37 protein-coding genes and 1 pseudogene (2 of these 38 only partly in view) are annotated in these 115,343 nt (G+C 64.6%); 32 read left to right on the forward strand and 6 right to left on the reverse strand.

What is annotated here, in order from left to right; genetic code table 11:
• Positions 1-111 carry the final stretch of a hypothetical protein gene (locus MJQ72_RS19915; RefSeq protein WP_240600870.1) on the forward strand. 396 nt of this gene lie to the left of the window's left edge, so the window shows 111 of its 507 coding nt (coding positions 397-507); the start codon falls outside the window, past its left edge; the stop codon is at positions 109-111.
• A gap of 63 nt (positions 112-174) precedes the next feature.
• Here MJQ72_RS19915 and MJQ72_RS19920 read toward each other — a convergent pair whose 3' ends face one another.
• Entirely contained in the window at positions 175-1,359 is a 1,185-nt protein-coding gene (locus MJQ72_RS19920; protein ID WP_396426966.1) for a homoserine O-acetyltransferase, read from the reverse strand.
• A complete protein-coding gene (locus tag MJQ72_RS19925) occupies positions 1,356-1,952 on the reverse strand; it encodes a LysE family transporter (RefSeq protein WP_240600872.1) in 597 nt (198 codons plus the stop codon). The genes MJQ72_RS19920 and MJQ72_RS19925 overlap by 4 nt, the downstream gene beginning before the upstream one ends.
• Positions 1,953-2,372: 420 nt before the next feature.
• On the opposite strand from MJQ72_RS19925, the gene MJQ72_RS19930 reads away from it, so the two are divergent.
• The 11 genes from MJQ72_RS19930 (at position 2,373) to MJQ72_RS19975 (ending at position 13,431) form a co-directional block, all read left to right on the forward strand.
• Positions 2,373-3,074 (forward strand): thioesterase II family protein, encoded by a 702-nt coding sequence (locus tag MJQ72_RS19930; protein WP_240600873.1) that lies wholly within the window; start codon positions 2,373-2,375, stop codon positions 3,072-3,074.
• Positions 3,075-3,083: 9 nt separating this feature from the next.
• The gene (locus MJQ72_RS19935; RefSeq protein WP_240600874.1) at positions 3,084-4,883 is read left to right on the forward strand and encodes a non-ribosomal peptide synthetase; all 1,800 of its coding nucleotides are present in this window, start codon (positions 3,084-3,086) and stop codon (positions 4,881-4,883) included.
• Positions 4,880-5,005 carry a hypothetical protein gene (locus tag MJQ72_RS44650; protein ID WP_256464206.1) on the forward strand — a complete coding sequence of 42 codons (126 nt, stop codon included), beginning with the start codon at positions 4,880-4,882 and terminating at the stop codon, positions 5,003-5,005. The genes MJQ72_RS19935 and MJQ72_RS44650 overlap by 4 nt, the downstream gene beginning before the upstream one ends.
• 164 nt (positions 5,006-5,169) lie before the next feature.
• Positions 5,170-5,778 carry an SMI1/KNR4 family protein gene (locus tag MJQ72_RS19940; protein ID WP_240600875.1) on the forward strand — a complete coding sequence of 203 codons (609 nt, stop codon included), beginning with the start codon at positions 5,170-5,172 and terminating at the stop codon, positions 5,776-5,778.
• 291 nt (positions 5,779-6,069) lie between these two features.
• Entirely contained in the window at positions 6,070-6,522 is a 453-nt protein-coding gene (locus MJQ72_RS19945) for an SsgA family sporulation/cell division regulator (protein ID WP_240600876.1), read from the forward strand.
• A 507-nt stretch (positions 6,523-7,029) separates the two neighbouring features.
• The gene (locus MJQ72_RS19950; RefSeq protein WP_240600877.1) at positions 7,030-7,575 is read left to right on the forward strand and encodes a sigma-70 family RNA polymerase sigma factor; all 546 of its coding nucleotides are present in this window, start codon (positions 7,030-7,032) and stop codon (positions 7,573-7,575) included.
• A 152-nt stretch (positions 7,576-7,727) separates the two neighbouring features.
• On the forward strand, positions 7,728-9,062 hold the full coding sequence (locus MJQ72_RS19955) for a ferric reductase-like transmembrane domain-containing protein (RefSeq protein WP_240600878.1): 1,335 nt from the start codon (positions 7,728-7,730) through the stop codon (positions 9,060-9,062).
• A gap of 129 nt (positions 9,063-9,191) precedes the next feature.
• Entirely contained in the window at positions 9,192-9,329 is a 138-nt protein-coding gene (locus tag MJQ72_RS19960) for a hypothetical protein (protein ID WP_240600879.1), read from the forward strand.
• A gap of 38 nt (positions 9,330-9,367) precedes the next feature.
• A complete protein-coding gene (locus MJQ72_RS19965; protein WP_240600880.1) occupies positions 9,368-9,631 on the forward strand; it encodes a DUF4360 domain-containing protein in 264 nt (87 codons plus the stop codon).
• 231 nt (positions 9,632-9,862) lie between these two features.
• The gene (locus MJQ72_RS19970; RefSeq protein WP_240600881.1) at positions 9,863-12,682 is read left to right on the forward strand and encodes a hypothetical protein; all 2,820 of its coding nucleotides are present in this window, start codon (positions 9,863-9,865) and stop codon (positions 12,680-12,682) included.
• A gap of 80 nt (positions 12,683-12,762) precedes the next feature.
• The gene (locus MJQ72_RS19975) at positions 12,763-13,431 is read left to right on the forward strand and encodes a hypothetical protein (RefSeq protein ID WP_240600882.1); all 669 of its coding nucleotides are present in this window, start codon (positions 12,763-12,765) and stop codon (positions 13,429-13,431) included.
• A gap of 973 nt (positions 13,432-14,404) precedes the next feature.
• Here the strand turns inward: MJQ72_RS19975 and MJQ72_RS45120 are convergent.
• The 3 genes and pseudogenes from MJQ72_RS45120 to MJQ72_RS19980 form a co-directional block, all read right to left on the reverse strand.
• Positions 14,405-15,697 carry an aminotransferase class I/II-fold pyridoxal phosphate-dependent enzyme gene (locus MJQ72_RS45120; RefSeq protein WP_396426991.1) on the reverse strand — a complete coding sequence of 431 codons (1,293 nt, stop codon included), beginning with the start codon at positions 15,695-15,697 and terminating at the stop codon, positions 14,405-14,407.
• Between the two features lies 1 nt (position 15,698).
• Positions 15,699-16,052 carry an acyl carrier protein gene (locus MJQ72_RS45125; protein WP_396426992.1) on the reverse strand — a complete coding sequence of 118 codons (354 nt, stop codon included), beginning with the start codon at positions 16,050-16,052 and terminating at the stop codon, positions 15,699-15,701.
• Between the two features lie 173 nt (positions 16,053-16,225).
• Positions 16,226-21,937: pseudogene (locus MJQ72_RS19980) on the reverse strand (SDR family NAD(P)-dependent oxidoreductase); the annotation flags it as partial.
• Between the two features lie 654 nt (positions 21,938-22,591).
• Here MJQ72_RS19980 and MJQ72_RS19985 point away from each other — a divergent pair.
• A complete protein-coding gene (locus MJQ72_RS19985; protein WP_240600884.1) occupies positions 22,592-23,044 on the forward strand; it encodes an SsgA family sporulation/cell division regulator in 453 nt (150 codons plus the stop codon).
• A gap of 514 nt (positions 23,045-23,558) precedes the next feature.
• Positions 23,559-24,032 (forward strand): cupin domain-containing protein, encoded by a 474-nt coding sequence (locus MJQ72_RS19990; protein ID WP_240600885.1) that lies wholly within the window; start codon positions 23,559-23,561, stop codon positions 24,030-24,032.
• 763 nt (positions 24,033-24,795) lie between these two features.
• On the opposite strand, the gene eccCa is transcribed toward MJQ72_RS19990, so the two are convergent.
• Positions 24,796-28,788 carry a type VII secretion protein EccCa gene (gene eccCa, locus MJQ72_RS19995; RefSeq protein WP_240600886.1) on the reverse strand — a complete coding sequence of 1,331 codons (3,993 nt, stop codon included), beginning with the start codon at positions 28,786-28,788 and terminating at the stop codon, positions 24,796-24,798.
• Between the two features lie 133 nt (positions 28,789-28,921).
• On the opposite strand from eccCa, the gene eccD reads away from it, so the two are divergent.
• From eccD to MJQ72_RS20085, 18 genes are all read left to right on the forward strand, one after another.
• Positions 28,922-30,319 carry a type VII secretion integral membrane protein EccD gene (gene eccD, locus MJQ72_RS20000; RefSeq protein WP_240600887.1) on the forward strand — a complete coding sequence of 466 codons (1,398 nt, stop codon included), beginning with the start codon at positions 28,922-28,924 and terminating at the stop codon, positions 30,317-30,319.
• Entirely contained in the window at positions 30,319-31,746 is a 1,428-nt protein-coding gene (gene eccB / locus MJQ72_RS20005; RefSeq protein WP_240600888.1) for a type VII secretion protein EccB, read from the forward strand. Before eccD ends, eccB begins: the two co-directional genes overlap by 1 nt.
• A 164-nt stretch (positions 31,747-31,910) precedes the next feature.
• On the forward strand, positions 31,911-32,240 hold the full coding sequence (locus MJQ72_RS20010; protein ID WP_240600889.1) for a hypothetical protein: 330 nt from the start codon (positions 31,911-31,913) through the stop codon (positions 32,238-32,240).
• A 52-nt stretch (positions 32,241-32,292) separates the two neighbouring features.
• Positions 32,293-32,583, forward strand: a complete 291-nt coding sequence (locus tag MJQ72_RS20015) for a WXG100 family type VII secretion target (protein ID WP_240600890.1) — start codon at positions 32,293-32,295, stop codon at positions 32,581-32,583.
• A gap of 118 nt (positions 32,584-32,701) precedes the next feature.
• Complete coding sequence (locus MJQ72_RS20020; RefSeq protein WP_240600891.1) at positions 32,702-33,220, forward strand: hypothetical protein; 519 nt, start codon at positions 32,702-32,704, stop codon at positions 33,218-33,220.
• Between the two features lie 142 nt (positions 33,221-33,362).
• Positions 33,363-33,815, forward strand: coding sequence for a WXG100 family type VII secretion target (locus MJQ72_RS20025; RefSeq protein WP_240600892.1), 453 nt, complete (start codon positions 33,363-33,365; stop codon positions 33,813-33,815).
• The gene (locus tag MJQ72_RS20030) at positions 33,812-35,821 is read left to right on the forward strand and encodes a hypothetical protein (protein ID WP_240601618.1); all 2,010 of its coding nucleotides are present in this window, start codon (positions 33,812-33,814) and stop codon (positions 35,819-35,821) included. Before MJQ72_RS20025 ends, MJQ72_RS20030 begins: the two co-directional genes overlap by 4 nt.
• A 3-nt stretch (positions 35,822-35,824) precedes the next feature.
• Complete coding sequence (locus MJQ72_RS20035; RefSeq protein ID WP_240600893.1) at positions 35,825-37,585, forward strand: WXG100 family type VII secretion target; 1,761 nt, start codon at positions 35,825-35,827, stop codon at positions 37,583-37,585.
• Between the two features lie 2 nt (positions 37,586-37,587).
• Positions 37,588-38,064 carry a YbaB/EbfC family DNA-binding protein gene (locus tag MJQ72_RS20040; RefSeq protein WP_240600894.1) on the forward strand — a complete coding sequence of 159 codons (477 nt, stop codon included), beginning with the start codon at positions 37,588-37,590 and terminating at the stop codon, positions 38,062-38,064.
• Positions 38,057-38,383 carry a hypothetical protein gene (locus MJQ72_RS20045; protein WP_240600895.1) on the forward strand — a complete coding sequence of 109 codons (327 nt, stop codon included), beginning with the start codon at positions 38,057-38,059 and terminating at the stop codon, positions 38,381-38,383. Before MJQ72_RS20040 ends, MJQ72_RS20045 begins: the two co-directional genes overlap by 8 nt.
• A 73-nt stretch (positions 38,384-38,456) precedes the next feature.
• The gene (locus tag MJQ72_RS20050; RefSeq protein WP_240600896.1) at positions 38,457-39,179 is read left to right on the forward strand and encodes a hypothetical protein; all 723 of its coding nucleotides are present in this window, start codon (positions 38,457-38,459) and stop codon (positions 39,177-39,179) included.
• A 2,395-nt stretch (positions 39,180-41,574) separates the two neighbouring features.
• Positions 41,575-43,323, forward strand: a complete 1,749-nt coding sequence (locus MJQ72_RS20055; RefSeq protein ID WP_396426993.1) for a hypothetical protein — start codon at positions 41,575-41,577, stop codon at positions 43,321-43,323.
• Positions 43,324-43,379: 56 nt separating this feature from the next.
• Positions 43,380-57,962 carry a hypothetical protein gene (locus MJQ72_RS20060; RefSeq protein WP_240600898.1) on the forward strand — a complete coding sequence of 4,861 codons (14,583 nt, stop codon included), beginning with the start codon at positions 43,380-43,382 and terminating at the stop codon, positions 57,960-57,962.
• Positions 57,963-57,982: 20 nt separating this feature from the next.
• Positions 57,983-60,409 carry a hypothetical protein gene (locus MJQ72_RS44655; protein ID WP_256464207.1) on the forward strand — a complete coding sequence of 809 codons (2,427 nt, stop codon included), beginning with the start codon at positions 57,983-57,985 and terminating at the stop codon, positions 60,407-60,409.
• A 208-nt stretch (positions 60,410-60,617) separates the two neighbouring features.
• Entirely contained in the window at positions 60,618-100,148 is a 39,531-nt protein-coding gene (locus tag MJQ72_RS20070) for a hypothetical protein (RefSeq protein WP_240600899.1), read from the forward strand.
• A 46-nt stretch (positions 100,149-100,194) separates the two neighbouring features.
• A complete protein-coding gene (locus MJQ72_RS20075; protein WP_240600900.1) occupies positions 100,195-108,888 on the forward strand; it encodes a hypothetical protein in 8,694 nt (2,897 codons plus the stop codon).
• A complete protein-coding gene (locus tag MJQ72_RS20080; protein ID WP_240600901.1) occupies positions 108,819-110,156 on the forward strand; it encodes a hypothetical protein in 1,338 nt (445 codons plus the stop codon). The genes MJQ72_RS20075 and MJQ72_RS20080 overlap by 70 nt, the downstream gene beginning before the upstream one ends.
• Positions 110,156-115,343, forward strand: the 5' portion of a protein-coding gene (locus MJQ72_RS20085; RefSeq protein WP_240600902.1) for a hypothetical protein. It continues 3,641 nt past the right edge of the window; only the first 5,188 of its 8,829 coding nucleotides appear in the window; it begins with the start codon at positions 110,156-110,158; its stop codon lies off the right edge, out of view. The genes MJQ72_RS20080 and MJQ72_RS20085 overlap by 1 nt, the downstream gene beginning before the upstream one ends.

The raw sequence follows: 115,343 nt of genomic DNA on the forward strand, positions 1-115,343 counted from the left end.
GGTGCGAACGCCTTTGTCTTCCCCGTGCACAACGCGGAGTACGTCACCGGCTATGAGATCGTCGATGACAAGGGCGACCTGCTCTGCCTGGTCATGGCTGCGTGCGAATAGGGGCATGCCGAGCCGGATGCGCGCCGCGCATGGCAGTACACCGGTCGGGGCGGCCAGGGCCCATCATCCGTCGAGCAAGCGGCGCACCAGAACGGCGACTTGTGCCGTCTCGATCAGAAACCCGTCGTGCCCGTGTCGGGACACGATGCTCGACACTCCGTCGCAACCGGAAACGCCGTCCGCCAGCGCTTGCACGGTGGACGGCAGGTAGAGCCGGTCACTCGTGATGGACGCGACGATCGTGGTGGCGGTGATGTGAGCCAGCGCGGCATCGGTACCTCCACGGCCACGCCCGACGTCGTGAGTGTTCTTGGCGCGGGTCAGCGTGACGTAGCTACCTGCGTCAAACCGCCGCAGCAGCTTGTTCGCGTGATGGTCGAGATAGGACTCGACGGCGAAACGCCCGCCTTCGAGCGGATTTTCGCGTTCGTTCGCCTGACGCCCGAACCGTTGCGCCAGTTCTGCCTCGCACCGGTAGGAAAGCTGCGCGATGCGGCGGGCGAGGCTCAGTCCTCGGTGCGGGCCATGGCCGGCCGGCGCGTCGTAGTAGTCGCCTCCGTGCCAGCCCGCGTCGCCGGTGACGGCGGCCAACTGGAGGGCACCCTGCGCGATCTGTTCCGCCGTGGTGGCGGCGGAACAGGCGAGCAGCAAGAGTCTTGCGACCTTGTCCGGGTGAGCGACCGCCCATTCCAGCGCACGCATCCCGCCCATCGAGCCACCTATGACGGCGGCCCAGCGTCGGATGCCCAGTGCCTCGGCCAGCCGCACCTCGGCCTGCACCGTGTCCCTGATGGTGATCGACGGGAACCGGCTTCCCCACGGCCTGCCGTCTCGCGCGATCGACGCGGGCCCCGTTGATCCCTGACAGCCGCCGAGGATGTTCGGGACGACGACGAAGTACTTCGTGGTGTCCACGGCCAGCCCGGGTCCGACGATGCCGTTCCACCAGCCGGCCGTCGGGTGGCCGTCGCCCGCGTGTCCCGCGACATGACTGTCCCCCGTCATCGCGTGCTCGATGAGCACGGCATTGGACGCGTCGCCGTTGAGCTGTCCCCAGGTCTCGTAGGCGAGGTGAAATTCCGGCATCACACCGGAGCTTTCGAGAACGAGCGGATGGGTACTCCTGAACCACTTCCGACGGCCGTACGGATCTCCCGGCCGCCAGGCGCCGGTGACCGGGACCTGGTCGCGCGGACAGCCCCGGCCGCGCGGTGCCGTCCCGCCTGGCTCCTCCCTGATGGCCCTCATGTCAGGGCCATCTGCAGTCCCAGCGCGATCAGGACCACGCCGGATCCCAGTCCCACCGCCCGACGCCGACGCTCGAAGAACGACCGGGCAGTCCGGGTGGACAGTATCGACGCCAGCGATACGTTCCAGATGATCGACGACACGACCACGGCTACCAGCGCGACCAGCCTCGCCTCGACGGTGGGGACCGCGGTGACCGCGGCAGCGAGGCCGACACAGAAGAACGCGATCGTCTTCGGGTTGACGAGGTTCGTGAGCAACCCTCTCCGAAATGCCGCAGACCAGCGAAGTCGTGGAAATACCTGGCCGTCGGCCGGCTGCCGGGCCCGAACGCACGCGGCGAGTCCCACCCACAGGAGATAGGCGGCACCGCCGATGCGCAACAGTTCACCCAGCCAACGTGTCGTCGTCAGGATCTCTCCCAGACCGAGAAGCGCCGCAGTCGACAGCACGGCGGTAGCGGCCACAATGCCGAGCGCGGCGGCCACCGCGATACGACGCGGAACGGATGCCGCCATGTTCATGATGAGCGCGAGGTTGGCACCGGGGATGCTCGCGGCGGCGAAGTAGAGCAGCACAACAGTGGTGACCATGCGGACCCTACGGACGCCGGGTTCGGCTTGGGAGACTCATTCCGCAGGAGCGGAACTCAAGACTCGGTACGCACGGCAGCGTGCGGGGCCGGAGAAAGGTCATGCACCGAGTGCATCACGTTGTGCCCCGCCACCGCGCGAAGGTGGGGCTGGACAGGCAGTCATGCCTGCCTGTCCGGCCACGGCCGGGCAGCCCGCGCGCCGAGTTCCGCGACGACGGCCAGACCAGTCTGGTCACTTGAACGGACATTCGAAGCGATCGGATAAGACGGATTGCCCGTTTTCGAGGGGCCGTATGCCCGAAAGCACCCAGGGCTTCGCCATCCCTTCGTGGATTCCATCGTGGACCGCACACTTCATGTCAGACCACACTGCCTTGCCGGAGAGCCGACGAGATCTGCTCCGCACCCCGGAGGTCATATGGACACCGTCTCTCACCAGCGCCTTTTGGTCATAGGCTTCCCGCCTGCCGGTGGATCCGAAGCCACTTTCCGGGAGATCTTCGGCCTGAAACGGGAATTCGACACGTACGTGGTCAAATACCCTGGAAGAGGGGTCGGTATGGCGGGCTGGGCCACCGACACGGGCGCGGTCGTAACGGCCTTGGCCGCGGGCCGCGCGCCAGTGCTGCTCGGAGCGGGTCTTGGCGCGATGGCGGCGCTGGAGACAGCACAGTATCTGGAAAGCCGCCGACTCCCGCTCGCCGGTGTGGTGCTGATGTCGTCAGTGGCTCCACAATGGCGTTCACTCGCCACCGATCGGGCTTGGCCGGACTCTGCGCTGATCGATTTCCTCCGCTCCGGCACCGAGAACCTGCCCGCGTCGTTCGAGTCACCCGCCGTGAGTGCCTACGCACTCGCCGCTTTGCGGCGGGATCTCGAGTGGGAGGACGAGTACCAGGGACCGCGCTACTGGCCCCTGTCCTGTCCGATGACCGTGCTCCGAGGTGAACACGACGTACTCGTGCCAGAGCGGGAAGGCACCGGGCAATGGGCAATGTGGACGGCAGGGCAGTTCACGTGTCATACGGTGCCCGCGGGCAACCACCGCTTCTTCGCTTCCCCCAGCGGCGCTGGGCCGGTGCTGGACGCCCTTCGCCGGTTCGTGCCGTCCAGGATCTGAAAGTGACCGATGAGCGATTCGACCACCTTGCACGCCACGATCATCGACCGCTGGACACAACAGGTCGCGGCCCATCCGGAGGACGTCGCGCTGCACTGGCGAACCAAAAGCTACACTTTTGGTGAACTCGGCGAACTCGTCGACCAGATGGCAAGCTGGCTGCGGACACACTGCTGCAAATCGGGTGACGTCGTGGCCACGACGTTGCCTCGTTCGGCCGAGGCGATCATCGCCCAGCTGGCGATCATCCACGCCGGGGCGACACATCTCGCGATCGATCCCCGGGGAGCGCCGGGGCGAACGTCGGCGATTCTTCGCGATGCCAAGCCCGCCTATGTCCTCGACTACGCCAGGTGGCAGTTGGCCATGGACGACCTTTGGCGGCCGCCACAACGGCATCGCGAACAGCCGCGGCCACGATCGGGTGCCAACGCCAATACGGTGGCCACCCCTTCTTCAGCCGCGTATCTCGTGTACACCTCCGGGTCCTCCGGTGCACCCAAGGGCGTGCTTGTCGAGCACCGGAGCCTGGCGAATCTGCTGCTCGAGCACGAACGCCATCTCTTCCCGCTCGCCACGCAGGCCGCCGGGCGCCCGCGCCTGCGCGTCGCGCATGCCATCGCCTTGTCGTTCGACGCGGCTTGGGACCCTCTGTTGTGGATGGTCGGCGGGCACGAGCTGTACCTGCTCTCCGACGAGGTCCGCGCCGACGCAGCGCTCATGGACCAGGCGATCCTCGACAACGCGTTGGATGTCGTCGAGGTCACCCCGGGGCTTGCAGGGCAGCTTGTCCAACGCGGTCTGTTCCACCTGTCGCACGCCCCCTCGCTCCTGCTCACCGGCGGTGAAGCTGTCGGTCAAGGACTCTGGACGGAGCTGGCCGCCGCGCCTCGCACGGTCGCGATCAACCTCTACGGGCCCAGCGAATGCACTGTTTTCGCCACCTGGGCGAGGGTCGACCGGTATCCCCGCCCGGTCATCGGGCACCCGATCGCCGGAACGATGTGCCAGGTCGTGGATGCCGAGGGCAGGCCACTGCCGGACGGCTCGGTGGGCGAACTCGTGCTCAGCGGAACCTGCGTGGCCCGGGGTTACCACGACCGGGCCGAGCTGACCGCCGAGCGGTTCTCCGCAGTGTCCGATATGGAGGGTGTGTGGCGCAGCTATCGAACCGGCGACCTGGTCCGCCGTTCGGCCGACGGAGCGCTGGAGTTCCACGGTCGCGCGGACCGGCAGGTGAAGATCCGCGGCCACCGGATCGAGCTGGGTGAAATCGAAGCCACTCTGCTGGCCCATCCCGATGTCGACCAGGCCGTCGTCAAACTCCGTGACGATGCCGGTTCGTCGGATCTTGTCGCCTACGTCGTGGGGCCCGACGACGGCGTGCTCCCGGACCTTGAGCTGAAGGAGTTCCTCGCGGATCGTCTTCCCCAGGTGATGATCCCGGCGGTTTTCCTCCGAGCCGGCGAACTGCCACTGACATCCCATGGCAAGGTGGACTTCGACGCTCTGACGCTGCCTCCGCGGTCGCCTGCGTTCACCCCGCCCGACCCCCTGCGCGGTGAGCTGGAAGCGCGGCTGGGGAAGGCATTCTGTTCCGTTCTCAAGCTCGATCGCATCGGTCGCAACGATTCCTTCTTCGACCTCGGCGGGCACAGCCTGCTCGCCGCCGTCATCGCGGAGAACCTGCGCCGTGACGGTGTCGCCTGCACTTTGCCCGACATCATGGGCAACCCCAGAATCGCTGACCTCGCGAAGGAGCTTGGCGCCCTTGCCTGTCGAGGGGCCCCGGCAAAAGAGACCGCATGACGGAGCCGGCCGAGTACGCCGATGTCGTGGTGATCGATGGTGGCCCGGCGGGCATCGGCCGCGGCCTCACTCGGGCGGGAAAGGCGTGGGCCGGCCTGCAGACGAGCCGGCGGACATCTTGAGGCTTCCCTCGTGTGGTGCCTCGGGAGTGAGAGATGTCATACGTGTCGCCCGCAAGAACGGGACGTAGGGATACGGGTCGAAGCCTGGAAGGGCAAGCCTGTTTTCAGGGCCCAGGACGTGTGCAAAATTGGCGTTGAATTGCCACCGCTCAAGGAGTTCACGCATGACAACGTCCGTCCCTTCACCTTCGACCGTCGTCGAGTGGCGCGAGTTCCTGCGCCGCTACAATTCCGAATTCCTGAACTCGAGTTACCTGCGCCGCGCCGAAGCAGAGGGGCGAGCAAAGTGGTTGATGACCGAGGGCCAACGGCAGGCTGGGTGGCTGGGCCACGAGCCGGCGAGTGAGGAAGCGATTCTTGCCACTGAAGCGCGTCTCGGTGTAGCACTGCCGCCGACCTACCGGAACTTTCTGCTGGCCGGCAACGGCTGGAGCTCTATGGCCTACTCTCTCGACTTGGTCAAGGTCGAGGAGATCGGCTGGTTTTCCGAAGCGGATCCCGGACTCCTCGCAGCGTGGTCGGAGCCAGGGATGGAGGACTTCGCCGACTGGGTCACCCTGTTGAAGCGATGTGTGCTGATCTCGAACGACGACGGTGGCAGCGGTGGCAATTGGCTCCTGCATGTGGACGGCAACGCGGAGAACAGCGAGTGGACCGCATACGAGTGGTGGCCCGGCGACGGGAGTGATCCCGAACCCTTCGACAACTTCGCCGTGCTGGTGGACAGCCTGTGGAAAGCCACCGCTGAACCCGAAGACAAGGATGTCGTCTGACCGGGTAGGGTCCGCCTGCCCTCCGCGGCCGCGCTGAGAAGCGAGGGCCCCAATGAGTCGCTTTGCGGTGCACTCGTCGGTGAGTTGCGTGTGCCACCTTCGAAGACCGACCTCCTTTTGGGGGCCGGGTAGCAATTATTCCTGTCGCCGATTGCCTTATTGGCTAGGTTTGTGTTCCTGTTCGGGCAATTTGGTGGGTTGTGGCTGTGTATTCGGTTGGTCCGAGTGAAGGCTGGGTCACTTTTTTGGTGGTTCGGTGAACCGTTGGGTGGGCTGGTTCGTCTATGGGGTATGACGTATTTTTCGCCGGAGTTTCCGGTCATGGACGGTCGGCGTGTGGTGAGTCGCCGGTTTACCTTCATTGTGGCTGATCGGGATGGGCGGCCGCCTGTTGTCGATGCGAGTTTGCATTATCGGGACGATGATCCTTACGCGATCGCGATGGTTCTCGATGGTGGGCCGGCTGGGCCTGTCGAGTGGACGTTCGCTCGTGATCTTCTTGTGGAGGGGCTGGTGCAGGCCGCGGGGCTGGGGGATGTGCGTGTCGCACCCGCGGTGGAGGTCGCGGGTGCTGCCGCCATCGAGCTCACCAGTCCGGACGGCACTGCCACACTGCTCGGCTCGTCGGACGAGCTGGCGGGCTTCCTGCGTTCGACGTTCGCTGTCGTCCCTGTGGGCTGCGAAGGCGACCACCTTCCCCTGGACGGGGCCCTGGCCGCGCTGCTGCGCAGCGAGTCACACTAGCGACACCTAGGGCACGTGTGCCGGGACAGTCCGGGGCCTTGCTGTTCGTGTTGGCGGCAGGGGCATCGAGGGCAGGCATTCTTGCCCGGAAGTCGTCGTCGGGGTACGAACCGGTCGCCTGATGTGAGACTGCTTTCATGGACACGCGGGCGTTGCGAGGTAGGTCACCCTGCTTCTCCGTGCCTGCGTTAGTGAAGATGTTCACCGACGTGCTGATCCACCGGTCGGCAAGAGTCGGTCACGATGAACGGGCAGCGGCATTCGCCTCGCCAGGAAATCGGGCTCGTCGAATTCTCTCCCCGTCGCCGCTATCCGGTCAACTGTTTTCGGCAGGCGCGAGGCCACCTTGGTACCCCAGGACGCGGTGCACGAACGCCACACAGCAGGCTATGGCCCGGGCATCCGGCGGTGTACCAGTGATCATGTCGGTGCGCACCCTGTTCCGGGTTGTGCGGACATCTTCGAACCTGAAGCTGTCCCAGCCGGCAGGATAGGGAAGAGCGTCACATGACCAGTTCCGCGATTCGGCATCGTCGGCAGGTCGCCGACGACGCACTCGTTTGTTCCATCGTCGAGGAACACGGCAAGGCCATGCTCGCCTACGCGACGCGGCTGCTCGGTGACCGGGTCGCCGCGGAGGACATCCTGCAAGAAGCGTGGGTGCGAGCGTGGCGGCATCCCGAGAATCTGACCACCAGGAGAGAGTCCCTGCGGGGTTGGCTGCTGACCGTCGTCCGGAATCTCGTGCTGGACCGCAAGCGTGCCCGTGCGAGACGACCGACGGAGGTGGCGGAGTCATCGGAGGACATTCCCGTCGAGCGCGACCATGCCGATAGTGTCGTGGATTCCATCTTCGTTCTTGCCGCGCTGGATGAACTGACGATCAAACATCGCGACGCGCTGGTGCAGATTTATGTACATGGCACGTCTGTCGAGGAAGCGGCGAAAAAGCTCGGCGTTCCTCCGGGGACTGTGAAGTCGCGCTCACACTATGGATTGAAGGTGCTCCGTGAGCGTCTTCATGCGCAGGGCCTGACGTCGGACGCGGCATGACAGACGTCGCGCATCCGCGGAAGTTTCAACGCGTCGATAACAAAACAGGACGGCAAGGCTTCCCGAAGGAGTGGCCGTCACATACTGTGCACGCCACCCGAGGGTTTCGTCGAGGGTGGTAGGTGCCTGCCGTGGACGGAAGGTAGCGACAGATGACGACGAGTACGCAGGTGCGGCCGGGCATGCTGCCGCCGGTCGTTCAGGCAAGGCTGGCTCTCTGGTCGTTCCTGGTCGTCAACGTGGTGATCATCGAGTTCTTGTTCGTCACCTCTGGCGAGGGCAAGAACGGAATCCTCACCGTCGCCAAGTTCTTCGGCCTGCACGCGGCATTGCTGCTGATCTGCCAGTTGCTGTTGGTGGCGAGGGTGCCGTGGCTCGACCGGCGAATCGGCATGGATCGGCTGACCGTGTGGCACCGGTGGATCGGATTCACGATGTTCTGGACCGTGCTCACGCACGCGACGATCGTCGTGCTCGGCTACGCGGCGCTCGACAACGCCTCGGCGGGGAAGACATTCTTGGCATTGGCCGGTGTGCCGGCCTCGTTGCTGGGCATGTTTGCCGCCGCCATCGTCCTGCTGATCGCCGCGATCTCGACCCGATACGTGCGACGCAAGTTGCGGTACGAGGTATGGCACGGATTGCACATGCTGCTGTACGTGACCTTGTCCTTGGCCTTCGTGCACCAGCTGCTGGAGACCACGACGTTCAGGGCCTCCACGTTCGCGACGATCTACTGGTGGGCATTGTGGTTGCTGGCCTTCGGCTGCCTCGTCACCGGGCGGATCGTCATGCCGGTCTGGCGCAACACGTACCACCGGTTCCGGGTCGAAGCCGTCGTGCCTGAGGCGGCTGACGTCGTGTCCGTGCACATCACCGGTCGTCACCTCGACAAACTGCCCGCTCGGGCAGGCCAGTTCTCGATCTGGCGGTTCCCTGGCCATCGGCACTGGTGGCTGGCCAACCCGTTCTCGCTTTCGGCCGCACCCAACAGCCGTTCGTTGCGCTTGACGGCCAAAGCCGTGGGCAGTGGCAGTGCGGGCTTGCGCAACCTGAAGATCGGGAACCGGGTACTCATGGAAGGCCCATATGGCTCGTTCACCACACGGCACAGAAGGTGCGACGGCATCCTGCTGATCGCAGGCGGCGTGGGTATCACACCGATACGTGCGTTGCTGGAGGAGGAACAGACCGGAAACGCGGTGGTCCTTTACCGGGTGCGTGACGAGAGCTCGGCCGTGCTTCTTCGTGAGGTCCGGGAACTGGTCGAGCGCCACCGCGGACGGCTGTACCTGCTCACCGGCCGGACCGGACAAGGCGCCCGGCCATTCGAGCCCGAGGCTCTGCGTCATATGGTTCCCGACATCACCGAACGCGACGTCTACGTGTGCGGCCCGCCCGCGATGACCGCCGTGGTGGAGAACGCTCTGCGAAAGCTGGGCGTACCGAGAAACCAGGTGCACGCCGAAAAGTTTGGCTTGGCCTGAGAGAAGTCGTTCGCTCCGGAGCCGACTGGATCCGTTGTGCGCTCCGCTTGGTTTGCCAGGTAGCGCGTTCTGTCAGTTTGGTGCCAACCCCCCTCGACCTACACGCAGGGTCGCGCCGATGCGGTTCGTTTGACGGTCGAGATCGCAAAAAGCAACCCGCTGATCAGGGCTTCGGGTGTGCTCGCCGTCGATGCGGACCTCGCCGCCGCTGGCGCGTCGCCGGTGACGCCCAAACGCCCCGACGGCCGATCCCTGCCACCGCTGTGATCGAGCAGCGTCGCTTCAAGGGGACGGCGCGCACTTGCGTGAGCTGCCTGGCCTGGAACGCGCCAACTACTACTTGCCACGGCAATTCGCCGACGTCGTACGTGAACCACAACCTCAAAGGCCTGTTCGAGGACAACTGGGAATTCACCGACGACATCGAAGTCGGCGCCATCGTCTACAAACCCTGTGGTGAGGACCGGAACTTCAACATCAACACGGAACTGCGGGCCGCGGTCGGCACTTCCGATCCGAAGAAGACCACCAGTTTCGGACTCCCGACGCGGACCCAAGCCTCGGAGTAGGGGTTCGTTACTTGGGTCAGGGCGGGGATGATCCGAGCGTTCGTTCGGCGACGGGGGCGATGATGTCACCGCGGGATGCGATCGTAGCTGTGTTCGATCGGGCAGAGTCTGCCAGGAAATGAGCCCGAGGGTCGATCCTCATATCCGAGCCGTGGTCTGCGGTAGGGCAAGCTCTTGGGGTTGAGGTCTTGGAGGCCTGGCTCGACCTTGCGATCTTGAGGAGGATCGTCGTTGCTGTTTACGGACGCGCCGGTCTTGACCGGGCTGGCTGGCAGGGATGTGACCCTCTTCCTCAAGGAAATGGGCGAGTTCGTGGTGCACGCCTCCTTGCCGGAGCTCGCACCGGAGATCTCAGCGGCCCGGGGCCAGGGGCCGGGGCACTCCCGCGATGCACGGGCCGCCGCCGGCCGGTTCGGCGGCTATTATCTTGTCGGGCCGGTGCCGGCGGTGTCTTTTCCCCAGGCCGTGAAGCGACCCGGGGTGCACGAGGGGCTCAGGCCTTGGCCGTGGCAACCGGGGGTGGATCCGTTCGTGCTGATGGTTCATTCCCTTCATCGGGAGCAGCTGTGTCTGGTGGTGGACGGTCAGGCGCGGCCGGTTACCGATGAGGCGCTGGGTTCGTGGCTTCGGGTGTTGCCGGAGCTGAGTGCCTCGAGCCGGCCGTTGGAGGACCCGCTGGTTCTCTTGACCTGCAGCAGGGTGGACGCGCGGCAGGGGCTGGCCGATCAGCTCGGGCGCCTGGTCTGGTTTCCGCACGGTGACATGTCGGCGTTGTTTCTTGACCCGGCCGGCCGCGCCCCGGGGGCCGAGGTGAGGGTGGGTCTGCACCACACTCAGGACGGCCGCGGTGGACGGTTCACCTCCGTCTATCCCCAGGGCCCGGCTGGTGACCGGGTGCGGTGGGCGTACCGGTCCCGGTTCCCCGCCGACCCCACCGGCTGGCTGGTGGAACGGTCCGCCCCTCCCGGTGCTGTGGTCCCCGCGGGATTGCGCCCGTACCTGTTCGGTGGCCCGCGGACCCGCGGTCTGTGTTACTTCGACCGGCGTGACCACCGGTCCCGCTTCGCTGCCCTGAACGCGCGCCTGGGGTCTTCGCATGTGGCCTGGACACCGAACCACGCCTACCAGCCCGGGATCCGGGCACCCATCGACCCGGTCACAGCGCGGCCCTGGCACAGCCGGGAACTGGGCCGGCTGCCGTTCGACCTGCCCGCCACAGCCGTCGTGGCCGGCTACTTCGCTGACGGCAGGTTCGCGGTCTACGACGTGCGGCAGGACCTGACCTATTGGGAGACACCGTCGGCGTTCGGGCGGCGCCTGCGCAGGGATCTGACCGCGGCCGGGGACCCGATGCCCTCGCGGGTGCTGCTGCTGACCGACTTCGACGCGGTCCCTGCCCTGGCTCGCCAGCAGATCATGCCAAGCCTGGACGGTACGACGCTGATCACCGCGAACACACCCGCGACCCTGTTCCTCGACGAAACCGCCCCGACAGGTGGCGTTCCCACCACGCGCATCGCGCTGCTGCCCGCCGAGGGAACCGTCGGACCGCCGGTGTGGACGGCCACAACTTCCGCCGGTACATCCACCATCGTGGCCCGGCCGGCCGATATTCGTGTTATTCCGACCACCTCGGACACACGCGACAGCGGAGTATCACAGCGTTCCCCGGGCGAGGAGCTGGGGCGGGTGCGGATGCCGGTTCCGGTGGGATTGCCGGTTCCGGCGGTGGCACGGTCGGCGGGTGGCAAGGCAGCACTGGTCGAAGACGGGCCGCTGGGGCGGTCCGGGCCGCAGGAGTGGTTCGAGATCCTGGACCGGGAAGGAGCGGGGATAGTGACCTACCGGGTCTCCAGCTGGGGCCGGATCGGAATACCCGGATGGGCGAACCCGGTACCGGGAGTGGGATGGGCACAGTGGGGACACGATCTCATCCACCCGTCTACGGGAGTAGTGCTACGAGGACACACGGGCTGGATCGGGCGGCTAACAGCCGCGGAACTACCGGACGTTCGATCCGCCCTCGCTGCGCACGGTGCGGAACAGTTCACGTTGTCCGCGACGCCGGCCGGGATTTTCGCGACACCAGCGGGAGGCGGGAGAGTGTGGCAGATCCCGTTCCACGGGCACGTGCGCCGCGCCGCCCCCACCACGACGCCGGAGCCGGGTCGACCGGGGCGACCGCTGCCTACGGCACCCGAGCTGACCGAAGACGAACTGTCGATGCTCGCGGCCGAGGTCCAGAAAGAGCTGCGCACACTACGCAAACCGGGAATGGCGCGGATGGTCGTCGCTCGTGAAGACGTCCGTGCGATTCACAGTCACTTGGACCCCTCACTGTGGCAGCATCCGTTGTCCAAGCAGGGAACCAAGATCGCACAGTACTGGGTAAGCGGGCACCAGAACGGCGTCCAGCTTCCCGGGGCAGGCCAAAGCGTCGAGGCCGAGTGGATGAACCCGATCGAGGTCGACCCCTTCGGCTCCGACCTGGAAGATGACGGGTCGATTGACATCGAGGAGGTGCTTGAGGAGGTGCTGGAGCGTCACGGGACGGCGGTACTGGCACGCTGCCGGGGCGCGGAGGTGACACTGGACGTGGATACCTTCTTCCAGGACGACCAGGGGCGGCTCCACACCACCGAGGAGGGCGCCTCCGCGAGCATGGTACAGCCGGTGACATTCGGGTACCCGGAACTGGTTCTGTGGGTCATGCCGCACCTGCCCGGCGAGGTGCGCGATATTTCGCTGGAAGAGGGCAGGGCTATTTACCGGATGGTGAGCCAGGCGATGGCCGAGGTCCCCGGAGCTGGGGGTGATGGGCCGAACACGGCGCTGGCGGAGGTGCTGCGTCCGCAGGATGGCTGGGAAATGACCGCGTTGGGTCGTGCCGCCCGGATCGGACCTTTGGCATTGGGGTCTGATAGGGGCCTTGGGTCCAATTCAATGTGGGTGTCCCCGCAGAGACGGGTTACCTGTTCGGGCAGTATCTGCAGGCGCACACATTCACTGCTTTTGGCGTGCACACACTGGCCCACCGCGGTGACGGGCTAGCATTCGCCGATGAGGTCGCAGCCATGTATCTGAGCTGGCGTGCCCTGAGACACATCTCGGACCAAATCATGGACCGTGCCATGAGCTTGGTCGAGGTGGCGGAGCTGTCGGTGCAGGCCGTGCGCTCCCACGTGTTCTCGGCGTACATTCATGCTGCAGCACTCTTCACATACCCCACCAGCTGGGATCCGGTGAAGTACCACGCAGCCGAGCTGACCCGACTCGAGCCCAAGAAACTGCGTCGAGCTCTGCCTGACCAGTCCCAGGAGTTCCTGCGGCTGTTCTCAGAGAAGATCTGTCGCCTGGCGATAACCAGGGTCACCGAGCGGCTGCCGGACCGTGTCGCTCATGCGGAGTCCCAGTCCGTCACGACCACGGAGGAGGTGCTGCGAGACAGTGACGACAAGACGCGCTTGTATTGGGAGGCAACACTAACCGATCAGCACGATCACCGGGACGTGATGAAGTATTGCTTCGATCGGATGACTGTGCTGGACGATTTCGACGTGGTCGACGGCATGCCGTTGGTGGTGAAGGAAGTACGGGCCCACGGGGACAGGAAATACCCGACCTACACCGAGATGGCCAGGGCACAGGATCAGATCGCGGACGCGGCCACGCACGCTTACGTGGTCGCCAAAAGATTACACAATCCTACACCTGAGATGCTGGCCGACTTCGAAGCGGCCTTGCAGGAACTGCGTGCTCACGGGGCAAGGCTGGGGCCAGGTGGCGGGGGCACCCAATGACGGCGGCGATCGGCGGTACGCGTTCCAGTCGCGCCCTCAACGATAGCCGGGATACCCGTGATAACAGGCCCGCCGTGACTCCACTGACTACCGGCACATCCTGCAGGTCAAACGCGCAGCTCAGGCATATCCGCCCGATTTTCGGCGGATACTATGGCGACCCCGAACCCGCGGATCGGGCACCGGTCCTCGGTGGATTGGCCCCTTGGGGTTCACGGCGAGGAACCCTCACTTTCGCTGAACTCGCGGCAGCCCGAGGCAGTCGTTCGGTGCGTAGATTTGACTGAGTGTGTCATGTCCCGGTCGAGGGCGTACGTTTCGATGCTTCGTATTGGCGATGTCGCAGGTTGGATGGTTGCAGTAATGCGAGAGATTCACCTATTTGGAAACCGAAGGGGATGGTCGCGTGGTTTGCTGGGATCGTTGTGGCGATGTCGTTGTCGGAGTGCTCACTTCTCGGCAAATCCGTTGGCTCAGAAGGCATCTCAATGACTACTTGTGCCGAGTCGCACGCGCACTCGAAGGTGGCTTTGACGATCCTATTGTCACTACCGTCCTCGAAGCTCGGCGATCCAGTAGGGATGCGCGGGTATGTCTCGTGGAGACGATTAAGGCAGTCACGGTATCGCTTGAATCATTGCCCTTTCGTGGTGGGGTGGTTGAGTTGAGGGACGACGAGGCTCGACGGCGTTGGGTATGGGCCATGCACGAGTTGCGTATGACCATGGCCCTTCGACTTGACGGGGTAAGTAATCCGGGGGCGTCGGAAAAGCTGATAACCTGGTTGCAGCAGACGGTCGATACAGTGGTTTGTCTGAGCGAGCTCCCTCTTGGGATCGGCAATTCTCATTGTTGGTCAGAGCTGGGTTCGGTAAATGAGGATTGAACCGTGTTCAGGTGGCAGATCCACCGAGGCGAGGGCGAAGATGTCAGTTGATGCGACACGTTCGAGGTGTCGGCGCGCGCCGGTTCCTCAGCGCGGTCCTGGGTCGCACGAGGCCAGTTCGGAGACGAGGGTGTCCAGTTGCTCGGCGGTGTGGTCCGCCGAGAGGAAGAGCCGGATGCGAGCCTCACCTTCCGCGACCGCGGGGTAGGCGATCGGCGCCGCGTTGATACCCGCGCGCAGCAGGCGACCGGACGTGGTCATGGTCCGTTCGGTGTCGCCGAGAATGATCGGGACGATCGGCGTTCCGTCGCTGGTGCCGGTGTCCCACCCGCCGGCCTGCAACGTCCGCACCGCCGTGGCGGCGTTGGTCCTCAGGCGCGTCAACCGGTCCGGCTGGCTCAGCATCAGATCGTAGGCGGCGGTCGCGGCCGCCACCTGCGCGGGCGTCGGTGGCGTCACGAACAGGCAGATGCCCGGCGCCAGCATCCGGATCGCCCAGATCAGGTCGGCGTCACCGGCCAGGAAGCCACCGCAACCGGCCAACGCTTTCGACAGCGTCCCCATCCACAGGTCGACGGCATCTCCCGGCAGTCCGAAGTGCTCGCGCGCACCCCAGCCGTGCTCGCCGAGAGTGCCGAAGGAATGCGCCTCGTCGACCATGACGAGGCAGTCGTGCTTACGAGCGACCGCCACCAGTTCTGGTAGTGCGGCGATATCGCCGTCCATGCTGTAGACGCCCTCCAGGACGACCAGTACCCGTTCGGCATGCGCGCGCGAGCGCGTGAGCAACGTGTCGAGCGACTCGGGGTCGTTGTGCCGGAAGGTCGCCCTTTTGCAGTGCGCCCACTGGGCCCCGGCTACGACACTGCTGTGGATCAGGGCATCGCAGGCCGCCAGGTCGTTCGGGCCCAGCAGGAACGGGATGACCGCGGCGTTGGTCAGGTATCCGCTGGGAGCGAGTACCGCGTCGTCGACCCCGTAGGCATCGGCCAGCTTGCGCTCGAGGCGCGGGTAGAGCGGTATCTCCCCGGCTACTGTCCGGCTGGCCGACGCCGAGGTCCCATAGGTGTCGATCGCGGCCTTCGCCGCGGCTCGCACCACTGGGTGCCCTGCCAGCCCGAGGTAGTTGAAACCGGAGAAGTTGATCACCTCCCGGTCCAGGATCGTGGTGACGGCGCCGTTGACCCCCTCGTGCTCGAGGAAGAACGGGCTGGGCATCCCTCGCTTGGTGAAGAAATCGTCCATGTCCGAGCGCAGGTCCTTCGCGGCCTGGATGCCGGCGTGACCGGCCAGTCCTGTCCGCCTGACCGTCCTGGACGGTGCCGCTGAGCCGTGCCGGTTGAGCAGTTCCTGGGCGAGTGCCTTCGCGTCGTTGCCCATCTCAGTTGACCTCCAGTCCGTTGGCGAGGTGACGCGCGATGGCGACCAGCCCGGTTCCCCGGCTGAACTCCAGTGCCGAGACCTGCCCGCCGAGCAAGTTGGCGACCCGTGCCGCGAGCTCGACCGCGAGCAGCGAATCCAGGCCGAGTTCCGGCAGGGCGGTGTTGTGGTCGATCGTGTCCGCCGCGGTGCCGAGCACGGTGGCGAGCTGCTCGGCGAGCACGAAGGCCAGAACCTCAGCGCGTTGTTCCGGGGCAGTGTGAGCAGGTCCCCGCGAAGGCTCTTCCCGTCCGCGGTGCTTACGTGCTCGGCGAACCGGGTCGACGTGCCGGAGGCGGGGTTGGCCAGCGCCCACGCGTTCCAATCGATGTCGACGACCAAGGCCGAGGAGACCTCGGTGAAGCCGAGCAACTCGTGCAGGAGCTGCGCCGCTTTCACCATCGGGATCGGCTGGATGCCGACGAAGTCCATGTAACGCTGAACCTCCGCATTTGCCTCGGCCATCCCACCGCCGCCGAGCGCGCCCCAGTTGACCGACAGGGCGGTCATTCCTCGGGCTCGCCGCAGCTCGGCGAGAGCGTCCAGCCCCGCGTTGGCTGCGGCGTACCCGATTTGCGAGACGAGCCCGATCAACGCGGAGACGGACGAGCAGAGCACGAAGGCGTCCAGGTCGGTGTCCTCGAACTCCTCGTGCAGATTCCACGCGCCACGAAGTTTGGGATCCATCACCCGGCGCAACGAATCCCTCGTGATCTCACCGAGTGGCCGGTCGTCCAGCACGCCCGCGGCGTGGAAAACCCCACGTACCGGTGGCATTGTCGCCGCTGCCCGCTCGGCCAGTTCCCGCACCGCGTCCGGGTCCGAGACGTCCGTGCGTTCCTCCGCCACCTGAATCCCATCGGCTCGCCACGCCCGCAGCCTGGCCAGAGCCCGTGGGCTCGCCGCGCCGGCCCGGCCGGTCAGCACCAGGTGGCGGGCACCCTGGGTGACCAGCCAGTCCGCGATGGCCAACCCGAAGGCGCCGAAACCGCCCGTCACGAGGTACGTGGCATCCGGCCGCACGGAAAACTCCGGCCTACGAGGCAGCACTGGCGGGCTGGTGCCGAGGTCCACCACGACCCTGCCCATGTGGCTGGACCGCGCCACCGTGTCGCAAGCGGCGGGCAGGTCCGCGGCGTCGTAGACGGTCGCGGGCATCGCCTGGTACGTGCCGGTCTCGAGTTCGCTGACGACCTCGCCGATGACCGACCGGACGACTTCTGGGCGCGAGGCCAGCATGCGGTCCATGTCGACGGCGATGAACGACAGGTTGCGGTCGAACTCGGTCAGCTCGAGCATGCCGCCGCTGTAGATGTCGGTCTTGCCGATCTCCACGATCCGGCCGAACTCGGCCGCGGCCTTGAGGTTCTGTCGCAGCGCCTCGCCGGGCAGCGAGGTGAACACCACGTCCACACCACGTCCGCCGGTGAGGGACAGGACATCGTCGACGAAACTGAGCGAGCGCGAATCCACGGTGTCGTGCGCGCCGGCCGCGTGCGCGAACGCGCGCCGCTCCTCGGATCCCGCGCTGCCGATCACTCTGGCGCCGAGCGACCGGGCGACCTGGATGGCGGCGAGACCTGTTCCCCCTGCCGCGCCGTGGACCAGCACGGTCTCGCCCGCGGTCAGCCGCGCGGCACGCGTGAGGCCGTAGTGCGCGGTCAGCAACGGCAGCAGGGAACCGGCGAGTTCGTGCCCTGCTCCGGGTGGCGCGCCGACCACGCAACCGTCCGAGGCCGACATCGTGAGAAATCGCCGGAACATGTCCCGCGCGGCGACGAGGACCCGGTCGCCCGGCGCGAACCCGGAGCCCTCGCCTGCCCGGGTGATCACACCGATGCCCTCCATGCCCACCGACGTGGCGAAGTACGTGCCACGCAGGCTCGCTTCGGGGAGCACTCCGAGGATCTTCATGACGTCCTTGTAGTTCAGCCCGATCGCGTCCATCCGCACCTCGACTTCCCCTGTGGTCGGTGCGACCCGGGTGGCCGTGCGGAGGGCCAGGTCCGCCAGCAGCCGTGACCGGGGCACCACCAGCTCGAACGAGCCGTCCCGGTCCGGCAACGGGATGGCTTCGGTGTAAGGGCTCAGCCGTGTGTCGAGGGTCCTGCTGATGTGTGGAACGAATGACATTCCCTGCCGCACGCAGACCTCGTCGGCGCCGTCGTCGGAGCAGTCGAACAACTCCGCTCGGCTGTCGGCCAGGCCGGCCCCCGGTTCGAGGTCCACCAGGCGCCATCGCGCGGTCGGCTGCTCGTTACGCAGAGACCGCCGTGCGCCGGCCAGCGCGGCGTGCGCCATGACCGGCTCATTCCTGTCACCCGGCAGCCGGAACGCACCCTCGGTGACCAGCACCGCGCGCAGGTCGGCCTTGCCGGTCTCATCGAGCACCTCCTGGATTCCGCGGGCGGCGGCCACCAGCTCGGTGACCAGGTCGACCGGGTCGGCCCACCCGGCAACCACCACGACGACACGGCTCCCGCTGGTACGTCGCAGCGCCTCGGCGAGGCCGCCAGGCCCGACTGGCGTCTCGGCGCGGCATGCTCTGGCGATCACGTGTGCCCGCGCGTCGTCGCCGATAGCCACCACGACCGCACTAGCGGGCCGCCGCTCCGGCTCACCTTCCCTCGGCTGCCACCGCAGCTCGTGATAGAGGCGGTCCAGCTCGTCGGCGGCGGATCGCGGCGGGGCCAGCGGGGCGAACTCGACGTCGACCAGTTCCAGGTAGGTCATCCCCTCCTCGTCGCTGATGGTGATGTCGGCACGCACGCCGGTACCGGGGCGCCGCCGGACCACCGCGGTCACCGTTCGGGCCGGCACGGGCGCGAACCACCGCACCATGCCGACCCCGGCCGGTACCAGGGTGACCGGAGGCAGGTTCTCCAGCGCGACGACCGCCTGGAACGCGGCGTCGGTCACCGATGGGTGGGCGAGGTGGTCGCCGCCGTCCCGGCCCGGCACGATCGTCGCAACCACCGTGTCACCGGCCACCTCGGCCTCGACGACCCTGCGGAACGCGGGACCGTAGTGCAGGCCGCGCGCGGTGAGCCGGTCGTAGAACTGTTCTCCCGTCACGTTCTCCGCATCGACCGCTGGGATGATCGCCGCACTGGCGCCGACGGGCGCGTCGACGATGCGGCCGGTGCAGTTCACCGTCCAGTCGGTCGCATCGGTGGCTCGGGAGTCGATCGTGACCCGGTTCGTCGCCTCGTCGAGGCGAAGCCGCAGCGCGGGGACGTCGTGCTCGCCGACCACCAGCGGCGCGGAGAACCGCACCGACTCGGCCACAAGGCTGTGCTGTGTGCCGTGCTCGGCCGCCGCGCACAGCATGGCGTCGAGGTACGCCGCGGCCGGCAGCAGAACCATCCCGTCGACCACGTGGTCCCGCAGCCAGGGCAGGCGGGTGGTGGACAGCTCGGTCCGCCACTGCGGTGCACCACCGTCGACCCGGTCGCCGAGCAGCGGGCGGCTGTTCGGCATGCCGGTGCGCTGGCGGGCCACCTCGGGCGCCTCCCTGAAGAGCCGGACACGCTGCCACGGGTAGGCGGGCAGGTCGACGTGGATCGCACGCGCGCCGTCTGCTCCGGGTATCTCCTCTCCGAGGCAGCCGGCCTCGTACAGCTCGCCGATGGCCTGCTTGAGCTGTGTGCGATCGTCCGAGCCACGGCGCAGCGTCGCGATCGCGGCGCCGGTCTCCCCGGCGTGTACGAGCATCTCCCGGATGTTGCCGCCGAGTACCGGGTGCGGTCCGATCTCGAGGAACACGCGGTGCCCGTCGGCGAGCATGGCCCGAACAGCCTCCGCGAAGCGCACCGGCCTGCGGACGTTGTCGCACCAATAGGCTGCGTCCATGAGCGGCTCGTCGGCGCGAGTCCCGGTCACCGTCGAATAGAGCGGGAGTGTCGGCATATGCGGGCGGACGCCACCGAGAACTGTCGCCAGCTCCGGCAGGATCGTGTCCATGAAGACACTGTGGTAGGGCACGGTGACCCGCAGCGGTCGCACGAAAGCCCCCGCCGCGTCGAGATCCGAACGCAGCAGCTCGAGAGAGTCGCGCCCGCCCGCGAGGGTCACCGACGTTGGCCCATTAGCGGCGGCGACGCACACGTCGTCGCGATCGAGCTTGGTGATCCAGGCGTTGGCCTCGCCCTCGGAAAGGCCGACGGCGAGCATTCCTCCGGTTCCCTCGGTCATGCTCTGGAGCCGCGCGCGGTGAAGACTCACCAGCAGTGCGTCGGACAGGCTTAGCGAGCCACTGAGGTAGGCCGCACTCACCTCGCCGACGCTGTGACCGACGAGGGCGGCCGGTTGGATCCCCGCGTCCGCCAGTTCCGCCGCGAGGCACACCTGGACGAGGAAGTTGGCCGGCTGCGCCACTTCCGTGTCGGTCACCAGTGAGGTCTCCTCGTCGGTCAGTAGCCGCTCCACGATCGACCAGCCCGCCATCCCGATGAACACCGAGTCGATCTCGGCCGCTGTCTTGGCGAAGACGCCGTCTGCCTGGAGCAGGTCGCGGCCCATCCGCCACCACTGCGGCCCCATGCCGCTGAAGACGAACACCGGGCGGGTACCAGGCGGGACGACCGCGCGCGTCACTTTGCCGTTACCGGCTGCCAGCGCGGCGAGCGCGGCCGCCAGCTCCTCGGCGGTCTGGTACGGAGTCGCGGCGCGGACGTTGTGATGTGCCCGACGTGCCCACGCCGCGGCACAGGCCAGGTCAGGGTCGGTGCCGGTCGACACCAACGCGGCCGTCGCCTCGGCGAGGTCGCGGACTGCCTGCTCGTTCGCGCCGGAGAGCGGAAACACTCGTACCGGCGCCGGCCGCGACTTCGGTGGCAGCGACGCCGGCGGCTCCTCGATGACGACGTGCGCGTTGGTCCCGCCGTAGCCGAAGCTGTTGACGGCGACGAGGACGCGGCCGTAGCCGGCCGGGAACGGTTCGACCTCGGTCGGCACCCGCAGGTTCAGCTCGTCGAAGGGGATCGCCGGGTTGAGCCTGTTCAACCACGCCTGCGGCGCGATGGTTCTGTTGTGGACGACCAGCGCGGCCTTGATCAGGCCCGCGATCCCGGCCGCGGCCTCGAGGTGGCCTATGGCAGCCTTGACCGAGCCGACGACCAGCGGTCGGCGGCGTCCGGTAGTCGCGCCGAACGCTGCGCCGAGGGCGGCCAGTTCGATCGGGTCACCGACCGGGGTGCCGGTGCCGTGCGCCTCCACATAGCCGACCTGGCCGGGGTCGATCCCAGCCTCGGCGCACACCCGGAGCGCCAGCTCGCGCTGAGCGTCGAGGTTCGGCACGGTGATGCCCGTCGTGCGGCCGTCCTGGTTGACCCCGCTGCCGCGGATGACCGCGTAGATCCGGTCGCCGTCACGGAGGGCCGCGGCGACCGGCTTGAGCACGACCATCCCGGCACCCTCGCCCCGGCCGTAACCGTCAGCGGCGGCGTCAAAAGACTTGGAGCGTCCGTCCGGGGACAGGAACCGTCCCTTGCACATGGACACGAACGTCTCCGGGTGCAGCATTACGTTGACGCCACCAGCCAGGGCGATCGTGCACTCGCCACGCATCAGCGCCTGGGTGGCCTCGTGCACGGCGACCAGTGAGGAGGAGCAGGCTGTGTCGATGGTCATGCTCGGCCCGCGCAAGTCGAGCACGTGCGAGAGCCGGTTGGACAGCATCGTCAGCGTGCCGCTGGTCGCGGTGTGACTGTCGATCGCTGTTCGTCCGGCAGGAAGATGACGGCGAATCTGGTTGTCGGTCATGAACCCGCCGACATACACGCCGACGTCCTGGCCCGCGACCCTGCCCGCGATGCCGGCGTCGTCGAGGGCCTCCCACCCGACCTCCAGCGTCAGGCGTTGTTGGGGATCCATGACCATCGCCTCGCGTGGCGAGATCCCGAAGAAGTCCGGGTCGAAGTCCCACGGTGACGTGGTGAGGAAGCCACCCTTCCTGGTGTAGGCCCGGCCAGGGGCCTGCGGGTCCGGGTCGTAGAACAGGTCCGCGTTCCACCGCTCGGCCGGGACGTCGACGATGCCGTCACTCCGTGCGGTCAGGAACCGCCAGTACTCCGCCGGGCCGCGTACCCCGGCGGGAAACCGGCACCCCATGCCGACTACCGCGATCTCCGTTATTCCCCGTTCCACGCTCTTCCTCCGGTTTGGTCTCGATCCTTTGGAGCCTGTTCTGCCTTCCGCCACACCCGCAGACTTTCGTGCCTGTCGCCGGTCCTCGGACTACCGTGGGTGCGGCAACTGCGTCGAGTAGTGAGCACTACTTGCGGATTTCCCGCTCTTGCAGACAATGCGCGGCAATGATTCGGTGTCGCTGTGTGCTCCCGTCCGGCGACGTTCCGCCACGACCGGGGGATTCTCGAGATTCACGGCCAAGGCCATCAACTATCGCCTCCGATCGGCCTTGGTGCGTCTCCCTGGACGGGATGATGCTCGGCGACGCGGGTCGCCCTGGGCATGTCACCTGCACATGAAGCCTGACTAGGGTGAACTTCCCTCATGAGCGGCTTCAGGTCCACTGTGGATGGTCAGGTAGTTGCCCACAGCCCGGCCTGGCCGGGTACTGAGTGACGCCCTCGTTTCGGGTGCGGGAACAGTGGATACGAGTCCTGCGGGTTACGGTTGCCGCTCAGGATCAATGCGCGCACCTCAGGTCATCGATCCCGGCGTGGGACGTCAAGAGATAACGTTCAATGACACATTGCCTTATTGGCTGGAATTATGTTCCTGTTCGGGCAATTTGGTGGGTTGTGGCTGTGTATTCGGTTGGTCCGAGTGAAGGCTGGGTCACTTTTTTGGTGGTTCGGTGAACCGTTGGGTGGGTTGGTTCGTCTATGGGGTATGACGTATTTTTCGCCGGAGTTTCCGGTCATGGACGGTCGGCGTGTGGTGAGTCGCCGGTTTACCTTCATTGTGGCTGATCGGGATGGGCGGCCGCCTGTTGTCGATGCGAGTTTGCATTATCGGGACGATGATCCTTACGCGATCGCGATGGTTCTCGATGGTGGGCCGGGTGGGCCTGTCGAGCGGAGGTTCGCTCGTGATCTTCTTGTGGAGGGGCTGGTGCAGGCCGCGGGGCTGGGGGATGTGCGTGTCGCACCCGCGGTGGAGGTCGCGGGTGCTGCCGCCATCGAGCTCACCAGTCCGGACGGCACTGCCACACTGCTCGGCTCGTCGGACGAGCTGGCGGGCTTCCTGCGTTCGACGTTCGCTGTCGTCCCTGTGGGCTGCGAAGGAGACCACCTTCCCCTGGACGGGGCCCTGGCCGCGCTGCTGCGCAGCGAGTCACACTAGCGACACCTCCGGCCAAGGACACTGCGCACCCCTTCGCGCGCTCGCCGACAATCTGGTCGGAAGCTGCGCGGGTGCGGCCGGAGACATGGTCGAAGCCCGTGACTGGTGACTGCGATGTTGTGAGTAATTGCCTCGGCCGCGACTCGGCACGGTGAGAACATCCGATGCTGTCCGTTGATGCGCGGAGTGTCCTCCGTGGACGGACGGTCACGAAGGTGAGCAAGCAAGCTTGAAGTCCGAAAGGGCATCAACGGTGCGCCAATTCCCTTGTTTGTTCCTCCTGGGCGGGAGAGCCACTAGCGTGGTGCCACGCAGGGTGCTCACGAGGCTCCCCGGGTCGAATCAGGCACGTGTTCACTCGCATGTGGTGGGCAGTCTGTTCGTCATCGGCAACAGGCATGTTGTCGGCTCACCCTGTCGAATCCTCAGCGCCGGCGGCATGTGTACAGCAATCGGTGTTCTGGATAGACGATCGACGTGCGCCACCAGGTCGTGACCAAGGAGTTCATCTGACATGATCGAGCCTATTACCCACCCTGTCGCAACCCATGCGCTTGCCCGGAAGGTCGGCCCGCAGGGGCAACTTCTCTCGACAGCGATCAGCAGCGACATATGCGGCAGCCGCACCCTTGGCGTCGGCTACGTCTCGATGAACGCCCTCCATTACACCCGGGCGCACCGCCACTGCGCGAGTGACATCGTCGTGACCGTGATCGCTGGAGTCGCGGCTACGATCTATGGCGACGACCTTCAACACACTGCCATCCACTCGCCCGGCGACTCCATTTTCATTCCTGCCGGTGTTCCTCACGCCGCCATCAACCTCTCGAACGAGGTGGTCCACGCGGTGGAGATCCGTACCGACCCCCACTTCGCCGACAGCGATGTCGAGCTCCTGCCCGACCTGGAACCAGCTGTACGCTCCATTGCCGGTCGAATCCAAGCCCAGCATCAGCCTGTCCTGGAGGATTCACGGTCCGGCGCCTGAGGGTGCCAGGTGTGATGGCGTTGTGGCCGTCCGCGTCGAGGCCGGGGCGACGCCACTAGGTGAACACGCGGTTCCGCTTGGCCGGCTACCGTCGTATCTCTCGTGCTGGTCGCCATGACGACCGTCATTGCGGCGCTATGCCGGTCGGTGTCCGAAGCTCGCAGGTCGGTGGCAATGAACGGGCCGTTCCTCGCAAAATTTGCGAGGAACGGCCCGTTCAATGCGTGCCATCGGAACCGGCGCGGCGTGGCGCCGCTATGAGACCTCCTTGTGGCGGGACGAAACCCGAAGTTCGACCGTCCACAAGGGATTGAGGGTAAGTCTCACATGGCGTCGTCGAACACCTGTCGCGTAGGTTGTCTTGGCCGGCTTCGCGATAAGAGGGCCGCCCTCGATGGCAGGGTTTCGGGCTGATTTGCGGGCCCGGCACAGAATGTCCGGTTCTCGCGGGGGTCGTGAGTGGTAAGGACGGTTCTAACCGTCCTTACCACTCACGACCCCCGCGCAAAGCGCCCAAATCGGACGCATAAATGTCCCTTATGGGCAGTGGGGTCACGATCGGTCCGGCGGGTCGGTCTCCGGTACGCGACACGCCACGGTGGCCTTGCCTCTCTATAACTGGGCGAAGCTACCGATTCTCCGGTCCGTGAAGGGCCTCCTTCCCTACCTTGAGAGTAGGGAAGGAGGCCTTCACGGACCCTGGCGTCCGACCTCTGCTTACGTCGGGCCGGTGCCGCCGGGAAAGCAGCCCAGCTGGGTGCGATCAGTCTTGGTGAGCTTTCGCCGGTCCCTCGACCAGCGGGGTCTGCACCAGCCGCACCGAACGGCGGCGATTGATGAACTGTCCGCGACCCGCGGGCAAGACGCGGGGCTTCACGTTGCCGAGGAACGCTCCTTCGGTCTTCGGACAGGACAGCAACAACGCCGGGGTGCCGAGCTCCCACATCCGCCGGATCGCCGGGTTCATCATGGACCGGCTCGCGCCCGCGGTGCTGCGCGCGACGATGATATGGACGCCGACGTCCGCGGCCTGCGGGATCACCGGGAGCAGGGGCCCGAGCGGGCCGGAACTACCGGAGGACTCGGCCAGTTCGAAGTCGTCGATGATGATGTACAGGCGGCCGCCCTTCCACCAGTCACGTTTGTGCAGCCGGCTCGGGCTGATTTCGGGGCCAGGTATCCGCTTTTCGAACACCGGAGCCGCGCCCGCGATGGACTTGGTGAGGGCTTCCGCCCCGACCGCGTATTCGAGCTGGTACTCGGGCGGGATCGAATCGGTCAGTTCGCGCCGGAAGTCGCCGAACATCACCCGTGCCTCGTCGGATGAGTGGTGCGCGACGACGGATCGGGCGATGTGCCTCAGCAGGTTGGTTTTCCCGGTCTCGGCGTCTCCGTAGATCAGCAGGTGCGGGCTGGCGTCGAAGTCGTGCCACTGCGGCCCGAGTTCGACGTCTTCGATGCCGAGGGCCATTCGCATTTCCGCGGTGGGGCTGGGCGCTGTCGGTCCGGGCAGTTCGGTCACCGAGAGCGTGTGCGGCAGCAGCCGCACCTTCGGCGCGACGGGTGCGGTCGGCAGGGCCAGGGCTTCGGCGAGTTCCACGGTGGCGTCGGCGAGGTCGTCGGTGCCGCTGTAGCCGTCGATCCGGGGCAGCGCGGCGAGGAAGTGCAATTTGTCGACGGTGATGCCGCGGCCGGGGATGGCGGGTACGGTCGCGGCGAACCTGCTGTTGATCTCCGAATCCACCGGATCGCCGAGTTTCAGTTCGAACCGGGTGCCGATCACGTCGCGCAACCAGGGCCGCATCTCCGACCAGCGGTTGGTGGCGATCACGAGATGGATGCCGAAGCTGAGTCCGCGGGCGGCGAGTTCGGTGAACCGCTCTTCGACATCCTCGAAGTCCTGCCGGACGGTGTACCAGCCGTCGACCACGAGGAACACGTCGCCGTGCGGATCGATGTCGGTGTATTTTCCCTGCTGTCTGGCCCGCCGGTAGCTGGCCATCGAGTCGATGTTGTGCTCGGCGAAGATCCCTTCGCGACGGGTCATCAGGTTGGTGACCTCCAGTACCGTCCGGGTCACGCGATCCCGGTCGAGCCTGTTCGCGATGCTGCCGACGTGGGGGAGTTTGGCCAGCGCGGTGAGCGTGCCACCGAAGTCGAGGCAGTAGAACTGCACCTCCGCCGCGGTGTGCGTCAGCGCGAGCCCGGCGATCAGGGTGCGCAGCATGGTGCTCTTGCCACTCTGCGGCCCGCCGACCACCGCCACGTTTCCCTTGGCACCGGAAAGGTCGGCGGTCAGCAGTTCCCGGCGTTGCTGCGCGGGGAGATCGATCAAGCCCACCGGCACGGTGAGGTTCGCCGTCTGCAGGTCGCCGACCGGACGCGGACCGAGCTCGACATGGTCCACCAGCGGCGGGAGCAACTGGTCCAGCGTGGCCGGTTTCTTCAGCGGGGGCAGCCAGACCTGGTGCGCGCGGGGGCCGACGTCGCGCAACCTTTCGAGGAGGACGTCGAGCATGGTGTCGGTGGATTCCTGCGAGTCGTCCGGCTCCGGCTCAGGTTCCGGCTCGAGTACCGACGGCGGCTCGACGTACCGGGTGCCGAAGGGCGTGACGTGCTGCTCGACCGAGTCGATCCCGGTGCGCCGGCGTTTGGCCAGGTAGGGCGCCGAGGAGAACGCGCCCTTGAAACGGATCAGCGTCTGCGTGTCCGGTCGCAAATAGCCGTTGCCGGGGCTGTTCGGCAGTTCGTAGGCGTCCGGGACGCCGATGACGCTCCGGCTTTCCATCGCGGAGAACGTGCGCAGGCCGATCCGGTACGACAGATGGGTCTCGACCTTGTGGATCCGGCCTTCATCGAGTCGTTGCGAGGCCAGCAGCATATGCACGCCGAGGCTCCGGCCGAGCCTGCCGATCATGGCGAACACGTCGATGAACTCGGGTTTGCTGGACAGCATCTCGCTGAATTCGTCCACCACGATGAACAGGGCGGGCATGGGTTCCAGCTGCACGCCTTGCGCGCGGGCGGCTTCGTAATCACGCCTCGACGCATAGTTGCCGGCCGCACGCAGATGCTCTTGACGACGGTTCAGTTCACCGGTCAGCGCGTCCTGCATCCGGTCGACCAGCTCGAGCTCCTCGGCGAGGTTGGTGATCACCGCGGACGTATGCGGCAGCTGGTCGAACCCCAGGAACGCCGCGCCGCCCTTGAAGTCGACGAGCACGAAGTTGAGATCTTCGGAGGAGTGTGTTGTCGCCAACGCGAGTACGAGGGTGCGCAGAAGTTCGCTCTTGCCCGAACCGGTGGCGCCGATGCACAGACCGTGTGGTCCCATCCCGTCTTCGGCGGCCTCCTTGATGTCGAGTTCGAGCGGGGCTCCACCGCCGGCGATCCCGATGGGGACCCGCAGCCGTCGTTTGCTGGTCATCCGTTCGCGGCGGTACTTGGTCGGTTCGAACGTGGCGACGTCACCGAGCCCGAGCAGACCGGCGAGGTCGTAGTCCGCGGCCATCGGCTCGTCGTCTTCGGTCACCTCACCGACCCTGAATCTGGCCATCGTCCTGGCCAGCGCGGTGGCCGCCACCTCGCTCAGCGAGTCCGGACGGCAAAGCGGGGTGTTGCGAGGTTTCCCCAGCCGGTCGAAGGACACCGTATGCGCCTGGTCGGTGCCGACGTCGAGGAACAACGCCCCGGCCCGCTGCTGCCAGGGCAGCGAGCCGGATACGTCCAGGACCACGGCGTTGCGGTAGCCCTCGTCGGCGGCCCGGTGGTCGGCGGGCAGGACGATGCCGTCCAGGACGAGGACGACGAACGGCTCGGACGCCGTGATCGGGGTGTCGGCTTCGAACCGGGGACGGCCGGTGAACGCCGGGCCGCCGAGCAGCAGTTCGATCTCGGCGATGCTGTCGGTGACCAGCCGTCGTGCGCCGGCGGCGTCCCGGCTTTCCAGGTCCTGGTTGTGTGGCAGCCACTTCAGCCAGTCCCAGCGGTCGATCCGCTCGTCGGTGGCGCAGACCGCGATCCGGACATCGCCGGGCGCGTGCGCGGTGGCGAACTGGGCGAGCATGGCCCGCACGAGACCCAGCACGGCCTGATCGTCACCGCTGAACTGGATCTGCCCGAAACCTCGCAGGTACACCGCGATCGGCGCGTCGGACAGAGTGGAGTAGGCCCGCAGGAACCGGCGCAGCGCGTGCGCGGACAGCGGTTCGAGATCCTCGATCGGCTTCGTGTTCGGCGGCTGCATCTTGAGCGTGGAACGTTGCGTGCCCAGCCCGAGGCGGACCTCGCCGAAGTCGTCGTGCGCGGGACGGCGCTCCCACAGGCGATACCCCAGCGCGATGGACCACAGGCCATGCGGGTCAGGGTGGATCCAGCGTGCCGCGCGCTGCTGCTCGCCGAGTGACGTGCGTACCTGGTTGCGCAGCTGGGCGAGGTAGCGGATGTAGTCCCGCCGGTCGCCGTTCAGTTTTTGCTTGTGGGTGACCGAACTGCGCATCAGCTGTGCGATGAGCATGCCGACGACCGAGAGCAGCATCATGCCCCCGCCGACGTAGGCCAGCACTCCGGACCCCGGCCGGACGAACATCATCACCATGGCCATGGAACCGAGGCCCATCGGCAAGTACATCAGCAGCGAACTGATTCCGCTGCCGGCGTCCTCCGGAACGGCGGGTGGTTCCTGGATCTCGATTTCGGTGGTCGGGGCGGTCGGTTTCGGGCGTCGCGCCTGCCGGGCGAACAGGGTCGTGCTCACAGGCTCTCCTCGGTGAGTGGACTTGCCCAATTTGGTGGCGTCGAGCTTGAGAACGGGGAGGACCCGGGGCGCGCGCCGCTACCTTGAGGCCGGTTCACGGTCTTTGACCTGGGAAGGAAGGACCTGAACGTCGATGGAAGAGCAGACACAGCATCGCACAACGACATCGGTCCGGCTACGGTTCGTTCTCGGGAAACGGGCGACGGATGTGGCGTTGCCTGCCGAGGTGACGCTGGTCGAACTGCTGCCCGCGATCCTCCCGCAGTTCGGCGCCGAGCAGGTCGAGCAGGGTGCGGATCACGAAGGATGGGTAGTGCAGCGTCTCGGCGAGGCGCCACTGGACGAAGACCGCACGTTGGCCGAGCTCAATCTGCTCGACGGCGAGACCGTCCACTTGCGACCGCGAGTGGACCAGCTCGCGGCGATCGACTTCGACGATCTGGTCGACGGTGTCGGTGAACAGGTCCGCCGGCATCCCAGTGCCTGGAATCCGGCGCGGACCCGCTGGATGCTGCGCATCGCCGCCGGAGTGACCCTGCTGCTCGGTGCCTGGCTGCTGCCCGGCAGTGGCTCGGTGGCGATCCAGGCCTTTCTCGCGTGGGCCTTCACGGTGCTCCTGCTCGTGGGTAGCGCGCTGGTGGCCAGGGGAGCCAGCGACCCGCAGCTGGCGACTGTCGTGGCGGGTGTCGCGGCGGGTTACGGAGCGCTGGGCGGGGTACTCCTGGTTCAGACACTCGATCCGGGTGCCATCTGGATGATCGAGATGACCGGCTCGGCCGCAGGCGGGCTGCTCGCACTGGTCATCGGGGTGGTCGCGGTCGCCGACGCGGCCTTGGTGTTCGCCGGTGCGATGATGTTCGCCGGCAATCTGGTGATCACCGGACTCATCGGCTCGCTGACATCGGCGACGGCGTCGCAGGCGGTCGGGATCGGGTTGGTGGTCTCCCTGATCATCGGGATCTTCGTGCCGTCCGGGGCGTTCCGATTGTCCGGCCTGACCCTGCCGATGTTGCCGGGCGACGCGGACGAACTCAACGAGGACATCGAGCCCGTGCGACACGAGCTCGTCGTGGAACGAGGCGCGGCCACCGTCGGCTACTCCACCGCGCTGCACGTGGGCCTTGGCGCCGCGCAGACGGTGCAGCTGCCGATACTGGTCTCCGGAGGGCACGGCTGGTCCATGGTGCTCTCGCTGGTGATGGCGTTCCTGTTGTTCCTGCGTGCGCGCCATCCCGCCGGATTGACGCAGCGCTGGGCGATACTGGTACCGGCGGCCGTGTGTGTCGTGGCCAACCTCGTGCATATCGCGGGCGAACAGACCCTCTTCGGGAGAGTGCTCGCGATCTTCCTGCCGCTGGTCGCCGCCGGTGTGCTGTTGCTGCTGTTCAGCAAGAAGTTGCCGGGGATCCGGCTGCGGCCGTACTGGGGCCGCGCGGTGGAGATCCTGGAGCTGCTGACCTCCATCGCGATCATCCCGATTCTGCTGCAAATCCTCCATGTGTACGCAACCATGAGAGGCCTGGGCGGCTGATGAAGTCCCGCAAAGACCAAGTGCAGGCCTATTTCTTCGTGGTCGGCCGGCTGGCGGCGGCGGTCACCCACGGCAGGCCCGATGTGGTGCAGGCACCGAACAGACGCCTGAACACCGGCACTGTCCTGGGGATCATGCTGGCCGCGTTGCTCATGGCGGTCTTCGGGATCTACGGTCTCTTCGTTCCCGGCGGGGACAACTCTTGGCGCCAGCCGGGGACTATCGTCATGAACAAGACCACTGGTGCGCGATACGTCTATCTCGACGGCCAGCTCCGGCCGGTGCTGAACTACTCGTCCGCGCGGCTGGTCGGCGGGAAATCCGGGACCGGCGCGGTGGTTTCGGTGTCACAGAACTCCTTGGGCGATACTCCGGTGGGTCAGCCGATCGGGATCGTCGGTGCCCCGGACGCGTTGCCTGACGCGGGCAAACTCAAAGGTGGACCGTGGACGGTCTGTGTCCAACCGGACGCCACCGGCACTCCCCCCGGGCCGAAAGTGACCTTGCTGCTCGGGCCACGGGCGGGTCGAGTGCTGGCAGACAGACAAGCTCTGCTTGTATCCACTTCGGACGGAACAAGCTTCCTGCTGTGGCAGGGAAAGCGCCACCGAGTGGCCGGTCGCGCGGTGCTGCAGACGCTCGGATACGGCGACGTCGTGCCGGTAGCAGTCACCACGGCGTGGCTGAACACGATTCCCCAAGCGCAGGACATCTCGGTACCGGTGACGCCGGGAATCGGCGAACCCGGCCCTCGGATAGACGGACGCCCGAGCGTGGTCGGCCAGGTCTACGAGGTCCGCAACCCGGCGATCAGCTCCGCCCAGCTCTACCTGGTCCGGCAGGATGGGATCGCTCCCTTGAGCCGCACCACCGCGGCGCTGGTGCTCGCGGCTCCCTCCACGCGAGGCGCTTACCCCGGCGAGCCGGTCGCGCCGATCCAGGTGGGACCGGCGGCGCTGTCAGGTGTAGCGGCGTCGTCCGGCCTGGATCTCGTCGCAGGCCTACCGCCGGAACCGCCCGAGGTAGTCACCCCGACGCGTGACTCCTTGGCGTGTACCCGGCTGATTCCCTCTGCCACAGGGGAGATGGGCGTGGTGGCCGAGTTGCTGCCGTCGGCGTCGGTGACGGCTCAGGCTGTCCCCGTGGCCCAGCATGTCGCGGGATCGACGGCGGACCTCGTGTCCATTCCCGCCGGCGGGGGAGTGCTCGCCAGGGAGACACCAGCTCCCGGTGCGCCGTCCGGCACCGTGTATCTCGTCACCGAAGTCGGCATCAGGTACCCGCTCGCCGACGCCGAGGTGATGGGTGCGCTCGGTTATACGGAATCCTCGGTGATCCGCGTGCCGGCGGAACTTCTCGCGCTGCTACCGGCCGGTCCGCTGCTCAGTGTGGCCGGCGCGTTACAGGGTCAGGCGCCGCGACCGTGACCGCCGTTCGGTCCCTCATGGGGGGAATTTCCCAGGTACGCCGGGGAGTGGGCGACGAGGACGATCTTCCGGTTCGGGAAACCTAGTCTTCAGGGAGCAGCGAGCCTACCGGCTGCCTGAGCCGAGGATGACCAGACGTAGCGACTATTTGCGGGAGACTTGAAGTGGCGCATTCAACGCAGCTCAATGTGACGACGATCGACCAGCAGGCGACACGGCACGAGGAGGTCGCGGACAGCATCAGCAAACAGCTCGACCAGTTGAAGGCTCAGGTCAACGCGACCTTGGCCGCAAGCCCGAGTGGGGCGACCCGGGCACTGAGCACCACATGCGACAACTGGGTGGAATCGGTCCGGAATTCAGTGCTCGCTAATCTGCGCGCGATGGCGGGCGACATCCGCACTGAGGCAGGTAAGCAGGACGAAACCGACCAGGAACACATGGATACCATCAACCGCCTGTCGATGGACACCGGAAACTTCCTGGGCGCCTAGTCCCCACCGTCTCAAAATTACCCAACGTGCCTACCCGAAAAGGATCAGAGACGTGACTGACGCAACCATCACATATGACTACCCGGTCATCGAAGAGTGCTTGAGCATGATGTCCAGGAAGGCCACTGAGATCGAGGGGCAGACTAACGAACTCGAGAGTGATGTCAAGCGCATCATGATCGAATGGAAGGGTGATACAGCCAACCGCTACGACGAGCGCTCCAATGGCCTCCGGAACGAACTTCACGGCCACCGAGATAATCTCAACAATCTTAATGTGGCGCTCCGTAATGCCGCGGAAGCGATGAAGGCACAAGACAGTCGTGGTGCCAGCAGCATCTAGCGGGCCGGACGGTGTACCGGGTCGTCCCGATCGGCCCGGTACACCGTCTTCGGCCCTATTTCGGCAAGCGACTGGAAGCGCTCCGGCCTGGAGTCTCGACTAGTTAAGGAGGTTCGCCATGTCCATGGAATTTGACCCAGCGGCGATCAGGCTGTCGGCGGGCAAGCTAGGCGACATCATGAACGACATGTCCGCGTTCACGGCGCTCAAGGTGACAGTTCCGAATGCCGGGAGTTTCGAGGTCGCGAAGTGGCTCGAGCAGATCGTGCAGGATCGTGTCAACGGTATCGTCGCGCACGCAGAGCATCTGCAGATCGCCTTGAGGAACATGGATACGACGCTGACTCAGATCGCCAATGAGTTCGAGAACGCGGACGGTGAGAACGCCAAGCGGATCAAGGCGAGTATCGCCGAGCTGCAGTCGACCATCCGGCAGGACATCTCGTCCTTCGACGCGAACAGCTCTTCGTCTGAAGACTCGCCAGTGGAGAAGTCGGAAGAATCTCTGACGGAGAGGTCCGAAGTTTCATCGGCTGACGAGGTGCGGAAGGATCCTGAAGATGTCGCTCCTCCCGTCGAGGAGAACGACGAGGAGGAGGTGTCGGAGTATTCCGACTACCTGGATAAGGCCAGGTGAGTAGTACTTTCAAGCATTGCGGTGGTATCTGCAGTTTGTCGGTCAAGCCTCCCGGCTGATCGACAGCCTTCATGTATTCGCAGTTCTTCCCGTTTCGTATCGCTGTCCGGTTGACCAGTTCTCTCGGTGAGGATTCTTCGCTATGCCCGAATTGTCGACGCAGGTTCCCGGTGCGTACAACTCGTCTGCTCCGCCGATGAACGTCGCGCAGTACTCGAACTGGGACCAGATCGGCGCGGCGGTGGGTGACATCACGACCGGCGGCAGCCTCTCGAAGAGCACTCAAGCTGATGCGTGGTATGAGTTCGCCACGAAGGTCGGGAACGCGGCGAAGCAGTTGGGTGATGTCAACAGCAAGATCGCCACTGAGATCAAGGCCGTACGGGAGAGCCTCAAGGGCGAAGCAGGTGAAGCGTTCGACAAGTACGCGACAGGCCTGTTCAAGAAGAGCGAGGAACTCTACCAGACGTTGAGCGGCAAGGATTATCCCGGGAACGTGGGGGTATCGGGCATGCGATCCGGGCTTTCGCGGCAGCGTGGTGGGACACGATCGAAAAGTCGCATCAGCAGCGGGCTCAGGCAGCCGAGATCTTGAAGGCGGCTGCCAACGTCGCCCTCTTGAACGCGAACAGTACTGCTGAGATCGCGCTCATCACGGCGGGTCTCGCCAGGGACGTCGAACACACGCGTGCCCAAGCCGAAGACAAGCTGATCTCCCGTCTCCGCCAAATGCTCGAAGGTCTCGGGGTGCAGTACAACAACCGAGGCCAGGATTTCACCCCGCTGCGGGTCCTGACCGGCGGCAGTGGTGGAGGCAGCGGTAGTGGCAGTGGCGGTGGCAGTGGGCTATCGGACCTGCAGTACCAGAATCTTGACTCGCTGTACCAAAATACTTATCCGAGCGGCCTCACCACCGAGAGCGCGGGATCCGCCGGTGCGGGACAGACTGTCCAAGGCCCGTTGTTGGATCCTCTTAGTCCGTCATACCAACAGAAGGCCTTTGATCCCGTTAGTACAGCGGGTGGTGGTGTCGGCGGCGGAAGCGGTTCCGGCGTCCCTGGTGGTGGCGCCGGCACAGGCGGCGGCGGCGCCGGTGGTGGCGCACCCAGTCCGGCGTATCAGGCCGGACTTGACAACGCGAAGAAGGCGATCGACACCCTCACCGAGGGCGGTGCCGGCGCGCCCAGTCCGGAGTATCAGGCGGGACTCGACGACGCGAAGAAGGCGATCGACACCCTTGGCGCAGGCAGTGGTGCCGGCGCGCCCAGCCCGGCCTACCAGGAAAGTCTCGACGACGCCAAGAAAGCGATCGACGGCCTCTACGGTGGTGGCGCGCCTGGCGGCGGCAGTGGTGCGGGGACGAGCCCGGCGAGGGCGAAAGCACTTGACGACGCCAAGAACGCAGCGGGTAAGACGTTCGACGACCTGATCGAGAAGGCCGACAACCCGGCCGAGAAGAAAGCGCTCGAGGATGCCAAGGAGGCCGCCGAAAAGGCGATCGGCGAAATCGCGACCGAAAGCGGCGATCCGGCGAAGGCACGTGAAGACGCACAGAATGCGGCGGGCAAGGTGCTCGACGACCTGATCGCCAAGGCCGATGATCCGGCGGCGAAGCAGGCACTCGAAGACGCGAAAGCCGCGGTGAACGAGGGGCTCGGCGGCGCTGAGCCTGTGGACCCGAAGCTTCAAGAGACCTACTTGGACGCGAAGGGCGACGTGGAGAAGGCGCTCGACGACCTGATCGCCAAGACCGATGATCCGGCGGCGAAGGAGGCGCTCGAGGACGCCAAGCAGGCAGCGGGCGACGCGATCGACAAGCTCATCGATCCCGAGCACCACGAGGCCGTCGAAGCTGCGAAGGAGGACACCCTCAAGGCGTTCGATACCTTGGCGGAGCCCGGTGACAGCGCGGAACGGACGCAAGCGCTGGCCGACGCCGAAGAGGCCGCGCTGAAGGCCATCGACGGTATCGACACCGCACTCGATCCCAGCGATCCCGGCTATCAGAAGGCTATCGAGGACGCCAAGGCGGACACCGTCAAGGCGTTCGATGCCCTGGCCCAGCCGGGTGACAGCCCGGAACGGACACAGGCGCTGGCCGACGCGAAGGCCGCCGCGTTGAAGGCCATCGACGGGGTTGACGCGGCCACGACCGCGGCGGCCGACAAGAGGGCGGCCATGAACGACTTCCTCGCTCCGGGCGGGGCGACCGGTGGTGGTGTCGGTGGAGGCAGCGGTGGTGGGGCGGGCGGACTGAGTCCGCTCGGAGAGAGCTTGGCACTCGAGTCCGGTGGAGCGGGCGGCGCTGGAGGTGGCGGGACGGGTTCCGGCTCCCGGTTCGACACCCAGCCCGGTCAGCAGCTCGGACTGGCGGCGGCGGGTTCCCGGGCACAGGCGGCTCCCTTTGGTTCGGCGATGGCCATGGGGCCGGGTTCGGAGGGGATGCCGATGGGCGGAATGCCGATGGGCGGTATGGGTGGCGCGGGTGGCGGTGGCCAGGAGGACAAGCAACGGGAGCCCCAGATCTGGATGCAGGCCGACAACAGTGCGTGGAACGACGATTCCGAATCGCCGCCGTCCTCGGTGCTGGGCAGGAGCTGACCCATGGTTGAGTTTTCCGCTGACCCCGCACCGCCGCCACTGCCCGACCCGGCTCTGGAGCAGCTGAACCTCGACCAGCTGGCTCAGCTGGTGAATGAGGTCAACCCGGACGTCTTCTATCAACGGGCGCAGGTGTTCGACGCGGCCGCGGCGCGGTTGCAGGAGGTGCGTGACGCCTTCCGCCGCGAAGCGCGTCAGCTGCAGGAAGCCTGGACCGGCAAGATCGAGGAGAGCTTCGAGAACGTGGCGCAGGAGACTTCCGGCGCCATCACGAATGTCCTGCACTCGATGCAGGATCCTGGTTACGGCACCCGTTTGCGTCAGGTTGGGGACGCGCTCGCCATGGGCCAGCAGCGGCTCAAGGACCTTCAGGCGCAGAAGGCGCAGCAGGCCGCCGCACCACTCGTCACCGGAGCGCCGCCCGCCGATGTCGTGGAGAAGGGCAATCAGCAGACCGCGCTGCGGATCGTGCACGACCTGTGCACGGCCTACCGCGACATCGGGACTGGTATCGCCCCGCTTCCCGAGACCACGCCTGCGCCGGGTGGAAAGGCAAACGCCGGGAATGGCCCGGGTACCGCCGGGGCCGGCGGCGATCCGATCACGGTTGTCCATAACGACGTCACCCCGCCTGCAGAGGGCAGCGTGAACGGCTTGCCCCTTGGGGGTTCTCTCGCGATGGGCCTGGCCCCGAGGGGTGAGGCCGACGTGTCGTTGTCCGGAACGCCGGAGGGAGCGCAGCCCATTCTGCCGTTCGCGGTCGGGGCCGCCGGGGTCTTGGGCGGAGCTTCGAGTGGATCCGGCGGCGGTGCGGGCGGCAGTGCCCACGGCGGCTCGTCGTCGAAGCACGCCGATGTCGTACAGGCTTTCCAGCTGTCGCCCGGCGGAGGGGGCTACGTCGGCGATTCGGTCATCGGCCGTGCCAAGCCGGCGGATGCCGGACAGGACGAGGCGATCCCGGTCATGCCGGGGATGTTCATGGGGGCCGCGGGCGAGGATCGCTCGGTGCCTGGCCGGCGCGCGCCCGGTTCGGCGGTATCGGGCGCGGCCTCGGATGAAGTTGTCGAGGGCGTTCTCGGGCGGCGCCAGAGTGTGACCGACCTTGATGGCGGCCTCGTCGGGTGGGGGCTGCCCGCGGGCACGTCCGCGGCGGCGCGGCGCCGCGAGGACAGAAAAGCGCCGGGAACCGAGGAGCGGCCGGTCACCGTGTCTGAAGGCGAGGAAGGGGCTGCGGAGAAGGAGAAGAAGGAGGCGCGGCCCGCGACGGTCGCCGATCCGGTGGTGGTCGCCCGTTTCGAGAGCGAACCCGTCGCGAATGCTCAGGCGACATCCGGCGGGTCGCCCGCACTGCCCTCGGTGGCGCAGTTCGTCACCGCCGAGCGTGCACCGCAGGGCCTTGACGCCGCCGCAGGAGGAGGCGCCCCGCAGAACGTGCTTCCGGTCCGGGCGTTGGCGGCGGAAGGTGCTTCGGCTCTGCCAGGCGCTCTCCCGGTGAACGCGAGCGCGTCCACACCTGCATCGGGGAGTGCCCCGCTGGAAGGCGGTCCGATGGGGCCGATGATGGGAATGGGCGGCATGGGCGGGCAGCCGGAAGAGAACAAAGAGCGCAGTTCCGAGATCGTGCCCGGTCCGGATCCCGCAGTCTGGGACTACTCGCACGGTACCCCCTCGGCAATCGGCAAACCGGAGCGAGCGTCGGCCGAATCGGCGCCGGACGAGTCTCCGGACGAGATCGTGGCGCGCATCTTGGAGAGAAGGAGTTGACGGTGACCTCAGGTGGATTCGATCTGGACAAGGGCCTCGACGAAGCGATGGCGACGCTGGACGCGGAGCGGCGCAAGCTCGCGGAGTTGGGGAAGGTCTGGGAAGAAGGGCGGACGACTGTACGCGCCAAGGACAAATCCTTCGAGATGACCTTCGACGGGCGTGGCGAACTGATCGAAATGGTGTTCAACCAGTCGAAGTATCGAACCCTCGCTCCCGCTCAACTTGCCGCGGCCATCGTAGAGACGCTCCAGCGCGGCAAGGCGGAAACCATGGCGAAGATGACCGAGGTGATGGGAACGGGAGCGGGCACGCTTCCCGGGATCGATATCGACGCGATCGCGAGCGGCAAAATCGACCCGATGGAAATGCTCAACTCGCTGATCGGTCCGATGTTCGATGGGATCGGCGGAGTGGATGGTTTCGGTAGCGGTACGGAGAAGGGCCGCTCGGACGGCGGAGGGCGGAAGGATGACTGACGAGTTCTATCTCGATCCGGACGGGGCCTCCCGGGCAGCCGGCGCCCTGCGTGACTCGGGCAATCGTTTGGAGAAATCCTTCAACGCGCTCAAGGCGGTATGTGATCACAACGACCAATGCTGGGGTACCGACGAGATCGGTGCGGCATTTGCCAATAAATATGTACCTACTGCCACTGAGATAACGGTATTCGGTGCGACTGATCCGAAGGCCATCGTGGAGTCGGCGAATAACACTGACAAGAATATAGACACATTTGAGGATCTGGATCACGAGGCGGCCGTCAGATTGGATCGGACACCGCCAGAGGAGAGCTGAGTCGGCTCCTCGCTCGCGATCGGTATCAACATTTCCGGGTGTGGATCTCAGATAAGGACGAAGGTGAAGGCGGATGGGTGATGAGTTTGGTGTTACTCGTTTGCCTTCGGAGTTGCAGAAGTTTTTTGAGGTGGTTATCGGTATTAAGTGGCCGGAGGCTGATGAGGGTGGTCTTCGGTCGTTGAGTGGTGCGTGGCTGGATTTCGCGAAGGCGGCTGAGGTTGAGGCTGAGGCGGTGGTGGGGGCGGCGGAGGCTTTGGGTCGTTCGATGCGGGGTATGACGGCGGAGCGAACCATCGAGTGGGTCAAGAGCGAAGTCAAGCGGCTCGGGACGATGGCGGGGCAGTCGCGGGGGTTGTCGAGTGAGGCGCGGACGGCGGCGGCGGATGCGCAGAAGGCCAAGATCATGCTGGTGGTGTTCGGGGCGATCGCGCTGGCCACCATCATCTTTCTGGCGTGGAGCATTTTCACGGCGTGGATGATTCCCGCGGTGAAGGCCGCGACACAGCTCACGCTGCGCACGATTTTGAAGCAGTTGCTGCTGGAGATGCAGCGGATGACGTTCAAGCGGGCGGCGCTGGGGACGTTGCGGGTCGGTGCGGACATGGCGAAGTTCGCTGCCGCGGGCGCGGGGCTCATGTTCACCCTCGATTGGGGTATCCAGACCGGTCAGATATGGCATGGAGACCTGAACGGGGAGACCGCGGGGCGGGGGAATACGATTGGAAATCGATCGCGAGGTCCACCATCGGTGGTGCGATCGGGGGTGCGGCGTTCGGCCTGTTCCACGGGCTGACCGTCGGTGCGGCCGGCAGCGCGGTCAAAGGGCTGGCCAAGGACATCGTGCGGAGTTCCGGGAAGTTCGCCGGGGCGGGCAACGCGGCCATCGCCGCGGAACTGCGGGCCGAGATCAACCGGGTCAAGAAACGGATACCGGGCTATCTGCACGCCCTGGGGTTGGGTGGTTACGGTGTGGGCCAGGTGTGGATGGTGGTGGCGAGCAACCCGCTGGTGAACATGGCCACCGGCGGCCACGGACCCTGGTATGCCGGGATGCTCGGCGCCCTGAGCAGGCACCACGCCGACTTCAAGGGCAACGACCGCTACAACCTCAGCGATCTCATCGCCGATCGGGTCCCGTTCCTCAAAGACACCATCGCCGCGCTCAAACAGGGCAAACTCGAACTCGAACTCGGACCCTGGCTGGAGGAAGTCCGCAACTCCGCACCCAGCGACAACCTCACATCCGAGATGTCGGAAAAGGCCCCGCTGGTGCTGGAAAGCGGGACAAGCGAGAAAAGCGACACCGGCCGTGAGGTCGCGGGCACCGGCACCGGATCCCTCGGGACCGTGTTCACACCAGGCGACTTCGGCCTCGGGGAAGGGGTCGGCCAGGACAACGGTGTCCCGGCCACCGAATCCGGACTCCCCACCAAAACCGAAGACCTGTCCTGGTCCGGCGATTCCGACGCCGAGACTGTGGTCTCATCCCGCGATTCGGGTTCATTCGTGTCGCTTGGTTCGGACGCCGACACCGTGGTGTCTCGTGACTCGGACGCGGATTCCGTGGTGTCCACCGGGTCGGACGGCTCCTCCATGCCCCACCTGCGCGGCGGAGGATGGGACTCGGACAGCGTGTCGATCGGCTCCGGCACCTCCGACTCCGAAGGATCGAACGGCGCATCCGGCAGACCGGACACCGACTCCCTCTGGGGAGGATCCGACACCGACTCGATCGTGTCCCGTGACTCGGTCACTGGCCCGGCCGAAGAACAGGGCGTCCACGGAGGCCAGGACGGGCAGCCGGCACGGTCCGAGGGGGCCCGGCCCGGCGACGCCGAGGCGGATGGCGCAGCGGTCGTGTCGACCGCGCCACCCGCCGGAGTGCGCACGGACACCGCGGTCCAGCAGGGCTCGTCGTCGACCCCCGCATCGTCGACGACCGGAGGACAACCACCACGCACACAAAGCGAAGTAACACCTGGTGGAGCGAGCACGAACGGCGGGAACCAAACACCGCTGCAATCAACCGGTCCGATAACACAGTCGGGCCCGGAGATCACGCAGCCGGGTCCGGAGTCGGCCGCGCAGCCACTGGTGCGGGCAGAAGACCAGGCTCCCCTGTCAGGCCCGGAGATCGTGCAGTCTGGGCCCGAGCCCGTCGCCCGGCAAAACGAGGGGGCCGCACTCTCCCAGCAGCAGTCCCCGGCCGGCGGCGCACCGCCGCAGGATCCGCTTCCGGCCCGGTCCGAACCTGCCATGCAGGCCGACCCGGCCGGTGGGCGGTCGGAGACAAGGCCGATATCCGTCGAGTCGGCGGACCAGACTCCGCCGTCCGTGTCGGAGAACTCGACCGTGGCGTCCGGCACCCGTGAATCCGGTGCCCCGGACACGCGGGACGGAGAGGTCGTTCCGCTTATCGACTCGCGGGCGGCGCCCTCGGTCGACTCCAGGACGCCGGATGTCCAGGGCAAACCCGCGGTGCCTGCCGTGCCGGTGCCACGTACGGAAGGCCAGTCGCCGGTGATTTCGCGGGGCGCGGACAACGCGCTTCCCTTGGAATCCTCGCGGCCGAGCACGTCGTCGGCCGGTTCGACATCGGCGACGTCGCAGCCGGGCTCGGACAGCAGCCGATCCACCGGGGACAAATCACGGACGGAAAAGCCGGAAACGGCTGTTTCCTCGGAGACAGCGGCTTTCCTGCTCGGCACCGGTCCGGACCGTCCTGGCGTGCCGATCCGCGCGGACGAAGCGAACACCGCGAACGGGCGTACACCGGTCTCCTTCGCAAAGCCGCATGATGTCGTCCAGAGCGCTCGCCGGGACATGGCTGTGCCGATGAGAGTCGCGGACGCGCATCTCGACACGAACGCCGATGGCTTTGCCGGGGGAGGAAAGGGGCAGGGGAAGATCAGGTGGATCCGGCACGACGTAAGCCGGTTCGAGATCAGCCCGGGCAGCTGGGTTCGGGAATTCAGGGTGCCGATCGACCTGGTGTCACCGTCAGGTGGTGTACATGGCTCGGTGATGCGCGAGCGGGCCGCCGAGATACAAGCGCTGCTGGACAAGCACGTCAACTCGAAGCATCGCTTCGACAATGGCGATCAGGTCCATATCGCTCTCGACGCCGCGACTCCGAAGTCGGCGGCAAAGGGTGGGAATGGAACGTGTCCAGCCGCGTACCGGTGGAGATGTTCGACTCGGCGGAGGACCCTTGGGGGCCGGGTAGCGGCCAGCTTCGGTGGGACTTCTACGAGACGGCAAACGACTCGGCACAGAAGGTTCTTCTTTTCCTCGGTCTCGGCGAGGGGGAGGCACCGGCCCTCAGGCTGACGGCGACGGATCTCGCGGTTCTCGACGAGGCCTCGCACGAGGGCGTGGCCGGGCTTGGGTTGGCCGACAGTGGCCGGCCGTCCGAGGATGGACTGGAGCCCGTAGCGGAGTCACACCCGGACGTGGTCAGCGGCGGTCCGGACGCACTACCTGCCGAACAGTTGTCCGTCTACCCGACATTGGGTTCGGTCGAGGTGGCCGGTACGACGTGGAACCTCGACAGCAAGGGCTGGTACGTCGCGCAGGGCGCCGGCTCGCTCACGGTGCCTGCAACCGGCGTTCGCAAGGTGGTGCGCGCACTCGTGGGCCGGTCGAAAGAGGTCCAGGTCGAGCTGCCTGCTGGATCCAAGGCGGTGATCGACGGCGCTCGCGAACTGCAGCATGTCGTGCTGCCCGGCAAAGTGAGCCGCGCCGGCTCGCGTGCTGGACGGCCTCCGCAACCGGCACCACCTCCACAGCCACCGCTGCCCCGCCCCACTACCGACTACCAGGCATATTTGCAGGGTTACGGCCAGGGCAGGGATAACGGGCCTCCTCCGCTCACCAGCGCCGACTGGGACCTGTTGGAATCGTTCGGTTACTCCCGGGGCGGCGATACCGACTCGCCCCCCATCCTCACCGATGGCGACTATGCCAAGTGGAGGTCGATGTCCGGGGAGCCGGTCCGGGCGGACGAGAGCCCCCCAGCGGGCTCCGGGACGCGACAGGACGAGTCCGAGCAGGACAGCCCGGCGGACACTCCCGATGGTGGCGGACTCGAGAGCGACACTCCCTATGGCGTCAGCTACGAGCGTGGCCTGGACGGCGTTTGGTCGCCGGCGCGAAAGAAGTCCGGCGAACTGATCGTCGACAAGATCGACAAGCTGGACAAGTCGGTGTCGTTGCCGATGGAGGGCGGCGGGGCGAGCGCGCCGCCACGCACGTTCGAGCGTGTGACCGACAAGGGGACCGGGCAAGTGGTCGCCTTCCGGCAGATGCTGGACGCGGAGACTGGCAAGCGCTTGGCCAATCCCGTCACCTTCGTGCGTGCACCCGAGGGCGGCTGGACGACGACGGCTGAGCCGGTGTCCCCGGCCTCGTTCGAAGGCTGGTTGGCGAGTGCCAATAAGGCACACGACGCGGCACGGATGCTTTACAACGTCGCGGACCGGTCGGCTTCGTGGGTGCCCGAGAATCTGCGACTGAACAAGATCAGCGACGAGGCGTTGCAGAACCTGATGCACAACGGAAGTCCGGATGACGCGCTCGCCGCGCTCTACGAAGCGGTGTACCGGAAGGAAAATGTGTCGCTGCGCTGGACGCAGTTGTCGGCCTCGAACGCGTTCTCCGATGGCCATGTCGTGAACATGATGGCCGGCGAGGGCAAGTCGTGGCTGTTCCTGTTCTCCGCCGCCCGGGCCGCCCTTCGCGATGGCGTCGACGCCGTGCACTACATCACCACCCGCACCAACCTGGCGGACCCGGAATTCATGCACTACCGGGACATGCTCGGCGATCTGGGTTTCGTCATCCACCGGATGAACTCCAACGATCTGCCCCCGAAGCGGTACCCGGCGAGCCCACCATCTATATCGGCAGCAGCGAGGACCTGGGGTTCACCGTCTTGAAGACGGGGATGGTGCCCGGGCAGCGGAGTGACGGTCCCACCCGGATCGTCATGCTCATGGACGAGATCGATGAGGGGGTGTTGTACAAGAACGTCCACTACCAGCTCGCCGAGAACAAGAGCAAGGACATGAAGGCCCCCGAGCACGTTATCGAGGCCTGGAAGGACCTTATCGCTTTCGTGGAAAAACACCTCGAATCGGGAGAGCTCAAGCCATCCGACTTCGGTCGGCGGCCCGGGCAGATCGGGGGAGAGGCGGAGTTGACCTCCCGCGGCCGGAAGAAGGTCGAAGCCCTGCTCCCGCAGCTGTTCGACAGGGTCCTGACCCCGGAGGAAGTCCAGAAGGAACTACAGCGGGTGAACCTGGTCGCCGCAGGCATATGGGTTCATACGAAGAACGTCGACTACGTGGATTTCGATGGTGCCAAACTTCTGGACGGAGTCACCGACGAAGTCCTCTACGACCCGTTGACGTCCTCGGAAAGCCGGTGGCAGGACGGGCGTGCGCAGGTCATCGAGATCATGAACGGGATGACCGTCCGCGCGGACACCGAGAGCAGCGTGAAGATCACCCTGCCGGAAATCCTGCGGAAGGATGTCTACACGACGATCGTCGGTGCGTCGGGCACGGCGAAGGGCAAGGAGACGATTTTCGAAAAATTGGGCCTTTCCTCGAAAATCGTCGAAATCCCCCGCTATTACGAGTCGCAGCTGAAGATGCTTCCCGACCACATCTTCAAGACCCAGTCTGAGGCGCTCATCGCGTGGGCCGACCACGCCGCCGAGGTGCATCGTGCTACTGGGCAGCCGCAGTTGTTAGTCACGCATCGCAATGACATCCCGGCCAAGGTGGTTCCGCTGTTAGAAGCTCGAGGCGTACCGCACATGATGGTCGACGCCCACTGGCAACTCTCGCAGGGAACCCGCCTCGCGGAGGCATTCGAGGAAGTAAAACGCAAGGCTGGCGAGGCTCGTGCGGTCCTGATCATCAATCGGCAGGGCGGCCGCGGGATGGACATCAAGACCAGCGACGAGGCCGAGGCACTCGGTGGGCTTTCCGGCCGGGGCACGGCGCATTCCCATATCTCGCCCGATATCGACGTGCAGCAGGAAAACCGTGTCGCCCGCAGTGGTAACAAGGGCGACTGGGGCTACTTCAGTTCCCTTGAGGACGAACTGTATGCCTTGACGCGCAGAGACAACACGCCGATCACGGTGACCAAGTACGTCACCAGGGACGAGTACGACAAGGCGGCCGCCGCGTACGAGTCCCGCAAGACCCCGCTCACGCGCCGGGAATTGGCCGACGCCGAACAGGCGCTGCGCGACATCGTCAAGCCCCTGCAGGCCGAGTCCGCCAAGCGGATGGGCATCCGGATGGACGTCACCGAAGACGTCCCCAGCCCGCGGCCGACTGGCTCCATCACTCCGACGGGCGTCCTGAACAGTGAGAATCGCGGTCAGGTGGACCGGATGGAGACCATTCCTGAAGAAGCCGATCCGTGGGTCGCGGGCGAACTCCAGGACGGAGCGTTGCACACCGAGGACGGATTGTGGTTCGCCAGCCCGTTCGACACTCAGGCTGACATGGCCACGGCGGCGAAGCTCAAGCCGCAGGATTCGGACGAGCAGGTGATCCGGGTCGTCCCGACCGCGGACGGCGAGGCGTTCGCGGTGCGGGACGGGCTGCCGTTCGAAATCCCGTACTCACCGGAGATGTTCGCCGATCGCGTGCGGTCGCATCCCGGATTCGACCCCGACCGGCGCGTGGTGCTGCCAGTCGATGTCGCCGCTTTGGGCTGGCTTCCGCCGGTGTTCAACCAGCTGGCGGAGGCGCTCGGCAACGCGACCGTGTGGCCGATCGGCCAGGAGCGTGCCCAGCCTGTGAACATGCCTCTCAGTGCTGTGGACAGGCCGTTGGCGAACCCCGGCCGGCCGGTGGACCTGATGGAGACCATCCCCGAAGAAGACGAATCGGCCGACCTGGCGCCGGCCTCGTCGTCGCGCGGCGATCAAGGCGAGGTTGCCGAGGATGTCTCCGGCACTGCTGTCGGGCACGATCAGCAACCGGATGATCCCGCCATCGTCCTCGACCCGGGCCCGGGCGAGCGGGGGACCTGGCTGGACCCCGAACGCGGTGTGCGTGCGGTGCACGAGACGAACCCGGGGGCCAAGCCGAAAGCGATGGCCTGGGTCCGGCCCCGAGAGTTCACCCCGGACGAGATCCGCGGGATCCACGACGCGCTGGAACACTACGCCCCGATCGTGGGCGAAGAACGGGCGAGTTCCAGCCGAGCGCACGCCGAGCAGGAGGTGCGGTACTTCGGCGCGGTGTCCTTCGGCGTCGAAGACGGAGAGATCGCCCCGGATGCACGCGCGGAGTACCTGGCTTCTCACCAGGTGATCAACCTCTACTCGACGGGCACGATCACGAAGGAGTTCGGCGGTGGCCACCGGGGCATCGAAGGCACGGTCACTCACGAACTGGCCCACGGCCTGCTCTCCTACGCGCTCGAAGACTATGGTCGGCACGTCGACAGCTGGAATGACGACGGCACACCGAAGCGCACCGCGGACGCTGAGCCGCCGATCGACCCGAAGGTCGGTGACGACGCTGGGGACTTCAAAGCCGCGCTGAAAACACACCTGTTGAAAGCGCACCTGTCGGACGCCGGCAGGCTGGCGACACGGGCGCCTCGGCGGGCTGAGTTCGTCTCACGGCTGGAGCAGGAACACTCGGACGTCTTCATCCGCCGTGACAGGGAGTTGTCGGGCCAGGCCGCCGACCGGATCTTCACCGAGCTCAAGGACCGTCAGAGCGAGTTCAACGAACACACCGGCTACTGGCACGCCGACGGCTTCCCGGCGTTCGCGGGCGAACGGCCGATCAGTAGGTACGGCGCGACCAACCTGCAGGAGGACATGGCCGAGACCGCCAAGTACTACTTCCTCGACCCGGACACGTTGCGGCGGAAAGCACCGCGGCGGGCCGCGTTCTTCGACAAGCTGGTCGCGGGCTGGGCGGCGGCGCAACCGGTCGAGTCGTCGAACAACGAGGACATCGACAAGGTCGACATGTCGCCGAACTCGTCGCACCCGGACGAGACCAGTGTCGACGGCGCAAGCACAGTCGACACAGTGCGCGAGAATTACTCGTCCGCGGCGGATCTGCTGACCGATCTGACCGCTTCGGCTCGCGAGGTGGAGGCAGTGTCAGGCGCGCCGGTGTTGTTCGAGTCTCGCGATGTGCCGTTGCCGCGGAAGGTGCTCAGCGGTGACGAGGAGTATTCGTGGGACAAGGCGTCGACTCTGGCATTCGCCAAATTTGTGGCACAGGAGTTGGCGGACGGATTGTTCGATGCCGATCGTCCCGGCGAATTGAAGACGATCGAGCTGAACAAGGCCGTGGTGAATCATCCGGATCCGGCATATATCTGGGACGCGGTGATCGAGTTCCTCGCGTGGGATCCACGGCTCGCGCCGATGGTCAAGTACCTGACATATGGGCGGGTCGTAGACGGCGAGCATGTCGTCGCCCTGTTGCCCGACCACGCACTTGAGCTCCTGGACGGTGACAACGAACCGCACGTTCATGAGGGCGACGACAGAGTCATGGTGACTCTTTCCGCTCCGCTCGACTCCCCGCGTCTGAGGGGCGGCGGTGTGAAAAGCGGCGACTTCGACCCCGAGTGGGCGAAGGAGATGATCGCGAGGTTCCTGGAAAATGCCGGTAATGGGGACCCGAGTGCGACTGGCAAGGGCAAAGACAAGGAAAAGGAACTGGTCGCCGGGAGCGACAACAACGGCACCGGCAAGAGCGATGGCGGCGCCCCCGCGGGCAGGGGTATTGCGACGCAGATCCCCACCTACGCTCGGGACAACGAGGGCACGGGGCCGACGAGGCAGATGTCGCGGGCGGTGAACGTGGACATTCGTCCTGGCGTGATCGAGGCGGTGCCGCGCCTGGCTGGAGACCCGCTTCTCGACGTCATTCAGGCGCAGCTCGACTGGAATATTCTCTCGTTCCGTGCGAAGGACGAAAGCGAAGGCAGGGCTTTCACACTCATCGCCGACGGTAAGTCGATGGAACTGGTCGTGCAGGCCAACTTCCGCTGGGATGACGATTCGGTCATCGTGGACAACACGGCAACGGATCTCGAGATGCTGGACGACGCCAGCAAGGTCGACGCCGGTTATGAGAGCGCGATGCAGCGCTTCCGCAACGGCAGCATCCCGCTCGCGGCCGCTCTCACGGCGTACCCGCCGATGGTCGTCGCGGGGAGTCTGCAGGTCCCGGTGGCGACGAACGTCAAGAGCACGACCGCGATCACCAACTCGGCGGGGAGGGCGGCCGGGGTCGAGGTCAAGGCGATGCGACAGATGAACGTACCGGTCGAGGTGAGGTGGTCTCTCGTCGACGCCAAGGACCGGCCGGTGGGCCGGATCGACGATCCGGAGAAGCCGAGTGGACACCTTGTCGACAGGTCGGTGACGGGAAACGTCAATCTCAGCGTGCCGGTGACGTTCAAGCAGTTCAGCGCACCACCCGACGACCAGCTGCCCGACCTCGCCCGGAAGCCGGCCAAGACACTCTGGCCGGAAGAAATGATCTTGCGTCCGGAGGGCTCGAGTTTCTACGAGCAGATGACGGAGGGACTTCCGTCTCACCTCACGGAGGTCGGGGCCGAAGGCCGGATCCTGTTGAAGAACTTCTTCACTGACCCGAGCATCAAGGCGAAGCTCCTGGAGCGCGCGGCGTTCGGCGCCGAGCCCAACCCGGACCAGGGCTGGGTGCCGACGGGGGACTTGCTGAAGGGGGCGTCGAGCAAGAGCAGGTCACGCGAAACCACCAGGTTCGAAGTGCGTTTGGTCGCCTACAAGGGACAGAGCATCGAACTCCTTAAGAACGTGACGGCCACCGACACGACTTTCACCGAGAACTCGTTGTCACGGACCGGCATCGCGAATCGCCCCGCCGGTTTCACCGCGACGGTCGGCGGCGGAGCCAACGTCGGGGTGTCGTTCGCCTCGGCGGGCCCGGCGGCCGGACTCTCCCGTAAGAAGGAAAAGCAGCAGCAACACAACACGGGTACGACCGCGGAGCAGTCTGTCGAGATCGTCGGTGACATCGACCGTCGATTCACCCGCTATGCCGTGCAGGTGCGCCGGCTCGGGCACAAGGAGCCGATGACTCTGAAGGGGCACGTCGATGCCTTCCAGTGGGCCATACCGGACCTCACCTCGGTGTCGCCGGCAAGGGCGGACAGGAAGTACTACGCGCCGTTCGAGTCGCACCACGGCCTGGCCGGCGCTGTCATCTCCAATGAGGAAGAACTTCTCAAGGTGTACCGCGTCGTCGTCGATCTGCTTCGCGACGTTCCCGGACGCCGGTGGTATCACCTCAGGTCGAAGATGTTCATCCGCGGGCTCAACGACGACGCTTTCCTCAAAGGCCTGCGAAACGCCCTGAAAGGCCTCGGTCTCAGAAGAAGTTCGGCCGAGGCGTTGCTACGCGACGCGAAAGCCCGCGAGGCCCTGTCGAAGCTGAGCGACCTGATGTTCAGCCCTGACGGCGCCAAGGTCACCTTCGAGGGCACTGGACTGTTCAGGAATCACTACACCGTGGTCACTCTCCGGGCCTCGATGAGCAACGTCAAGGACCTCGGTCCGGTGACCGTCTCCAAGACCACCGCCGTCGGCAAGATCACGCAGACCGAAGGTGTGAAGTTCGTCGACAGCCAGTCGGCCAGTGCGAGTCTTGGCATCCAGGTACGAGCGCAAGGGCCACTCGGCCCGGCGACCGGAACCTTGATCGGTGACGTCGGCTACAAACGGTCGCGGTCCAGGGCGAACAAGATGGGCTCCGAGCACGAGTCGACGACGGAGCGGCGGCACGGTGACACGCTGAAGGTGGATGGCTCCCTCGGGTCGCGAGCGTGGTGGGAATTCAGCGGCGACGTGACGATCACTCCGGAGATCCGGTCCTATCACGAGACGACCACCGCCGGGATGCGGCTCAGCATCGGGTCGTGGGGTAAGTCGGTCCCGAAGCTGGTGCCCCGCGCCGATGGCGACCAGCCCGCACCACAGACCCTACCGCTGCGGCTGGCCGTCCCGAAGGTCCTGATCACCAAGGACAAGCCGCAACCGCATGCGGTCGCGCCGGAGAATTTCAAGACCATCGAGTCCCCGAGGCCGATCGATGAGCTTCGCGGGGGCTTGTCGCGGATGTACGACTCTCTCGACATTCTCGCGATCGGCGGCACGGAGCACCTTCGAGCCTCGTATCGCCGGATGGCTCATAAGTCGTCACAAGATCCGATCTTCGAGTGGAATGACGAAGCTGACCGCGAGGCGTTCGTCGACGCGCATATCTCGGAGCTGATCGACCACTACTTGTCACCGGACAACCTCCGCACGAACGGACGGGTCTTCAGCGGTCCGATCAGCTTCTCCGGCCTGCACAAGCCACGCCGGTGGGCTGATCTGGACCTTGCGGGCCACGTCCTTTTGACCCCGGAACGTCCGCGGCCGTTGTCGTCGACGGAATACCAGAAGATCGAGCGGGAGACCGGTAACACGACCTTGGTGGGGAAGTCGACAGGGTCTGGCAACTCATTCGCCACGTCCGTATTCGGCGTCGCGGGCGTCCGGGGCGAGGTTTCGTCGACGAATTCCCAGTCGACGGCAAGGTCGCTCGGAGTGTTCATCGCCACCTTGGCGCCGTGGAACTTCGGCTGGGGTAAGCACAAGAGCTCTCGGCTCGAGACCGTTCAGCGGATCACGTTCCAAGACGCCAAGCCGGTCCGGCAAACGCTGGTGCGAGTGGACGTCCGAGCGGAAGTGATGGCCGAGACGAGATACACGAGAAACTTCGACCCGCTCAGGTTGCTGGGACGGAAGTACAACACCGCGGGTGAGAGCTTCACCTTGCCCGACGCGGTCCTGATGTGGGTGACCGACGAACAGCTTGCCGAACTGCGGGACGGCCCGCGCGCGGCGCCGGCACAGCAGAGGCCGGACAAGATGCTGCCGCCGCCTCAGTCCCTGATACGAGGTAAGGGCGTTTCGATCGGCCTCGGTGGTATCACCACCACCATCGACCTCGCCGGCCGGATCACGAACCTACGCCGTCTCATGCTCGACAAACTGACGGCGGATTTGAACGAGAAGGAGGCTAAGAAGGCTCTCGATCTCCTGCTGCCGAAAACGGCTCTGGACATCGAGCACAACAACTACGGGGAGATGAAGCGTTTTCTCGAGAACGTGCACCGCTCGGAGAACACGGTCAACGGTGGGCAGATAACGCCGCTACGGCTCGAGGGCCGGTTCTCCGGCCGTACCTACTACCTCACCATCGGTGCGAAGTTCGTCGGCGAGCCGGTGTTTTCCGGAATCGAGCACGTCAGCAGCATGGCTGTCAGCCGAGAAGTTTCGCTGACGAACTCGGAAGACGACTTCACTCATCGGACCCTCGCCGCACTCGGAACGTCGGTCCGCCCGGCCGGACGTTTCACGGAGAAGGCAGACCACGCCGATGGCCAGCAGGCGCGACGGCACGGCGCGACCGACGGTGTTTACGCCGGAGGTGTCGCCGGCGATGCCACTATCGGAGTCAAGAACCGCAAACAGGGCTACAGTACCGAGAAATTCTATAAGCAGTCACTCGAAACATCCGGCCCTGTCGCGACCTATACCGGCACGCTGGCCTTCGACATCAAGATCGAGCGGGGCTTGGGGCTCGACCAGGATGGCAACGTGGTGGCCAGGGACCTCGTTGCTCACGACGACGAGGCCCGCGAGACGGTCACCATCCAGAAGCTGGCCGACGAGACGTTCCCGGAGCCCGGCGGTGGACGTAAGCGCTTCGGTGAAGCAGGCCCGATCCGGATGCGGCACATCAAGGGTGACGAGGACGCAGTTGCGTGGCGCAACGCACCCGGGTATCTCGCTCTGCCGGAAATCGGCAGCTTCGCGATCGAGCACTACTTCGGTGACGTAGCAGACCTGCGCAGGGCACTGGCGAAAGCCATCGCGGTCGCCTCGGGAGGAACGGTACGCCCCGCGACGATCGCGAGCATGGAGACAGGGCTGACGCTGCCGACGGTCGAGGCCGGTACGCCGTGGATGACTCAGGGCGAGTTCACCTTCCCGCTTCCGGCAGGACTGGGATACGACGTCGAGATCCACGCACGGGTGAAAAGTGAGTCACAGCTCGTGTCGGCCAGCGCCGCGGTCACGATCGAGGGCTCGCAGGGCACCGTTGACACACCGATCGCCGAGCTCAAAACAGGCAGCGGTTTCACGGCGTCCGGCGTCCCGGCGTCCGGCGGCGCCGGTGTCGCGCATCCTCCTGGTGAAGGGCCGAGTTCCACGCAGCCGCCGGGCACCGATACCGCCCAGCCAGGCGCGCCGGCGAGCGCCGACCCGACCCGGCAGAACTTCGGTTCGATGTACGGCAACAGCCGGTTCCAGGTCGAGGGTGGGGTCAAGGACAGGACAGTCGAATCCAAGGGCAGCGCACCGGAGAACAAGGCGGAGACCCCGCAGCCGGCCGAGTTCGAAGAGCCCGATCCAGGGGTCACCCAAGCAAACCTGCATACCGTCGAGTTCCTCTTCGTTCCCAGGAGGAAAGAGCGCCCGCCCTACCTTGGGGAGAAGGGGGGCGCGACCGTCCTCCGGAAGAAGTCGGTCGCCGCGGCGGCTGGGGTGTTGGCCACCGAACTGACGGTCCACGAGGGACTGGTGATCCGGCGAGAGCAGGATCCGGAGTCACCGTTGCCCGCTGCGCTCATCACCGCGGTCACCCGGCGCGAGAGGGCCGGCAAAGCATGGTCCGCCGCGGCGGTCAAGGCGGCCGCCACCAAGGCGACCGTCACCGCGAAGCGCGCGGCTGCCAAAGCGGAGGCGGCGTGGTGGACTGCCAGGAAGGACTACGACGATCAGATCATCGTCGCACGTGAGCAGTTGTTGCCCGACTCGCTACGCAGAGAGCGACAGATACGCGACTTCAGGCGCCGCGAACAGGATCGCCGCGTGAATGAGGCATTGGAGAGGAGTGCGTTCGGGCCGGCTTCCCAAGGTGCGAACGTGCGAGCCGGTGCTTTCGTGATCGGGAGGAAGAACGCCGGCGTGGGCTACTGGTCTGTGGGAGCAGCCGATCTCGGGGGTGTGTTCGAAGGTTTGAATGAGGATGAGGCGGCGAGGTTGTGGACGAGCGCGGTGAGAGTTGTCGAAGACAAGTTCGACGTGTCGCGGGCGGTGAAGGGGCTGGGGAGCCGGGCGGTGGTGGCCGACCATGCGGCAGTGGTCGGGTTGAGCAAGGCTGACAAGCAGATACGTGAGGTGACGTTGCGGGCGGCCGGCGCGTTGAAGGAGCTGTGGACGCCTCGGGTGAGCGATGTTCCGCCGGCGGCGGCCCTCGCGGTGGCGGGGTCGGTGGTGAAGGCATGGGCGCTGATGAGGGGAATCGAGGACAAGGGCGGGCTTCGAGGTGGCGCCGATACCGATTCTCCCCTGTCGAGAAGACTCGCGGAATTCCGACCCACTGAGGAAGTCCCGACCATGGGAGTCCTCTTCAATCAGCCCGAGTGGGAGGCGGAGATCGCGAGGGTCGCTGAGCAGCGGGGGGTGTCGGAACTCGAGGTCAAGCAGGATTTGGTCAAGGTGTGGGCGGTGGATCTTCGCGAGAGGATCGACCCCTCCACCAAGGTGGTCTACACCGCATATGACGTTGCTGAACTGATCGGCATTCTGGCGCCGGGCCAGGATCCCGTGAGTGAGGAGGATGTGCGCGATTGGTGGCGGGAGGCCGGGCCGTGGCCCGTCCCGCTTATGCCGGATCCGCCGCAGTGGTTGCTGGACTACAAGTGGTCGAAAGAGTACCCGACATTGAAAGACTGGATCCTTGCTCACGAAGATCCGGGCTCCGGGATCCTTATGCCGCACTCTCCAGGGGAAAAGCTTAATCAGGTCACCGTCGCGGCAATCCGAGCATGGGCGTTGCTTCAAATTGACGAGAAAGACCCTGCTATGGGTTTCGAAAGGCCGCACAGTACCCGGTCGGTGGCCAGACTGACCGGCCTGATCGGCGATAGTGCTGTGGCGAGGTGGTTCAAGGAGTTCAGGGAGGCTCAAGCGAAAAAGGAGGCCAAGGAGGTCAAGGAGGCTGAAGCGAACGCGCGCGGCGTTGAAGTTCCCCTGCCGGACGAGGTGAGGAGGTTCCGCGCATCCGGAAAACTATCCACGCTGGCTGACTTCCTGAACCAGCCGGAGTGGGTTGCCGCGATCGCACAGGCCGCCAAGGACTGGGGCTTGCCGAAGGAAGAGGTCAAAAAAGACTGGGGCCGACAGTGGTCGCTGCAGTTCTACGGACGGCTCAACATCCCGGTTGGAGACATTTACACCTCAGCTGAAATTTCTCGCATGCTCGGTAACATCATGCCGCAAGGGAATCGCCCAGATCCCGTTACCGTGCAGAAGTGGCTTAAAGCTTCCGGGCCACGGCCAGAACCCGACCTCCCCGCTCCGCCAGAGTGGCTGATGAAGTGGGAGCGTTCAGATGCGGTGCCGACGATCGAGGAATTGATTCGCCAACGGCCGAATCTTGAACCGGGCATCGCGATTCCCTCCAATACTAAGGTTCACATGACACTGGTGACCAGCGAAGCCGTTCGGGCGAAGGCGTTGCTTCTGTTCAAGGAGCGGGACCCCAAAACCCGGAAAAAGGTGTACACCCAGCAAGACGTGATCGGTCTGGTCGGCAAACTTGCCGGGACCGCACTGGTACGAAAGTGGAAGGAGGAGGCTGACGCTGAGGAGAGGGCTGAGGCTGAGGCTAAGGAGAAGGCTGAGGCTGGGGAGGGTAGTCAGGGGAAGTCGCATAGTGGGAAGGGGAGGGGGAAGCGTTCTTCGGTGGATTTGAGTGGTCCGCGGACGAAGCGTCAGATGGCTAAGGCTAAGGCGGGTGGTGTGGGTTCTTCGGGTTCGGTGGTGGTGTCGTCGAGGCCGAAGCGGGTGGATGATGATGTGGTGTTGGTGGGGGTGCGGCGGCCTCGGGCGGAGTTGGCTGCGCGGATGGATGATGAGTTTTTGTGGCGGGATGCGGGTGATCCTGCGGGGAGGGTGTATTGGCGGTTCGCTGGCCCGGATGGTGGGGTGCATCCGGATGTGCGGAGGCGGGTGGGTGAGATCAAGGCGAGGTGGACTGGGGGGCGGGGTGTGGTGACGGGGTATGCGGAGGCGGGGGTGCGGTTGCCGGGGTGGATGTTGGTTCCGGAGGAGGACGAGGACAGTGAGTACGAGGGTGCGGGGAAGGCGAAGGGGAAGGGGAAGAGGAGGAAGAAGTATCAGCCGGTGCTGGAGTCGTGGGTGGAGGAGCGGTTGGTGGCGGAGGTGGTCGCTGAGGTGAGGCGGACGACGTTGGGGGAGAAGCCGTTGGTGCGGCGGGTGAGGGTGGGGGAGTTGACGAGTGAGCATGTGGATACGGATGAGAAGGTGCTGGTGGGGCAGGATGGGTTGTTCTTGGAGATCGATCCCGAGGATATATCGCGGGAGGAGTGGCCGTCGTTGAGTAATGGCCGGATTCTGGGTTTGTATTTCGGTGCGGTGCTCGATAATGACGAGGCGAAAGCGGCGTGGGCGGCGAAATATCCGCTGGGTGGTCAGGGTCCGCAGTATCCTCATTATTCGGTCCAGGTGAGCAAAGACGGGACGAGGATGGCGGCGGAGGGGCCGGCTAATTCCCTGGCCGCGGCTAATACCAAGCTTGATGGGAGGAAGATCGACGAGGACGAGATCAACGCGATCTTCCTTCAGTTCGATGTGTGGATGCCGGACAAGGACGGTGGCGGGCGCTGGATGCCTGTCGCGGCGCAGGTGGCGTTGGATGACGCGTTCGATGTCGCCCGTAACCCTCATCGGAAAGTGCTCGTTCATTATGGCCACACTTATGCGGCGGAGAATTTCCAGGACGTGATCAAAACCGAGCCCGATGACGCTGTCCGGATCGAATCCGACGACGACACCGAGCCGGCGAGTCGTGTCGGTCTGCGCGGCGGAGGCCTCTCCGGCGACACCCTAGGACCAGGACCAGGGCTGGGGCGGGTGCTGCCCGAAGAGTGGCTGGAACAGCTCGGGACCGCGGTGCGGGAGATCGAGTGGCCCTCGGACGCCGTGGCGGACTACTGGCGCGAGATTGCCCGCGGCGAGCTCGGGTTCACCGAACCACGCATCCCGCTGCACGACCCCGCCGCCGCTCGCGCCCGGATCGAACTGCAACGCGCCATGGTCGAGCAGGTCGCCCACGACCTCTATCACATCGACCACGAACTCGACGAAAACCCCGCCGCCCTCGAACCGGTACAAAACAAAATCGACGACTACCGGGATCTTCTCGACACGCTCGAAGAGCTATTGCAAGGTATGGCCGAAGCTGATTTCGAGGCTTTGAGGGCGGCGTTCGATCCAGCGGGTGAGCGGGGTGTCTCTTGGTCTGCTTTGGACAGTGTGTTCGCCGGCGCGATGGCGACTGCTGTTGCTGCTAGATGGTCGGCCGGGTTGGTTGACGTGGGTGGTGTGTTCGATGGGTTGAGTGAGGATCAGGCGGTGAGGTTGTGGAAGCGGGCGGTGGATGTTGTTCGTGTTCAGTTCGACGTGTCCGAGGAGGTGAAGAGCCTGGAGAACCGGGCGACCATGGCCGATCATCCGGCTGTCATCCGGTTGAGTCCGGCTGACAAGCAGATCCGCGAGCTGACCCTGCGCGTGGCTGGTGCGCTGAGAGAGATGTGGTCGCCTGGCCCGGACGATATTCCAGCGAACGCACTCGCGATAGCGGAATCGGTGAACGAAACGTGGGGACACGGCCAAGGAATCGAAGACAAGATTGTGCTGCGCGGAGGCGACCGTGCCGCTATCGAGCTTCCGGAGGAGCTGAAGAACTACATTCCGACTGAAGACGAACCCACATTGAGTTTCAAGCTTGAACAGCAGTCATGGGTCGAAGAGATCAGGCGCGTCGCCGCACAGCAGCGTGCCACCGCACAGCATGATGTTTCGGAAAGCGCGATCAAGAAGGAGTGGGTTCGATCGTGGGCGGTGCAGTTCCGTGCAAAGATCAATCTATCCAAGTCGAATCCCCATGCGGTATATGGAGATCCCTTTACTGCGCAGCAAGTGGCTACCATGATCGGACCGTGGTCGGGTAAGAACCCTCCTGTGCATTCGACCGTGCTTTTATGGTGGAGATCAGCCGGGCCGCCGCCGGCGCTGGTGTTGCCGGATCTGCCGCCGTGGTTGATGCGTTGGGAGCCTTCGATTGAGGAGCCGAACCTAAAGGCGACTATTCTTGCCATGGAAGAACCAGGTCCGGGGATCTCGGTGGTCAAGAGCATCAAAGAGAAGAAGCTGAACACGGTCACCATGGCGGCGGTCCGGGCATGGGCGTTGCATTGGGCGAATAAAAGGGATCCTGTTACTCAAGAGCGGAAATATGGTTCGCGTGCATTGGCGCGAATGTCCGGTGGTTTGGTCGAATATGCCACCTTGGCACGGTGGTACAGGGCTGAGGGGATCGTCGATCCGGACGGCGAAGTCGAGGAGGCTGAGGAGTCCGTTGCGTTGACGGAGGATGATGTCGCTATCCTTCTGCCGGATGGGTTGAAGAGCTATATGCCAAGTGTAGAGGCGCCGACGCTGGCCGTCCGGTTTACGCAGTCGCCGTGGGCTGAAGAGATCGAGTTGGCCGCGGTTAAGTCGGCGAAATCGTCTCTGAAGGTCAAGTTGAAGTGGGCTCGGTCGTGGGCGATGCAGTTTTATAGAAAAATCAACCTCCCCGCCGGGGATGTCTACACTGCAGCCGAGGTTGCGCGCATGATCGGAAAGCTAAATTCCAGTGGGGATAAATCCGAAGACGTAAGTGCGCGCACAGTGGAAAGCTGGTGGTATAACTCTGGGACTAAGTCGAAGGTGAAGATGCCGGACCCGCCGGCTTGGATGATGGAATTTAAGCCGAACGAAGCACTGTCTTTGCATGGCGCCATTATTGCGAAGGAGGAGGAGAGGGAGAAGGGGGAGGGTCCGGGGCCGGGCCCGGGGATTTCGGTAGTCAGGAAATCCAAGAATAAATTGAATCCGGTCACCTTTGCGGCGGTTGAGGCATGGGCGTTCCATTGGTTGAGAGAGAAGGACCCCGTTACGCAAAAGCCGTTGTACACTGCGGCCCAGTTGGAAAGGTGGTCCGGTGGTCTGATTCTTCCCGGCACCCTCGCAAAGCGGCGGAAAATTGTGGAGTCCGGTTCGGGAGTGAAGCGTGTTTCGGCGGGTTTGGGTGGTCCGCTGACGAAGCGTCAGATGCTTGAGGCTAGGGGGCGTGGGGCGGGTTCTTCGGGTGGTGTGGGTTCTTCGGGTTCGGTGTCGTCGAGGCCGAAGCGGGTGGATGATGATGTGGTGTTGGTGGGGGTGCGGCGGCCTCGGGCGGAGTTGGCTGCGCGGATGGATGATGAGTTTTTGTGGCGGGATGCGGGTGATCCTGCGGGGAGGGTGTATTGGCGGTTCGCTGGCCCGGATGGTGGGGTGCATCCGGATGTGCGGAGGCGGGTGGGTGAGATCAAGGCGAGGTGGACTGGGGGCGGGGTGTGGTGACGGGGTATGCGGAGGCGGGGGTGCGGTTGCCGGGGTGGATGTTGGTTCCGGAGGAGGACGAGGACAGTGAGTACGAGGGTGCGGGGAAGGCGAAGGGGAAGGGGAAGAGGAGGAAGAAGTATCAGCCGGTGCTGGAGTCGTGGGTGGAGGAGCGGTTGGTGGCGGAGGTGGTCGCTGAGGTGAGGCGGACGACGTTGGGGGAGAAGCCGTTGGTGCGGCGGGTGAGGGTGGGGGAGTTGACGAGTGAGCATGTGGATACGGATGAGAAGGTGCTGGTGGGGCAGGATGGGTTGTTCTTGGAGATCGATCCCGAGGATATATCGCGGGAGGAGTGGCCGTCGTTGAGTAATGGCCGGATTCTGGGTTTGTATTTCGGTGCGGTGCTCGATAATGACGAGGCGAAAGCGGCGTGGGCGGCGAAATATCCGCTGGGTGGTCAGGGTCCGCAGTATCCTCATTATTCGGTCCAGGTGAGCAAAGACGGGACGAGGATGGCGGCGGAGGGGCCGGCTAATTCCCTGGCCGCGGCTAATACCAAGCTTGATGGGAGGAAGATCGACGAGGACGAGATCAACGCGATCTTCCTTCAGTTCGATGTGTGGATGCCGGACAAGGACGGTGGCGGGCGCTGGATGCCTGTCGCGGCGCAGGTGGCGTTGGATGACGCGTTCGATGTCGCCCGTAACCCTCATCGGAAAGTGCTCGTTCATTATGGCCACACTTATGCGGCGGAGAATTTCCAGGACGTGATCAAAACCGAGCCCGATGACGCTGTCCGGATCGAATCCGAGTCGGAGCGTGGTATCGGTCTGCGCGGCGGGGGTCTCTCCGACGACGGGCCGGGGCCGGGGCGGGTGCTGCCCGAAGAGTGGCTGGAACAGCTCGGGACCGCGGTGCGGGCGATCGAGTGGCCCTCGGACACCGTGGCGGACTACTGGCGCGAGATTGCCCGCGGCGAGCTCGGGTTCACCGAACCACGCATCCCGCTCCACGACCCCGCCGCCGCCCGCGCCAGGACCGAACTCCAACGCGCCATGGTCGAGCAAATCGCCCACGACCTCCACCACATCGACCACGAACTCGACGAAAACCCCGAAGCCCTCGCACCAGTACAAAACAAAATCGACGACCACCGGGAACTCCTCGACACCCTCGAACACACCTCACGGGACAACCCCACCGACTGGCTGCAGATGGTCGAAGCCATGGGCGGCCTCGCGCACGCGCCGTACGGAGATCTGGCTGGTTCGATTGAGTCGATCATGGCTGGGCGCGACCCACCGCAGGCTGAGAAACCGCAAGTGAACAGTGACCCATCCACTGAAAATCCTCTGCGCGACCTCCGGCGTGATGACGCGGACGGAGTCGATACGCGCTCGCTCGATTGGCCTGGTTCGCCCAACGGCAACTGGCTTGCGCCGGAGAAGCAGAGAGGCGAGACTTCCGCTGCCGGAGCGGGGCCGTCGAGATCTTTCACAGCGGTCCTTCTGGTTTCGGAGCTGTTCGGATACCCGGAGCGGCATGCCGGCGAGACGAGCCCTGAGCTGCTCGCCGAGGTGTACTCGGCGCATCAGGACCTGATGGACGAATGGCTGGCCGACCACGCTGGGACTGCCTCGGCGCCGGCGATGTTCGTACGAGCGTGGACAGACCCTGCCCTGATGTCGTTGCGCCGAACGGCCGACCTCGCGACGCGTGTCAACGACGGCGGCGATGCTGCGGCCGTGTTCGCTATTCCGGCCCGCGACGCGCTCGAACGGGTTTTGAGCGCGAGGTGGAGCGACTACGTCGAAGCCGCGCATACCGCGTTGGATGCTCTCCCGGAGGACGAGCGCGCCATCGCGGCCCGGCTCGCATCGGCCGTTCTTGAGCCCGGCACTTCTCCGCTGAGCGTCGCGGCGCATGCGACGTATGCCCATCGGTTGCACGAGTGGCTGGTCCGGTTCCGTGGTTCGGCCGAGGAAACGGGACGGTTCGAATACCTGTGGACTGATCCGATCCTGACCGAGATGCGCTCTCTCGCGCCTGACAAGCCCACTCCGGCGGAAGAGAGCACGGTACAGGCTTATATCACCGGCACCCGGGAGTGGCATGCGGAGCTGGGAGCCGCCGCGCGGCAAGTTTCGTGGGCACAGAGCATGGAGGCGCTCCGCCGTCGTGCACAAGCTAGGACCGCGCTGGGCTTGGACGAGCCAGGCGTCTCGCTTACCGGCGAGGCGTCGCGGCGCAGGCTTGGACTGCAACGGTCGATGGTGGAGCAGGCGGCCTACAACGGCTACCGGCTTGCCTCCGGGCCGACGCGCGGCCTGACGCCGCTGAAGTGGCACGGTCGGAGATCGAGTCCTTCCGGACGCAGCTCGAAAGTCTGGAGCTTCTCGCGGATTCCGGAGCCGGCCCGCAGGAGCTGCGTGCCTGGTTCGACGCGGTGGACCCCGCTCATGAGGTGATGGCCGCTTCCGCGTTCCTCGGGCTCGAGGTGGCAGGCACAGCCGAAGCGAGCCGTGGCCGGGTGTTGCTGGAGTCGGCGCTGTCCGGCGCGGCGAAACCGCCGCATCAGCACACCGAGGCCCGGCTGTTCGACCAGATGGCCGATCTCATCGCGGCCCGGTTGCGTGCCGGGCTGGCCGAAGCCGACGCGAGGGCCCTCGCGGGGTGTTGGCCAGGGACTTCGAGGCGCTGCGCTCTAAGACGAATCCGCCGCGCGCGGTGGCGCTGGCGCGGGTCGAGCGGGTGGTGCACGAGACACGGCCGGACCTGGTCCGTCCGGCCTCCGCGGCGCGGGCCACGGACTTGGCGGGTTTGCGGCCGTCCGTCGCGGCGGAGATGGAAGCCGTACGCGAGAAATACCAGGAATCCCTCGCATCGGTGTGGGAACTCATGGGGGCCTTCGCACTGACCGATATCGAAGCCGTGTCCGATCTGGCACTGAAGCTGTTCGGACGAGACCTGAACCTTCGCGGCATCGAGGGACCGGCTCGGGACTTCGCAGAAGACCTGCTTCATGCCGAAGGGCTGGCCCTCTTCTTGGCGGCGAATCAGCCGCTCGACGATGCGGCGGCTCTGAGCAAGTTCTGGAAGGACTGGGACACCACGGAACTGGCGGGCCTGCGGTTCTCCGCGGGGAAGACGCTGGGGCCAATGCGACCTGCGCCCGCCTGGGCGATCGAGACGGTCCGAAAAGCCTGGAGTGGTCGCTTCTCCGCCACTGAGATGGCGTTGGCACAGCCGTGGCGAAGCAAGGCGGAGGCTGTCCTACGCCTGCCGGTGCCGCTCGTCGACGGCGCCGCGGCCCGGCGCGTGGCGGAATTGCGCGCCGACCTGATCGACGCGGGAGCGCTGCAGTTGCCGGCGGAGCCGGAGCGGCTGTACGAGTGGCCGCGGATGGTCGACGACGAGCCGATCCTGCCGTCGGCCGATGAGTGGCGGGCCGAGTTCGAGCAGCTGGTCGATGCGAACGCGTTCGACCAGCCTGGTGACGAACGGGTCGCGCGATTGTGGGCGAAGGTCGCGGACGCGGCGGTGGAGTTCCGGGCGAATATTTCCGAATTGACCCGAACACTGCGAGAGAACTGGCTCGAACAGGGAAAGAAGGCACTTCGTATCGGTGCGTCCTTCCCGGAGCTCACCGCCGCCGAGCGTGCCTTGCTCGACGACCTGGCGCTGGTGGTGGGCCGTCGTGCGGATCTGGTGGCCAAACGCCGTGCGGGCGCCGACAAGCGTGCTCGGGAACGCGCCGGGGGGTGGGTGACGATCGCCGACGCGGTGCGACGGGAGACGAATGAGGAGCTGCTGGAGTTGTGGCGAGGGGATGGAGCGCTCTCCCTGCGGCGGGCGGCATCCCCGGACCTGCGGACCCCGGCACAGCTGCAGCGAACGGCGGAGCAGCGCTTGGCAAAGCAGCCGACACTGACCGACGAGCAGATCGCGCGAGACCGGCTGGCGGCACTGGACGAGCTGGCCGGCTTGACGGGCGACCGGGTAGCTGCCGAATGGCTGGCCGATGTCGTGGGGAACAACGCTCCCGGACAGGCCGGCCGGGCGAGCGATATCCGGAAGGCGTTGGACAAGCTGACGGAGGCCGACGACGAGACCCGCGAGCGTTGGCAGATGAAGGGCCGTGAGCTTCTTGAGGAGGAGGGGCTCCCCGCGCTGCCGGACGGGGTGACGGCGATAGTGGGTTTCGAGGCACTGAACTACCCCTGGGAACTAGAGCTGCGTGAGCTGGTGCGGGAGGCGCGCGAGACGTTCAAGGGGTTGCGTGGCGCCCGGTTCGCCCCGGACAGGTCCATGGTGCGCGACGTCATCGAGACCGTCGGTGCTGCGCAAGAGACGCCGTGGGACGACGCCCGGGTCGGGACGGATGCCGAGGCGGAGGAAGTCTCGGGGTCCGAGGTCGAGCTTGTCGATCCGGCCGGGGCGGAGGACGGTTTCGCCGAGACACAGGGGCGTGACCGGGCTGAGGAGCTGGGCCTCATGGTGACCGCGGTCGTCGACCGGTTGGCCGACATACCACAGGAACACGTTGGGCAGGCCTTCCTCACTGTGCTTCCCAGCCTCGATGTCCACCCCGAGAACAATGCCGAAGCCTTGGCCGTGATGGATGAGGTGCTCGGTTCGGCGTTGATCGAGAACCTGCGCAGGCGTGCCGAGGGACTGCTGGCGGAGTTCGGGATCGTGCCGAACTTCGGTGGTATGCCTGAGGGGGTATTCGCCGCGCTGACCGAGGACGTGCTCGTCGCGCTGGCTCCGGCCCTTACCGTCGACCTGGGGCGCGACATCAAGGAGGCGATCGTGTCGATCGCTGAAATCGACGAGGATGAGGCGGTCGAGACGGAGTTCGCCGATGCGTTGGTGGCGTTCGAGGATACGTTCGGCGGCGTACTCGCGCAGGGGGAACGGCTTGAGCCCGGTGCCGGGTCGGCGGTGGCGCGGGCGGAGGGCGCGCTGGGAGAGCGGCCCGCTACGGGTTTGCCCACCGCTGTGGCGGATGGGTTGTGGCGGCGGATCAAGGCCGCGGTGGCGTGGCAGTTCGACGATATCGATTCGACGGGGCGTCTCACCGCGGGTTCACTCAGCGACGGTACCGGTGATGTCGACGTCGAGGCCAGTGCCGAGGTGTTGTGGCAGATCGGGGAATACTACGGCCAGGCGATGGTCGAGGCGCTGCGGGCGCGTGCCGGCGAGTTGCTGGCTGACGTCGGGATCGACCGGGACTCCGGTATCCCAGATGAGGTGTGGCGTGTTCTGGTCGATGAGGTGGCGGCGGCGCTGAACCCATCGGCCGCCGACCAGCAGGCGCGGTGGCTGAAGGACGCGTTCGGGGCGATCGCCGAATCCGGCCAGGATGAGATGTCCGTGGCCGACCTCGCCGACATGCTCGATGAGGAGGAAATCCCGGTTGACGGGAGACGCGGTGCGGAGGCGTCGTCGGCCACGGGTGCACCGCATACCCCGAATCGAGCCATTGCCGAACTGGAGGAACTGCTGGAGCGATACCGGGGCTTCCAGGGCGAGATCGACGATGCGGCGGCACGGCTGGACGACGTCGAGAGCAGGGAGGGCGAGGCCGTAAGGGCGGCTCTGCTGCAGGACGCCACTGTCCTGCTGGGCGGGATACCGGAAAGAGACGGCATGCCGGAGGTGATGCCTGGTGTCGGACCGGACGCCGAGGCTCAGCGAGCCATACACCAGGACCTCAAGACCGTCGTGGCCGCCGAAATCGCTTCGGCGAGAGCCATGGCGACCTATGGGAACTACTCCACCGCCGAGGAGCTGGCGTACGCGAATACCACGTGGATACGAAGCGCGGCCGAGAGCCTGCGGCTCTGGACGCCGAACGGACAGCTGACCGTCGCTCGTGGTGAGGGATGGGGCGCGAGCTGGCTTGACGGACCGGCAGTGCGATGGGGAGCCGTCGGCTTCAACTCGGCGAATACCCATCTACAGGCAGCGCTGGGCCAATACCTTCAGTACTGGGCACCTGAAGTCCAGCAGGGGCGGGCCGCGTTGGCGGACCTCCCCTCCAGCGTGCGAAATGCTGTTCTCGATGCCGCTGAGCTCGGCGAGGCTCCTTCACCACACGTCGTGCTGCTTCAGAACGCCAGGGGCGAACGCACCGACGAGACCCTGCCGATGGGCGGTATCTCCGAGGAACAGATCGGCGCGCTGTGGGAGGACATGGCGTATGTGCTGGCACCGCCGCTCCTGCAGCTGAGGGATCTGCCTTCGCGTGACGCACTTGAGGAGCAGATACGGGCCACGCGCGCGGAGCTGTTCCAGGGCACCGAGCAGCTTGCGGACACGGGGTTCGACCACCTGCGCACGCACACGGACGACGGATCGGTCGCCCGGTTCGAAGCACACTTGGCCGGGAGAATCGAGGCCGGACGACTTGAGCTCGACCACCTCGACCGTGTGGCGGGCGAGGACGAACGCGACAGGGTGCTCGCCACCGCCCAGCAGATCCTGGGCCCGCCTCCGGCGGAAGTCCGCGTCAAGGGAGTACTCGTCGGACTTCCCTACGAGAAGATCGAAAACCTGTGGGACGCGATGGCTCACGCGCTTGTTCCCCTGGTCGCCATGCAGCGGAACCGCGCGCGGCTCGAGGAACAAGTAGCGGAAAAGCGTGCCCAGCTGATGCTCGGCGTCGAGCATCGCCCGTACACGGGCTTCGAACATCTGGTGAATCATCTGTCCACGGTCTGGAGAGATGTGGCGGATTCCGCGCGTGCCGTCCAGCAGGAGATCGAGCGGCGAGCAACGCGCGCGCGAGACGAGTACAGCGAGCGCATGCAGCAAGAGATCTTGCGGCGGGGCGCCGCGGATCAGGAAGCCGCGGAGCGGAGCGCCGCGCGACTGGACGCAGCACGACGCGGAGCTGTGCGGGAGGACGGCGCACAGTGGAACAGCACGCGTGACGGCGTGCGATGGCTCGCGGCGCCGGACTATTCCGAGGCCATGGAGCCGCCGGAGTATCCGCTGGATTCGATGGCCGAACCGGAGCCGGTCGAACTGGACAGTGAAGACGCGGACGTGAATGCCCTGCTGCAGGTGTCGCGCCGCTGGGAATCGATGTTCGAGGAGGTCGGGGACTTCGATGAGCTGTCTGCCGATGGTGTTCGCTGGATTGCTCAGGCTCACCTGATGCTCGACCTTGTGCAGCGATCGGGTCTTGACCGGAAGGTGGCTGATCACTGGGCGTCCTTGTATGAAGGAATGGTCGGCGCGATCGCCGCGGCCGGTATGCGCGGTGGCGTTGCCGCCGCCGAGGCGGTACAGGCTCGGATGTGGAGCGACATCGGGCCCGTCGCGGTTCGGTTCGCACACGGTGGCCCCAACGCTCAGGTGGTGAACTGGTATGCCGCCGAGCTGCAGAACGTACTGGCTGAGCAGAAGTTGTCGGCAAGGGATGCGGAGTTCTGGCGGCATCAGGTCCTGGGCTGGGTCGTACCTCCGGTCGGGGTGAGCCCTGAACGGTTGCGGGCGCTACGGCCGGTACGTGATGGACTTCTCGACGCGCTGGCGTATATCGCGTACACGGATCGTGAACTCGCGGCCTCCCGGGTCGGCCCGTTCGCAGGCTTGGTCGTCACGGGTGATTTGGTGTGGTCTGCACCTCCGACCGGTGTGGGAAGCGCCCGGGATGCCGCGCAGTCTACTTTGGACAGGTTGTTCGTCAACGCGATGGCGACCGCCGTGGTCGGTAAGTGGTCGGCCGGGTTGGTTGACGTGGGTGGTGTGTTCGATGGGTTGAGTGAGGACCAGGTCGCGGAGTTGTGGAAGGGGGCCGCGGGAGTCGTTCGTGATCGGTTCGACGTGTCTGAGGAGGTGCGGCGGTTGGGGAGCCGGGCGACTATGTCTGATCATGCGGCTGTCGTCCAGTTGAGCCGGGCTGATGCGCTGATGCGTGAGCTGACGTTGCGGGTGGCTGGGGCGTTGAGAGACGTGTGGTCGCCTGGCCCGGAGGATATTCCGGCGAACGCGCTCGCGATAGCGGAATCGGTGACCGAAACGTGGGGACACAGCCAAGGAATCGAAGACAAGATCGTGCTCCGCGGCGGCGACCGCGTCACAGTCGAACTTCCGGAAGGGCTGAAGCGTTACGACCCCACTCCCGCCGTACCCACGCTGGGTGATCTGCTCGCACAGGACGAGTGGGTTGAGGAGATCAAGCGAGCCGCCGCTGAGCAAGGAGTGTCGGCTCTCAAGCTCAAGTTGAAATGGGCCCAGTTGTGGGCGGTGCAGTTCTACGGGAAGATCAATTTCTCTAGAGTGAATCCTCATGTCGCAGTAGGGAATCCCTACGCCCGAGGGCACGTGGCTGCCATGATCGGCAGCCTGGGGCCGGATGAGAAGCCTCTGACAAGGACAGCCGTAAAAGGGTGGTGGAAGAAGTCCGGGCTGCGTCCGAAGTTGGAGTTGCCGGAAACGCCGCCGTGGATGATGACATGGGTGCCGACGCCCGCGGAGCAGACTTTGAAAGATGCCATTCTTGCCAGGAAGGACCCGGGACCGGGTATTTCAGCGGTCGTAGACTCTCGCGGGTGGCTGAACGTGGTTACTCTTGCGGCGCTCCGCGAATGGGCATCGCAAAAGTTGGCCGAGAAGGATCCGGTTACGCAAGAGCCGCTGTACACGCCGCGCGATGTACTTATTCTGTCCGGCGGCCTTCTCAGTCAGGAAACTTTGGAAAAGCGGGTCAATGGACTCGGTGAAGCCGAGACGAATCCCGCTTTTTCTCTGCCGGCTGGTCTGGCCTCTTGGCCTCTCCGTGCTGACGAATCCACGTTCGGTGCCCGGCTTGCTCTGCCGCGGTGGGTTGAGGAGGTCGAGCGGATCGCTGAAGAGGGGCAAGTGTCGAGTATTGAGGTCAAGAGGGCGTGGGCACGGGCGTGGGCAGTACAGTTCTACGGACAGATCAACTTCGATACCGGAAATATCTATGTCGCAGATGAAGTTGCGCGCATGATCGGCCACTTGGAGCCGAAAAAGCCCGCCGTGAGTGCCAGGGTGATGCAAGAGTGGTGGAGGCTTTCTGGTTCGCGTCCGAAATTGAAGTTGCCGGATCCGCCGGACTGGATGAGGGGATGGGTGCCGACGCCTGCGGAGCGGAATTTGAAGGCTGCCATTCTTGCCAGGGAGAAGCCGGGGTCGGTTATCTCGGTGGACATGAAGACTCAGAATAAACTGAACACCGTCACCCATGAGGCGATCCGGGCGTGGGCGTTGCCATGGTTGAAGGAAAAGGATCCCGTAACGCAAAAGCCTCTATACAGCGCTGGCGATTTGGTAACGATGATTGGTCACCTCGTCAACAAGACAACGGTGCAAAAGTGGCGGAGGGAGGCTGAGGCTGAGGCCACTCGGGTTGAGTCGGTTGGGGGGAGTGGGAAGCGTGTTTCTGCGGATTTGAGTGGTGGTCCGCCGTCAAAGCGGCAGATGGTTGATGGTGGTGTGGGTTCTTCGGGTTCGAGGGTGGTGCCGTCGAGGCCGAAGCCGAAGCCGAAGCCGAAGCCGAAGCCGAAGTCGGGGTCGGGGTCGCGGCGGGGGGTTGGTGGTGGTGAGGTGGTGTTTATGGGGGTGCGGCGGTATCGGGCGGAGTTGGCTGCGCGGATGGATGATGAGTTTTTGTGGCGGGATCGGGATGATCCTGAGGGGAAGGTGTATTGGCGGTTCGCTGGTCCGGATGGTGGGTTGGATCCGGATGTGCGGAGGCGGGTGAGTGAGGTGAGCCAGGCGAGGTGGACTGGGGGGCAGGGTTTGGTGGCGGGGTATGCGGAGGGGGGGCGGTTGACGTCGTCGATGTTGGTTCCGAAGGAGGACGACGACGGGAGTGAGTACGAGGGTGCGGGGAAAGCGAAATCGAAGTCGAAGGCGAAGGGGAAGGGGAAGGCGAGGCAGAAGGATGGGCCGGTGCTGCAGAAGTGGGTGGAGGAGCGGTTGCTGGCGGAGGTGATCGCTGAGGTGAAGCGGACGACGTTGGGGGAGAAGCCGCTGGTGCGGCGGGTGAAGGTCAGGATGGTGAAGCCGGGGGATGTGGGCCCGGGTGAGAAGGGGTTGGAGGGGCAGGATGAGCTGGCTTTGGCGATCGATCCCGCGAAGACACCGCCGGCGGCGTGGCCGTCGTTGAGTAATGGCCGGATTCTGGCGTTGTATTTCGGTGCGGTGCTCGACAGTGATGGGGCGAAAGAGGCGTGGGCGGCGAAGTATCCACTGGGTGGTCAGGACCGGCAATATCCTCATTACACGGTTGCGGTGAACGACGACGGGTGGGAGATGGCGGGGGAGGGGCCGTCCAACTCGGCGGCGGCGGCCAATACCAAGTTTAATGAGCGTGGTCTTATCGATGAGGACGAGATCAACACGATTTTCCTTCAGTTCGAGGTGTTGATGCCCAACAGTGACGGTACTTGGGACTGGATGCCTGTCGTGGCGCTGGTGGCGCTGGATGACGCGTTCGACACGAAGCTCAACCCCACGGGGAAGATCGTCGCTCACTACAGCGATGACTATGCGAGGAAGAACTTCCAGAACGTGATCAAAACCGAGCCCGATGACGCTGTCCGGATCGAATCCGACAACGACACCGAATCAGACGACCGTTCCGACCCCGACTACGAGTCCGACCCCGACTACGAGCCCGAGAGTGATGTCAGGATCCGGGGCGGAGGCATCTCCGGCGACACGTCGGGACCGGGGCCGGGGCCGGGGCGGGTGCTGCCCGAACGGTGGCTGGAACAGCTCGGGGCCGCGGTGCGGGCGATCGAGTGGCCCTCGGACACCGTGGCGGACTACTGGCGCGAGATTGCCCGCGGCGAGCTCGGGTTCACCGAACCCCGCATCCCGCTGCACGACCCCGCCGCCGCCCGCGCCCGGATCGAACTCCAACGCGCCATGGTCGAGCAGGTCGCCCACGACCTCCACCACATCGACCACGAACTCGACGAAAACCCCGCCGCCTACGAACCAGTACAAAACAAAATCGACGACCACCGGGATCTTCTCGACACGCTCGAAGAGCTATTGCAAGGTATGGCCGAAGCTGATTTCGAGGCTTTGAGGGCGGCGTTCGATCCAGCGGGTGAGCGGGGTGTCTCTTGGTCTGCTTTGGACAGTGTGTTCGCCGGCGCGATGGCGACTGCTGTTGCTGCTAGATGGTCGGCCGGGTTGGTTGACGTGGGTGGTGTGTTCGATGGGTTGAGTGAGGATCAGGCGGTGAGGTTGTGGAAGCGGGCGGTGGATGTTGTTCGTGTTCAGTTCGACGTGTCACCGGAAGTGTGGCAGTTGGAGAACCGGGCGACCATGGCTGATCATCCGGCTGTCATCCGGTTGAGTCCGGCTGACAAGCAGATCCGCGAGCTGACCTTGCGGGTCGCCGGTGCGCTGAGAGACATGTGGTCGCCTGCGCCAGTGGACGTACCGGCGGACGCGCTCGCGATAGCGGACTCGGTGACCGCGACCTGGGGACACAGCCAGGGAATCGAAGACAAGGCCGGACTGCCCGGAGGCGACCGCGTCACTGTCGAACTTCCGGAGGGGCTGAAGCGTTACGACCCCACTCCCGGCGTACCCACGCTGGGTGATCTGCTCGCACAGCAGGAGTGGGTTAAGGAGAGCGAGCGAGTCGCTGCTGAGTATGGTGTCCTGGCTATCAGGGTCAAGTGGAACTGGGCCCGGTTGTGGGCGGTGCAGTTCGACGGAAAGATAAATTTCTCTAAAGTAAATCCTCATATCGCGTTGGGGAACCCCTATGGCCGAGGGCATGTGGCTGCCATGATCGGCAGCCTGGAGCCGGGCGTGAATCCTCCGGTTAAATCAACCATCAGAGAGTGGTGGGAGAAGGCCGGGCCCCGTCCGAAGTTGAAGTTGCCGGAAACGCCGTCGTGGATGATGACATGGGAACCGACGCCCACGGAGCAGACTTTAAGAGCTTCAATTCTTGCAATGGAGGAGAAGAAGGAGAAGGGGGAGGGGCCGGGTCCAGGCCCGGGGATCTCGGTGGATACGGACTCGCGCGGACGGCTGAATATGGTCACTAATGCGGCGCTCCGCGAATGGGCATCGCAACTGTTGGCCGAGAAGGATCCGGTTACGCAACAGCCGTTGTACAAGCCGATCGATGTTTCTTTGCTGTCCGGTAAACTGCTTGATACTTCGAATATGGCAAAGTGGAACAAGGTGGCTGACGATGATGAGATTGACTCCGCTTTTTCTCTGCCGGCTGAGCTGGCACCTTGGCCTCTCCGTGCTGACGAATCCACGTTCGTTGCCCGGCTTGCTCTGCCGCAGTGGGTTGGGGAGGCCGAGCGGATCGCTGAAGAGCAGGGAGTGTCGAGTATTGAGGTCAAGAGGGCGTGGGCCCGTGCGTGGGCAGTACAGTTCCACGGACAGATCAACTTCGGTACCGGAAATCTCTATAACGCACGCGAGGTTGCCGATATGGTCGGCGACCTGGGTTCGAATAGTCCTGCCGTAACCGAAGGAGTCGTGCAAAAATGGTGGAGACTTTCTGGGCCGCGCCCGAAGGTGGAACTGCCGGATCCGCCGCAATGGATGATCGATTGGACGCCGACGGCCGATTTGCCGACTTTGAAGGCCGCTATTCTTGCCAGGGAGAAACCAGAACCGGGTATTTCGGCGGCTGTGAGATCCCAAAATAAACTGAATATGATCACCACGGCGGCGGTCCACGCGTGGGCGGTGCCGTGGTTGACGAAAAAGGACCCCATTACGCAGAAGCTGCAGTATACCGGGGCCAAGATGGTAGAGCTGACCGGTGAACTGGTCAACGAGTCGACCATGTCAAAGTGGCGGAGGGACGCGATTGCCGGTTCGGCTGTGGAGTCCGTGGATGGTGGCCTGTCGGGAGGAGGTGGGCCGGAGGTTGCCAGGGGGAAGTCGGTTGGGGGGAGCGGGAAGCGTGCTTCTTCGGATTTGAGTGGTGGTCCTCGGCCGAAGCGGAAGATGCGGGGTGATGGTGGTGTGGGTTCTTCGGGTTCGGTGGTGGTGTCGTCGAGGCCGAAGCGGGTGGATGATGATGTGGTGTTGGTGGGGGTGCGGCGGCCTCGGGCGGAGTTGGCTGCGCGGATGGATGATGAGTTTTTGTGGCGGGATGCGGGTGATCCTGCGGGGAGGGTGTATTGGCGGTTCGCTGGCCCGGATGGTGGGGTGCATCCGGAGGTGCGGAGGCGGGTGGGTGAGATCAAGGCGAGGTGGACTGGGGGGCGGGGTGTGGTGACGGGGTATGCGGAGGCGGGGGTGCGGTTGCCGGGGTGGATGTTGGTTCCGGAGGAGGACGAGGACAGTGAGTACGAGGGTGCGGGGAAGGCGAAGGGGAAGGGGAAGAGGAGGAAGAAGTATCAGCCGGTGCTGGAGTCGTGGGTGGAGGAGCGGTTGGTGGCGGAGGTGGTCGCTGAGGTGAGGCGGACGACGTTGGGGGAGAAGCCGTTGGTGCGGCGGGTGAGGGTGGGGGAGTTGACGAGTGAGCATGTGGATACGGATGAGAAGGTGCTGGTGGGGCAGGATGGGTTGTTCTTGGAGATCGATCCCGAGGATATATCGCGGGAGGAGTGGCCGTCGTTGAGTAATGGCCGGATTCTGGGTTTGTATTTCGGTGCGGTGCTCGATAATGACGAGGCGAAAGCGGCGTGGGCGGCGAAATATCCGCTGGGTGGTCAGGGTCCGCAGTATCCTCATTATTCGGTCCAGGTGAGCAAAGACGGGACGAGGATGGCGGCGGAGGGGCCGGCTAATTCCCTGGCCGCGGCTAATACCAAGCTTGATGGGAGGAAGATCGACGAGGACGAGATCAACGCGATCTTCCTTCAGTTCGATGTGTGGATGCCGGACAAGGACGGTGGCGGGCGCTGGATGCCTGTCGCGGCGCAGGTGGCGTTGGATGACGCGTTCGATGTCGCCCGTAACCCTCATCGGAAAGTGCTCGTTCATTATGGCCACACTTATGCGGCGGAGAATTTCCAGGACGTGATCAAAACCGAGCCCGATGACGCTGTCCGGATCGAATCCGACGACGACACCGAGCCGGCGAGTCGTGTCGGTCTGCGCGGTGGGGGCCTCCCCGGCGACACGCCGGGACCGGGACCGGGGCCGGGGCGGGTGCTGCCCGAACGGTGGCTGGAACAGCTCGGGACCGCGGTGCGGGCGATCGAGTGGCCCTCGGACACCGTGGCGGAACACTGGCGCGAGATTGCCCGCGGCGAGCTCGGCTTCACCGAACCCCGCATCCCGCTCCACGACCCCGCCGCCGCCCGCGCCCGGATCGAACTCCAACGCGCCATGGTCGAGCAGGTCGCCCACGACCTCCACCACATCGACCACGAACTCGACGAAAACCCCGCCGCCCTCGAACCAGTACAAAACAAAATCGACGACCACCGGCAACTCCTCGACACCCTCGAACACACCTCACGGGACAACCCCACCGACTGGCTGCAGCACCTGGACGAGGGTGTGCAAGGTCTGCCTGCCATCGACGCCCTGCGGCGATTGAACGCTCCCTTCTTCGACAGGTTGTGGACGGAGATGGGGAACGAGTCCCTGGAACAGGTCGAAGCCGTGGCCCGACTCGGGCGCTCCCTGTTCGGGGATCTGCCCGCTTTGACGGGGCCGGCCAGGCAGCTGATGGACGACCTTGTACTTGCGCACGGGCGAGCCATGGCCGTCGCGGCGACGACACGCACCGATCCGGGCGGGCGGGCCGAGTTGCTTCAGCGCCTTTGGGACGACCGAGCACTGCAGGACCTGCGTGATACGGCTGCGGACGTGTTGCGAGAATCGCTGGTGGACGGGCCTGCGGCGGATTCCCGGATCGCGGCCTTCCGAGAGGTGCCCCGGTGGAGCGCGGCGCTGGAGGAAAGCGCTGAGGCCGCGAATGGCGTGGCCGCGTCCGCCGAACAGTGGGTGGACAGACGGCGTGATCGGGGCACGCGACTGCTCGATATCACCGTTGAGGGGCCGGAGCTCACCACCGCCGAGCGTCAACTGTTGGACGAACTGGCTCTTGCGGTTGGTCAGCTCTCGCGCAGGGTGGAGCGTTCTCGGGCTCAGGAGTGGATGCGGACCGCGGAACTGGTGGCGGCGGCGGACTCTGCCGAGCGGGAACGGCTGGTGCGGCAAGGGAGCGTGGCTTGGATTTCGGAGCTGGAAGATGAGCCGGTCGCCGACCATGAAGCCGCGAGCTTGCTGGCCGAAGCCTATGGACGCGATACAGCGGAGTGGCTGGCCGGTGTCCTGGGGCACGCCTCCGAAGGGAGTGAAGACCGTGCCGCGCGGCTCGAGGATGCGCGGGAGTTCGCGCAGGCGCTGGAAGAGGCTGACGAGCAGACCATGAGGGCCTGGCAGGACAAGGGCCAGACGGTGCTCGCGTCGGAGGACCTGCCGGACGAGGTGGCCCAGCTGGTCGGCTTCTGGACGCTCACCCAGCCAACGGAGAGCCAGTTGGACGCTTTCGTGCACGACGTGCGGGAGGCGTTCCGAGCGCTGCGCAACCGGTTCGACCCGTCGATGGACGTGGTGCAGGCAGCTACCGAGGCTTATGCCCGGACCCACGAACAGGTGGTGCGGGAGGATTCCGAGCTTGGCCTTGAGACAGACCGGGATCCGTTCGGGTTCGGCGGTTGGGGAGACCAGCTTCACTCCGACGACGAGGCAGCTTCGGCTCCGGATTCGGACGATGTGGTCGACGACGAGGAAGGTCAAAGCCCCGGTGCCGTCGCCGCGCGGGAACCCGTCCTGGCCGACAGGGGAACGCGGGCCCGTGCGGTGGAGGCGTTCTCCGCTGGTTCCCCGCGATGGCTTTCGGAACTCCGGTCCGCCGCGCGAGGGGTTGCCCGGTCGTCCGGCGGTGAGGTGGGGAAGCGCAGGGCTGAAGCCAGGAAGAAGCTCGGCTTGGACGTCGCGGGTGTGCCGCTGGTCGGGGAGGCGGCGCGGCGCAGGGTTCGGGTGCAGCGTTCGATGGTGGATCGGTTGGTGCACCACGAGTACCGGCTTTCCACGGAGCAGGGCGATGTCGCCGAGGGGGTGCGGCTGCAAGTCGAGGGCTTCCGCTCTCAGCTCGAAGAGTTGGAACGACTCGCCGGGTCAGGGGCCAATCCTCAGGAGCTGATTGACTGGTTCGACGCGTATGACGCCCGGAACGAGGCGGCGTCGCTGTCGGCGTTCCTCGGCATCGAACTGGCCGGTTCCGCTGAGACGCGTGCAGGCATGGAGTATCTGGAGCGCGCGAGGACCGGTTTGGCGAGGCCGGTGTTGAGCGACGCTGAAGCAAGGTTGTTCCGTGATATGGCCAATGTCGTCGCGGCGCGCTTTCGTCGCGGGGTGGCGGACTCCGAATCACGCGCTCTGGCGGAGACTCTGATGAGGGAATTCGGCGCGCTGCGTGGCGCGGCGGTGATGCCCACCGGCCCGCCGAGTGAGCCGGGTGACTCGTCCGCTCCCCCGCCGTCCGAGCCGCCGGCGGTCACTGAGGCACGCCGGAACCACGAGCGCGGTATCAGTTTGGCTTGGACCTGGGTGGGACGTCAGTCACTCGAAGATGTCGAATCCGTGACTGATCTCGCGTATTCCGTGTTCGGGGACCTCTATTCAGTGGAGCGACCGCTTCGGGATTTCGCGGAAGACATGGTTCAGGTGCATGGGCAACTCCTGTTCAAACTCGTGACCGTGGCTCGCACAGATCCAGGCCGATTCAATGAGACGCTGGACAGAATCATGGCCCAGTGGCGTACCTCGGAGGCCGAGCGTATGCGGGAAGTGGCCACCCAGGTGTTGGCGACGGATGCGCCTGCCCTGCGCGGACGGATCAGGGGCTTGCGGGCCGACCCATGGTGGAGGTTCGAGTTCGAGAGCACTGCTGAGGCTCTGACGCGGACATGGCGTGATGACGCACGGACCGCGCTGCGCCTGCCAGAGCGGTCCATCGGGGACGCGGACGTGGCGCGCCGGGTGGCCGCCACGCGTGCGGACCTCGTCGATGCGGTCGCGCTTGAGGTGGAGCGGACGCGGAAGCCCCCTGGCGGACCGAGGCGCGACGACGCCGTGGTGTGGATGGCGGACGGGCTGCGTGAGACGTTCAAGGCCCTGCTTGACGGGCAGGCGTTCGATGGCGAACCCGACTTGCCGAGGGCGTTCCGGCCGCGGATCACCGACGGAACGAAGAAGGTCCGAGCTGAAATGGCCCGGGTTGTCCGCGCGCTCAGCATGCTGGAGGGGCGGAGCGGGCCCGGCGAGCCCCTGCCTGACTTGGCCGATTCGTGGGGGAACGTGGTTTCCCAAGCGCGCTCGTTCCAGGTGCGGCTGTCCGGGCTCGCCACCTTGTTGAAGCAAACCGGCAACGTGCTTCTCAGTGTTTTGCCGCAGCTGGCGGAGTCCTTGGTCGATACGGTGCGTGAGCTGGCCGAGCTCCAGCCGATGATTCTCGAGCATGCCGATTCGTTGGTACGGGTGGCCCGTGACGACACCCGCGAAGGATCTGTGTGGCGAGGTGCGGCCGCGTTCAGGACGGAGTTGCTCGGTCTCGACGAATCGCTGACGCGGCTGGCTCGCGAGGTTGGGGTGCTCCGGGGGACGCTGCTCCTCCTCACGGGATCGGTGAGGCAGGAGGCGGACGAGTTCAGGGCGCGGCGGGACGAACTCACCCGATCAACGAGGCATAAGTGGCTCGACCTAGGCAGACGGCGGCTCGGTATCGGTGCGGCGGTCCCGAAGTACAGCGCCGACGAGCTCGCGATGCTGTACAACCTGGAGCTTATCGTGGGGCGCCGTCTGGACGCCCCGGACGAACTCCGAACGAGGGTTGTCCGGGGCCGAGTGCGAGCCGCGGCGGCCGTACTGGCGGCCGATGAGGATGCACGGACCTCGATGCGGTCCCAGGGGGACGGGTTTCTGAGCACTGCCTTGGGCCAGGACCAGCTGCGCGCGCTGGATCCGCAGGCCGCGGAATGGCTGGCCGATGTCGTTGGGCACAGCGGTGCCGGCGAAACTCAGCGCGGTCGGGCGAACGCGGTCCGGGAGGCGTTGGACGCGATCGGTGAGGCTGACACGCGGACAGTGCGGCGCTGGCGCCGGAAGGGGCTCCAGGTGCTCACTGGGGAGGGACACCCACCCCAACCGGATACGGTGGCCGAGGTGGTCGGCTTCTGGGCGCTGGATTCGCTGGTGCCGGGGCAAAACGACGTGACGACGCGGGCGCGGGAGGCATTCGCCGCACTGCGCGCCGACCGCTTCGCTTGGTCGGACCACGTGATGGCGGCCCTGCAAGCCCGTCTCTTGCGGGAGATGGCTGCCGCGGAGGGCGAGTCGGAGACCGACGATCCGTACAGTGACTTCGGCTCTCTGGCCGGTTCTGGTGAGGACGATGAGGCTGTCGGGGAAAACGCGAGTGAATCCGGCTCCGTTTCGGATGGGCTCGCCGAGGTGGTGACCGAGGCGTCGGCACTCCGGGCCACGGAGCCCGAGCACCAGCGGGCGGAGTTGCTTCTCGGGCCGCTGAGGGAGCCGGACGATGGCCCAGCGGCGCAAAGGCGCGCCGAGGAGTTCGCCGAGCTGCGCGTGCGGCTGGCGAAAGCGCTGCACGACCATGGAACCGCCGCGTGGGATCGCCTCGCGGAGTCGCGCCGGGAACTGCAGGAGCGGTTCAACGAAGACGGTGTGCAGCGGGTCGACGTCGACGTCCCGCTCGCGGTCGCCGAGTGGCGGGCGGTGACGAGCCCGGCGGTCCGTGCGCTGACCGAGCTCGAGACACGGTTCTATTCGGAGCGGATCGGGGAAGGCCCGGCGCCGGCGCAGGTGAGGAGCTCGCTCACGCGCAGGCCGGACCTGCATCCCGAACTCCGGACGCGGCAGGAGCGGTTGTGGCGGCGGATCGAGGCCTCCGTGGCGTCCCGGATGGAAGGTCTCGAGATTCAGGCGCGGCAACGTGCGGAATCCCTTGGCGTCAAGGCAGCGGAGCACGACTGGGTGGAACTGGCCGCAAATCCGGATGCGCGGAATCAGGCCATTGCCGACTTGTTCGCCACCGTTGGGATCGATACGGGGGGCAATGCCGAGTCCCTGTCGCGGATCGGTACCGAATACAGCCCCGCTACGGTCGAGACCTTGCGCGTGCGCGCGATGGAGCTGTTTTTCGATCCCGCGAACGCGCTGGCGGCCGTGAACATCCCGGACGAGGTGTTCGAGGAGCTGGTCAGGGAAGTGGCGGTGAAGCTGGATCCCACCGATGCCGACCTTCACGCGGCCGAGCTGACCGGCGGATTCGAAGCGGTGACCCGGGCTGATGGCGAACTTGCCGAACTCCTGCGTCGCTACCATCACCTCTTCGACAGCCAAGTCGGCGACGCGGCGGCACACCTGGCGAGTATCGAAGACCCGGACGTGCGCTCGGCTCGGCACCGGGAAGCCGAGGCTATCTTGGACGGCCTGCCGGAGGTACTGCCGGAGGTCGGGCCCGCCTTCGAGATCCAGCGGGCTCTGTACGAAGACCTTGTCACCACCTTGGCCGCGGCACTTGACCGCGCCCGTGCCGCGGAGCCAGACGTCGACGAGGCCGAGCGGGCCGCGTGGAGCGAAACCGCTGTGATCCGGATGGTGGCCGAGCGTTTGCGAGGATGGACGCCGAACGGACGGGTGGCCCCAGGCCGCGGCCTGGGCTGGGACCCGGTACCGGAGGAGGCACAAGCTCGTCGGGAAAGTGTCGGCTTCACCGGGCAACAGGGGGCTCTCCAAGCCGCAGTGGAAGAGTTCCGGGACTACTGGCGAGACGAAATCGGCAGGGGGCGACGACTGCTGGATGACCGAGTGGATCGGGAAGACATTCTCCATCTGGCCAAAACGAAGCTCGGCCCTCCTCCGTCGAATCAGCTGCGGTTGACCGACATCGTGGAGGACCTCGCGCGGCGGGCGAATGCCTTCGGACAGCCGGCCGAGGTCGAGGCCGCTGTGCGTTCGGCCAGGGCTGGAGTTCCCGGTGACCTGGTGTGGCGAACCGGCATTTCCCAAGAGCAAGTCGATCAGCTATGGGAGGAGATGGCACTTGCTCTGGTGCCTCTCGCTGCTCAGCTGCACGATCTTTCAGCCGAGGCGACTGCGCGGAGGGAGCACCTCGAGGCGCGGCTCGATAGCCTCCGGCAGGATTTGCTCGATGGCGACGACGTTAGGCCGTCTATAAGTTTCATCAACCTGGTGGATCACCTGCAGGCTGGACGCGGTGGCAATCCGGAGATCACCGAGTCCAGCGAGGAAGAACTGCCGCGCTATTCGTTGCCGATGACCCGGAACGGCGAGGCAGCGGAGACTGCGGACGCGATCGGGCTGGAACGAGTGGTCGATCGGTGGTCGACGGCATTCGCTCATGCCAGGGATTCCCGCGCCGAGAACGATCTCACTGCACACAATTGGCGCCAGTGGGCCGGCGAGATGCTCGATCGCGAGCGACCGGCCGGTTTGGGGCCCGAGGTGGCACGGCAGTGGACGTTGTTACGCGACGGGATGGTCGACGTGGTCGCCGATGCGGGCAGGCAGGGTGGCGCGGAACGGGCTGAGATGACGTTGGCCAGGATGTGGGCCGATGTCGTGCACAGCGTGGATCTGGCCTTCGCCGGCGGTTTGAGCACCGAGGTCGTGAACTGGTTCGCCCGCGAACTGAACCGGTTGTCGGCCGAGGGTGTGCTGTCCGCGGAGGACGTCCAATTCTGGCGGCACCGGGGGCTGGGCGGGGTGCTCCCCGCTCCCGCGATGAGTCGCGACCAGTTGGAACGACTGCGTCCGGCGCACGACGTGATGCTCGATGCGTACGCGTATCTCGCGTACGAAGACCGTAACCTGGTGGTCTCCAGGGTCGGCCGGTTCGCCGCGGCCGTGGTCATCGCACCTGGGAAACTGGTGCCTGTCACAGGCCTCGGCGCAGAGAGGGATACCGCGCAGCGGAATCTGGACCAGTTGTTCATCACCGCGTTGCAGAACGCTCGCGAGGCCACCTATGAGGCTGACGACGATACGGAAGACGCTCGCGATGATGAACGAGGGCTAGGCACACACTCGTCCGACGGCGACGACCTCTACAGCGCGAGCCCGCCGCGGCAGGCCGGTCCGTCGGTGGAGCCAGGCGGGCGGGTGACCGCGCCCTTGCCTCCGGGTACGCGTGAGCCGTCGGCGCCCGAGGGGGCCGAGCGGGTGGAGGACTTCAATCCGACTGGTGCTCCGTTGACGGAGGTATCGCGGGGAACGCGCTGGTTGCTCGACAACGCGCCGGTGTATCAGCGCGGCCGGACTCGCCCAAAGCCGCTTTTCGTGCCCTCAGCGGATGAAAGCAAGCTTCCGTCGGACTTGCTTCCCACGAAGGACCAGGGGCCGGCGTTGCGATCGGCCTTCGAGGTACGCCGTGTGCTGTCGCTGGACGAGGGGCCTCTCACCGAGGTGACCGTTCGTATCAACCTTGATCCGGAGAACAGGTATGGCGCTCTTGTGCAGAACGCCGAATGGAACGACTTGCTGGCGGGGGCGGACAAGTACTACAACAGGCCTCGCCACAGGCTGCCCAATGGAGATCTGTTGCGCGTCCGTTTCGTGCGAGTGGGGAAGGGTGAGGAAGCGCACCATATCGTGAGGTTGACAGACACCGGTTCATCCGAGCAGACCACCTGGCGCATCGGCGATAAGGAGAAGATCCACGAGACCGGGCATATGATCGGGCTGCCGGACGAGGGCGGATTGCTGGGGGCGCCTCTTCTGTGGAACACGTTGATGGGGCGGCACCATGACGAGAAGGGCAAACAACTTTCCGGTGACCTGCGGATGCCGAACCATTACTGGGAGTTTCTTTCGCAATCCATCGGTGACGTGCCGCTCTATTCGGGTCTTATTGTCAAGTACTCTGAGGTACTGGCGCAGCTGGGACGGCATCTGGCGGCAATGCCGGACGATTATCGGCCCGAGTGGCGCGAGCTGGTGCCGGGGTGGACGGAAGACCTGCGTCGAGGGCGTATCGACGCTGTCGACCCGAAACTCCTGACACAGCAAATCGGCCGGGTCCTCTCGATGATTCAGGAAGTGCGGACTGCTCGAGGGGGACTGATCCATCAGATCGCCGAGCGTGCGCGTGCGTACGCGGAGGCGCGCATCTCGCCGGTGACGTTCTACGAGGAAGGAGTGCCCGGCGGGGCGACTGCCCGAGAAGGCGTTATGCTCTCCTTCGGGGTCAACTTCGAATTAGCGGAATCGGTGGAGCAAGACGCTGATCCTGTCGACACTCTGCTGAGCCAGTTGCTAGAAGCCGGTTACCTCAGCGAGTACAATGCGGAAAACGAGTTGATGGATCCGGGTGACGACAATATCGAAACGGCGCATTTCGACGAGTATTGGGCTGCCGTGTCGAACCCGACGGGTCAAGGCGGCAATGAAGTAGAATTGCGGTCGCCATTCCATGATCCGCGGGCGAGGTCTGCCTGGGAACAGCTCGGCAGTGTGCTGAACTTGGCGCGGAGAAGTGGGGCGAGCATCGGAGACCACGGTGGTTCCGTGACCGTGGAAGCGTCTTCGGCGCTGACGTCCGAGGAGAATCTACGGCTCGCCGAGTTGTTGACAGCATTCTCCTCGGTCATCCGGCGGCTGGGAAATCACTCGTGGTTCGACGATGACGGTTTGGAAAGTCACAAACACCGTGACCTTTCTTTCGCGGGAGTGAATCCCCTGCCGATGGATCGAGCGCTGCTGTCTCATGTGCGTCCAGGTGGTTTGACTGATTGGGAAGTCCATCGGCTGCTGAGCGGCAGTGCGGATTCGGCCGTTGTTTTCCGGGATACGGATGGGCCACTGTTCGATAGTCCGAAGTTCCAGTTGTTCGCCGGCAGTCTGAACGTCGTGGATTTGCAGGTTCGGGCCGAGTTTGCCGCCGCATTGGTGTTGGCGGCGAAAGATCCGACGATCGACATGGTGCTGAATCGAGCACTCGCGGCTCCGCTTTTGCCGGGCGAGGGAACTCCGGGGTTGCCCGAGTTGCTGACCTTGCTGGAATTGCTGCCGCTGAGCCTTGCCGCGCAGGAGCAGATCGTGCAAGCCTTCGTCTGGGCCAAGCCGTGGGTCTATGACCGGACCGTCGACGAGCTTTACGAGACGCAAGCCGTGAACACCGTCTTCAACGCGGTCTTGTTCCCGGCGCCCGGGCAGTCGGTGGCGAGCGCGATGATGACGGCGCGAAACCTGCCGCAGTACAAGGCAGTCGATCTGGTCGTCGCTCACCTGGCAGCGTATCGGGAGAGAATTCAGCTCTGGAACGGTGACACTGTTTCCGGCGACGAGTTCGCCGCCATGATCATGAGCCGCGAGCTCGGGAAGCTCAGGCCTCTGGTGCTGGCGATCTCGGATGTCGTCGAGGTGGTGAATGGAACGCTTTACATGCCGCGATGGATGCGTGTTTTGGTCGCTGAGATAGGGCGAGATCACCGTCCGGTGATCGTGCCGGCAGGACCCGTCACCGGGATCGAAGGCCATCTGCTGACGGAGCCCGGGTGGGTCGAGCTCAGGGCCGAGTCGTGGAGGGCCTGGGGCAAGGCGGACCTGACCGAAACGCTGAACGCGGTGGGGCCCATGGTGGGGACCTATCCACGTGCGCCGGCACTGGCCGCGCCGAGCGCGGGAGGCCGGGTCACCGAGTCATTGCCGCCGGGTACGCGGGAACCGGCCGCCCCCGGAAGTGGAGAATCGTCGGCGATGGGCGCGCGACTCGGCCCCGATATACCGTTCGGCACTGAACCTCCTGTCACCAGGATGAGCGGGCACTACCGGCCGTTGTTCCGCCCCGGAGGTACGCGAGTTCGTAACGTCCACTCCTCGAGGTGGCTGCAGCCGCCGGTTGAGTCCGTGTGGAGGGGTGATCTCGGGCCGGTTGACGCAGCTGGCTCTTCACAGGAAGGGCAGAAGAGTAGAGATCAGGAGTTGTTTGACGAGTTCGCCCTGAAATACGCCGAGGATGTTGTCCGGCTTGAGGAGGCGGGCCGGGAGTTGCCTGATACCCGGGTGCGCGGCAGGACGGATGATGATGCACGGCGTGTGGAGAACGCTCTGCGCGAGGTGGTGAAGGAGCGTGCTGGCAGGTCGATACCGTTGGTTTTCACTCGTGATCGCCAGCCCTGGCCCATGGACGCCATCCCCGGTGTGGTCGCCATGGTTGCGACGTATGCGTCGCCGGCGCGGACTCTGGACAGTTACCGCCAGGCGGACAGCCTGCACGTATCGTTCATGCCAAATGGGCGGGCTGATTTTCCTGCCGCGGAGGAGCTGCGCGTGAGGTTGATGCTGGACCGTGTTGTCCGGGAGGCCCTGGCGAAACCGAAGGGATCGAGGCCGAAGCTCATCGTTGATGTGCGCTCGATTAAGAGACACATGCCCGAGCGTGTGGAGTCTGCTGCCGCTCTGGTCTATGAAGTGCTCAAGAGTGTGTTGGCTGTGTACGCCCCAGGCATCTCGGTCGAGGATTTCATCCAGGAATCGGTCGATCTCGTCGAGACGCAATCGGACCGTATGTCTGGAATTCTTCTGGATGTCATCGACCCAGTGGTCGACGCCGCTGTTCGGCCGCCGTTGTGGTTGGGGGATCGGCTTAGTGATCTGCGGGATGAGGAGTTGTTGACGTGGGAGGGGCATTTCGCGGGCCGGTCGCAGCCTGCTCTTGCCGAGCAGGTGCCCGAGCAGCGGAAGCCTGGGTGGCTGGATCAGGCGGGGATGGTGGGGGGTGTGGTGGATCTGATCCTGGCGCGTGCGGGGGATGGTTCGCCGGGGTCGCGTGTTCTGCAGATGCCGGATATCCGGGTGCGGATCACGTCCGATCTTGAGGAGGGTAGTGAGGTTCTCGATGGGATGTTCGAACATGTCGAGAAACTGTTCGATAAGGAGATCCTGCGCAGAAACCGGGATCCGGAAGACTTGGGGCTGCATTTCACCCGGGAGGTCGCTTTTGTGAGAAATGGTTCGTTCAGTCAAGGGGGAGATGTCCGGATTTCTCTGCATGAGACCCCTAAACGGGCCTTGGCGGACTACCGGCAGAAGAAGCAGCTCACCGAGCGCGCGACCTCGACTATTCCTGTGTTGGCTGAGGCTGCATGGGAACGCATCATGCCGATGCTGGACGGTTTCGTGGACTCATGGATAGACAGCGAGAATGGCAAGCCGAAGCTGGAGTACGGCATAGTCACCGCCTTGTCATCCGGCTCGGCATTCACCACCACGCCGCCTGACCAACGTACCCTGTCTTCGGTGTCTTCGGTGTTCAATACTCGGGCGGTCCGGCGTCTGGTGTGGGAGGGAATTTACGGCGCACTTGCGAAGCGGGGGGAGTCTGGATTGGCTGCAAAGATCTGGGCCGATCATGTCCACTTCACTCCGTATTACGGCTCCAAGGTGGCCGGCGTGGTGTTCGATGTGCTCGAGCCCGGCCAGACGATCGGAACCGTCCCCGCCACTCGCAAAGCAGGTCAGGCGGCCAGCTTGGGGAGCACGTCCCGACCAGAGGTCTCGATGATTGATGACTGGAATGGGGATTTCAAGAATCTGGAGCCGGACTCGGCGGTCGTGTTCAAGGAGGATCTGGAGAAGCTCAAGGAACTGGTAACGCGTGTTAAGGGTGAGATCGAAAGTCAGAGTCCTGGGAGCGAGGATCGGGACATCCAGGCCAAGGTGTTCGGTAATGGCCTCGTCGACAGCGAGGGAAAGCTGACGAAGCGCGGTGAATCCGCCGTAAATTATCTTCGGGAACGGCTCCGTGAGTACCTGGGGAATCTTGCGGTGCCCATCACCGCGTTTGCCACCAATGGCACGCCTAGACCTAGTTATGCGGCGAGCGCCTCGGTCGTGGTGTATCCCGAGACAGGCCGGACCGAGAATGACTATCGACAAAATGAGCCACTGGCTTTGTCCTTCCTGCATCTTAAGGGCGCGCGTATGTCTGTTGTGCTCGAGAAGCGTTTGTGGTCGAGGGCTCAAGGTTTTGTGTCCAGGTATATGTCGAGTAGTGCAAAGCCTGGATTGTTGATCTCTCTCAGAAATGGCGCCACCTTTGCTCGTCGCTCGGCGTCGATCGCCGATGTGGTGAAGAAAGCCGTCGCCGCATATCAACTGAATATGCCGGAGAACCTGATATATCAACTGAATATGCCGGAAAACCAGATCGAAGAAATTCTGCGGCACGTGAAATTCCGTAAGGCGCACGCAAGAGATTTTAAGGGTGTTATCGAGCTGCCTGCGCAGTCGCTCCAGATGGCCGGACTCCCGGACGTCGCCGCGGTCACCGGGCCGGAAGTCCCTGGTGACATGCGGCCGTCGGGTGCCACCGGTGCTGTGATGGAAGAGGAGGAGTTGGTGGCTCTTGAGTTCGACCTGGCCGCAGTTCAGCCGGTCGAACCCGACCTGCCGGAGGGGCTCGCTCAGGGGGTGTTGGGGTGGTTCGATCCGGTGGATGAGGCTGGCGTGCGAAGTCATGTGGCTGGGGTGTCGGGGGTTTATGAGATGAGTGATGAGGACATGGCGAGGTGGCTTGCGTTCGGGGCCAGGGCGGTGTCGGAGTCGTCGGGGATGGATGTGGTGGGGGGTGGGTCGGTGGTGTCTGGGGTGGGTGGGGAGGTGGTGGCGCGGGGCCGGGTTGAGGCGGGTCAGGGTGGTGTTCCGGTGTTGTCGTCGGTGGATAGTGGGGTGTTGGCGGGGGCTGCGCAGGAGTTGGTGGGTCGGGCGTCGCGTGAGCTCAATGCGGGGTTTGAGGGTGTGGGTGTGCTGGTTGTGGTGCAGGTGTCGGCTGCGGGTGTGGTGGATGGCAGTTTCCGGGCGATGGCGGATCCGATCAGGCTGACATTGCTGAACGCGATCAAGGGCGTGGTGGAGGATGTTCCGGTTGAGCGGGCTGGTGATCTGCCGGTGGCGTGGAATATCAGTGCGGTGCCGGTTGAGGATGCGGGGGGGTTGTGGGGTAGCTGGGCGTTGGTGGTGGAGCCGGGGCCGCGGCAGTCGTTGGATCACTATCGGTCGCTGGTGGAGTTCGAGGCGCGGCTGCTGGGGCTGGCGGGGTTGCCGTCGGTGAGTGATGCGCGGCGTGTCGAGTTGATGGCCGAAGGTTTTGTGGACAAATGGCTGAACCCCACGGCCGGGATGCCCAGTCTGGTCGCGGTCGTCTCTGTCACCGGGGAGCATGCGGTCTCAGCGTTCCGCAACGGTGCCGCCAGGGTGCTGGAGAACGCGATTAAGACCGGTATCACGCATGGCCTGGCCATCGCGCAGACAGCCGGGTGGACCGGTTTGCCGGAACCGGCCCAGCTGATGGCCGGCTACGTCGAGATCAGCACCGACACTCACACCGATCCCGGCACCACCGGCGTCGGCCGGGTCCGGGTCGAGGTCCGCTATCCCCGTGGCGATGCGATGGACCTCGACGACGAGGTCCTGGCACGGGCACCGCCGCACGAGGGTGAGTTACCAGGGGTTGTGTTCGATAGTTCCGTTGCGGGTGTGCGGGGTGGAGCGGGGCCGTTGGTTGATGTGTTGTTGGCTGATGTGGTGGGTTCGGGGTTCGATTGGTCGAAGGTTTTGTATGAGCCGTTGATTGATCCGGTGTCGGGTGTGACGGCGGGGGTGTTCTTCCCGAGGCCGGGTGAGGTGGGTGTGCTGCGGGCGGTGCCGCAGCGGAGGGCGTATACGCCGGCGATCCATGGGAACGGGCGGGGGCGGTTCTCGTATTGGCTGACATCGGGTGACGAGGTCCGGATTGATACGGCGGGGCTGTCCCGGATCCTGTTGAGTGCGGGGCTGCCCGGGCGGGAGCATTGGGAACAGGTATCGGAGGTGTGGTTGCTCAGCTGCCGGGTGGCCGACCTCAGCCTCGGCAACCGGCTCGAGGAATTCGCCGGCCTGCTGACCGACGCCGGACACCCACGACTGGTACGTGGCCCGGACACACCGGTGGAAATGCTCCCCGACGGATCACTGCGATTCCCCGACGGCGGCACCCTGAAAACCATCACACCACACCACACGACAGAAACCCACCTCCCACAAATCACACCACCCATCACACAACCCAGCCGGACATCCACCGACACCGGCATCCAACTCAACAACGACACCGACGAACAAACCGGCCGCGGGCCCTACCGCGGGTTCTTCCGCCCAGGTACACGGCTTCGTGGCATCCGTTTCCCCGGGCGGCTGCAGCCGACGGACGAGTCCGTGTGGAGGGGTGATCTCGGGCCGGTTGGCGCAGCTGCCTCTTCACCGGAAGGGCAGCAGAGTAGAGATCAGAGGTTGTTTGACGAGTTCGCTGTGAAGTATGCCGAGGATGTTGTCCGGCTTGAGGAGGCGGGCCGGGAGTTGCCTGATACCCGGGTGCACGCCAAGACGGATGAGGATGCGCGGCGTGTGGAGGACGCTCTGCATGAGGTGGTGGAGAAGCGTGCTGGCAGGCCGATACCGTTGGTTTTCACCCGTGATCGCCAGCCTTGGGATGACATCCTTGGTGTGGTCGCCAAGGTTGCGACGTATACGTCGCCGGCGCGGACTCTGGACAGTTACCGCCAGGCGGACAGTCTGCACGTATTGTTCATGCCACATGTACGGCATGAGTTTCCTGCCGCGGAGAAGAAGCGGGTGCGGTTGATGCTGGGCCGTGTTGTCCGAGAGGCCCTGGCGAAACCGGAGGGATCGAGGCCGAAGATCACCGTTGATGTGCGCTCGGGTAAGCTATACATGGCCGATCGCGCGGAGTCTGCAGCAGCTCTCGTCTATGAGGTGATCAAGGACGAGTTGCGGGTGAATCGCGCCGATATCTCGGTTGAGGATTTCATCCAGGAATCGGTCAGTCTCGTCGAGACAGAAACAAAACATACGACTGGGATTTTTCTGGATGTTACCGACCCAGTGGTTGTCACAGCTGTTAAATCGTCGTGGATGAACAATCGGCTTCATGATCTGCGGGATGATGAGTTGTTGACGTGGGAGGGGCATTTCGCGGGCCGGTCGCAGCCTTTTCTTGCCGAGCAGGTGCTCGAGGAGCGGAAGCCTGGGTGGCTGGATCAGGCGGGGATGGTGGGGAGTGCGGTGGATCTGATCCTGGCCCGTGCGGGGGATGGTTCGCCGGAGTCGCCTGTTCTGCAGATGCCGGATATCCGGGTGCGGATCACGTCTGACCTTGCGGAGGGTAGTGAGGTTCTCGATGGGATGTTCGAGCATGTCGAGAACCTGTTCCGTGACCAGATCCGGCTCTGGAATCCAAACTTGGGTCTCCGCTTCACCCGGGAGGTCAAGAGTGGTTCGTTCAGTCAAGGTGGAGATGTTCGGATTTCTCTGCATAATACCCCCAAGCGAGCCTTGGTGGACTACCGGCAGGAGAAGCAGCTCACCGAGCGCGCGACCTCGACTATTCCTGTGTTGGCTGAGGCTGCATGGGAACGCATTATGCCGATGCTGGACGGTTTCGTGGAGTCCTGGATAGACAGCGAGAATGGCAAGCCGAAGCTGGAATACGGCATAGTCGCCACCTCGCCATCCGACTCGATATTCGCCATGTCGTCTGACAGGCCTGTTCACCTGTCTTCGGTGGCTTCGGTGTTCAATACTCGGGCGGTCCGGCGTCTGGTGTGGGAGGGAATTTACGGCGCACTTGCGAAGCGGGGGAGATCCGAATCGGCAGAAGCCATCTGGACCAACTATGTCCACTTCACGCCGTATTACGGCTCCAATGTGGTAGGCGTGGTGTTCGACGTGCTCGAGCCCGGCCAGACGTTGGAAACCAAGCGCGCGGCGGCCGAGGTTGAGGACGAGGAGGTGGATAGGGGACTGTCGGATGGGAAGGCTTCCGGCAAGAAGAGGACGATCAGAACCGCCACTGCCACTCGCAAAGCAGGTCAGATGGCCAGCTTGGGGAGCAATTCCCGGCCGGAGGACTCGACGATTGATACATGGGAAGGGGATTTCAAAGATCTGGAGCCGCACTCGGCGGTCGTGTTCAAGGAGGATCTGGATAAGCTCAAGGAACTGCTAACGCGTGTTAAGCGCGAGATCGAAAATCAGCCACCTGGGAGCGAGGATCGGGACATCCAGGCCAGGGTGTTCGGCAGTTGGCTCTTCGACGACAAGGGGGAGTTGACGGAGCGCGGTAAATCCGCCCTGAATTATATTCAGGAACGGCTCCGTGAGTACCTGGGTAATTTTGTGGTGCCCATCACCGCGTATGCCATGAACGGGAAGCCTAGAGAACAACATGCAGCGAGCGCTACGGTTACGGTGTATCCCGAGACAGGTCTGACCGAGGACGACTATCGGAAAGATGAGCCACTGGCTTTGTCCTTCCTGTATCGTGAGAGTGCACGTATGTCTGTTGTGGTTAAGAAGCGTTTGTGGTCGAGGACTCAAGGCTATATTTCCAGATATAAGTCGAGTGCCACAAAGCCTGGTTTGCTGATCTCTCTCACTGATAGCGAAAACTTCGCTCACCGCTCGGCGTCGATCAAAAATGTGATGAAAGAAGCCGCCGCCGCATATCAACCGAATATGCCGGAAAACCTGATCGAAGAAATTCTGCGGCACGTGAAATTCCGTAAAGTGCATTCAAGGAATTTCATCGGTGTCATCGAGCTGCCTGTGCAGTCGCTGCTCCAGATCGCCGGGCTCGCGGAGGACACCGACGTCGCAGGGCCGGAAACCCCTGGTGACATGCCGCCACCGGGTGTCACCGGTGCTGCGATGGAAGAGGAGGAGCTGCCGGTTTTTAATCTCGACCTGGCCCAACTTCGGCCGGCCAGACTAGACGAGCAGGAGGAGCACGCTCAGGAGGTGTCGTGGTGGACCGATCCGGTGGGTGAGACAGGTGTGCAAAGTCCTGTGGCTGGGGTGTCGGGGGTTTATGAGATGAGTGATAGGGAGTTGGCGGATTGGCTTTTGTTCGAGGATGGGCCGGTGGCGGTGGAGTCGGAGTCGCCGGGGGCGGGTTCTGTGGCGGCGGAGGGCTTGTTCGATCCGGATCTGGCGGGGATGGATGTGGTGGGGGGTGGGTCGGTGGTGTCTGGGGTGGGTGGGGAGGTGGTGGCGCGGGGCCGGGTTGAGGCGGGTTCGAGTGATGGTCGCCTGGTGTTGTCTTCGGGGGATGTTGGGGCGTTGGTGGGGGCTGTGGGTGTTGTGGTGCGTGGGGTGTTGGGTGAGCCCAATGCGGGGTTTGAGGGTGTGGGTTTGCGGGTTGTGGTGCAGGTGTCGGCTGCTGATGTGGTGAATGGGAAATTCCGGGCTGTGGCGGATCCGATCAGGCTGGAAGTGTGGAAGGCGATTAACGGTGCGGTGAGCCGTGTTCCGGTTGAGCGGGCTGGTGATCTGCCGGTGGCGTGGAATATCAGTGCGGTGCCGGTTGAGGATGCGGGGGGGTTGTGGGGTAGCTGGGCGTTGGTGGTGGAGCCGGGGCCGCGGCAGTCGTTGGATCACTATCGGTCGCTGGTGGAGTTCGAGGCCCGGCTGCTGGGGTTGGCGGGGTTGCCGTCGGTGAGGGACGCGCGGCGTGTCGAGTTGATGGCCGAAGGTTTTGTGGACAAATGGCTGAACCCCACGGCCGGGATGCCCAGTCTGGTCGCGGTCGTCTCTGTCACCGGGGAGCATGCGGTCTCAGCGTTCCGCAACGGTGCGGTCAGGGTGCTGGAGAACGCGATTAAGACCGGTATCACGCATGGCCTGGCCATCGCGCAGACAGCCGGGTGGACCGGTTTGCCGGAACCGGCCCAGCTGATGGCCGGCTACGTCGAGATCAGCACCGACACTCACACCGATCCCGGCACCACCGGCGTCGGCCGGGTCCGGGTCGAGGTCCGCTATCCCCGTGGCGATGCGATGGACCTCGACGACGAGGTCCTGGCACGGGCACCGCCGCACGAGGGTGAGTTACCAGGGGTTGTGTTCGATAGTTCCGTTGCGGGTGTGCGGGGTGGAGCGGGGCCGTTGGTTGATGTGTTGTTGGCTGATGTGGTGGGTTCGGGGTTCGATTGGTCGAAGGTTTTGTATGAGCCGTTGATTGATCCGGTGTCGGGTGTGACGGCGGGGGTGTTCTTCCCGAGGCCGGGTGAGGTGGGTGTGCTGCGGGCGGTGCCGCAGCGGAGGGCGTATACGCCGGCGATCCATGGGAACGGGCGGGGGCGGTTCTCGTATTGGCTGACATCGGGTGACGAGGTCCGGATTGATACGGCGGGGCTGTCCCGGATCCTGTTGAGTGCGGGGCTGCCCGGGCGGGAGCATTGGGAACAGGTATCGGAGGTGTGGTTGCTCAGCTGCCGGGTGGCCGACCTCAGCCTCGGCAACCGGCTCGAGGAATTCGCCGGCCTGCTGACCGACGCCGGACACCCACGACTGGTACGTGGCCCGGACACACCGGTGGAAATGCTCCCCGACGGATCACTGCGATTCCCCGACGGCGGCACCCTGAAAACCATCACACCACACCACACGACAGAAACCCACCTCCCACAAATCACACCACCCATCACACAACCCAGCCGGACATCCACCGACACCGGCATCCAACTCAACAACGACACCGACGAACAAACCGGCCGCGGGCCCTTCCGGCCGTTGTTCCCCGCGGGTACCAGGGTTCGCTTTGTGAACTTATCGGGGCATCGGCGGCAGCCTGCGGTTGCGTTCGGGTGGGAGGGTAATGTTTCGTCGCTCGCCACGTCTGGGTTGTCGGACGATGATCAAAAGATGTTTGACAGGTTCGCCCAGAGGTATGTCGATGAGGTTGTCCGGCTTGTGGCGGCTGGGCGTGAGTTGCCCGATATCCGGTTGACTCTTCGGCCCAGGGGTCTCTCGTTGACCAACGATGATCTCTTCGAACTTCTGGAGAATCTTCTCACCGATGCTGCGCGGAAGCGTGGTGTGACGACCCCGCTGGTGTTCACGCGCGATCCTCAACCGACGATCGACGACGCCATCCCTAGGGTGTTCGCCGAGATTACAATATACAAAACGCGGACGTGGACCCTGGACCGCTACCGCCGGGCGGACAGCCTGGAGGCATTGTTCATGCCAGATTCGCACGATTTTTCCGCTGCGGAGAAGGAGCGGGTGAGGTTGATGCTGGGCGGTTTCGTCCGGGAGGCCGTGGCGAAACCGAAGGGATCGAGGCCGAAGCTCACCGTTGATGTGCGCTCGGTAGCGGAACGCATGGCCGCGCGTGCGGAGTCTGCTGCCGCTCTGGTCTATGAGTTGCTCGCGCGCGAATTGGCTGCGTACGCCCCCGGCACCTCGGTTGAGGATTTCATCCATGAATCGGTCGGTTTCGTCGAGACGGAATCAAGGACCCATGGGGTCTTTTTGGATGTTACTGTCCCGGTGGTCGCGGCTGGTCTGTTGCCGGCGCGGTTGGGGAACCTAATTCGTGAACTGCGGGATGAGGAGTTGCTGGGGTGGGATGGGCATTTCGCAAGCCAGTCGCAACCTTCTCTTGTCGAGCAGGTGCCTGGCCAAGAGGAGCCTGGGCAGTTGGATCAGGCGGGGATGGTGCGGGATGTGGTGGATCTGATCCTGGCGCGTGCAGGGGATGGTTCGCCGGGGTCGCGTGTTCTGCAGATGCGGGATATCCGGGTGTGGATCAGGTCCGATCTTGAGGAGGGCGGTGAGGTTCTTGATGGGATGTTCGAGCATGTCGAGAAACTGTTCCATGACGAGATCCTGCGCAGAAACCGGAACCCGGAAGCCTTGGGCCTCCACTTCACCCGGGAGGTCGATACGGCGAGAAGTAGATCGTTCAGCCATCAGGGAGATGTCCGCATCTCCGTGCGTGAGACCCCTGAGCTGGCGCTGGTGGACTATCAGCAGAAGGAGCAGCTCGCCGAGCGCTTCTTGCCGGGAAGGCCTGTTTTGCCGGAGGCCGCGTGGGAGCGGATCGCACCGATGCTGGACGGTTTCGTTGTGTCGTGGCTGACCAGTAATAATGGCAAGCCGGTTCTGGACTTCGGCTCGGCCAACTCGAACGCTGCTCTTGCCCAGTCCTCTGCGCGGATGCTCAAGCGTTCGGTGTGGGAAAGGATCAGCGGGAAACTCGAGGAGTTGGGGGAGCAGGCAAAGGCACAGGAGATATGGGAAGGGTTTGTCCGATACACTCCGTATAGCCCTGGTCTGCGGACCGGAGTCGTGTTCGAGGTGCTCAAACCCGGCCAGCCGCCTGCGGGCACTCAGACATATCGAGAGTTGTTCCCTCCGGGTACGCAGGTTCACGGCAAATTCCACGATGCGCGACCGCAGCCGAAGGTCGAGACCTCGTGGAGGGGTGTTCTCGGGCCTGGGTCTTCGCGTGAAGATCAGGAGTGGTTTGACGAGTTCGTCGAGAAATACGTCAAGGAAGTTGTCCGGCTTGAGGAGGCGGACCGGGAGTTGCCTGATACCCGGGTGCGCGGCAGGACGGATTTTGATGCGCTGCGTCTGGAGAAAGTTCTGAGCGACGCGGTGGAGAGGCGTGCCGGCAGGCCGATACCATTGTCTTTCACCCGTGATCCCCAACCCTGGGACACGGCCGACAACTCCAACGCAGTCGCTGAGGTTACGTGGTATAAGACGCCGCCGCGGACTCTGGACAGTTACCGCCGGGCGGACAGCCTGCAAGCATTGTTCATACCGAAGCGGGATGAGTTTCCTGTCGCGGAGGAGAAGCGGGTGAGGTTGATGCTGGGCGGTTTCGTCCGGGAGGTCCTGGCGAAACCGAAAGGTCTCGGGCCGAAGCTCACCGTTGATGTTCGCTCGAATGTGGGATACATGACCGCGCGTGCGGAGTCCGCCGCCACTCTGATCTATGAGGTGCTCGCGGACGAGTTGGCTGTGTACGCCCCCGGCATGTCGGTCGAGGACTTCATCCGGCAATCGGTCGGTTTCGTCGATACCGTAACAGGCAGTATGAATGGAATCCTTCTGGATGTCACCGATCCGGTCGTCGCCCCGGCCGAACCGTATCCGTCATGGATGAACAAACGGATTCTTGATCTGCAGGATGGGGAGATTTTGGAGTGGGAGGGGCATTTCGCGGATCGGTCGCAGCCTTCTCTTGTTGAGAAGCAGACACCTGGGCCGCTGGACCAGGCGGAGATGGTGGAGAGTGCGGTGGATCTGATCCTGGCACGTGCGGGGGACGGTTCGCCGGAGTCGCCTGTTCTGCAGACACCGGACATCCGGGTGTGGATCAAATCCGACCTCGACGAGGGCGATGAGGTTCTCGACGGGATGTTCCAGCATGTCGAGAAACTGTTCGGCGACGAGCTCCGGCTCCGGCTCCGGCTCCGGGGCCGGGGCCAGGAGCCGGAAGACTTGAACCTCCACTTCACCCGGGAGATCGCGAGAGGCCGTTCGTTCAGACACGGGGGAGATGTCCGCATCTCCGTGCACGAGACCCCTAAGCGGGCACTAGCGGACTACCGGCAGGAGACGCAGCTCACCGAGCGCGCGATCTTGGCCATGTCTGTGCTGGCTGAGGCGGCGCGGGAGCGCATCATGCCGATGCTGGACGGTTTCGTGGACTCATGGATAAACAGCAAGAATAGCAAGCCGAAGCTGGAATTCGGCATAGCCGCCACGACGGTATCTGAATTGGCATTCGCCGCGTCGGCTAGTAGGACCACTCGCCTGTATGCGGTGTCTTCCGTGTTCAGTGTGCGGGTGGTCCGGCGTTTGGTGTGGGAGGGAGTTTACGGGGCACTTGCCAAGCGGGGGGAGCTCGGATTGGTAAAAGACATCTGGGCCAACTTTGTCCACTTCACCCCGTACTACAATGCACCGAAGGCCGGCGTGGTATTCGACGTGCTCGAGCACGGCCAGACGTTGCAAACCAAGCACGCGGCGGTCGCACGACAGGCGCAGGCCCAGGGGGCCGAGACGAGGGGGAAGCCATCCGGGCCAAGTGATGTGTTGGCGGGCGCTGCTGAGGAGGCGTCGGGGGTTCGTGAGCTGCCTGAGGAGGCGTTGGCGGGATGGCTTGCCTTCGAGGACAGGGCGGTGGAGGGGCCGGTGTTGCCTAGGGTGGGTGGTGAAGTGGTGGCGCGGGGTCGGGTTGAGGCGGGTTCCGGTGATGGTGGCCTGGTGTTGTCTTCGGTGGATCGTGGGGTGTTGGTGGGGGCTGCGCAGGAGTTGGTGGGTTGGGTGTCGCGTGAGCCGAATGCGGGGTTTGAGGGTGTGGGTGTGCTGGTTGTGGTGCAGGTGTCGGCTGCGGGTGTGGTGGATGGCAGTTTCCGGGCGATGGCGGATCCGATCAGGCTGACATTGCTGAACGCGATCAAGGGCGTGGTGGAGGATGTTCCGGTTGAGCGGGCTGGTGATCTGCCGGTGGCGTGGAATATCAGTGCGGTGCCGGTTGAGGATGCGGGGGGGTTGTGGGGTAGCTGGGCGTTGGTGGTGGAGCCGGGGCCGCGGTTGTCGTTGGATCACTATCGGTCGTTGGTGGAGTTTGAGGCGCGGCTGCTGGGGTTGGCGGGGTTGCCGTCGGTGAGGGACGCGCGGCGTGTCGAGTTGATGGCCGAAGGTTTTGTGGACAAGTTGCTGAACGCCACGGCCGGCATGCCCAGTCTGGTCGCGGTCGTCTCTGTCACCGGGGAGCATGCTGTCTCAGCGTTCCGTAACGGTGCGGTCAGGGTGCTGGAGAACGCGATCAAGACCGGTGTCACGCATGGCCTGGCCATCGCGCAGACTGACAGCATCCACGGACTACCCACACCCGAAGAACTGATGACCGGCTACGTCAAGATCAGCACCGACACTCACACCGATCCCGGCACCACCGACGTCGGCCGGGTCCGGGTCGAAGTCCGCTATCCCGGTGGTGATGCGATGGATCTCGATGGGGAGGTCGAGGCGAGGGCGCCGCCAGGGGTTGTGTTCGATAGTTCCGTTGCGGGTGTGCGGGGTGGAGCGGGGCCGTTGGTTGATGTGTTGTTGGCTGATGTGGTGGGTTCGGGGTTCGATTGGTCGAAGGTTTTGTATGAGCCGTTGATTGATCCGGTGTCGGGTGTGACGGCGGGGGTGTTCTTCCCGAGGCCGGGTGAGGTGGGTGTGCTGCGGGCGGTGCCGCAGCGGAGGGCGTATACGCCGGCGATCCATGGGAACGGGCGGGGGCGGTTCTCGTATTGGCTGACATCGGGTGACGAGGTCCGGATTGATACGGCGGGGCTGTCCCGGATCCTGTTGAGTGCGGGGCTGCCCGGGCGGGAGCATTGGGAACAGGTATCGGAGGTGTGGTTGCTCAGCTGCCGGGTGGCCGACCTCAGCCTCGGCAACCGGCTCGAGGAATTCGCCGGCCTGCTGACCGACGCCGGACACCCACGACTGGTACGTGGCCCGGACACACCGGTGGAAATGCTCCCCGACGGATCACTGCGATTCCCCGACGGCGGCACCCTGAAAACCATCACACCACACCACACGACAGAAACCCACCTCCCACAAATCACACCACCCATCACACAACCCAGCCGGACATCCACCGACACCGGCATCCAACTGAACTCCGGCACCGACACCCCACACGCCAGCGGCGGGCCCTACCGGCCGTTGTTCCCCGCGGGTACCAGGGTTCGCAAGGTGCGATTCACGGGGCATCGGCGGCAGCCTGCGGTTGCGTTCGGGTGGGCGGCTAATGTTTCGTCGCTCGCCACGTCTGGGTTGTCGGACGATGATCAAAACAGGTTTGACGAGTTCGTCCAGAGGTATGCCGATGAGGTTGTCCGGCGTGTGGGGCTGGGTCGTGAGTTGCCCGATATCCGGTTGACTCTTCGGCCCTGGGGCTTCTCGTTGACCAATGGTGATCTCTTCGAACTTCTGGAGAATCGTCTCACCGAGGCTGTGCGGGACCGTGGTGTGACGATCCCGCTGGTGTTCACACGCGATGCTCAACCGACGATCGACCATGACATCCCTCGGGTGTTCGCCGAGATTACGATGTACAAAACGCCGACGTGGACCCCGGACCGTTACCGCCGGGCGGACAGCCTGCAGCCATTGTTCATGCTGAATTCGCACGATCTTTCTGCCGCGGAGAAGGAGCGGGTGAGGTTGATGCTGGGCGGTTTCGTCCGGGAGGCCGTGGCGAAACCGAAGGGATCGAGGCCGAAGCTCACCGTTGATGTGCGCTCGACTGCGACATACCTGGCCGCGCGCGTGGAGTCGGCCGCCACTTTGATCTATAAGTTGCTCGCGGGCGAGTTGGCTGTGTATGCCCCCGGCATCTCGGTCGAGGACTTCATCCAGGAATCGGTCGGTTTCGTCGAGGCGGTATCAAGAGCCCCAGGGCTCCTTTTGGATGTTACTGACCCGGTCGTCGCGCCTGTTATGTTTCCGGTGCGGTTGAGGGATCGGATTCTTGAACTGCGGGATGTGGAGTTGCTGAAGTGGGAGGGGCATTTCGCGAGTCAGTCGCAGCCTTCTCTTGTCGAGCGGGAGCCTGGACAGGAGGAGCCGGGGCAGTTGGATCAGGCGGGGATGGTGGAGAGTGTGGTGGCTTTGATCCTGGCGCGTGCGGGGGACGGTTCGCCGGAGTCGCCTGTTCTGCAGATGCCGGACATCCGGGTGTGGATCAAGTCCGACCTTGAGGAGGGCGATGAGGTTCTCGATGGGAGGTTCAAGCATATCGAGAAACTGTTCGGCGACGAGCTCAAGCTCCAGGGCTGGGAGCTGGAAGACTTGGGGCTGCATTTCACCCGGGAGGTCGATACGGGGGAAAGGAGTTCGTTCAGTCACGGGGGAGATGTCCGCATATCCGTGCGTGAGACCCCTGAGGCGGCGCTGGTGGACTACCGGCAGAAGAATCAGCTCGCCGAACGTTTTGTGCAGGGAAGGCCTGTTTTGCCGGAGGCCGCGTGGGAGCGGATCGCACCGATGCTGGACGATTTCGTGGAGTCATGGATAGACAGTAAGCAGGGCAAGCCGGCTCTGGACTTCGGCTCGGCCAACTTGAGCACTGCTCTTGCCCAGTCCTCTGAGCGGATTCTCAAGCGTTCGGTGTGGGAAAGGATCAGCGGGAAACTCGAGGAGTTGGGGGAGTCGGCAAAGGAAAAGGAGATATGGGAAGGGTCTGTCCGATACACCCCGTATCGGCCTGGTCAGCTGGCCGGAGTCGTGTTCGATGTGCACAAAATCAGCCAGACGCCTGAGGGCACCCAGACGTATCGAGAGTTGTTCCTGCCAGGTACGCGGCTTCGTGTCAAAGAGTTCAAGGGGGTGCGACCGCAGCAGCCGGCGGTTGAGTCCTCGTGGCAGGGTGTTCCCAGGAGGGTTGTCGCATCTGGGTCTTCACGGGAAGAGCAGAAGAGTGACGATCAGGAGAGGTTTGACGAGTTCGCCGAGAAATATGTCGAGGAAGTTGTCCGGCTTGAGAGGGCGGACCGGGAGTTGCCTGATACCCGGGTGCGCGGCACGACGGATTCCGACGTGCGGCGTCTGGAGAACGCTCTGCGTGCCGTGGTGAAGGAGCGTGCTGGTAGGTCGATACCGTTGCTTTTCACTCGTGATCCCCGGCCCTGGATCGTGGATGTCGGCTCCGATGCGGTCGCCGAGGTTACGTGGTACAAGACGCCGACGCGGACCCTGGACAGTTACCGCCGGGCGGACAGCCTGCAAGCATTGTTCATACCGAAGCGGGATGAGTTTCCTGTCGCGGAGGAGAAGCGGGTGAGGTTGATGCTCGGCGGTTTCGTCCGGGAGGTCCTGGCGAAACCGAAAGGTCTCGGGCCGAAGCTCATCGTTGATGTGCGCTCGACTGAGCCATCCATGGCCGCGCGTGCGGAGTCCGCTGCCGCTCTGATCTATAAGGTGCTCGCGGACGAGTTGGCTGTGTACGCCCCCGACATTTTGGTCAAGGACTTCATCCAGGAATCGGTCGGTCTCGTCGAGACGGTAACAGAACGTATGGCTGGAATCCTTCTGGATGTCATCGAACCGGTCGTCGTCCCCGCCGTTCGGTATCCGTTATGGGTGGACAAACGGATTCGTAATCTGCGGGATGGGGAGTTTTTGGAGTGGGAGGGGCATTTCGCGGATCGGTCGCAGCCTACTCTTGTCGAGCAGCGGCCACCTGGGCGACTGGACCAGGCGGGGATGGTGGAGAGTGCGGTGGATCTGATCCTGGCACGTGCGGGGGACGGTTCGCCGGAGTCGCCTGTTCTGCAGACACCGGACATCCGGGTGTGGATAAAATCCGACCTTGAGGAGGGCGATGAGGTTCTCGACGGGATGTTCCAGCATGTCGAGAAACTGTTCGGCGACGAGCTCCGGCTCCGGGGCCGGGAGCCGGAAGACTTGAACCTCCACTTCACCCGGGAGATCGCGAGAGGCCGTTCGTTCAGACACGGGGGAGATGTCCGCATCTCCGTGCACGAGACCCCTAAGCGGGCACTAGCGGACTACCGGCAGGATAAGCAGCTTGCCGAGCGCGCGATCTTGGCCATGTCTGTGCTGGCTGAGGCGGCGCGTGAGCGCATCATGCCGATGCTGGACGGTTTCGTGGACTCATGGATAGACGCCAAGAATGGCAAGCCTGCTCTGGAAATCGGCATAGCCGCCATCTCGCTGTCCGAATGGGCATTCGCCGCGTCGGCCACCGGGACTGCTCACCTGTCTTCGGTGTCTTCGGTGTCTTCCGTGTTCAGTGTGCGGGTGATCCGGCGTTTGGTGTGGGAGGGAATTTACGGGGTACTTGCCAAGCGGGGGAAGGCCGACTTGGCGGGAACGATCTGGGCGAAGTATGTCCACTTCACCCCGTACTTCGATGCACCGATGGCCGGCGTGGTGTTCGACGTGCTCGAGTACGGCCAGACGTTGGAAGCCAGGTACCCGGCGGTCGCACGACAGGCGCGGGCCCAGGGGGCCGAGACGACGTCGGAGTCGCGCTCGGCGGTGGCGTCCCAGAAGGATGGCGTGGGGGTGTCGAGGGTTGTGGAGTTGGACGAGGACGAGTTGCCGGGGTGGCTTGCGTTCGAAGACCTGGCGGTGGAGGGGCCGGTGCCGGATTCGACGGGGGTGGGTTCTGCGGGCGGAATAAATGATGATTCTTGGGCGGGGTGGATGGTCGATCCGGGGGCGGGGTGGTTGTTGGATCCGGGTGTGCTGGGGATGGATGTGGTGGGGGGTGGGTTGGTGGTGGGTGGGGAGGTGGTGGCGCGGGGCCGGGTGGAGGTGGGTTCGGGTGATGGTCGTGGTCTGGTGTTGTCGTCGGTGGATCGTGGGGCGTTGGTGGAGGCTGCGGAGCTGTTGGTGGGCCGGGCGTCGCGTGAGCTCAATACCGGGTTTGAGGGGGTTGGTCTGCAGTTCCTGGTGCAGGTGTCGCTGGATGAGGTGAACGGTCGTTTCCGGGTGATGGGGAATCTGCTGATATGGGAGCTGAGGACCGCGATCGTGGGTGTCTTGCGGGGCCTGGTGGCTGACCAGGCTGGTGATCTGCCGCTTTCGTGGAAGATCACCGCGGTGCCGGTGGATGACGGGGTGCAACGCGGGGGTAGCTGGGAGCTGGTGGCGGAGCCGGGCCCGCGTCGTCTGCTGAGTTATTACCGGTCGCTGGATGAGTTCGAGGCCCCGCTTCTGGGACTGGTGCGGTTGCCGTCGGCGAGTGATGTGCGGCGTATCGAGCTGATGGCCGAAGGCTATGTACCCAAACTGCTGAGCGCCCGGGACGGCGAGCCGGACCTCGTCGCCGTCGTCCAGGTCACCGGGACCGACGCTGTCCCACTCGCCGGCAGTGGTGTCACCCGCGTGCTGACGACCGCTATCGAGACCGGTCTCGATAGCGGCCTGGCGGCGGCAGCCGGGACAGAAGGGCTGCCGACGCGATCACAACTGATGGCCGATCGCGTCCACATCAGCACCGAACAGCTATCCGAACCCGCCACCGGCATGGGCCGGATCCGGGTCGACATCCACGGTGGCGACCCAATGGACCTCGACCGGCCACAACACCAAACATCGGACACCAACCCGCCGCGGGGCGACGAGGGCCGCGATGACCAGACCGGGCCGCATGGGGACCCGGCCGCTGGCGATGACCTGTATCGCGCGACGCCGGAGGTGGCCGCTGGGCCGGCCGGCGGGGTCGTGAGCGGGGTGGCTGACACGGAGGCCGCGCGTGAGCAGCGTGCGCGGCGGGCTGTGGGCCGGGGGTGGATTGGTTTGATTCGCAGCTGGGGGGTGTGGGGTTGACGGTGGGGAGGTTGGTGAGCGGGTGGGGTTGATGGTGGAGGGTTTCGTGGACGCGAGGGTGGCGTGGTCGTTGCGGCCGGCGGAGGAGCGGGGGCGGGTGCCTGGGCCGGTGTTGCAGGTGTATGTCCGGCTGGCCGAGTCCGATCCGGCGGCGGAAGCGGTGATCGGGGGGTTGCGTGCTCTGGTGGAGAACTGGATCGAGGCGCGGCTGGCGGAGTTCGCGAGGGTGGTGCCGGAGGAGGTGATGTTGCCGACGATGGCGGAGATGCAGGCGGCGGAGGCGATCGTGGTGGGCGGTGAGCGTGTCGCGATGAATGATCCGGGTTATGGGGGGATGTCTGTGTGGGTCCGGGGCCAGCGTCCGGTGTATGGGCCGGAGTTCGGCCCGGAAACATTCACCACGCCCGAGGACCCGCTGCCGTGGCGGCGCGAGGAATACGGTCAGGCACACACCTGGTTCAGCCAGTTGAGCGAGGCCGAGCAAGGCGAATGGACCCGGGACGCGGAGACGATCCTCACCAGGGACCACCGGCCGATCATGCACCTGGGCGGCAACGACCCCACTGTGATCGTGTCCCGCGATCCGGTGACCGAACGAGCCAAACAACGGCACGACGCCGCCCTGGAACTGATCGCCTACACACAACACACCCAAAACCACACCGCAGCGACCACCCTGTCCCGAAACCTCATCCCCGACGTCATGAACCCACGCCCCAACAACACCGGCACCCTCTCCGGCGGCACCCGGAACAACATCCCCGGCAAACCCCCCTGGCAAGAACAAGGCGGACCATCAACCAACCCCACCCAACCCCGCACACACGACGCACCCCCCAACGCGCCACCCCACGACAGCAGCAGGACATTCCGCTCCGCCTTCCCCTCAGGTACCAGGGCTCGTTTTGTGCACTTCTCGGGGCATCGGCGGCAGCCCGCGGTTACGTTCAGGTGGGTGGGTAGTGTTTCGTCGCTCGCCACGTCTGGGTTGTCGGACGATGATCAAGAGAGGTTTGACAAGTTCGCCCAGAGGTATGTCGATGAGGTTGTCCGGCTTGTGGCGTCTGGGCGCGAGTTGCCCGATATCCGGTTGACTCTTCGGCCCAGGGGCGGCTTCTCGTTGACCAACGATGATCTCTTCGAACTTCTGGAGAATCGTCTCACCGATGCTGCGCGGAAGCGTGGTGTGACGACCCCGCTGGTGTTCACACGCGATCCTCAACCGACGATCGACGACGCCATCCCTAGGGTGTTCGCCGAGATTACAATATACAAAACGCGGACGTGGACCCTGGACCGCTACCGCCGGGCGGACAGCCTGGAGGCATTGTTCATGCCAGATTCGCACGATTTTTCCGCTGCGGAGAAGGAGCGGGTGAGGTTGATGCTGGGCGGTTTCGTCCGGGAGGCCGTGGCGAGACCGAAAGACTTCAGGCCGAAACTCACCGTTGATGTGCGGTCGACTCTGCCGGACATGGCCGTGCGTGCGGAGTCTGCTGCCGCTCTGGTCTATGAGGTGCTCGCGGGCGAGTTGGCCGTGTACGCCCCCCGCATCTCGGTCGAGGACTTCATCCAGGAATCGGTCGGTTTCGTCGAGACGGAATCAGCTCGCCCAGGTCTCCTTTTGGATGTCACTGAGGAAGTCGCCGCCGAAGTTCGGTCGAAGGTGTGGATTGGAAATCGGATTCGTGAACTGCGGGATGGGGAGTTGTTGAAGTGGGAGGGGCATTTCGCGGATCGGTCGCTGCCTTCTCTTGTCGAGCAGGTGCCCGAGATGCAGGAGCCTGGGCGACTGGACAAGGCGGGGATGGTGGAGAGTGCGGTGGATCTGATCCTGGCACGTGCGGGGGACGATTCGCCGGGGTCGCGTGTTCTGCAGATGCCGGATATCCGGGTGTGGATCAAGTCCGACCTTGACGAAGGCGGTGAGGTTCTTGATGGGATGTTCGAGTATGTCGAGAAACTGTTCCATGACGAGATCCTGCGCAGAAACCGGAACCCGGAAGCCTTGGGCCTCCACTTCACCCGGGAGGTCGATACGGCGAGAAGTGGGTCGTTCAGCCATCAGGGAGATGTCCGCATCTCGGTACGTGAGACCCCTGAGCTGGCGCTGGTGGACTATCAGCAGAAGGAGCAGCTCGCCGAGCGCTTCTTGCCGGGAAGGCCTGTTTTGCCGGAGGCCGCGTGGGAGCGGATCGCACCGATGCTGGACGGTTTCGTGGAGTCATGGATAGACAGTAAGAAGGGCAAGCCGGTTCTGGACTTCGGCGCGGCCGCCTTCACCGCTGCTCTTGCCCCGTCCTCTGCGCGGATGCTCAAGCGTTCGGTGTGGGAAAGGATCAGCGGCAAACTCGAGGAGTTGGGGGAGTCGGCAAAGGCACAGGAGATATGGAAAGGGTCTGTCCGATACACCCCGTATCGGCCTGGTCAGCTGGCCGGAGTCGTGTTCGATGTGCACAAAACCAGCCAGACGCCTGAGGGCACGCGGACATTTCGAGAGCTGTTCCTGCCAGGTGCGCGGGTTCATGCCACTCGTTTCCTGGGGATGCGACCGCAGCCGACGGTTGAGTCCTCGTGGATGGGTGCTCTCAGGCCGGTGGACACATCTGGGTCTTCGCGGGAAGGTCAGGAGAGGTTTGACGAGTTCGCCGAGAAATATGTCGAGGAAGTTGTCCGGCTTGAGAGGGCGAACCGGGAGTTGCCTGATACCCAGGTGCGCGGCAGCACGGCTGCTGATGCGCGGCGTCTGGAGAACGCTCTGAGCGACAAGGTGAAGACGCGTGCCGGCAGGCTGATACCGTTGCTTTTCACTCGCGATCCCCGGCCCTGGACCATGGCCGCCAGATCCGAAGCGGTCGCCGAGGTTACGTGGTACAAGACGCCGACGCGGACCCTGGACAGTTACCGTCAGGCGGACAGCCTGCAAGCATTTTTCATTTTTAGGTCGCATGTGTTTTCTCTCGCGGAGGAGAAGCGGGTGAGGTTGATGCTGGGCGGTTTCGTCCGGGAGGTCCTGGCGAAACCGAAAGGTCTCGGGCCGAAGCTCACCGTTGATGTGCGCTCGGTTAAGGTGTACATGGCCGCGCGTGCGGAGTCCGCGGCCGCTCTGATCTATGAGGTGCTCGCGGACGAGTTGCGTGTGCACGCCCCGGGCGCCTCGGTCAGGGACTTCATCCAGGAATCGGTCGGTTTCGTCGAGACGGAAACAGAACGTATGGGTGCAATTCTTCTGGATGTCACCGACCCGGTCGTTGCCCCCGCTGTTAAGTATCCGTCATGGATGGACAAACGGATTCGTGATCTGCGGGATGGGGAGTTGTTGAAGTGGGAGGGGCATTTCGCGGATCGGTCGCAGCCTTCTCTTGTCGAGCAGGCGCCCGAGAAGCAGAAGCCTGGGCGACTGGACAAGGCGGGGATGGTGGAGAGTGCGGTGGAGCTGATCCTGGCACGTGCGGGGGACGATTCGCCGGAGTCGCCTGTTCTGCAGATGTCCGACATTCGGGTGTGGATCAAATCCGACCTCGACGAGGGCAGTGAGGTTCTCGATGGCATGTTCGAGCATATCGAGAAACTATTCGGCGACCGGATCCGGCGCAGAAACCGGAACCCGGAAGCCTTGGGTCTGCATTTCACCCGGGAGGTCGATGCGGGGAGAAATGGGTCGTTCAGATACGGGGGAGATGTCCGCATCTCCGTGCACGAGACCCCTAAGCGGGCGCTAGCGGACTACCAGCAGGCCAAGCAGCTCACCGAGCGTGCGATCCCGACCATGTCTGTTTTGGTTGAGGCGGCGCGTGAGCGCATCATGCCGCTGCTGGACGGTTTCGTGGACTCATGGATAGACGCCAAGAATGGCAAGCCTGCTCTGAAATTCGGCATAGCCGCCACCACGCCATCCGAATTGGCATTCACCGCGTCGGCCACCGAGACTGCTCACCTTTCTGCAGTGTCTTCCGTGTTCAGTGTGCGGGTGGTCCGGCGTTTGGTGTGGGAGGGAGTTTACGGGGCACTTGCCAAGCGGGGGGAGCTCGGATTGGTAAAAGACATCTGGGCCAACTCTGTCCACTTCACCCCGTACTTCGATGCACGGAAGGCCGGCGTGGTGTTCGACGTGCTCGAGTACGGCCAGACGTTGGAAGCCAGGTACCCGGTCGCACGACAGGCGCGGGCCCAGGGGGTCGAGACGACGTCGGAGCCGCGCTCGGCGGTGGCGCCCCAGAATGATGACGTGGGGGTGTCGAGGGTTGTGGAGTTGCCCGAGGAAGCGTTGCCGGGGTGGCTTGCGTTCGAAGACCTGGCGGTGGAGGGACCGGTGCCGGATTCGCCGGGGGCGGGGTGGTTGTTGGATCCGGGTGTGGTGGGGATGGATGTGGTGGGGGGTGGGTTGGTGGTGGGTGGGGAGGTGGTGGCGCGGGGTCGGGTGGAGGTGGGTTCGGGTGATGGTCGTGGTCTGGTGTTGTCGTCGGTGGATCGTGGGGCGTTGGTGGAGGCTGCCGAGTTGTTGGTGGGCCGGGCGTTGCGTGAGCTCAATACCGGGTTTGAGGGGGTTGGTCTGCAGTTCCTGGTGCAGGTGTCGCTGGATGAGGTGAACGGTCGTTTCCGGGTGATGGGGAATCTGCTGATATGGGAGCTGAGGACCGCGATCGTGGGTGTCTTGCGGGGCCTGGTGGCTGACCAGGCTGGTGATCTGCCGCTTTCGTGGAAGATCACCGCGGTGCCGGTGGATGACGGGGTGCAACGCGGGGGTAGCTGGGAGCTGGTGGCGGAGCCGGGCCCGCGTCGTCTGCTGAGTTATTACCGGTCGCTGGATGAGTTCGAGGCCCCGCTTCTGGGACTGGTGCGGTTGCCGTCGGCGAGTGATGTGCGGCGTATCGAGCTGATGGCCGAAGGCTATGTACCCAAACTGCTCACCAGCACCGGCGGTAAGCCCGACCTCGTCGCCGTCGTCCAGGTCGCCGGGACCGACGCTGTCCCCGGCTCCGGAAACGGTGCCGCCACGGTGCTGGAGAACGCGATCAAGACCGGTGTCACTCATGGCCTGGCCACCGCGCAGACAGCCGGAACCCTCGGACTGCCCACACCCGAACAAGTGATGACCGCCCGCGTCACCATCCACACCGAAGAACTATCCGAACCCGCCACCGGCATGGGCCGGATCCGGGTCGACATCCGCTACCCCGGTGGCGACCCCATGGATCTCGACGAGCAGCACGAGGGGCGTGATGGCGAGGGGCGTGATGACGAGGGCCGTGATGATGAGGCCCGGCCGCAGAGAGATGCGTCCGATGATGATGACCTGTATCGCACGACACCGGAGGTGGCTGGTGGGCCGGCCAGCGGGGTCGTGGGCGGGGTGGCTGACACGGAGGCCGCGCGTGAGCAGCGTGCGCGGAGGGCTGCGGGCCGGGGGGTGGATTGGTTTGATTCGTCGGTGGGGGGTGCGGGGTTGCCGTCGGAGGATGTCGCTGAGCGGGTGGGGTTGATGGTGGAGGGTTTCGTGGACGCGAGGGTGGCGTGGTCGTTGCGGCCGGCGCGGGAGCGGGGGCGGGTGCCTGGGCCGGTGTTGCAGGTGTTCGTCCGGCTGGCCGAGTCCGATCCGGCGGCGGAAGCGGTGATCGGGGGGTTGCGTGCTCTGGTGGAGAACTGGATCGAGGCGCGGCTGGCGGAGTTCGCGAGGGTGGTGCCGGAGGAAGTGATGTTGCCGACGATGGCGGAGATGCAGGCGGCGGAGGCGGTCAAGGTAGGCGGTGAACGTACCGCGGTCGATGATCCGGGTTATGGGGGGATGTCTGTGCGGGTCCAGGGACAGCGTCCGGTGTATGGGCCGGAGTTCGGCCCGGAAACGTTCACCACGGCCGAGGATCCGTTGCCGTGGCGGCGGGAGGAATACGGTCAGGCACACGCCTGGTTCAGCCAGTTGACCGACGCCGAGCAAGGCGAATGGACCCGGGATGCGGAGACGATCCTCACCAGGGATCACCGGCCGATCATGCATCTGGGCGGTGACGACCCCACCGTGATCGTGAGCCGTGATCCGGTGACCGAACGAGCCAAACAACGCCGGGACGCCGCCCTGGAACTGATCGCCCACACCTGGCACACCCAAGGCGAGAACACCGCGACCACCCTGTCCCGAAACCTCATCCCCGACGTCATGAACCCACGCCCCAACAACACAACCACCTTCCCCGGCGGCACCCGGGACAACATCCCCGGCAAACCCCCCTGGCACGAACAAGGCGGACCATCAACCAACCCCACCCAACCCCGCACACACGACGCACCCCCCAACGCACCACCCCACACCAACAACGGACCTCACCGGCCATTGTTCCCCCCAGGCCACAGCATTCGCCCTGTGACGTTCAGGGGGCTTCGGCGGCAGCCTGCGGTTGCGTCCGAGTGGGCGGGGAGTGTCTTGTCGCTCGCCACGTCTGGGTTGTCGGATGATGATCAAAAGAGGTTTGACAGGTTCGCCCAGAGGTATGTCGATGAGGTTGTGCGGCTTGTGGCGTCTGGGCGTGAGTTGCCCGATATCCGGTTGACTCTTCGTCCCAGGGGTCTCCCGTTGACCGAGGTCAATTATCTCGTCGAACTTCTGGAGAAACTTCTCACCGATGCTGTGAGAGGCCGTGGTGTGACGATCCCGCTGGTATTCACACGCGATGTTCAGCCGCCGATCGACGCCGACGTCCCTGGGGTGTTCGCCGAGATCAAGATGTACGAAACGCCGACGCGGACCCTGGACAGCTACCGCCGGGCGGACAGCCTGCAGGCATTGTTCATGCCAATGGCACGGTACAAGTTTCCTGCCGCGGAGAAGGAGCGGGTGAGGTTGATGCTGGGCAGTTTCGTCCGGGAGGCCGTGGCGAAACCGAAGGGATCGAGGCCGAAACTCACCATTGATGTGCGCTCGGTTGCGAAATACATGGCCGGGCGTGCGGAGTCGGCTGCCACTCTGGTCTATGAGTTGCTCAAGGGCGAGTTGGCTGTGTACGCCCCCGACATCTCGGTCAAGGATTTCATCCAAGAATCGGTCGGTTTCGTTGTGACGGTAACGAACCGTATGGTCGGAGTGCTTCTGCATGTTACTGACCCGGTCGTTGCACCTGTTCTGTTTCCGGTGCAGTTGAGCGATCGGATTCGTGGTCTGCGGGATGTGGAGTTGTTGACGTGGGAGGGGCATTTCGGGGGCCGGTCGCCGCTTTCGCTTGTCGAGCAGGCGCCCGAGCAACGGAGGCATGGGTGGCTGGATCAGGTAAGGATGGTGGGGAGTGCGGTGGATCTGATCCTGGCGCGTGCGGGGGATGGTTCGCCGGGGTCGCGTGTTCTGCAGATGCCGGATATCCGGGTGCGGATCAGGTCCGATCTTGACGAGGGTGGTGAGGTTCTTGACGGGATGTTCGAATATGTCGAGAAACTGTTCCGTGACGAGCTCCTGCTCCGGGGACGGGAGCTGGAAGACTTGGGTCTGCATTTCACCCGGGAGGTCGATACGGGGGAAAGGAGTTCGTTCAATCACGAGGGAGATGTCCGCATCTCCGTGCATGAGACCCCTGGGCAGGAATTGGTGGATTATCAGCAGAAGAATCAGCTCGCCGAGCGCTTCGTGCCGGGAAGGCCTGTGTTGCCGGAGGCCGCGTGGGAGCGGATCGCACCTGTGCTGGATGGTTTCGTGCTGTCGTGGCTGACCAGTAAGAATGACAAGCCGGTTCTGGGATTCGGCTCGGCCAGCTTCAGCACTGCTCTTACCCAGTCCTCTGAGCGCATGCTCAAGCGTTCGGTGTGGGAAAGGATCAGCGGGAAACTCGAGGAGTTGGGGGAATCGGCAAAGGAAAAGGAGATATGGGAAGGGTTTGTCCGATACACGCCGTATCGCCCTGGTCAGCTGACCGGCGTCGTGTTCGATGTGCACAAAACCAGCCAGACGCCTGAGGGCACTGTGACGTATCGAGAGTTGTTCCGTCCAGGTCTGCGGGTTCAGGCTGCGCGTTTGCATGGGGTGCGATCGCAGCCAAAGGTTCAGTCTGAGTGGAGGGGTGATCTCGGGCCGGATGACGAATCTGGGTCTTCACGGGAAGATCAGAGGTTGTTTGACGAGTTCGCCCTGAAATACGCCGAGGATGTTGTCCGGCTTGAGGAGGCGGGCCGGGAGTTGCCTGATACCCGGGTGCGCGGCGAGACGGATGCTCATGCGCGGCGTGTGGAGAACGCTCTGAGCGCCGCGGTGAAGAAGCATGCCGGCAGGCCGATACCGTTGGTTTTCACTCGCGATCCCCAGCCCTGGACCACGGCCGCCAGCTCCGATGTGGTCGCCGAGGTTACGAGGTATAAGACGCCGACGCGGACCCTGGACAGTTACCGCCAGGCGGACAGCCTGCAAGCATTGTTCATACCAAGTTCGCATGAATTTCCTGTCGCGGAGGAGCAGCGAGTGAGGTTGATGCTGGGCCGTGTTGTCCGGGAGGCCGTGGCGAAACCGAAGGGAACGAGGCCGAAACTCACCATTGATGTGCGCTCGACGGCGACATACATGGACGCGCGTGTGGAGTCTGCCGCCGCTCTGATCTATAAGGTGCTCGCGGACGAGTTGCGGGTGAACGCCCCAGCATCTCGGTCAAGGACTTCATCCAGGAATCGGTCGATCTCGTCGAGACGCCAACGAACCGTATGGCTGGGATTCTTCTGGATGTCACCGATCCGGTCGTCGGCCCCGCCAAACCGCTTCCGTTATGGATGAAGGATCGGATTCGTGATCTGCGGGATGGGGAGTTGTTGAAGTGGGAGGGGCATTTCGCGGATCGGTCGCAGCCTGCTCTTGTCGAGAAGCAGATACCTGGGTGGCTGAATCAGGCGGAGATGGTGGGGGGTGCGGTGGATCTGATCCTGGCGCGTGCGGGGGATGGTTCGCCGGGGTCGCGTGTTCTGCAGATGCCGGATATCCGGGTGCGGATCACGTCCGATCTTGATGAGTCCAGTGAGGTTCTTAATGGGATGTTCGAGCATGTCGAGAAACTGTTCCGTGACGAGCTCCGGCCCCGGGGCCGGGAGCTGGAAGACTTGGGTCTGAATTTCACCCGGGAGATCGTTGCTGTGAGAGTCGGTTCGTTCAGCCATCAGGGAGATGTCCGCATCTCCGTGCACGAGACCCCTGAGCGGGCCTTGGTGGACTACTGGAAGGAGAAGCAGCTCACCGAGCGCGCGATCTCGACTATGCCTGTGCTGGCTGAGGCGGCGCGTGAGCGCATCATGCCGATGCTGGACGGTTTCGTGGAGTCATGGATAAACAGCAAGAATGGCAAGCCGAAGCTGGAATACGGCATAGCCGCCACCCCGTCATCCGAATCAACATTCACCACCGGGGCTGTTTCGGCGTCTTCGGTGTCTTCGGTGTTTCATGTGCGGGTGGTCCGGCGTTTGGTGTGGATGGGGATTTCCGGGGCACTTACTAGGCGGGGGGAGGCCGACTTGGCGGGAACGATCTGGGCGAAGTATGTCCACTTCACCCCGTATTACGATGCACCGAAGGCCGGCGTGGTGTTCGACGTGCTCGAGCACGGCCAGAAATTGAAAGCGAAGTACACGGCGGACGAGGTTGAGGGCGAGGAGGTGGTGGCGCGGGGCCGGGTTGAGGCGGGTCAGGGTGGTGTTCCGGTGTTGTCTTCGGTGGATAGTGGGGCGTTGGCGGGGGCTGCGCAGGAGTTGGTGGGTCGGGTGTCGCGTGAGCCGAATACGGGGTTTGAGGGTGTGGGTGTGCTGGTTGTGGTGCAGGTGTCGGCTGCGGGTGTGGTGGATGGCAGTTTCCGGGCGATTGCGGGCCTGATCAGGGGGGAGTTGTCGAGGGCGATCGAGGGTGTGGTGGGTGTTCTGGCTGGGCGGGCTGGTGATCTGCCGGTGGCGTGGAATATCAGTGCGGTGCCGGTTGAGGATGCGGGGGGTTGTGGGGTAGCTGGGCGTTGGTGGTGGAGCCGGGGCCGCGGCAGTCGTTGGATCATTATCGGTCGTTGATGGAGTTTGAGGCGCGGCTGCTGGGGTTGGCGGGGTTGCCGTCGGTGAGTGATGCGCGGCGTGTCGAGTTGATGGCCGAAGGTTTTGTGGACAAATGGCTGAACCCCACGGCCGGGATGCCCAGTCTGGTCGCGGTCGTCTCTGTCACCGGGGAGCATGCGGTCTCAGCGTTCCGTAACGGTGCGGTCAGGGTGCTGGAGAACGCGATTAAGACCGGTATCACGCATGGCCTGGCCATCGCGCAGACAGCCGGGTGGACCGGTTTGCCGGAACCGGCCCAGCTGATGGCCGGCTACGTCGAGATCAGCACCGAAACACACACCGATCCCGGCACCACCGACGTCGGCCGGGTCCGGGTCGAGGTCCGCTATCCAGGCGGCGACCCCATGGACCTCGACGGCGAGGTCCCGGCGAGGGCACCACCACCGCACGAGGGTGAGTCACCAGCCGGGGTCGTGTTCGACGGTTCCGCTGTGGGTGTGGAGAAGGCTGACCGGGGTGGGGGCGGGTCGCCGATCGATGTGGCGTTGTCCGATCTGGTGGGTCCGGGGTTCGACTGGTCGAAGGTTGTGTTCGAGCGCTTGCGTGATCCGGTGTCGGGGGTGACGGCGGGGGTGTTCTTCGCGCGGCCGGGTGAGGTGGGTGTGTTGCGGGACGTGTCCGAGCCGGGGGCGTTCACGGTGGCGATCCATGGTGACGGGCGGGGAAGGTTCTCATATTGGTTGAAGTCCGGGGACGAGGTCCGGATCGATATGGCGGGGCTGTCCCGGATCTTGCTGAGTGCCGGGCTGCCCGGGCGGGAGCACTGGGAACAGGCGTCGGCGGTGTGGTTGCTCAGCTGCCGGGTGGCCGACCCCCGCCTGGGGAACACACTCGGAAAGTTCGCCGGCCTGCTGACCGACGCCGGACACCCACGCCCGCTGCACGGCCCGAACACGCGCGTGGAAATGCTCCCCGACGGATCACTACGATTCCCCGACGGCGGCACCATCACCACCATCACACCACCGGGCACCACCCACACCCCACAACCAGAAACCACACAACCCCACCACAACCTCGGCACCGGCATCCTCCTCGCCAACGACAGCGGCGAAGGAACGCAACACGAAGCCGACACTGTGACCGCCGAACCGCGTCGTTCATTGTTAACTCGTGGTACGAGGGTTCGTTCCGTCGACGACCGAGGCCATCGGGCGCAACCTGAGGCTGTTCGGACGTGGACCGGCGTCTTCGATTTGTCCGGCCCGTCAGGGCTATCGGATGACGAGAAGAAGGCACTGGACAAGTTCGCCGACTACTTTGCCGATGAGGTTGTTCGGCTTGGGAAATTGGAACGTGAGCTGCCCGATATTCGGTTGACTCTCAAGTTGATGTCTCGCCATCAGGCTAAGAAAATGTCTCGCGACCTGTTGAAGCAGGACGTTCGCTTCGAGTATCTGGAGAATATACTCAGTCGGAAGGTGAAGGAGCGGGGAGTGCTGGCGCCGCTGCGATTTACTCGTGATCCTCGGGCGATGAACGAGCGGAGTGAATCCGGGGTGGCCGCCGAGGTCAGCATGAACGCGCCGCGAACACAGGGCAGCTACCGCGCGGCAGACAGCCTGGAGGTATTGTTCGTGCCCAACGGTTACGACATTCCTGCCGTGGAGCAGGAGCGTATGCGGACGATGGTAGGAGGTTTCCTTCGGGAATACCTGGCGAGGCCCCGGGGTCACCGGCCGATGCTCACCATTGATGTCCGTTCGGCGAAGCGAGGCATGGCGAATCGTGTGAATTCGGCCGACGCTTTGATTTACTCCTTGATTAACGATGAACTAGGGGAGAATGCGGGAATCTCGGCCGAAGAGCTGATCCGAGAATCTGTCTATATCGTTGAGACCGAAGCGGTGCGTGGGAAGATTTTCCTCGATATCACCGATCCTTCGGAGGTTACTCCTGTTCCGCTGCCGGCGGGAAGGTCGAAGCGGTTTCCTGCTTGGCGGGAAAGGAAGCGATTCGGATGGGAAGGTCATTTCACGAGTCGGGAGAAGCCTTCGCTTGCCGAGGCGGACGCCGAGCCAGACCCTGATCGGTTGGACATAAGGAAGATGGTGCTGCGCTATGTGGAACTGGTCATGGCGCGTGCCGCGGCCGGTTCGTCAGCTTGGCAGATGCCGGATATCCGGTTGTCGATCAAGTCGGACGTCGAGCCGGGCAGTGAGGTGCTCGATGGAATGTTCGCTTATCTCGAGGACCTTTTCCGTGCCGAGATTGGTTCCAGGGGCGGGGATCCGAAGGCGTTGGGCATCCGTTTCACCCGTGAATTCACTAAGATGCATCGGACGGAGTTCGATCATGAGGCGGACGTTCGCATCTCCGTTCACGAGACTCCCGAGCGCTCCATGCTGGACTATCGGCAGGAGAAACGGCTCGCCGAATTCATCACGCCGAAAACTGCCATTTTGGTCGAAGCCGCGCGGGAGCGCATCGCGTCGATGCTGGATGGTTTCGTCAAGGAGTGGCTGGACAGCGATCCGGCCGCGAAGCCGGTTCTGGACGTCGGCGTGGTCAGTATGAGCGCCGAGCTCCTTCCGGTCCATGGGCGAACGATCCGGCGAGTGATGTGGGAGGAGATTTCCAGGGCGCTTCTGAAACGAGGGGAATCCGCAAGGGCGGGGGATATCTGGTCCCGGTCTGTCCGATATGTCCCGTACATCGATTCCCGCCGTTATACCACCGTGGTGTTCGATGTGCTCAAGCACGGTCAGACGGCGAACGACGTCCTGGTTCCCGCACCACGCCCGGTGCGGAAACCGCAGACGAAGGCGGAGAAACAGGCTCGGGCCGCGGAGAGGCGGGCTGAGCTTGCCATGCGGGCAGCGGAGAGCCGGGCTCTGGCTGCTAGGTGGGACAGGAGGAGGCGAGTCAGGAAAGCCAGGCGAGACGAGAAGAAGCAGGCCAAGGAAGCTGGGGCGACGCCGGATGGGGATGTTTCCGCCCAGAAGAGTGTTGTATGGAAGGGGCAGTTCAAAGAGCTGGATACGAAATCGGCGGTGGTGTTCCGTGACCATTTGGATAAGCTTCGGGCGTTGGGGCAGCATCTTAAGGATGAGATCGATCGGGAACAGTCCGCAGGTGATGATCGAGACATCCTGATCAAAGTTCAGGGAGCCGGTGTCGTTGATATGAAGACAGGGAAGTTGACCGCTCGCGGTGAAAATGCCTTCAAGTATCTTGAGGTGCGGCTGCGTGAGTACATGGGGGGGCTCGCAGTGCCCGTCTCCAGATTCGCTTCTCGGAGCACAAGTATCGAGGCGGCGGACACTTCGATCACCGTGCATCCTAAGACAGGCATGACTGAAGATGACTATCTGAGTGATAGACCGCTGAAGCTGACCTTCCTTCGTTCCAATAAGGCACGTTTGTCCTTGGTGGTCGATAAGCGTTTTCGGTTGAGGGTCAAGGGGTATGTTTCCAGGTTTCTCACGAGTCTTGAAAAGTCTGATTTGTTGATCGATCTCACCGGCAGTGACCGCGCCTTCAGAGAGCGTTCGAAATTGATCTATGAATTGGCAAAAACGGTCATTGTCGCATATCAGCCGGATATGCCCGACTATGTGGTCGCCGAGATTCTACGGCATGTGAAATTCCGTCGAGTGCCTCGAGGGCATTTTGTCGGTGTCGTTGAGGAATCTTCACAGTCTCTCCAGACCGCCGAGCGCCATGAGGGCCTAGCCGAGAGCCGGCATCCTCAGCCGGACATCACCGAGCAGCCCGTCGGCGTGGCCGCGGTCATGGGGCCGGAGGTATCCGATGAGCTCGAGTTGCCGGCCCTTGATCTTGACTTGGCTTCGGTTCGACCGGTGGATCCGGATGAGGGTGTGGATCCGGATGGGAGTGCTGCACTGGAGGAGCCTGGCTGGGGGCAGTCGTGGCAGGCTGATCCGGAGTTCGATGTGGGCGTGGGTGGTCCTGGGGCCGAGGCGGTGCTGGTTCCTGAGTTCGATGATATGACGATGGAAGAGTGGGTTTCGTTTGAGGGTATGGGGATCGGTTTTGGTGTGGATGAGGGGTTGTTCGGTGTGTTGGGGGATGAGGAGATGCCGGACGGTCGCGGATTGTTGTCGCCAGGGGTAGGTGTTGCGGGCACGGTGGTGGTCGAGGGGTTGGTCGAGTTTGGTTTGGGTGATGGTGTTCCGGGGTTGTCGGTGGGGGATCGTGCGGCGTTGGTGGAGGCCGCTGGTGTGGTGGTGGATGGGGTGTCGGGTGGGCCGAACGCGGAGTATGAGGGTGTGGGTTTGCAACTCATGGTGCGGGTGTCGGGTGCTGGTGTGGTGGATGGCGGTTTCCAGGCTGTGGCGAATGTTCTGGGGCTGGAGGTGAGGAAGGCGATCACTGGTGCGTTGGAGGATCTGCCGGCTGAGAGGGCGGTGGATCTACCGGGGTCGTGGAATATCAGCGCTGTGCCGGTTGAGGATGATGGGGCGCTGTGGGGTAGTTGGGTGCTGGTAGTGGAGCCGGGGCCGCGGCGGTTGTTGGACTATTACTGGTCGCTGGATGAGTTCGAGACGCGGGTTCCGGGGCTGGCGGGGTTGCCGTCGGAGAGTGATGTGCGGCGTATCGAGTTGATGGCCGAAGGTTTCGTGGGCAAGGTGGTGCACAGCTCGGTGGGCGAGTGGCTCGACCTGGTCGCGGTCGCGCACGTGGCGGAGGCTGATGGTGCCCAGCCCGGTGGAGGTGATGTCGCCAGGGTGCTGGCGGACGCTATCAAGACCGGCTTCACTCGTGGTCTGGCCGCCGAGCAGGAAGCCGGAACCGGCGGACTGCCCGCACCCGAACAACTGATAGCCGACCACGTCGAGATCGAAATCGAAACACACACCGATCCCGACTCCACCGACCCCGGCCGGATCCTGCTCAGCATCGATCGTCTCAGTCCTGATGTCATGGACGTCGACGACGAAGTTCCGGCATGGGCACCGCCGCACGAGGGTACGCCACAAGCCGGAGTCGTGAGTGCGGTGGAGGAAGCCGAGGCCACGCGCGATGAGCGAGCGCGACTCGCTGTTGCCCGAGCGGTGGATCAGTTCGATTCTTCCGCAGCGGTCGGGACATCGACGCAGGCCGAGGTTCACGAGCAGATCGGGTTGATGGCGGAAGGCTTCGTCGATGCGAGGGTGGCATGGTTGTGGAGGTCCGTGGGGG

This window comes from Amycolatopsis sp. EV170708-02-1, from assembly GCF_022479115.1.
Lineage (GTDB): Bacteria > Actinomycetota > Actinomycetes > Mycobacteriales > Pseudonocardiaceae > Amycolatopsis.

Bases quoted from the DNA above. Each gene is read 5' to 3' on its own strand.
- MJQ72_RS19920 (WP_396426966.1), bottom strand. From the start codon at position 1,359: ATGAGGGCCATCAGGGAGGAGCCAGGCGGGACGGCACCGCGCGGCCGG.
- MJQ72_RS19925 (WP_240600872.1), bottom strand. From the start codon at position 1,952: ATGGTCACCACTGTTGTGCTGCTCTACTTCGCCGCCGCGAGCATCCCC.
- MJQ72_RS19930 (WP_240600873.1), top strand. From the start codon at position 2,373: ATGGACACCGTCTCTCACCAGCGCCTTTTGGTCATAGGCTTCCCGCCT.
- MJQ72_RS19935 (WP_240600874.1), top strand. From the start codon at position 3,084: ATGAGCGATTCGACCACCTTGCACGCCACGATCATCGACCGCTGGACA.
- MJQ72_RS44650 (WP_256464206.1), top strand. From the start codon at position 4,880: ATGACGGAGCCGGCCGAGTACGCCGATGTCGTGGTGATCGATGGTGGC.
- MJQ72_RS19940 (WP_240600875.1), top strand. From the start codon at position 5,170: ATGACAACGTCCGTCCCTTCACCTTCGACCGTCGTCGAGTGGCGCGAG.
- MJQ72_RS19945 (WP_240600876.1), top strand. From the start codon at position 6,070: ATGACGTATTTTTCGCCGGAGTTTCCGGTCATGGACGGTCGGCGTGTG.
- MJQ72_RS19950 (WP_240600877.1), top strand. From the start codon at position 7,030: ATGACCAGTTCCGCGATTCGGCATCGTCGGCAGGTCGCCGACGACGCA.
- MJQ72_RS19955 (WP_240600878.1), top strand. From the start codon at position 7,728: ATGACGACGAGTACGCAGGTGCGGCCGGGCATGCTGCCGCCGGTCGTT.
- MJQ72_RS19975 (WP_240600882.1), top strand. From the start codon at position 12,763: ATGAGCTTGGTCGAGGTGGCGGAGCTGTCGGTGCAGGCCGTGCGCTCC.
- MJQ72_RS45120 (WP_396426991.1), bottom strand. From the start codon at position 15,697: ATGGGCAACGACGCGAAGGCACTCGCCCAGGAACTGCTCAACCGGCAC.
- MJQ72_RS19985 (WP_240600884.1), top strand. From the start codon at position 22,592: ATGACGTATTTTTCGCCGGAGTTTCCGGTCATGGACGGTCGGCGTGTG.
- MJQ72_RS19990 (WP_240600885.1), top strand. From the start codon at position 23,559: ATGATCGAGCCTATTACCCACCCTGTCGCAACCCATGCGCTTGCCCGG.
- eccD (WP_240600887.1), top strand. From the start codon at position 28,922: ATGGAAGAGCAGACACAGCATCGCACAACGACATCGGTCCGGCTACGG.
- eccB (WP_240600888.1), top strand. From the start codon at position 30,319: ATGAAGTCCCGCAAAGACCAAGTGCAGGCCTATTTCTTCGTGGTCGGC.
- MJQ72_RS20020 (WP_240600891.1), top strand. From the start codon at position 32,702: ATGTCCATGGAATTTGACCCAGCGGCGATCAGGCTGTCGGCGGGCAAG.
- MJQ72_RS20025 (WP_240600892.1), top strand. From the start codon at position 33,363: ATGCCCGAATTGTCGACGCAGGTTCCCGGTGCGTACAACTCGTCTGCT.
- MJQ72_RS20035 (WP_240600893.1), top strand. From the start codon at position 35,825: ATGGTTGAGTTTTCCGCTGACCCCGCACCGCCGCCACTGCCCGACCCG.
- MJQ72_RS20045 (WP_240600895.1), top strand. From the start codon at position 38,057: ATGACTGACGAGTTCTATCTCGATCCGGACGGGGCCTCCCGGGCAGCC.
- MJQ72_RS20050 (WP_240600896.1), top strand. From the start codon at position 38,457: ATGGGTGATGAGTTTGGTGTTACTCGTTTGCCTTCGGAGTTGCAGAAG.
- MJQ72_RS20055 (WP_396426993.1), top strand. From the start codon at position 41,575: ATGTTCGACTCGGCGGAGGACCCTTGGGGGCCGGGTAGCGGCCAGCTT.
- MJQ72_RS20060 (WP_240600898.1), top strand. From the start codon at position 43,380: ATGGACGAGATCGATGAGGGGGTGTTGTACAAGAACGTCCACTACCAG.
- MJQ72_RS20080 (WP_240600901.1), top strand. From the start codon at position 108,819: ATGGCTGGGATTCTTCTGGATGTCACCGATCCGGTCGTCGGCCCCGCC.